Origin of the sequence: Acinetobacter sp. V115_6 (assembly GCF_031799025.1) — a bacterium.
In the GTDB taxonomy this organism is placed as follows: Bacteria; Pseudomonadota; Gammaproteobacteria; order Pseudomonadales; family Moraxellaceae; genus Acinetobacter; species Acinetobacter pittii.
The window spans coordinates 115,343-230,685 of the sequence record NZ_JAVQNO010000016.1 but is presented as its reverse complement, the minus strand read 5'-3'; the positions used below and the strand labels follow the sequence as shown (position 1 = coordinate 230,685).

Genomic DNA, 115,343 nt, shown 5'->3' with positions numbered 1-115,343 from the left:
ACAACGCACCAAACATTTGGTGTTGGCCCACATCTGAAGTAATGATGGCGTCACCGTTAGTGACTTTATATAAAGCTTCAACAACTTGCTGTGGCTTCATTGTGCCATCAGTCGGGGTTTCAAACTTTAAGCCATGAACTTTACGCCATTCATTAATTTGATCCCACCACGCAGCAATTGCTTCAGGGTTTGGCTTAGACACATTCAATTGCTTCAATTGCGTTAACATTTCCTGAAGTACAGGCTCAACCGCCCCTACAATCGGAATGTGCGCCATAATTGTTTTTGAAATGCTCGCCGGATCAATATCAATATGAATAACTTTAGCATTCACACAGAATTTTGCTGGGTTATTGGTTACTCGGTCATCAAAACGCGCACCAATTGCAAGAATGACATCAGCATTATGCATCGCCATATTTGCTTCATAAGTACCGTGCATACCCAACATGCCCACAAACTGTGGATCATCACCAGGGAAGCCACCAAGGCCCATAAGTGTGTTAGTTACTGGATAACCGAGTAAATGCGCGAGTTCAGTCAATAATGCTGATGCATTACCTTGAACAACACCACCACCTGTATAAATTACAGGGCGTTTTGCACTTAAAAGCTCATCAATTGCTTTACGAATTTGGCCAGAATGACCACGTGAAGGTGGCTGATAAGAACGCATCTTCACTTTTTCAGGATATTCGTACGCAAATTTTTCTGCAGGATTTGTCGCATCTTTAGGAATATCGACTACAACTGGACCAGGGCGACCACTTGCTGCGATATAAAATGCTTTTTTGATAATTGCAGGAATTTCGCTTGCATGACGAACTTGGAAGCTGTGTTTCACGATTGGACGTGAAATACCTACCATATCAGTTTCTTGGAAAGCGTCTTCACCAATAAGATGTGATGCAACCTGGCCAGACAAAATCACCATTGGGATTGAGTCCATATAAGCTGTTGCAATTGGAGTCACAGTATTAGTTGCGCCAGGTCCAGAAGTGACCAGTACTACGCCAGTCTTACCTGTAGCACGCGAGTAAGCATCTGCCATATGACCAGCAGCTTGTTCATGACGTACGAGGTAATGATTAATTTTGTCTTGTTGAAATAGCGCATCATAAATATGTAATACAGCGCCGCCTGGATAACCAAAAACATGTTCAACGCCTTCGTCCGCAAGAGCACGAACGAGCATTTCACCACCAGATAAAAGTTCCAACGTGATTCACCCTAAAATCTTTATCACTATTTATGGAAGGCACAAATAGTGTTTCATTCATTGAATTGTCTGCACTGTTATAGCACACATATTGTCTAGTTTTCGTTGCAATAGAAAAATTTCTGTTTTTCAGCCGTATAAGCTTTTTTAACATTAATAAAGCATGTCTGGATATACATACTTTAAGTAAAATCAATCTCTCGGCTAGAGAGAATGTCTATTACAAAACATGACGGTTATTCGAAGGGTGATCAAATAATCGCATATAAAACTAAAGGAAGCATTTTTGTTGTTTAATTCACTAAAGTCAAGATTAAAGAAACACTTTTCTATGATTATTTTTTAACTGACTATTTTTTCATCTTATTTGATTTTTCCACTTTTCTTTTTTTATGATTACCCCGCTTTTTTCAGGTTTATTCTTGTTTAATTTTTAACGGAAAATAAATCCATCCCAAAACTGCATTTTTGTCGATTTTGCGCTATGCTGTGCAACAATCTTTAATATCAATTTTTGTTGTATAGCTTACGTCTATGACTATTTCTCACATTGACCCCGAATATCAAGCAAACACGATTGAACCATCAGTTCAACAAGATTGGGAAAATCGTAAAGTCTTTAAAGTTGCCGACACTGTCGAAGGTAAACATCGTTACATCCTGTCAATGTTTCCTTACCCAAGCGGCAAGCTGCATATGGGGCATGTGCGTAACTATACAATTGGCGATGTGATTAGCCGTTTTTACCGTTTAAAAGGTGAAACTGTATTACAACCTATGGGTTGGGATGCATTCGGTTTACCTGCGGAAAACGCAGCAATTGCCCATAAAGTTGCTCCGGCAAAATGGACATTTGAAAACATTGCGTACATGCGTGACCAATTAAAAAAATTAGGTCTATCTGTAGATTGGGATCGTGAATTTGCAACTTGTACACCAGAGTATTATCACTGGGAACAATGGTTATTTGTTCAGCTTTATAAAAAAGGCCTAATCTATCGTAAACTTTCAACAGTAAACTGGGATCCGGTTGACCAAACTGTTTTAGCAAACGAACAAGTTGAAAATGGTCGCGGATGGCGTTCTGGTGCATTGGTTGAAAAACGCGATATTCCAATGTACTACTTCCGTATTACTGACTATGCACAAGAATTATTAGACGACCTAGACACCCTACAAGACGGCTGGCCTCAACAAGTGTTGACCATGCAACGTAACTGGATTGGTCGCTCTACAGGCATGGAAATTACTTTCCCATCTGCCAATACCGAAATTTATGCTGATGGCTTAACTGTTTATACAACACGTGCTGACACGCTTATGGGCGTGACATATGTTGCCGTTGCAGCAGAACACCCTCTTGCGCTTAAAGCTGCTGAAAACAACCCTGAATTGGCTGCATTTATTGAAGAGTGCCGCATGGGTTCAGTTGCAGAAGCGGACTTGGCAACAGCCGAGAAAAAAGGCATGGCGACAGGTTTGTTTGTAAAACATCCTGTAACTGGTGAAGAGCTTCCTGTCTGGATCGCAAACTACGTATTAATGTCTTACGGTTCTGGCGCAGTGATGGCTGTACCAGCGCATGACGAACGTGACTTCGAATTTGCTAACAAGTTCAACTTGCCTATTAAGCAAGTAATTGATGCCAAAGGCGCTGACGATGCAGACTACTCTGCAACTGATTGGCAAGAATGGTATGGCTCAAAAGAAGGTAAACTTGTTAACTCTGGTGAGTTTGACGGTTTAGAATTCCAAGCTGCTTTTGATGCATTTCTTGCGAAATTAGAACCACAAGGTTTAGCAAATTCTAAAGTTCAATTCCGTTTACGTGACTGGGGTGTTTCTCGTCAACGTTACTGGGGTTGTCCAATTCCAATGATTAACTGTGATACTTGTGGTCAAGTCACAGTTCCAGAAGACCAACTTCCGGTTGTATTACCAACTGACGTTGTTCCAGATGGTTCAGGTAACCCGCTTAATAAAATGCCTGAGTTCTATGAAACGAAATGTCCTTGCTGTGGTGGTGATGCACGTCGTGAAACAGATACATTGGATACATTCGTAGAGTCATCTTGGTACTACGCACGCTATGCGTCTCCAGACTTTACTGGCGGCATGGTTAAACCTGAAGCTGCTCAAAACTGGCTTCCTGTAAACCAATACATTGGTGGTGTTGAGCACGCGATTCTTCACTTACTTTATGCACGTTTCTTCCACAAATTAATGCGTGACGAAGGTGTTGTACAAGGTAATGAACCATTTACCAACTTGTTAACTCAAGGCATGGTGCTTGCGGATACATTCTATCGTGAAGCAGAAAATGGTAAGAAAACTTGGTTTAACCCTGCTGATATCGAATTAGAACGCGATGAAAAAGGTCGTATTCTTTCTGCAAAATATTCAGGTGACGGTCAAGAAGTTGTGATCGGTGGACAAGAAAAAATGTCTAAATCGAAAAACAACGGTATCGACCCACAAGCGATTATTGATCAATACGGCGCAGACACAGCACGTGTATTTATGATGTTCGCTGCTCCACCAGATCAATCTTTAGAATGGTCTGATGCAGGTGTTGAAGGTGCAAACCGTTTCTTGAAACGTGTATGGCGCCTTGTAGCAAGCTTCCTTGAAAAGGGCAACCAAGCTTCTACGATTGATGCTGCTAACTTGTCTAAAGATGCTCAAGATTTACGTCGTAAAACTCACGAAACTATTCAAAAAGTAAGTGATGATATCGAACGTCGTCATGCATTCAATACTGCGATTGCTGCTTTGATGGAATTGTTAAATGCGAGCAACAAGTTTGAAGCAAAAGATGACAACGACGTTGCTGTAGAACGTGAAGCCATCACTACACTGTTAACTTTACTTGCTCCATTTGCACCACATTTAAGTCAAACGTTATTGGCTCAGTTTGGTACAGATGTAACAGAAGCAAGATTCCCTGAAGTCGATGCTTCTGCATTAACTCGTAATACACAAACGATTGTTGTACAGGTTAACGGTAAACTTCGCGGTAAACTTGAAGTTTCGGTTGATATCTCTAAAGAAGATCTATTAGCTCAAGCTAAAGCTCTTCCAGAAGTTCAACAATTCTTAACAGGACCAACAAAGAAAGAAATTGTGGTTCCAAATAAATTAGTTAACCTCGTGGTTTAATTAAAGTTATTAATGAGAGGATCAAGCATGCACTTTGCCAAACGTTTAGCCGCTGTTGTTTTGACCTTAGGCCTTAGTGCAGGCTTAGTCGGGTGTGGATTTCATTTAAAAGGAACCAACCCGACTGCAACTCCGCTTGTTTATAAAAAATTAAGCCTTGAGTTACCAGCTAAAACTGATGATTTAGAAACCCAATTAAAAGTTTATTTAGCTGCAAATGGTGTTCAATTCAGCAATGATAATGATGCCTACGTACTCCGTGTTTTAGAGTACACACCACGTCGTCAGCTTTTAAATGGAAAACTAACGGAAGTATTATTACGCTTAACCGTAACCTTCCAGATTGAAGACAGTCAGGGTAATAAAATTACTGAACCACGTTCATTAACTGCATCTCGTAGTTATCAGTATGATCTTGCAACGGTTAACACTGAAAATCAGCAAGAATCTTATTTACAACGTATTGTGATTGATGACATTGCACAGCAAATTACTCGTCAGATTTCAGCAAACCGTTTACCAAAAGCTCAGCCTTAATCTTTATTTTTACCAGCAATGAAAATTGACTATTTACAAGCCTTAAAACGCATTCCGGAAGCACGGGGTGCGTGGATTTTACATGGCCAAGAACCTTTGCTGGAACAAAATTTATTAGATGCTTTTCGTAAAAGTTGGCAACAACAAGAAGTTGAAAGACAGCGCTATGATATTAGTAGCGTGAGCGACTGGAAGAATGTTTTTAACGCGCTTAACAGCTTATCTTTATTTTCTCAGCAGCTTGCCATTGAAGTACATGGCAATATAAAGCCTGACGCAAATGGGCTAAAACAACTTAAAAGTTATATCCAACATAATGAAACTAACTTACTTTTAATTGTTTTACCTAAACAAGATAGTAGTAGTTTAAAGTCTGCTTTTTTCCAAGTTGTTGAAGCAAATGGTGTTGTCGTTGCCCTTACGGCAAACTATCCGCAAGACCGCCAAAGAATTTTATCTGCCGAAGCAGAGAAACTTGAAATTCAACTTGATAATGATGCCTGGCAATGGCTCATGCAGCATCATGAACATAATTTGCTCGCAGCTAAAAATAGCTTGATGCGTGTAAGAGATACTTTTCCAGACCAACAACTGATTCAAATTGAACAGTTGTATGCTTGTTTACAAGATCAGTCTCGTTACACCACTTACGATTTAAGCGATGCTTTATTAGAAGGTAATCTCGCTCAGTCCATTAAGATTTTTCAATATTTAATTGCAGCTGGTGAGCCAGAAAGTCTGATCTTATGGACACTAAGTAAAGAAATGCGTTTATTGATGCAATTATTTGAGCAGCCTCATAATGCATTACAACTTGGTATCTGGAAAACAAAGGTTGGTTTATATCAACAAGCTTTAAGAAGATTAAATCCTCAACAGTTTTTAGGCTGGTCTACCCTTCTATTGCAAGTTGATGCGGCAATTAAAGGAATGTCGAATGAAAATGCCCAACATTTAATGCAGCAGGCTATTGCTGAATTATGTGGGAAAACACTATTTATACAATAATTCGGCCGAATCATTTTTCTTCATTCCTGAAATATCATAAAAATTCACGTTTTATCCTCATTTCGCTTTTATACTAAATTAAATTTTAGACTTTTCGACCTCTCGCCATGCCAAAAATAAAGCCAATCAAACTTGTTATTATCATCGTCTGTATAGCAGTTATTGCTGTATTAGCTTGGAAATTTTTAAAGCCTAAAGAGCAGCAGCCTCAATATATTACAGCTGAGGTAACACGCGGAGATATTGAAAATAATGTCCTTGCAACAGGTACACTTGATGCAACCAAACTGATTAGTGTGGGTGCACAGGTATCTGGTCAGGTCAAAAAGATGTATGTACAGTTGGGCGATCAAGTGAAACAAGGTCAACTTATCGCACAAATTGACTCAACCACCCAAGAAAATAGTTTAAAAACTTCTGATGCGAATATTAAAAATTTAGAAGCGCAGCGCCTTCAACAAGTTGCTTCTTTAAATGAAAAACAACTTGAATACCGCCGTCAGCAACAAATGTATGCGCAAGATGCAACGCCTCGTGCAGATTTAGAATCGGCTGAGGCAAGCTATAAAACAGCTCAGGCGCAAATTAAAGCATTAGATGCACAGATCGAATCTGCAAAAGTGACAAAATCTACGGCACAAACCAATATTGGTTACACACGTATTGTTGCTCCAACTGATGGTACCGTTGTCGCGATTGTGACCGAAGAAGGCCAAACTGTAAACGCAAACCAAAGCGCTCCAACAATTGTCAAAATTGCAAAACTACAAAACATGACGATTAAGGCGCAGGTGAGTGAAGCTGACATTATGAAAGTTGAAAAAGGACAACAGGTTTACTTTACAACTTTAGGTGATGAAACTAAGCGCTATGCAACATTACGTCAGATTGAACCAGCTCCAGACTCAATTTCTAGCGAATCAACAAGTACAACAAGCTCAACAACCAGTTCAGCTGTTTACTATAATGCGTTATTCGATGTGCCAAATACTGATGGTAAATTGCGTATTGATATGACAGCACAAGTTTATATCGTATTAGATTCAGCTAAAAATGCCCTACTTGTTCCTTCATCAGCACTGAGTTCTAAACAATTTTCAGGCCAAAGAAAATCTGGTCAATCTACAGATAAAGCTGCTTCGACTCCAAGTGCAGAAAGAAAAAATTCAGGTAGTGGTGTTCGTTTAGAACGTTTAAATTTAACTGCTGAACAAAAACAACTAGTTGAGCAAGGTAAATTAACGTTAAGTGTTGTACGTGTATTACAAGCCGATGGCACAACTAAACCGACTCAGATTTTGGTGGGTATTAACAACCGTGTAAATGCGCAAGTTCTTGCGGGCTTAAAACAAGGTGATCAAGTTGTGATTGCCGATAGTGCAGATACTTCTGCTGCATCAGCAAATAGTAGTAATAACCGTCGCCGTAGTGGCCCAATGGGAATGTAAGCATGACAAAACAAGCTTTGCTTGAAGTCAGCAATCTAGTCCGGGAATTCCCTGCTGGCGAAAGCACGATACAAATTTTAAAAGGTATTGACCTGACCATTTATGAAGGTGAACTGGTTGCGATTGTCGGCCAGTCTGGTTCTGGCAAATCGACCCTCATGAATATTTTGGGGTGTTTGGACCGACCTACGAGTGGTAGTTACAAGGTTAATGGACAAGAAACAGGTAAACTTGAGCCAGATCAACTCGCTCGACTACGCCGTGAATATTTTGGTTTTATTTTCCAACGCTACCATTTATTGGGTGATTTATCTGCTGAAGGTAACGTAGAAGTTCCAGCTGTTTATGCAGGTGTTACCCCTTCTGAACGTAAACAACGCGCAACGGCTTTACTGACCGAATTAGGTTTAGGTACTAAAACCCTCAATAGACCAAGTCAACTTTCTGGTGGTCAGCAGCAGCGTGTTTCTATTGCCCGCGCGCTGATGAATGGCGGTGACGTTATTCTGGCAGATGAACCAACAGGGGCGCTTGACTCTCATAGTGGTGTTGAGGTAATGCGTATTTTGCGTGAACTCAATGCCGCAGGTCACACTATTATTTTAGTCACCCACGATATGCAAGTTGCAAAAAATGCGACTCGCATTATCGAGATTAGTGACGGAGAAATTATTAGTGACCGCCCTAATGTTCCAGATCAAGCAGCTGAACCAATCAAATCTGATCCTGATGCGGCGCCTGCTTTGCAAGGTAAACAGAAGAAAGGCAAAAGTATTTCTGCATGGCGCTCTACTTTAGACCGTTTATCTGAAGCCTTTCAAATGGCTTTACTGTCTATGAATGCCCACCGCATGCGTACTTTTTTAACCATGCTGGGGATTATTATTGGTATTGCATCGGTTGTTACTGTTGTCGCATTAGGTAAAGGCTCTCAACAGCAAATTTTAAGTAATATTAGTAGCCTGGGAACAAATACTATTACAGTATTTCAGGGCCGTGGTTTTGGTGACAACTCTAAAACTGCAAGTTTTAAAACCTTGGTGCCTGCCGATGCCGATGCGTTAATGACTCAACCGTATGTTAGTGCAGTCAGCCCAATCGTCAGCACATCCAAAACCATGCGTTACCAACAAAATGAAGCGAACGCGACCATTAATGGTGTGAGTAACGATTATTTCGATGTGAAAGGTTTGATCTTTAAAGATGGACAAACTTTTGATCAACGTAGTGTCCGTGATCGCTCACAGGATGTGGTCATTGATACTAATACTCAAAAGCAGTTCTTTAGTGACGGTACCAACCCTATCGGTCAAGTAGTATTACTCGGTAGTGTACCTGCTCGTATTATTGGCGTTGTAGAACCGCAAACGAGCGGCATGGGCTCAGATGACACTTTAAATGTCTATATGCCTTATACAACCGTGATGAGCCGTATGTTAGGACAATCTAATGTACGTAATATCGTGGTTCGTATTAATGACAAATATTCAACTGCTGCCGCAGAAAATGCGATTGTGAATTTATTAACCCAGCGCCATGGTGCACAAGATATTTTCACCATGAACAGTGACAGTATCCGTCAGACTATTGAGAAAACAACCAGCACGATGACCCTTCTGGTTTCAGCAATTGCCGTAATTTCATTGGTCGTTGGTGGTATCGGGGTAATGAATATTATGTTGGTTTCGGTGACTGAACGTACTCAGGAAATTGGCGTACGTATGGCCGTAGGTGCGCGTCAAAGTGATATTTTGCAGCAATTCCTGATTGAAGCAATTTTAGTATGTTTAATTGGTGGTGTGCTTGGCGTCTTATTGTCGCTTGGACTTGGACAACTTATTAATAAATTTGCTGGCGGTAACTTTAGCGTAGCTTATTCAAGCACTTCTATTATTGCCGCATTTGTCTGTTCAACACTGATTGGTGTCGTATTTGGTTTCTTGCCTGCCAAGAATGCCGCGAAGCTTGACCCTGTTGCCGCACTATCTCGAGAATAAGGAAAATTGCATGTCTTTCTCTATGACTAAACTCAGCACAGCACTTCTTCTCACAGGTTCTCTTGTAGGATGTGCAGCTGTAGTAAAAACACCTTATGAAACGCCTGCAGTACAAGTTCCGGGTAGTTTTCAGTATGACACAGCAAAAACAAAAAACATGTCTGCCGATCAATATTCTGACCGTTGGTGGACACTCTTTAACGACGCACAGCTCAATCAGCTTGTAAGCAATGTATTAGAGCGTAACAGTGATTTAGCAGTTGCAGGTATTGCTTTAAAGCAAGCCCGTCTACAAGCTGATTTAACCGCTAATAAGCAAGGCTTGCGAACTAGCTCTAGTGTTTCTACTGGACATTCTTTCGATTTAAATTCGGGAGATGACAGCGCTAATGGTCTTTCCATGAGTGCGGGAGTAAGCTATGAGCTTGATTTGTTTGGCAAGCTTGCACGCCAAACCGAAGCAAGTAAATGGGAAGCTTTAGCGACAGAACAAGATTTACAAGCTACTGGGCAAAGTTTAATTGCAACCACTGCCAAACTTTATTGGCAACTGGGTTATTTAAATGAGCGTTATACGACCGCACAGCAAAGTCTAGCAACCTCTCAAAAGCTTTATGACTTGGTACAGATTCAATACAAAGCTGGTGCCGTTTCCGGTGTAGATCTGACTCAAGCAGAACAATCTGTACAGAGCCAAAAAGCGAGTTTAAGTCAGATTGAACAGCAACTGGTTGAAACACGCACAGCCATTGCAGTGTTATTGCATGAACCATTGCAGCAATTAAACATTCAAGAGCCAAAGCGTTTACCACGCACTGCTCTACCTGCAATTGGTGCTGGTTTACCTGCCGATATTTTATCGCGCCGCCCTGATTTGCAAGCAAGTGAGCTACGCTTAAGAAAAGCATTAGCAACTAAAGATGCTACTAAGGCGAGCTACTACCCGTCGATTAGCTTAACCAGCAGTCTAGGCTCAAGCAGCACATCGTTAACGGAGTTATTACGTAACCCTGCTCTCACGCTTGGTGCAAGTTTAAGCTTACCGTTTTTACAATATAACGATATGAAAAAAGATATCGCGATTAGCAATCTGGATTATGAAAAAGCGATTATTCAATATCGTCAAACGCTTTATCAGGCTTTTGCTGATGTAGAAAATGCTTTATCGAGTCGTACAGAACTCGACAAACAAGTAGCGTTACAGGAGCGTAATGTTGAACTTGCAGAAAAAACTGAACGTTTAACCGAAGTCCGTTACCGTTATGGTGCTGTCGCATTAAAAACACTTCTTGATGCTCAGCAAACCACACGTACTGCACGGTTAAGCCTCGTTGAAACCAAGCAAAGCCAATACAACGCGTATGTCACCCTCATGCAAGCTTTAGGTGGTTCACCTGTAAAAGAACTGCCGAATTAATAGTACTATAGATGCTATTTCTTTATTCAATTAGAGTTATCAGCTCATTTTCAAAGGGCTGATAACTTTTGATTATTATGCATCTTGACGAAAATATTGTTTTTATATTTCGATAAAAATAAGATAGAAAATCCAATTAATTATATTTTATTATCACAACGATATATCAAAAGAGAGTAGTTAAATGCACGAACCTTGGGTAAATGGAATTATCAAAAAGTGGACTTTAGACAACATTGGAGATGAACTATATGAATTGATAATTCACAAGGAAAAAAATGTCATTTGTACATATGGGCGTTTTGCTCATTCGAGTGGTTCAAAGTCTGTTTCTTTCGAACAATTTATAGCAGGTCAACTTGATGATTTAATTTCGAAAACAATGGGTGAAGATATATTAAACCAAGCAAAAAAATATATGAGAGAACAAATAGTATAAATTGCTTAACTATGTACTTTTACCAGATAAGCTCTACGAAGCGATATAAAATTACCAAAGTACGGCTTCACAAATTAAATATTTAAGTATTTATTAAATTATAAACAAGTTTCTTAACATGGATAGTAATAGCAATATGCATAAAGTTCACCTTCTTTTATACATCTGGGATAGTCAAACTTTAGACCAATCGAAGAATTGAGCAGTGGCATATAAAAAGATTGAAATGCCATTTATTCCTTTCATTGGCTTAGAAATTGACTTTCCTCTTGAAAGAAAACAAAAAATTAAATCTATTAAATGGAGCATGGAGAGCAATTCATTTTTCTGCACTCTGCAAGATGAATTCTCGCGCTGCGGTATAGATGATCCTATGTTTGATGAATGGCTTGAATATTACAAAGATCATGAATGGTCTATTGAAGGACCATATCTCCAAAACGAATAATTAGACTATAGCGATATATTTATATTAATTTTGAAACGACACAAAAGTGAAATTAAGTTGTTAAAGTAAAGCCGCTATTAAAGCGGCTTTACTATATAAATTAGATAAATCTAATTATTCATCATCCATCATGCTTTGGCTCATACCTACAGTATTGAAACCAGCATCTACATATAGAATTTCACCAGTAATACCCGAAGCCCAAGGTGAGCATAGGAATAATGCTGCGTTACCTACTTCTTCAATAGTTACATTACGCTTTAACGGCGCAACTTTTTCATTGGCATCTAACATTTTACGGAAAGATTTAATACCAGAAGCAGCTAAAGTACGGATTGGACCCGCAGAAATCGCGTTTACACGGATACCATCAACGCCAAGGCTTGATGCTAAATAGCGAACACCAGCTTCTAAAGACGCTTTTGCCATACCCATAACGTTATAGTTAGGCATAACACGCTCAGAACCTTGGTAAGTCAAAGTCAATAAACAACCTTGACGAGCTTGTAATAGAGGTTTTGCAGCACGTGCCATTGCAACAAAGCTGTATGCACTGATGTCATGAGCAACTTTAAAACCTTCACGGTCAGTCACGTCAGTAAAATCACCATCAAGTGTATGTGCAGGTGCGAAGCCAATTGAGTGTACAACACCGTCTACACCATCCCAATGTTTTGCAAGTTCTGCAAATGCATTATCAATTTCAGCATCAACAGCAACATCACATGGAAACACAAGCTTAGAACCGAATTGCTCAGCAAATTCATCCACACGTTTTTTTAATTTTTCGTTTGGATAAGTAAACGCAAGCTCTGCACCTTCACGGTGTAATGCTTGTGCAATACCAAAAGCAATTGATAATTTACTAGCAACGCCTGCAATCAAAAAGCGCTTACCTGCTAAAAGTCCTTGTGTCATGCCGATCTCACTCAAAACAATTTCAAGCATAATGCCAATATTCGGCGGTTTTCGAAATTGCATAATGCATCTTTTTTCAAAAATCGCACGAAAAAAATCGCTCCTGATGAGGAGCGACTTCTAGATGAATTCAATCTTAGTCGTCAGACAATAAGCCCAGTAAACGTAAGAAAGAAATATACATCCATACTAAAGTTGCAAGTAATGCGATACCACACAACCATTCCATGAATTTTGGTGCACGATATGCTGCATTAGTTTCGATTAAATCAAAATCTAAAATCAGGTTAAGCGAAGCAATGACCGCGACGAATGCAGCAAAACCAATGCCTAACCAGTTACTTTCAAAAATATAAGGAACACTTGAACCAAATGCTAAACGCATGATCATCTGCACAATAAATACAATAAAGATCGCCAAAGATGCAGAGATCACAACTGACTTAAACTTTTCAGTTGCGCGGATAATTTGGAATTTATACAAACCAAACATCACCAAAGTGGTGACAAAGGTCGCTAATAAAGCCTGAAGTGGAACTCCTGGGTATTTCAACTGGAAAGTAAACGAAATACCACCTAAAAAAGCCCCTTCAAATAAGGCATACGGAATTGCCAATGTTGGCGCGGTCGTTGGTTTAAACGTTGTAATTAAAGCTAAAACCAAACCACCAATTGCACCCACAATTGAAGCCGCGTAAGCAATACCAACATTTGCAGTAAAGGCTGCATAGAAAAATAAAGCGACACCCACAGCAGCTGCAATGACTGTCAACATAACAGTTTTTTGAATCGCACCTTGCACAGTCATCGGTTGACTATAGTCACTGACCGTTTCAACGCGCGTCAGTATCGGGTTATTACTTTGCATAAATGCTCTCTTTTTATAATAAAAATTTAAAACATCATTTTAAGCAAAATGAATATGAAAGCCAAATCAGGCGATCGGCATTATTGTAACAAGGTCCTTTAAGTAATAAAAAAGGAGGCAATAGCCTCCCTTTCATATCACGTCTACAACGCAATCAATCTTTACCATCTGTATTCATGATAAAGAAATATTCGCGGTAATATTTCAACTCTGAAATTGAGTCACGAATATCATCCATTGCCAAATGTGATGCATTCTTTTTCAGGCCACTCATAATTTCAGGGCGCCAGCGTTTTGAAAGCTCTTTTACCGTAGATACATCAAGATTACGATAGTGAAAATACTGCTCAAGTTCAGGCATAAGACGGTGTAAGAAACGGCGGTCCTGACAAATCGAGTTACCGCACATTGGTGAAACTTTTGGATTCACCCATTTTTTTAGGAATTCTAAAGTTTGTAACTCAGCATCACGAGCTGTTAATTTACTGCGACGAACTCGTTCAATTAGTCCAGACTGCCCATGTTGACGAGTGTTCCATTCATCCATTGCATTTAAAATACGATCAGGTTGATGAATAGCCAAAACTGGACCTTCGGCAAGTACATTTAAATGATCATCTGTAATAATTGTTGCGATTTCAATAATTTGGTCATTATCGGTATCTAATCCGGTCATTTCCAGATCAATCCAAATTAATCGTGTATTTAAAGTACTGCTCATGAATGTACGTTCTAAAATGCCGTAAAAACATCAATAGTAGCAAATTTCTTGCTTCCGCGCTGTAATTCTATAGCTGCTTCATGCTATTTTTGCGGTCTTCAAACAATGGTTTTTTTGGGATATGAATGGCTTTAATTCGTAAGCGTCGTTTAACTGAACAACAGCAACGTCGTATTGAAAAACAGCATAAAACTCGCCAAGAAGAGATCGATACTTCACAGGATCTAGACGGACTCATTGTACAACATTATGGCCGTCAACTTGAAGTACAAGCCCTCTCTGTACCTGAGCATCACCCAGAAAAACCACAAGTTGCCGAAGGAGAACCAGAACCATTCTGGAAGCCGATCGAGCTCAATAGTGTTTGGCGTTGCCATACTCGAACTAATCTTGAGTTACTTGTAACTGGTGATCGTGTTAAATGGCAGGCAGACCCAAATACGGGTCTAGGTATTATCACAGCCATTCACCCACGTACATCTTTACTTACCCGCCCTGACCGCTATCACAAAGTTAAACCAGTGGCCGCGAATATCAGTTTGATTGTGATTGTATTTTCACCGCTTCCTGAACCAGCTCCAACGTTAATCGATCGATATTTAGTTGCTTGTGCAGATGCAAACATTCCTGCTCTTTTGGTCCTCAATAAGTCTGATTTACTCACTGAAAATGACCCAATTCTTACCCTATTAGAAGAATATAAAACCTTGGGTTATGAAGTGATGATTTGTCAGTCCAAGAAGGGAGATATCTCTGCTTTATCTGAGCGTTTAGATGGTGAAACCGTAGCATTTGTAGGGCAATCAGGCGTAGGAAAAAGCTCTTTAATTAATGTGCTCATTCCAGATGCAGAGCAAAAAACTAATGTTATTTCTGAAAACTCTGCACTTGGACAACACACGACAACCTCTACGCGCTTAATCAACTTCGGTAAAAATGGTGCCTTAATTGATTCTCCGGGAATTCGTGAGTTTGGGCTTTGGCATCTCGATTTAGAAAAAATTCGTATGGGATTTCCTGACATTGCCGCACATCTAGGATCTTGCCAATTCCGTAATTGCACACATACTCATGAAAAGAATTGTGGGCTTAAACAGGCCGTTGAAGCGGGTGAAATTTTGCCACGACGTTTAGATAGCTTTTTGCGTTTAATCGATGAGATTCAAGAAGCGCAGCAAAAAAACTGATTTTCTGCCCTATTTGCCCTTGAAGTGGTGATTTTGATCACCATCTATATACGCTATACTCTAGGTCAATTTTGTTTTTTAATTTTTTTAGGTGACTTGTGGAACGCTGGTTAGAGTTTATGGGGAATCACCCCATTTTGTTTGGTACGCTCGGAGTCTTGATCGTGTTGTTCTTCATTTTTGAAGGTCAACGTAATGGTCGTAAAATTTCTCCACAGTCGCTTGGTATTTTAGTGAAAGCGAAAAATGCTCTTTTGATTGACTTACGCGATAGCAAAGATTTCCGCGAAGGTCACATTAGTGGCAGTCGCAATATTCCGTATAGCCAAATCGCAAGTCATGCTGACGAATTAAAAGCAAGTGACCGTCCACTGGTATTTATTTGCAACTTGGGGCAAGTTGCTGGAAGTGCTTTGCAAAAAGTTGCTCACCACGATAGCTATCGTCTTGATGGTGGTATTAGTAACTGGAAAGCACAAGGCTTACCTCTTGTTAAAAGCAAACCAAAAGCTTAAGGAGAATTATCATGGCTGCAAATGTCATTGTTTACTCAACTTCTGTATGCCCGTATTGTGTTCGTGCTAAACAGTTACTTGAGCGTAAAGGTGTTGCTTATAAAGAAGTAAATCTTTCTGTTGAAGCACCAGAAGTACGTGTTGAATTAATGCAACGCACAAATCATCGTACTGTCCCACAAATTTTCATTAACGATCAGTTTATCGGTGGTTTTGACCAACTTTATGCTTTAGAGCGTGAAGGTAAACTCGACGAATTATTGGCTTAACATCGCATCCATATTAAGGAAAAAACAATGAGCGAAGAACAACAAGTTCAACCACAATTAGCTTTAGAGCGTATTTATACAAAAGATATTTCTTTTGAGGTTCCAGGGGCGCAGGTTTTTACTAAACAATGGCAACCTGAACTTAATATCAATCTTTCTTCTGCTGCAGAAAAGATTGACCCAACTCACTTTGAAGTTTCTTTAAAAGTTGTGGTACAAGCCGATAACGACAACGAAACAGCGTTCATTGTAGATGTAACTCAATCAGGTATTTTCTTGATCGACAATATTGAAGAAGAGCGTTTACCTTATATTTTAGGCGCATACTGCCCAAATATTTTGTTCCCGTTCTTACGTGAAGCTGTAAATGATTTAGTAACTAAAGGTAGCTTCCCACAGTTACTTCTTACTCCAATCAACTTTGATGCAGAGTTTGAAGCCAACATGCAACGTGCTCAAGCTGCTGCTGTTGAAGGTCAAGCTTAATTTTTTAGCTTCTCCTTTTAATAGAAAACCGCGTATTACGCGGTTTTTTTTATGTGTGCTATTTAGATTATTAACGATCAAGTGAGTGAAGCTGAATAGACGGAAACTGAAAACCACGGCAAGATAACTCTGAACGCCATGCTACAGTTAATATCATATTACCAGCAATAAAATTCTGATAAGCAAATGTCCCATTAAGTGGATGAGAACAGACTCCACCATGATCAGTAGGATGTGCCTGAGTATTTAACGTATTTAAATCTAAACGTATGCCTAATCCTGAAGCTTTTAAAACGGCTTCTTTAATGGTCCAGACTTTGAACCAATATTCTCTATCTTGGTCCAAACTTAGCCACATTGCATATTCATCGGGATGAAAAGCATGTTTTGCTAAAGCATCTAAGCGTACATTTCGATCCAGTTCCTCAACATCTACCCCAATATCTTTAACATGTTCGCTCATGGCTAAAGCGTAGTATTGTTGGCTATGTGAGTGATTAAAATACAAAGTGTGATACAACAAATAAGGTTTACCATGTTTATACTTGGCAAACTCCAATTCCATTGAATTGATTTGTAGTTTCTCTGCAATCAGTCTATTTCTGACACTCTGTATTTGTTGTTTTTTATAATGATTAAATGAACGGAAGTCTGGAAAATCTTGTTTAGACTTTGAAAGAAGCTGAGATAATGCCTGTGTATAGACTTCAATTTTCCGCTTAGACATTATCTCGACCTTACTTAAAATTATTAGAATTTAACGACATCGCCTTTTAAAGCAACACCCGCCATCATGGTGCCTTTATAGCAATCGTAAGTTGTCGTACTCGTTGTTTCATTGGCTTTAAAATAGCTCACAATATTGGTCACGGCGTTTGCCCCTTGTGCTTTAGCATTGTTTTGCATTTGGATCAGTGCTGAACGTAAAACCCAGTCACAAGACGTTGCTGCTGACTTACCAAAACCATTGGTTTTTTTATTGGTTACCGCATCTTTTTGAATAATTTTACCGCCAGACTTTGTACCCTTTAAATAAAACTTTACTGAACCATCTAAAGTCCCATCTGCAACTGCACGGTCTACAGCTTCTTTAAAATTCAACTGATGTACTTCATCTCCAGCCTGAACAGTGGCAGTAAAACCCGCACTTAGCATTGCTACAAATAAAAGTTTTTTATTTAACATTGTTGTGTTCCTTATTGTTTAACACGTTTAAAAATAAGCGAAGTATTAATTCCGCCAAAAGCAAAGTTATTGCTCATAATAATGTCAGCATCCAAATTTCTCGGCTGCTGAACGATATAATCTAGTTCACCACATAGCGGGTCGATTTCATCTAGATTTAAAGTTGGAATAAAACGGCCACGATTCATCATTTCGATGCTTAACCAAGCTTCAATAGCCCCACACGCCCCCAGCGTATGTCCAAAATAACTCTTTAAAGAGCTAATTGGTTTATAGCCTAAAACTTTTGCAGTGGCTTGGCTCTCCGCCACATCACCCTGATCAGTTGAAGTACCATGCGCGTTTACATAGGCAATGTCTTTAGCCTCTACAGATGCATCTTTAAGCGCTAACTCCATACAGCGTCCCATCATTTCTGACTCAGGACGAGTTACATGTTGACCATCGGTATTACTACCATAGCCAATCACTTCTGCATAAATATGAGCACCTCGGGCTTTGGCATGTTCATATTCTTCGAGAATTAAACACCCTGCCCCTTCACCAATCACCAATCCATCTCGTTTAGCATCAAATGGTCGTGGTGTTTTTTCAGGTTGATCATTCATTCCACTGGTCGCGAACAATACATCAAAAACCGCTGCACCTGCCGCACTGAGTTCCTCTGCACCACCCGCAATCATGACCTGTTGTTTGCCATATTTGATTGCTTCATACGCTTGCCCAATTGCCATGGAACCAGAGGTACATGCGCTTGAGGTAGGTAAAGTTAATCCTTTTAGGCCAAAGTATACGGTCATGTTCACCGCACTGGTGTGGGCCATCATGCGAATATAAGTGGTGGCATTAATCTTACTCATGCTCTGGTGAAGCAACATACTTGCAAACTCGCCCACGGCATCTACGCTACCCGCAGAAGAACCAAAGGCAACACCCGCTTCGCCACTAGATAAAATTTCATGCCCAAGCAAACCAGCATTTTGTAAAGCAGTTTCGGCACAAACCACAGACATGAGTGCTACACGCCCCATTCCACGGGTAACTTTACGGTTAAAATGTTTTGGAACATGAAATGTTTCAACAGGCCCAGCAAGCTTGGTCCGAAGGTCAACATATTGCTCCCACTCCGGCATGTAGCGAATACCGCTTTTAGCAGCTTCAAATCGCGCAAAGATGTCATCGGCAGTTTCACCTAAAGAGGTAATGCCTGCCATTCCTGTCACAACTACACGTTTCATCAAATGAGTCCTCCATTTACAGAGATCACCTGTCGAGTTACATACGAGGCTTCATCTGAACACAAGAATTTCACTACGCTCGCCACTTCATCAACCTGTCCCATGCGCTGCAGCGGAATCATTTTAAGCGCATGTTCTTTGACTTCATCTGTCACCATTTCGGTTTCAATCAGTCCAGGGGCTACACAGTTCACAGTAATTTTTCGCTTCGCCAATTCGAGTGCCAAAGCCTTGGTCGCACCAATTAGACCTGCTTTTGCAGCACTGTAGTTGACCTGTCCACGATTACCCATAATTCCAGACACAGAAGATAAAGTGACAATACGGCCACCTTTGCGTAAGTGAATCATTGGCATGATAAGTGGTTTTAAAACATTATAGAAACCGTCTAAGGAAGTCGAAATTACTTCATCCCAATCTTGATCTGTTAACGCAGGAAAAGCACCATCATGAGTAAGACCTGCATTTAATACAACCCCATAAAAAGCGCCATGCTGCTCTACGTCTTGTTCTAGAATTTGTTGAACCGTCTGGCGCTCATTTACATCAAACATTAAATAATGGCTATTTTGACCTAAGGCTTGAATCTCTTGTACAACTTGCTCAGCCTCTGCCTGACGTGAACGCGCGTGTACAGTTACATCAAAACCAGCCTTTGCCAGCTGTAATGCAATCGCTTTCCCAATTCCTCGGCTTGAACCCGTTACTAAAATTCGTCTTGTCACAATGTATTCCTAATTCTTTGTGGTTATTCAAATGGTGTTTCTGTAGGTTCAAATACACTTAACGTTGCCTGAATGCAGTGCTCAGCATATTGAATTTCACAGGAAAATTGCCCAAGTCCTTCATGAAAATATTGTTGCTCTATTTGGATAATCAATCGTGAACCTAAGGAGAAATAAGGGATGGGTAAATTTAATTTACGCGTTCCCAATAAGAAACCGACTTTTGGTGCTTGTTTTGACTGCTGACCCTGCCAGCCTGAATAAGCACTAATTGTTTGTGCCATAATTTCAATGCTTGCCCATGTCGGCAAACCTTCTGCTTCACAAAACATGAGCTCTGGTGTAATCGTTAGTTCTGCTTGCGCCCGCCCTTCTGCAACATCCGTTAAATGGTCAATAAATACCATCGGTTGCTCATGAGGAATATATTGAATTGCCTCTAGTTTCATTAGGGTTTTACTCCAAAAACAAGACTAATATTACTTCCCCCAAAAGCGAAAGAATTACTCATGACATAGCGAATGGGTTGTTTTAGTTCAGTATCTTGCACATAGTTTTGATCGGCCAAATCTGGATCAATCTCAACATTTTGATGTAAAGGCAACCAGCTTTGATCCTTTAGAATCTGTTCACAAATAAAAGCTTCTATGGCACCCGCTGCACCGAGACAATGTCCAGTTTTATGTTTTGTACTACTTAAAGCAACTTGGTAATCACCAAAAACTTGTCTTACAGCCTTAATTTCCATTGCGTCATTTTGTGGAGTTGCTGTCCCATGCAAGTTGATATAACCCACCTCTTGAGCGGAAATATGTGCAATATCTAATGCACGTTGCATAGCTAAAGCGGCACCTTTACCTTCAGGGTGCGGGGCTGAAATGTGCCATGCATCCATGGACTCACCCGCCCCCATTAACATGACAGGTGCTTGTTCTTTACTTAGTACAAAAAACGCAGCAGCTTCACCAATATTAATACCATCACGGCTTACACCGCAGGGTTGGCAAATATGTGCAGATAAACTCTCTAGACTATTAAATCCATTTAGGGTCAACTTACACAAGGTATCGACGCCACCAACCAGCACAACATCTGCTAAGTCTGCGTGAAGTAATCTCTGTCCTGCGGCTAATGCTTTAGCGCTTGAAGAACAAGCTGTTGAAATCGTATATGCAGGCCCTTCCCATCCTAAGTACTGCTGCAATGCTTTCGCTAAACAGCTCATTTCTTGAGGATAGTGAGATATTGATAGATCGATTTGCCCTTGAAAATACTGCTTAAGTAATAATTCATTATCTGCAATACCAGAAGTAGAGGTGCCTACCACAATGGCTAAACGTTTATTTTCAAAGGAAGCACTATAAGCTTTTAACTCTGTTTCAATTTTAGATAATGCGGTTAAGGCAAAACGTAGATTACGAGAATCTACAGACCGCAAAGCATCAGGTACGCTCGAACATAATGGATGCGTATATTGCCCCACCCAAACATCACGATCAGCGATTAAATCATCTCGCAAAGTTAAGGTTTGCTGCGGCTCTTGTAATGCCTGTTTAATTTGATTAAGTTCGCAACCTAATGCAGATAAACCAACACTAAATTGTATGCCTACTGCCATTGGAGCTGCATTTTCTGAAGGTAAATGTTTCATGGCGTAGGACTTTCTTCTGTCTGTAAAGTGTTCTCAATCGAACTCAGCATCATGGCATAAGGAACTTGTTCATTAATCAATTCAATGCTTCCTTGCTCCTGTTTAAGCTGCAACACAGGTTGCTTTTCAATATAAACAACCTGCTTGTCTGCTTGTTGTTTCATCTCTACGGCTTGCTGCCCTAACTGTGAAAATTGAGGGTAAGTCGCAAACAAAAGATCACGTACCACAAACTCAAAAGGCAATAAACGCATTTGATCAATGCGTTGTTCAACATGAACCCGATGCCCATCAAACTGTAACTTAAATAATTGTTGACCTGTCAGGCTCAAAGCAACCATATCTAGTACAGCACCCTTTTGCTGTTGATATAGCAAGAAGCTAAAACTTTGCTGCTTCCACTGAACCTCAACCTGATCTTGCCTTTGATAAGTCTGAGCTTGCCACAGTGGACTTTGCAGCCCTTTAGCATGTGGCATAACCTGACAACCATTTAAAAATATAAAGCTACTGAGTAATATCGTTGCCCATTTGCGTTGCATGGTTATCCCTCAAGTACCTGTTCTTGCGCCAAGCCTTCACGACAATATTCTGCCAAAGTGCTGAGTCTACGTTTGGCATTTTTATGGATTGGATTTTTTTCATCCCACGCATAACCAGCCAATAATGAAGAAATCATACGGCGAATGCCTTCATTCTGATTTTGCGAAAACACGACATCTTGGAACTCGCCTTCGTACCATGACTCAACATAGGCACGAAATACCTGAATACCACGGCGTAATGGTTTTTCATATTCTTCTAACCAGTCGACTTGCTGACCTTGCAAAACTCGTTCAACCAAAGGAACAGCCAAACTGGAAGATTTAAGAGCAATCGTTACACCTGATGAAAAGACTGGATCAAGAAACTCACCCGCATTACCTAATAGCGCATAGTTGCGGTCTGCCAAGTGTTTTACATTCGCTGAGTAGCCCACCAAAGTACGCACTGGTGTATCAAAGTTTGCACGGCGCAAGACATGTGACAAGCTTGGTTCATCGGCCAAAATGCGTTTGAACATTGCTTCCGGTTCATTATCTTCAGCATTTTTGACCGTGTATTTGTCAAAAAAATCTTGTTCTGCAACAACACCAAAAGAAGCTCGTCCATCTGCAAATGGAATCAGCCAATACCATGCACGATGATCTTTTTCATGGACAGTAATTAAAATTTTATTACGGTCAAACTCTGGGTCATCTGTAATTCCGTCTTCAATATGGGTAAACAGTGCACGTCGTACCGGAAAATTTGATGGGCTCTCTAGATCTAATAATTTTGGTAAAATTCGCCCAAAGCCACTCGCATCTAATAAGAATTTAGTTTGAATCTGATAACGCTGTTGTTCTTCATCGATTACTGTAAGTACAGGCTGTTCAGATGCAACATCAACATCTAAGACTTCATGTCCAAAGCGTATATCTGCGCCATAAACTTGAGCCTGCTTTGCTAGCAAATTGTCAAAATCTGCACGGCGAACTTGCCAAGTTGTTCCCGGACCATCCGTAAATTTTTCTGTAAAGTCATAAAAACTACGCTGTTTGCCACGTAGAAAAGCTGCCCCATTTTTAAATTGAAAAGCATATTGCTCAACATGCTCACGGACTGTTTCTAATAAACCAGCCTCTTCTAAAAACGCCATAGACTGCGGTAACAATGACTCACCAATCGAAAAACGAGGGAAATGCTGTTTTTCAATGACCGTAACGGTATAGCCCTTTTTTCGAAGAAGTGCAGCAGCAGAACTACCTGATGGCCCAGCCCCAATAATCACGACGTCAATTTTTTCTATAGTGCTCATAGCACAACTTCCTTTTTAATTTATTCAAATTATGAATGGTCTTGTAAATTTACAATATGTTTTTCATCTGCAGGGGTTAACAAAGTCGCATAGATAAACGAGAAAATAACCCCGAATAAAACCGTTAAACCAAAACAATGAATTGCATAAGTATGGCTAAATGAAAGTAATCCAAAGCCAAGTAAGGTCGACATCATACATAAAAATAATGCCATTCCAACTACTTGAGGGTGATCATGTCCATGTCGGTAGAAAATTGCATAGTCGACACCAATCCCAATAATCAGAAAAGTCGCCATAATACTAAACAGGTTAATCTCGACACCTAACCATGCCTGAACAGCAAAAGTGCTTAGTAAAGCCAAGCTGACTGGCAAGACCAAAGGTACAATCGAACTTAATCCATAAATAAGCGCTAAACCAACTGCCAGACCAATTAAGGCATAAATCAGAAGATGTTGAGCCTGCACTCGATGTTCAGCAAACATTTGTGACATCGCAGTAATCGGTTGCTGGAAATGTATATGCTCATTCTGAAGTTGCTTTAACGCGTCAGGTTGTTTCACCCCTGTCACCATCACTAATCGCTCATTAGCTTGAGGTTGTAAAAAAGCTAAAGGGTGATCTTTAAATACTGAAAAATCTAATAACGGTTGTGCCGCTAGTTGCTGTTGCCACTGTAAAACATCAGTGACATTTAGGCCCATACTTTGTGCATATTGCTGCAAAGTCGCTTTTGGAATATTTCTTAATAATTGTAGATTACTTTGCTGCTCTGCTAATGGTGGAATCCATTGTCCTAAAGCTTGAAATGCACTGATTTTCCCTTGTGACTGTAACTGTTGCAAATGTCCAATCAGTTGCTGCTCTTGTTGCTGCATTTCATTTGCAGATGCTGCACGCACCACAAAATAATCACTACTTTGCTGCTGGCCAAATTGCTTACGAACAGCTTGGTCCTGCTGTTTTAAGCTCGCGTCCATACCTTGTAAGTTACGAATATCATCGTTACTTTTAAGATAGAAAAGACTTGCCGTACCTACTGCTAAAATGACTGCAATCAAGCCATAACGAACTTTGGCACGCTGTTGAAACCATAACCGTGCTTGTCCAATCCACGACAATGCTTTTATTGCTGGCTGGGCATTGAGTGCAGGTAATCTTGGTAATAGCAGTACACTACTGATCCACGCCGCAGTTAATCCTACAATTGAAAAGACCGCAATCTGCTTAAATCCTGGGAATGGGGTAAAACTCAAAAAGATGTAAGCAACCAATGTGGTCATTAAGCCCATAAACAAACTTGGTAATAGCGGTTTTAAAATTTGAAAACCACCAAGCTTTCTATGCTGCGATTGCATCGCCATAAAATAAAATGAAAAGTCGACACAGACACCAATCAGACTTGCACCAAAGACCAATGTCATCAGGTGAATTTCACCAAACACCCAATGTGTGACCGCAAACGCCACAAAGCTTCCAGTCGAAACTGCAATAAACTCGGTCGCCAAAGGTCGCAGTGAGCGAAAGCCGAACCAAACCAGAAAAATTAAGCCCAGTGTCGAGCCAACACCAATTGTTGAGATTTCCTGTTTAGCCGATTGCGTACCAAAATTTGAAAATAAAATAGTTCCAGTCCAATGAGATTTTAATCCCATTGCCGCTAGTTTTTGCTTAGTTTGTTCAATCCAAGTAGAGGTCTGTTCTTGATAATCAATATTGTATGGACTTTGCGTTAGCTGTAATACGAAAAGCCGAGAAATGCCTTGTTCATGATGAATTGTGGCAAAGCCCTGCTCCATTTCAATATCTTGCTGTGACGGGGTTGCCAACTGCATGGCATAACGAGGGAACAATAATAGCGGATCTTGCTTAAGTGACTCAGCAGTGACAGGCATACCTGGACTCATCATCTGCATCAGACTTTGTTCAGTCAGCGCAGCATAATCCTTTTTTTGCAATAAGGCTTGATCTTGAGCACTCAACAATCCTGCGCGATGTTGATACAACTGTTTTGCAAATTGATCAAAATCAAGTTGTGGCTTCAGCGGTTGCCACAACTGGCTTTGCTTGGCCTGCGCTGTTAAGAAATGAGTCGCTTGTTGTATCGCAGCTTCATCTTTGGCATCTACCACCACAAATACTTTATTGTTGAGTTGCTCATTCATGTACTGCTGAGTACGTGCAAGTTCTGGGTCTTGCTGAACTTTAGGCAATAACGCAAAAATATTAGTTTGAATATGAATATCTTTATTCAGCCACGTCACGCCAAGCCCAGCAGCAATCAGTAACAGGGCAATTAACCAAAGCGCGGTGAACTTATTTTGCCAGTTGGAAAATCGCATGCTCAGCAGCCGTTAGAGTCGTCGGTTGAGAAGTCTGGTGACTAAAGCGAATGGTCGTTAAATTATTCGCTTTCTCGGTAATCACGATTTGGTTAACATACTGTTGCCCTTGAGCATCAACACGCACAAATAACTTTTTAAACAAGCTACTTTTCGGAGTTAAGCTCATGCTCCAACCCGCTGGACTATAATTCGCACTTACTACATTAAAATTCTTTGCCAAAGCCTGTTCATTACCAGACATGAGCTGTAAGAATAAAGTTGCGACCGAACTATATGGCGATTGATCAACTTGTATTTGGCTAAATGTACGCTGAGTTTTCTGTACCAATTTGGTTGGGGTAACGATCAAATCTGCTTGCACAGGTCGTTTGATTTGCCACGCTACACCATAAGATTTTGAGAACAACAAAGAGCCGTTCGATACAAAAGTTTTATTCAACGATGGCAATTTTTTTTGCTGTTCGAAATCAGCACGAACCGTAGGAGATTGTGACAATTGCTGAAAAATTTGAGTGATCTGTGTTGGCGCTGCATAGACCGCACTTAAACTGCTCATCCAAACAGCAGCACCTAAACCTAAAGTTTTGATGAATTGAGACATCACGCATTCCTCTTCGGTTGAAACTCAGACCATGCATTCAAGCGATCAAACAAAACCTGTGGCGATTGAAAACACATTTCACGAGCTTCAATATTCACAGCCACCTGTGTGGTATAACCTTTAGTTAAACGTTTCCCAGACTCAGCATCAAAAATCAAGTAATCGATTTTCAAACGATTTTCCCATTCCTTTAAAATGGCTCGAACCCGAATCTTTTGTTCAAACTCAATACCGTATGCATAGCGAACATGGCTTTCAATCACAGGCCATGCATAGCCTGATTCTTTCATCTGCATATAGTTATAATGGAATTGATCGAGCAACTTACAGCGAGCAATCTCAAAATATTTTAAATAGTGTCCATGCCAAACCACATTCATGGTATCGACATCATGAAATGGAATTTCAATGATTACATCTGCATGCATTGGCTCACCTTATCCCATAAATTCTGGTTGATTAAACAATTCAAGTTGGTCTAAACGATCAACAATCTGTTGTAATTCGGTTTGTAATGGTCGGTCTTCTTCGACAAATGCAAAGCTTTGTAAGGTCCATTGCATAAATGCCTGCAATGTCGGACTTAACTGTGCCGTGAAACCTTTTAAATGAATCGCCTGCACACTCGCACAGCAAAGAGCTGCAATGACTTGCTGTGTTAAGGTAATTACACGGCTCGCATCACGTGCAGCAATAGTACCCATACTGACTTTGTCTTGGTTATGACATTCGGTTGAACGTGAAAAAATTGAAGCAGCTAAAGTATTTTTCAAAGCTTCAGCCGTCCACGCCGATACTCCGATTTGTACCGCTTTAAAACCATGATTCAATGGTAAACGTTCAGCCGTTGCACCGGTTAAATTACGCGGTAAACCATGATTCATTTTGTGGTCAACCAACTGTGCAATTTGTCTGTCCATCAAATCAGCAATATTGGCAATCATAATTTTTAAGCTATCCATTGCCTGTGCAATATGTCCACCGTAAAAATGACCGCCATGCAATACACGCATCCCTACAGGATCAATCAATGGATTGTCATTACTTGAGTTCAACTCATTTTCAATGAACTGACGTAACCATACTTTTGAGTCTTCAAACACACCAATAATATGCGGTGCACAACGAAGCGAATAACGGTCTTGCAAACGTGGGCTTTGATGTGCTGTTTGTACTTCACTATTCAGCCAGTCACGTAATTGCTTGGCAATGTGTTGCTGTCCCGGATGGGGCTTCTGTGCAAACAGGACTTCATCAAAATGACTAGGATTACCTTCCAAAGCCAATACATTTAGAGCAGTAATTAAAGTACTTGCAAGTGCAATTTGCTCTGCTTTTTTATAGTTTAGACAAGCAATTGCCGTCATCACCGCTGTGCCGTTCATGAGCGCCAAACCTTCTTTAGGTCTAAGCGTTAAAGGCTGCAAGCCTTTTTCAGCATACACCTGAGCAACTGGAACAATATTCCCATCAACATACACATCACGCTCACCGACTAAAGTTCCCGCAATGTAAGACAAAGGCGTTAAGTCCCCGCTTGCCCCGACTGAACCTTCAGAGGGAATGACTGGAATTACATTTTCGTTCAGCAACCATACCAAGCGCTCAAGTAGTGCTATTGATACACCCGAATAACCGCGAGCTAACGAACATAAACGCGTCACCACCACTGCACGTGCAGTGATGACATCTAAATTTTCACCTAAACCACAACCATGAAAACGTGAAAGATGCAGCGGCAGTTCATTGACCTGATGTAATGGCACTTCAACCAAACATGAGTCACCATAACCCGTGGTCACACCGTAGATCACCCCTTCTTCTTCAAGGAGTTGATCTAGAAAATCAGCGCCTTTTTGAATCAGTTCACGCCACTCAGACGTTTCAGGTAAAGCAACCTGACATTCGCTTCTTGCTACAGAAACGACATCTTCAATACTCAGTGGCTGTTCACCTACGGTTAACACACGCATGTTATTTCGTCCAAAAATTATAAAAATTAAACCATTGATAAGGGGCACGCAGACAATGCTGTTCTAGTACGGCAACATACGTTTTAGTGATGGTTTGCATACTTTCAATACGGTTAGCGCGAGGTAAATTTATCTGCTCGGCAATTGAATGAATATGCACTTGAAACTGCTGCTGCACCCGATAGCAAAACACCGCAATAACAGGCACTTTGAGTAAATTTGCTAAAATCCATGCACCCTGCGGGAAAGCTGCTGACTCTCCTAAAAAATCAACATGCTGTACACGATCTGACTGCACAGGAACTCGATCTGCCGCCACAATGACCCATTCACCTTGCTGCATCTTGTCTTGCAACAGCATGGCCGTTTCAATACCTAGCTCATCAACTGATAAAAGACAAACATCTGCCTTATCATTTATTTTTTTCAAAAACTCATTAAATTTTGTCGCGTGCTTTTGGTAAACCAGCACATTAATTTTCTGCGGATGCTCTGACTTAATTGCTCGAAGCAACTCAATATTGCCAAAGTGAGAAACAATAATCAGAGCACCTTTTTGATAATGCTCAGAGAAGTTTTCATGTCCAAAAACTTGCAGTTCCTGCTCGGGAATATTGCCTAGCCAGCCCTCAATCTTATCTAAAATACATTCGCCAAATTGCATGAAATGCGCGTAGCTATTTGTCCAATTTGGTTGGTGGCTAAAGGGAGATTGTGATCCAGCAAAATGATGCAGTTTTTGTAAATAGAGTAAAGAAGCCTGTCTTGCTGTGGCTGCAAATAACCAATACCACATAATGACAAAATACATCACCAACTTGCATAACCAACGTCCACCAAAACGGTAAAACCACAACATCAGCATAAGGGGTAACATGCCACCTCGCTCTTTAATGTCGTTCCATTTTGGTGAAGCTGAATCTGTCATAATTAACCTTGCAGCTTTTGTTTTAATAGCTTCGGTAAGCGAATCAGCATGCCCATAAACAAAGTTGCATGCGCTTTACTTAGCCCTAAGTTATCTCGCCAAGCATGAAAATGAGAAATACCCTGCTCTGGATAAACCACAGGCGTTGGTACATTAATAAAAGGAGTATTTTCCCATTTTAAACGTACTAAAATTTCACTATCAAAACCCATACGTGGCTGAAATTTAGCACTATTTAAAACCTTTATCGTGCTCTCAAGCGGATACACGCGAAACCCGCACATGCTGTCTTTAATTTCAAAAGACAAACTGTTTAACCACACCCAAAAATGAGTGATGTAGCGGCCATATAAGCGCTTTTTAGGAATAGAGGCATCAAAGTATGGCTGACCAATTACCATTGCATCTGGATGTTGTCGAGACTGCTCAATAAATTTTGGAATGTCATCCCAGCAGTGTTGACCATCGGCATCAAGTTGTAATGCATGGCTTAAACCAAGCTCATAGGCTGCACGCAAACCAGTCATTACGGCTTGTCCCTTACCCCTATTCACATCATGTTCAATAAGATGAATTTGAGAATATTGCTCTGCCAATCCTTTTAAAATTTGGCTACATGCATCATCACTGCCATCATTGACCAAAACAATCGGTAGACCAAAACTGTTCAGATAAGAAATTAAATCTGCTAAATAATGTGGATGGTTATAAACCGGAACAACAAAGCCGTAATTGGTCTGCATTTTTAACCCTCTACTTCCGTTTGCAAAGCAAATAATAATCGCCCTGAAGCCAGAATTTGTTCTGAATCACGTAGTTCAAAACTCACTTTATGCTCTTTTCGAGAAAACTTGAGTTGTACTACAGCATAAGGGCGAATCAGGTTTTGGAATTTTAACTGCTCATATCCCTGACACCAGCTCAAATCAGACCAAATTGATTTAGCAAATTGTTGTAAAAAGCCTATTTGCCCAACCCCAGGATAAATGGGTTGTGTTGGGAAATGCCCTTTAAAACATGCTAATTCAGGTGGAAATTCCAACTCCCAAATGTAGTCATCTGAATTTTGAGACTGTGACAGCACCACGGGTTGTAACATAGGCTTAAATAGAGTTTTCAAATAGTTTTTATTGAGTTTGGACTGAGTATTTTGTGGTAACTGGCTAAGGAAACGCCATTGACGAGGAATCGCCATCGTTTCCAAGCTGTCTTTTAATTGCTGTTTTAAATGGTTGACAAAAGCGGACTTACCTTGCTGTTGTAACTGCTCACGAGCTTGTTCTGTTAGAACAACAATACAACCCAACATTTGGCGTAGCTCATATTCAAGTACCAATACATGACAGTGTTTTACGACATCTAAAGCCTGAATAGTTTGCTCGATCGCATCTAGACTTAAACGCTTTTCTTCAAGTTTTACAATTCGATCTGTACGCCCCATCAGTTTAAAGGCCTGACATGTTGCATCTGTCCATGCAGCACCATCACCTGTGGTAATCCAGTCATTCTCATAGGCATGATTACTCTTGACCATAAGCTGCTGCTCTTCAATACGAATAGCCACATTACTAAATGCAGTCCAAGCATCTTCATCTTTAGCGCGATGGGCAATACCACCAGTTTCCGAACTTCCCAAAACTTCAATAATCGGACAATTTAGTAAAGGACGAACCCCACTTTCTAGCTTGCCCCCGGAACTAAAGACCATCTGGCAGTGTTGTAAAACAACATCGGTTGTCCAGCGTTTTAATAAAGCAGGACTTGAGATCAAATAATTGCTTAACCTCATTGTTTCTAATTGTTTTTGGGCTTGTACCACATCTTCAGGGAATGCCATTTGAGGATTATAAAAACTTCGACCTGTAGCAAGTGGTAGTAATAATTTAAACAGTAATCCATAAATATGTTGATGACTAACTGTTGCAATCGCAGTTGCATGTTCATCAAAGCTAAAACTCTGACTCAACCCTTGGACTTCGTTAAGTAATTGTCTAAGTGTTCTTGGAATTTTTTTAGGTTCTCCAGTTGAACCCGACGTATAAAAATAGAGTTGAGCCTGCTCTAAAAAAGCATCGTCTAACATTAAAGATAAAGGAACAACTTCTCCAATTTCTTGACGCTTTAAAAAATAAATCTGTTGTGCTGCAAAATCCTGTTCTAATTCACGCACTCGATTGGGTGGCAAAAGTATTTGTTTTTTCGCTAACAAAGCAGCAAAGAATAAAACCAGAAATTCATAACTATCTGCTTCCCATAAAGCCCAAGTTAGATTTTCCATTTGAGCAATTGCAGCAGCTTGTAACGCCACATCCTGCCAAAATTGATTAAAACTGGTCGAGTTTAGAGTACCGTCTATACAAAGTGGCTGAGCTGAATCGATGAATTTTTGAAAGTGGCAATACATAGTTTTTAATTAATGATTTGAAGAATGTAAACGCTGATGTCGCTTACGCAAAATAAATTCACCAAGGAGCAAAATGCCCATCAGCACATAAGAAATAAAGCCATTATAAATGACCCAAACCTGAGTTGAGGTAAAAAGCACAGTGCTTAAAGCAATCAGTGCATTACAAAAAAAGAAAATACACCAAACTTTGGTGACCTGTCTGGTCCACTGTACGCCAGAAGCAGGTAAATCAGGTTCAACGAGTCGGGCAAAGCGCTCAATCATAGACGGCGGCTTAATGAGTGTCAGCGAAAAAATAATTAATGCGCCTAAACTCATACCCACTGGATATAACTTTAGCCAAGCATGGTCATGTAACAATAAACTTAGACTACCGCAAACGATAGCAAAACCCGTTAATGGCCATAATAACGAGTTGCCTTTGCTAAAAAGTCTGATCACACCCAACCCGATGAGTAAAGCACTCACCCAGACAAATTGGCCGTGACTCAAACTCCAGCCCACAATAAAGGGATACAGCACAAAAAGTGCCGTCATTATCCCTTTAAGAATAAACTTCATTCAGCAGTCATGTTCTGAATAACCGTCACCACATCAAGTACGGTTCTCACATTTTTAAAGTCTTCAGGCTTTACTTGCTTGCCTGTTAACTCTTTAATTTTTACAACTAAATCGACCGCATCAATACTGTCTACATCAAGATCAGAATAAAGGTTCGAATCGAGTTGAACAGTCTCTGGTTCAATCTCAAACAAATCTTCCATCCATTCGCGGAGTTTAGTTAGTACTTGCTCTTGAGATAACATCATCACGCTCCTTATGACTTCTGTTGTGCTTCAACTAAAGCAACCAAGCTCTGGATTGACTTAAAATGCTGTTTGGTTTCATCCGACTCTGCATTTAAATGAATGTTGTAACGCTTTTTCAAAGCCAGTCCCAACTCAAGTGCATCAATCGAGTCTAATCCTAAACCTTCTCCAAATAATGGAGCTTCTGTATCAATATCGGCAATAGTAATATCTTCTAGTGCTAGAACATCAATAATCATTTGCTTTAGTTCATCAGCAAGATTGCTCATTTCAAGATAACTCTTCATCAAAAATTTTATAAAAACTACGACTTAACTGACGAACTTGTTTAGGTCCTACTGTTAAATCATCTAACAGATCTGATACTTGCACAGCATCTAATACCTTGACCTCGATATGAAATGGTTGAGATGGTACGTGGTACCATTTTTCATTCTTGGTTAAAGTTGATGGTGTGCAGGTAATAATTACTGGGCGAATTGGTACATTTGCACGAATGGCAATATTGGCTGCGCCTCGCTGAAACTCGTTGAGGGTCATCCCTTTTTCAGTGCGCGTTCCTTCCGGAAAAATTAAAAGAGAAGCCGCATTATTTTCTTTTAGACGCTTTACACAGTCTTCAACAAACTGCTGAGAACCTGCATTTAAAATATAACCTGCGCTTTGTACGGGTCCTTTGGTAAATGGGTTCGACCAAAGAGACTGCTTCACGACACAATTAGCCTGCTGCATCATACCAATTAGTACTACAACATCAATCAAAGTCGGATGATTGGCAATCACCAGCTCTTGGCGACTATTTTGTAGTTTTTCCAGCCCCTCTACCGAATAAGTCATGATGCCGAGTTTGACCATCATATCGGTAAAGCCTTTAAAACTATGTTTAATCACATTTTGCGCACGTTGCTGCCGCTTTTGCGGATCAGAAGTGGTTGCATTGAGTACGGGTGCAATCACTGAGGCGATTGCCATACCACCCACCCCAAAACTGGCAAAACTAAAGCCAGTGGCAGCTACACGCCAGCAATAATTACTTTTTTGCTTGAGATTTTTAAGATTTAGCATTTGTTCCACCCAAATGCAGATGTTAACTGGTCAGCATCCTGCCAAAAATGAGCAAAAGCAGGAGCATCTGCTTCATCTGTATGCGTCCACGCAGTAATTTGTAAATTAGGTTGCTCTAGAGTAACGACAGCAGCCATCGCATAGGCAGGAAAATTGATTGCCTCAGCATAAATATTAGGTAATGGCTCATCATAAACGACGACTAAAACCCGCTTAATCTCAGGCATTGACTTTAAAAGTGCATAAGCCTCAATCAAACCTTCAGTCCATGAACAGCTTAAGCTTGTAGAGGGAGTATCATCCTGACATAAAATTGAATAGAGACCAGAAATTGCATTATGAACAGACGTTGAAAATTGTGTTGGCGATGGAGTTTGATCATTTAAAACGTCTTGCAAGATATTTAATGTTTTGGCCTCATCACCATATTTTGATACCCAAACAATATAATCGGCCTTATTACCTTCTAATGCGCCGATCGCACTATTTAAAGCAAGTTTAGCCAATGGTGATAAACGTCTACGCTGCATAGCTGGGATGCAGTCGAGAGCCGCATAGGAAGGCTGAGCATGTGTAAATATAAGCTGAGCAAGATGTAATGTTACCATGCTAAAAAATGAACCCTAAGCCGCGTTATTCTGTCGAAATATAAATTATTTTATAAAGATGCTGATTATAGCATTCGTTATAAAATTTACAAAAAATTACGTTTATCACTCACACTTTTTCATAACTCTTCGGAGTAGCTCATTTATTTGCAAAAAAAACCCAAAGAAAACTTTGGGTTTTTGAACAGTAAAAAACTTAACGGTTAAATTTTTTCTCTGCTTTCTTAAATTTCTGAATATAGCGACGGCGACGTGCAGCAGTACGTTCATCCACCTGACTCTTACGACCTTCAAACGGGTTTTCAGAAGTTTTAAAGTCAATACGAACTGGCGTACCTTCAAGTTTATATACTTTACGGAACACGTTTTCTAAATAACGGCGATAATCGGCAGGTGTCTTATCAACCTTATTACCATGGATCACAATAGTCGGTGGGTTCTGTCCACCCATATGCGCATAACGCATTTTAATACGACGACCGCTAATCATTGGCGGTTGATGAGCTTCTGTCGCATCACTCAAAATTTGAGTCAATTTAGCTGGTGATACTTTTAAGTTCGCAGACTCATAAGCACGGTGGATAGAAGGATATAAATCACCCACCCCAGTTCCATGTAAAGCAGAAATTAAATGGATTTTTGCCCATGGAATAAAGTCAAAACGACGTTCAACATCAAGCTTACACTGCTTGCGGTCGTATTCAGACATGTTATCCCATTTGTTGATGGCAATAACCATGGCACGACCAGCTTCAAGCGCATAGCCAATTAAATGCAAGTCTTGCTCAACAATACCTTCACGCGCATCGACTACAACCACTACAACATGTGCATCTTTCATTGCTTGCAAAGTTTTAACAATTGAGAACTTCTCAATCATTTCATCAACTTTACCTTTACGACGCACACCTGCTGTATCAATTAAGGTGTATTTACGGCCTTCACGCTCAAAAGGAATGTAAATCGAGTCACGAGTTGTACCTGGTTGGTCAAATGCCACCACACGGTCTTCACCAAGCAAACGGTTGACCAGTGTTGACTTACCAACGTTAGGACGACCAATAATTGCTAAACGTAAGCCAGTATCTTTGTCATGTTCTTCAGGATTTTCATCTTCTGGAACTTCCGCAAGTACATCTTCCAGCATTTGCTGTACACCACGACCATGGCTAGCGGCAACTTGTAATGGTTCACCCATACCAAGTTTGTAGAATTCAACCAAAGCTGCTTCGGCATGGACACCATCTACCTTGTTCGCAACAAGATAAATTTTCTTACCTAAAGTACGTAGTTCACGAGCAATTTGCTCATCAGAAGCTAACAATCCCGCACGAGCATCAACCACAAAAATAATAATATCTGCTTCGTTGATCGCTGTTTTTGACTGCTCGGCCATGTAGTTATCAATACCGCCTTCGCTCTCACCGATACCACCAGTATCAACAACAATGAAAGACTTATTTTGATAAGTCGCATCACCATATTTACGGTCACGAGTCAGACCCGCGAAGTCGGCTACAAGTGCATCACGACTCTTGGTAATCTGGTTAAATAACGTTGATTTTCCGACATTCGGACGACCAATGAGCGCAATAACGGGTTTCATACAATAACCTTAATTCAAGACCAGCCATATCTCATGGCATGAGCATTAGAAACAATACAGGAGATATATTTTAAGGTCAGATATGACCATAATAAAAGACGGGGCTTTGAACTGATTTAATTCAAACACCCCGATATTTTTTTAACAGCGTAATTTGTTAAGCGGCTATTTTAGCACAAGCAAACGAAATTAACGATTCTGCCAAATACTTAAATCGCCTTTTCTGGTCGAAACGTAAAGTTGGTTCTCAATAACACGTAATGTATTGACCTCACCACTTGTTTTTGAACGACCAATCAACTTACCTGTTGCAGGATCAACAAGATGTAATACGCCATCTAAATCACCCACAATAAGGTCCGATCCCAACACAACAGGGTTACTTAAATGACGGTTTAATAAACTATCATTTTGCCAAACTTGTTCGCCTGTCGTTAAATCATAAGCAGTTAACTTACCATCAGTTGATGAAACAAATACTTTATTGTCATAAACTTCTGGATGCTTCGTGCTGCTTGAGTCTTCACTCCAAACTACACGTTGCGAAGCTAGATCAGTTACAGTCACTTGCCCTTGGAAACTAGTCGTTACCATAAACTGTCCAGCAACAGTAGGATCACCATCGATATCAATCAAACGTTGAATATCAGAACGGCCTTCACTTACTGCAACACGGCGTTGGAAACGTGGAATACCACTAATCGTATCAATTGCATAAACATACGCATTCGCAGATGCGATTAATACGGTACGCGGATCAAGACTCACCGGTGACGCCTGACCACGTAAACTAAATTGGACATTTGGTAATTTATAAGCCCAAACTTGCTGGCCTGAAGCAGCATCATGCGCAAATACAGTACCGTCGTTTGCAATGGTAATCACGCGTCCAGACTGAACTAAAGAAGGACTTAATAGCGCACCAGATAACTGCGCAGTCCACTTTTGTTCACCTGTTGCCTGATCTAAAGCAAAAAGTTGACCTTTACTATTACCAACAACAACAATTCCTTCAGCAGCTTCAACACCAGAGCTTAAGCCTAATTTGCTGACTTTTTTCTCCCAAATGCGTTCCTTGCCACGATATGCAGCGACCTCACCTTTTGGGTCAAGCGTAAAGACCACGCCCTCACTTGCGTCAAGCTGCAAACGTAACGGATCTGCCTTATCAGTAGAAGAAACACTGCGCGAAAACACGGGTACTAGAGTCTTTTTCGACTCAGTCAATTTGGGTAGTGGATTTGGTTTTGCTTCTTTTACTTTGTTGCTAGAACATCCCACCAGTACAGCTGATGCGATTGCAATTGCCAAAGGCAGTTTGAATTTCTGATTCATTAAGACTCTTCCACCTGTGTTTCCAAAATTGGGCGCTCAATCTGTGGATCTTCAACTAAAACGCCAACACTTTCGAGTTTAATTTGTAAAATTTGTCGTTCTTGTTTACGTTCCAGTAACGAATCCCATGCTGCCTGATACGCTTTTTTAGCAGAATCAATATCTTTCTTGGCAACAAAGATATCACCACGTAACTCTTCTACTGTTGCTTTAAATGCAGGATCGACGTTACCAGACAAGGTTTTTAGTGCTTCATCATATTTGTTTTGCGCCAATTGTGCATCTGCTAAACGCAATTTTACAACCTGAATCAAACCTTCATCTTTTACTTTTGAATTTTCGACTTTCTTCAATGCTTTTTCAGCAGCGGCATAATCCTGTTTTTCATAGGCTAATTTTGCTAATACAAACTGAGTCTGTATGGCCTGAACAGAATCGATATCATCTTTTACGATTTTATCTGCCGATGCAGTGACCGAAGTTAAAGCATTAGGATTATCAGCACTTGCATTTGCTTCATCCATTAACTGCTGTACTTTTGCAGTTTCTGTCTGGCTGCTCGCAAGATTTCTTTTTTGCCAATATTCCCACCCAAAAAAGGCAATCAATGCAATGAGAATCCCGCTAATCATGGCAGAACCATATTTTTTGGCGAACGACTTTAAGCTGTCGAATTGTTCTTCATCACTTACACTCATGTGATTGTCCTTTTCCAGATGTTTCAGTTTATTTTGTAAATTTTTCGATTAAGAATGGTACAAGCTCAGCCAGCGCAACTTGAGATTGCTCAGCTGTTGCTAACTCTTTGATAGCAAGCTGCTGTGCTTCCCATTCACGCTCACCTAAAATCATGGCGTAAACAGCCCCAGCCTGATCAGCTTTTTTCATCTGACTCTTCATGCTGCCTTGTGAACCTGTTTTGATTCGAATACTGCTATTTGCAGCTTCTAACTGGTCACGTAATTGCTCCGCTAAAATCAAAGCTTTGGTTTGATAAGCAGGTTCTGCAACCAAGAAGACTTCACAATCACGTATAACTTGAGCCTGTTCAACTTGCTCAACCAGAAGCAATAATCGCTCCATCCCCATCCCAAAGCCAACAGCAGGTACAGATTGATCCGGCTTACCTTTTAGCTGACCAACAAGACCATCATAACGACCACCGCCACACACAGTACCTTGCGAACCAAGTGCAGTTGTTGTCCATTCAAAAACAGTTTTGTTGTAATAGTCCAGACCACGCACCAATTTTTGATTAATGACAAATTTAACACCCGCAGCAGTCAAATAATCTTGTAATTGTTGGAAGTGACTTAAACTATCTTCTTTTAAAAAGTCATACAATTTCGGCGCATTTTCTAGAATTTTCTGAGTCGATTCAATCTTAGAATCTAAAATACGTAATGGATTTGTTGTTAAACGACGCTGTGAGTCTTCATCCAACGCATCTTTATGCTCATTTAAAAACGCAACTAAAGCATTACGGTATTCTGTACGCTCATCTTTTTCACCCAAAGTATTCAACTCAAGTTGAACCATGTGATCAACGCCCATACGTTTCCATAAGCGAGCTGTCATCAAGATAACTTCAGCTTCAATATCAGGAGTCGCAACACCGAAAGTTTCTACACCAAATTGGTGGAACTGACGATAACGTCCTTTTTGTGGCTTCTCATAACGGAACATAGGTCCCATATACCACACGCGTGGCGTAGCACCGCGCAACAAATTATGTTCAACCAATGCACGAACACAACCTGCTGTACCTTCCGGACGTAAGGTTAATGACTCTGGTGGATTACCTTTGTCGAAAAAGGTATACATTTCTTTTTCAACAATATCGGTAGCATCACCAATAGCACGTTTAAACAAGCCCGTTTGTTCAACGATCGGCAAACGAATTTGTTGATATCCATAAGCATCCATTAAAGATGCTAAATGTTGCTCGAGACGTCTCCACGCTACTGTTTGCGTTGGCAAGATGTCATTAAAACCTTTGATTGCGACGATTGAACTCATGATGAACTACGAATAATTTCTTTAGATTTAGCTTCTTCAAGCTCTTGGACACGTTGACGAACCATAGTTTCGATTTCATCAACCAATTGATCGGTATCGATTAAATGGCTTTTTTCACCATTACGATAAACCAATGAGCGAGGCGCTGCCCCGACAACCCCGATATCAGCTTCTTTTGCTTCACCCGGGCCGTTTACTTTACAGCCAATTACCGACACATCCATTGGAGTACGAATATCTTCTAAACGCTCTTCCAACGCTTGCATTACCTGAATAACATTAAATTCTTGGCGAGAACAACTTGGGCAAGCAATAAAGTTAATACCGTTAGAGCGAAGCCCTAGCGATTTTAAAATATCAAAACCAATTTTGATTTCATCTTCCGGTTCGGCGGCAAGCGAAATACGCATCGTATCGCCAATGCCTTCCATCAACAATCCGCCAAGGGCAATCGCTGACTTCACGGTACCTGTACGGTAAATACCAGCTTCAGTCACACCTAAATGTAATGGATTATCAATTTGCTTTGAGAGTAAACGATAAGCATCCATGGTTAAAAACACATTTGATGCTTTTACGCTGACTTTAAATTCATGGAAGTTGAGACGATCTAAAATATCAATATGACGTAGTGCTGATTCGAGCAGCGCCTCACCTGTAGGCTCGCCATATTTCTTTTGTAAATCTTTTTCTAAAGAACCCGCATTGACCCCAATACGCATAGAAATGCCATGATGACGCGCCGCAGCAACCACTTCACGCACTTTCTGATCTGAGCCAATATTACCTGGGTTAATACGTAAACAGTCTGCGCCATAATCTGCAACAGCTAGAGCAATTCTATGGTCAAAGTGGATATCTGCAACCAAAGGTACTGAAACACGCTTACGAATTGCACCAAATGCCTCAGCAGCCTCCATAGATGGGACCGAAACACGCATAATATCAGCACCTGCATCAACGCAACGCTCAATTTGAGCAACGGTTGCATCGACATCGCAAGTTTCGGTATTTGTCATACTTTGCACACTAATAGGTGCATCGCCACCGACATATACCGAACCAACACGGATTTTACGTGTTGGTCGACGTTTAATTGGGTTCTCTATCATTGTATCGCTCAACTCATGGTATTAGCGGGATAAACGGAATTCTGCTTTACCGTTTACCGTATATGGAGACAATGAAATCTGTTCTTGGTTTAGACTTAATGACACAGCCGTTGCATCATCAAGACGAATCTGAAATGGAGACTCACCATTTAAACTTAAAGTTGATGACTGACGACCTGTCGCCAAAACTTTACCTGTTGCATCAACAATATGAACAGAAGTTGGTCGGTTAAAGTTTAGCACCAATTGGTCACCCACTGTTGAGGTGGTAGCTCCTTGCATAGGTAAAACTTCAACATTCGATTGATTTACTTTAGGTAAATCAGCATCTTCTTTCTTTGAAGTCCATTTTTGGACACCCATAACAAGCAATGACACAACAGCAAGAATTACAACAGCAAGAAGTGCGCGCTTTAACCATTTCTTATTACGATCACTATTAGAACCCGGGAGTTTACCCATGATTTTAATTGGTGAATTATTTAAGGCATGATTTGGTAACAGCCCAGTATCATTTGCATAAATCTCATCGAAACGCTGAATAATTGCGGTCGCGTCCGTATTTAAATATTTTGCATATGAACGGTAATAACCCTTAATGAAAGTCGCTTCCGGCAATGATTTATAGTCATCTTGCTCTAAAGCGGTCAAGGTCTTAACCGGCATATTTAAATCTGAAGAAACTTGCCCTAACTCTTTATTCTGAGCAACTCGAATTTGACGTAAATACTCACCAGGACGTTGAATATTTCCTAAAGCAGAAGTCGGTAAGCTTGAGCCAGTTGGCTGCTGTGAATTAGGATTTATTTCCATACGGCCTCAGTACTATACTGTAATTGCAAATAACGTTGATATTCTGGACTTTCCGGGAACAAGGCACGTAACTGGTTTACTAACACTTGCATTCCCATTTTATCCGCATTGGCTCGAGCCACTCTTACACCAATCCAAAGTGCTCTTGCACCCTGATTTTTCTGCCCCACTGTACGAACATATTGCTCATACATTTGTGTAGCAGCCGGAATCTGCTGCTGCAAATAAAAAATTTCCGCTAACTCTAACATTGAAATATAAGAGTCGCGGTTAGTAAGGAGTGCTTGTTTGAATGTTTTTTCAGCATTCGCAACATCACCCAATTTTAAATAAATACGCCCCAGATTTTCTAATGCCTGATAGCGTTGGTCATAACCTAATGTTGCGCCAGCAATACGAAATTGCTCAACAGCCTCATTATAACGCTCCATTTGATATAAATAAGTACCATAATTATTATGTGCTTGAGCATTATCCGGTTCAGATGAAATTGCTCGTTTAAAATAATGTTCTGCTTTTTCTAAATTGGGTTTGCTACCTTCTTGCTGTAGCAAAATACCCATCATCATATTTGCAGTAGCATCGCGGCTATCTACACTTAAAGCTTGATCAAGAGCTCGCTTTGCTGAGTCCAAGTCACCCGAACGGATATGTTCAGCAGCAAGTTGTGTACGCACCTTTACCGCTTTCTCTGGGTCTTTTTTTTGCGTATGCGTTGTCTGGCAACCACTTGCCAGAAATGCAACTGCAATCCCCATACATAAGACCGTTTTTAACTTTGGAATACTCAAAGCCTGCCCTCAATTTATCCTTGTGTACGCAAAATCTCTTGACGCTGTGTGACTTTTTTCTGCCACTGTTCTGCACGGCGGGTTCTGTCAGCCACCTGACCCACTAACTGTCCACATGCAGCATCAATATCATCACCACGTGTTTGACGAATCGTACACACAAATCCCGCATCAGACAAAGTTTTTTGGAACGAGATAATACGATTTCTGCTTGAGCGACCATATGGTGCATGCGGGAACGGGTTAAATGGAATCAAGTTAATTTTACTTGGTAAATTTTTTAATAATTTAATCATTTGCTGTGCATGTTCAGGCTGATCATTTACGCCTTCTAACATCACATATTCAATCGTTACATGTTTACGCGTACTTTCATTACCATCTTTGGCAATATAACGCTGACATGCTGCAATTAACTGAGCCAATGGATATTTTTTATTAATTGGCACAAGCTCATTACGTAATTCATCGTTTGGCGCATGTAAAGAAATAGCTAAAGCGACATCAATGTCTTTTGCAAGCTGGTCAATTTTCGGTACAACACCCGATGTCGATAAAGTCACACGACGTTTTGACATGCCATAAGCAAAGTCATCAAGCATAATCTGCATTGAGCTTAATACAGCATCATAGTTGAGTAATGGCTCACCCATGCCCATCATCACGACATTGGTCACTGAACGCTCACGCTCAGCAACAGGCACTTCTTCCATATAAGAATAGTTTGCCATCCAGAGTTGCCCAATAATTTCATCTGGCGTTAAATCACGTTGGAAACCTTGTTTGCCTGTTGAACAAAATGAGCAATCTAATGCACAGCCAACTTGAGAGGAAATACAAAGTGTTTTACGTAATCCAGTTTTATCTTCGGCAGGAATTAATACAGTTTCAACCAAAGAACCTGCACCCTCACCTACGCGAAACACCCACTTACGTGTACCATCTTTTGAATAATGACGATGAACCACTTCAGGTGCTTTAATTTCACAAATCTGCTCAAGCTTCGCACGTAGTTTGCCTGAAATATTGGTCATTTCAGCAAAGTCAGTAACAAAGTATTGATGTATCCATTTCATGACCTGTCCGGCACGAAACTTCTTCTCACCAATATCTTCAAAGAATTTTTCTAACTCAGGACGAGACATGCCGAGTAAATTCACTTTATTTTCGGCAGCAGGGATTACCGGCGTGGACGAAGATTGCTGCTGTCCATCAAGATTTTCAGATGAAACGACCACTGCAGAGCTCATGTGTATTTACCTAAACCATGTCAAAAAAACTGAAGATATTGTTCAAGAATCAAACAATATTCTCTTAAGAGAATAAAAAAACCAGATAAGTAGTATACCACTTATCTGGTTTGAATGCTTTCGATTAACGAGTGCGTGGGCAGATCTCGTTGTCAGCAAAGAAGTAAGCAATTTCACGCTCTGCAGAAGCAACTGAGTCAGAACCGTGAGCAGCGTTTTCGTCGATGCTTACAGCGAAGTCAGCACGGATAGTACCAGGAGCAGCTTCTTTAGGGTTTGTAGCACCTAAGATTTCACGGTGTGCAAGAACTGCGTTTTCACCTTCAAGAACAGATACTACAACTGGACCAGAAGTCATGAATGCAACTAAGTCACCAAAGAAACCACGTTCTTTATGCTCAGCATAGAAACCTTCAGCATCAGCTTGAGAAAGGTGTTTCATTTTAGTCGCAACAATTTTTAAACCCGCTTTTTCAAAACGAGCAAAAATTTCACCGATGTGGTTTTTAGACACTGCATCAGGTTTTACGATAGACAAAGTACGTTCAATAGCCATGAGTGGCTCCTTTATTTTAAGATTTAAACTTTAAAAAATTTGCCGCATTATACCGATGTCATAGGCAATAATCAGCTTTGAATGTGTAAAAGTTGCGATTTTTTCTACTGTTTTTAGCGAACTTCATCTATCCAGGCCATTTGAATGCCTTCTAGCAATCCTTCTGTCGATTTATTTGGGTCATCGCTGAAGTCTGGCAATGCGCACACCCATGCATGTAAATCTGTAAAACGGATCCATTGCGGATCAACTTCTGGATGTGCTTCTGACAATTCAATGGCAATATCAATCGTATCTGTCCAACGTAAGCCCATAGCGGCTCCTATCTGTTTAATCTGCTAAATCACGAACTGTGTACTTTAGCAAATCCACAAACCTAATCGATAGCTTAAGCTGATAAAAATTACCGATGCTTATAAAGCGATGTTCAATAATGGCGCCACAAAAATAATCGTAGCCGCGACCGCTGCACCAATTAGCGCACCAACAATCACATCACTTGGATAATGAAGACCCAGTACCATACGAGACAAAGCGACAAGCACCATGAAAGGAAACATCGCCGCAAGCAGAACTGGCTGAATGTAACCCAATACAATTGTCACCATGACCGCATGAAGTGTGTGGCCTGATGGAAAACTAAAATGATCAAGCGGTCTTTCACCGAGCACAATCACCTGATGCACCTGATAAGGACGTGGCCGCGTGGTTTTATGTTTTAAAAATTTATAAATTGCTGTGCCGACAGAACCACCTAATAACAAGTAGATGATTTGCAAACTATAGGTAATGCCTTGCATACCCCACACGATTGCCAGCATTAGATACCAAAACGGACCATCACCAACACGACTGATAATTTTGAAAAAAAGGGCAACACGCTGTGAGTGAGAGAAATTGTTCAGATATAAACAGCCTCTCAAGTCTAAATCGAGTATTTTTATTTTTGCATTCTTAAATTTCATGGTCATTCTCCTATCTTAGGATACTTAGGTGAAGTCCAACGAGGGCTCCTTCACTACCTGATAAAATGCCTGCTCCAATTGCTGAACCGGAAGTTGCCAACCGCTTTGCTGTACTTTATGACAGGCTTGTACGCCCATTTCTCTAAGTTGTTGTACCGAAGGAAGCTGATAAATTTGTTGTATAAAGTGGTTTTTTTGTCCAAGTGGGCTTAACCAGCCATTCACACCATGTGTTAAGTATTGATGTGCACATGCATAATCATACGCTATAACTGGTAAACCGCTTGCCATTGCCTCTAAAACTACGTTACCAAACGTTTCAACTTGACTCGCAAATACGAATACATCTGCACTCGCATAGGCAGCAGCCAAATCTTGACCTCTCAGACTTCCGGTAAAGATAACACCCTTCGCTTCAGGTAGTGACTTTAAACGAGCAAAATCTGGGCCATCTCCCACAATTACTAATTTAGTTTTATTTGGCTGAATGGTTTGGTTCGCATAACTATCAATGAGGACTTGCACTTCTTTTTCAGGAGACAAACGCCCCACATAAAGCATAACGCGAGTATTCTCATCAGCATCCCATTGTTTTCGCAAATTTTCAGAGCGATGCTTCGGTGAAAATCTTGTTGTATCTACGCCACGCCCAACGACAACCAGTGGACAAGTAATACCGAAACCTCGTAATGCTTCTTGAGTATCTTTACTCGGCACACAAGTTACTTGAGTGTTATTGTGAAACCAGCACAGATATTTTTGAATCGGTTTGACTAAAAAAGCCAAATCGAAGAATCGACTAAAGTCTTGAAATGGTGAATGAAAGCCACTAGAAACTGGAATAGCTTTTGCCTTAGCAGCTTGCATGGCAGTTAAACCTAATGGCCCTTCAGTCACAATGTGCACGACATCTGGGACAAACTTTTCAAAAGCTTTCGATACTTTTAAATATTGTGGCCAACCAAATTGTAAAGTTGGATATTTTGGAATCGCCTGCGACATCACCAGACATTCTTGCTCTGGTGTAAAGTCATGGCATTTTGCTTTTTGCTCTGGGCGAATCAGTAAAAGCTTATGCCCCTGTTTTTGTAAACCTTGGCATAACTGTAATAATGATAGTGCCACACCATTGATTTCGGGTGGCCAAGTTTCCGTCACAATCGCAATTTTTAAACGTGGGCGCACCAAATCATGCAATGAATGTGCATTAGATAGCTGCTGCTTTTGTTTAAAAAAGAATTGGAAGCTTTCAGGAAGTTGCTGTTGTTTTAATAGTGCTGTCGCGTATGAACTTTGCATAGCGCCATCCATCAATGTATTTATTTTCATGCTTAAAGATTAAGCAGTTTTTTTGACATTTTGATGATAAATGCATGACAGTTTACTGACATGAAAAATAAAAAAAGCATGCTGATGACAGCATGCTTTTTTCTTAAATCCTAGTAACTCTTAGCGATTTTGCAATTTTGCATAATCCATGAGTACATTAGCAGCTTCAGTCACAAAAGTTTCTTCTTCTGGTAACGCTGGACGTTGCGATGCTTTCATTTTAGCGCGAGATTCAGCTAGAGCATCTAATGAAGCTTGATAGCTTTCCCAGTTTGCAAAAGGCTTTTGACCCGTTGCAGCACGGCGTTCATTCTCTGCATCTAAAGTTTGTTTCTCTAAACCAAGTAATTCAGCACGGCGCTTATCAATATCAAGTACCACTTGTTTTTGATCACTCGTCACCTTAGCAATCGCAGTACGTTTATTTAGATATTTAAACTGAGCGTCATTACCAACACGTTGTTCAGAGAATTGAGACAACTTTGTCACATAAGGCTGAACAGAACCTTCACGTTTAAATGGTGCAGTAGGAATTGTGTCCCACTTCAATGCATTCTTCGATTTACGCTCACCAAACTCTTCGTTATAGATATCAACGAGTTTAATGTCTGGTACTACACCTTTATTTTGTGTACTACCACCAGTAATACGATAGAACTTACGCTGAGTTAAAGTTGCTTGACCATATGCCAGAGTATCAAGTTGTACCTGAGCTGTACCCTTACCAGTTGTTGTACTACCAATAATAATACCGCGCTCATAATCTTGAATTGCAGCAGAGTAAATCTCACTTGCCGATGCAGATGCCAAGTTCACCAATACCGCGAGTGGGCCTGTATAAATTTGCTGACCGCCATCGTTATCTTCAAAAACACTTACGTTGCCATTACCATCACGAATTTGCACAACTGGACCAGACTTAATCACCTGCCCCAACATACGTGCAACTTCTTCTAATGAGCCACCTGGGTCATTACGTAAGTCAATAATAATACCTTCTACTTTCTTCGCTTTTAGCGCTTCAAAAGCATTTGCAGTATCTTCAGAAACTGAACGGTATTGTTGACCTGCACGACGTGAACGATAGTCAAAATAGAATGATGGAATTTCAATTACGCCCAACACATGCTTTTTACCATCACGTGTCACTTCAACTGTGCGTGAACGAACACCCGCATCTTCTTCTTGAATAACATCACGTACTAAAGTCACGTTACGTGCCTGACTCATTGATGCGCCAGCACCAAGAAGTTTTAGCGTGACTTTTGTTCCGCGTTTACCACGAATAAGCCCAACAATTTCAGAACTTGTCCAGCCAATCACATCAATCATTTTCTCGCCTTCTTGGGCGACACCAATGATTCGATCTCCTGATTTCACTTGACCAGACTTACTTGCAGGACCACCTTCTACAATGGTTTCAATCTTGGTGTAATCTTCGTTGCCACGTTCTGGACGAATCGACACCCCAATACCTTCGAGTTGCAAGGTAGTTTGGCGATTAAGTTCGATCGCATCAATTGGCGGGTAATAGTTACTATGTGGATCATAGGTCGCCAACATTGCATTTAATGTTTTGTCCAAGACGTCATCGCTTTTTACACGACTAATTCTTTCAAGCTGACGTGTATAGCGTTTAGTTAACGTTTGAGCTGGCGTTAAATCTTCTGGGCCAGTTAAGTCTTGACCATCAGCAAGCGAAGGATTTTCTTTAAGCGCTTTTTGTTTCGCCTGCTCTTCTTCACGGCTAATGGTTAAGTTGATTAACTGTGAAACCAACATTTTGCGCCAATGATTTTGTTGCTCAGCAGTCGTTTTAAAATACGGTGCTTTTTCACGATCAACTTCAATATAACTATTAGGCTGCTTTAAATTTTGCTGTTGTTTTAACTCAGCTAACATGAACTCATAAAATTGTTTTAAGCGTTCACGATATTGCTGATGAATTGCAAACGGTCCAGTTAAATTCCCCGCTTTTAATGAAGCACCAAAATTTGAACCATATAGTTTTTTATAATTTTGAACTTCAGAATCTAGAAATAATGAGTGATCTGGATCAAGACTATCTAAATACATATCCAGAATACGATTTGATGTGGTCGCATCCAGACGCATATTTAAATAATGTTGACGATCAACTAAAGTTGCCAGTTGGCGAGCCACCAAAGCCTGTTCTTGCGTTGGCTGGATTGATTGAGAAACCGCAGCAGTATTGGTTGCCGCTCTCGCTTCATTCATCGTATGAGAGAAGAATAAACCGCCAGTCGCGATCGCTACTGCACAAGCTATAGTTTGAAGTTTCATAAATTTTTAATACTTCCTTGGGTGTTCCTATCTTACACGCTCTGTTTTCGATATGAACTAAGCAGATTCAAAATCTTAACCAACTAAATTGTTTATACCGTGTAGTTTTATCATATTCTGTACTGACAAAATGTAGCAAAACATTGCAAAATTCGCTTATTGTTTTTCAATCAAAATTCAAATGGAACCAATATGATTGGCGCATTGATGCTGGACATCGCCGGCACAGAACTTACTCAAGAAGATATTGAACTATTACGCGCTCCGCAAGTCGGTGGCATGATTTTATTTGCACGAAATATTGAATCTCCACAACAAGTCCGTGCTTTAACCGACCATATGCGTCAAATTCGTCCAGATATTTTAATTGCTGTCGACCAAGAAGGTGGCCGAGTTCAGCGCCTAAGATCAGGTTTTACCTTATTACCGGCCATGGGTCGTTTTGGGGAGTTATATTTAACTCAACCTCAAAAAGCACTTGAGCTGGCTGAGCAGTGCGGTTGGTTAATGGCAACAGAAGTCCTTGCAGTCGGCATCGATTTTAGTTTTGCACCAGTTTTAGATCTTAATGCAATTAGTGACGTGATTGGCGACCGTGGCTTCTCTAAAAATATTGAAGATATTGCCCCACTTGCAGGCGCATTTATGCAAGGCATGAAAAAAGCTGGAATGGCAAATACGGGCAAACATTTCCCAGGCCACGGTTCTGTGAAAGCCGACTCTCATGTTGCTGCTGCAATCGACAGCCGTAGCTATGACGAAATTTATAACCATGATATGCAAAGCTTCATTAAGCTTATGCCTCAACTTGATGCGCTCATGCCAGCACATGTGATTTATGATCAAGTTGATCCAAATCCAGCAGGTTTTTCACCTTTCTGGATTCAAGAAGTTCTACGCAAGCGTTTGAAGTTTGATGGTGTACTTTTCTCTGATGACTTAAGCATGCAGGCTGCATGTGTCGCAGGTGGTGCGGATGCTCGTATTCAGGCTGCTCTAGCAGCTGGGTGTGACATGGGGCTGGTGTGTAATGATCGAAGTGCAGCCTGTACAGCGCTCGAAGGTATTACAAACTTAGCACTGCCAAATCAACTGCGTTTAGAACGCATGCGTGGCCAAATTCCACAAATTCAGATTGGTGAAACTTTATCGCTTGGAAATGAGTGGCAAGCTGTCAAAACAGCCATTGAAGAGTTTAAAAATTCGATTTAAGTTAGTAAAAATTTTAATTGGCTACAAAAACCTATTCACTATCTGATACGCGGTTAAGTCATACGCAACCTGAGCAATGCAAAAGCGTTAGCGCTTTCGCATTGCGCAAGACAAACGAAGTGCGTAGCATTTACTCAAGCATAGCTTTCGTTTTACGGTACGGCAAAGATAATTAATCTTTGCTATTCGGACCTCAGGTTTTGGTTACTTTCCCCGAAAGAAAAGTAACTCCAACTGAAAGTTCATCCCAAAATGCTAACCTAATTGACAGGACTCCGTCATGCAGGTTCATTCAACATCAATGCAGTAAAAACTCTTCATTTTATAAATAATGAAGATCACACAAAAACAATAAATCGAGTTCAGGACGAATGACACAACAACTTTCAAAACACCGCCACATCTCTTTTACAGCCCACTATACGGGTTATATCTGGTATCAAATGGGGATCTCTCATGAAGCACTTGCCACAACCAAAGGCAAATCACTGGCATATTTGGTTCATCCGATAGAATCATGGGCAGAGAAATATGTCGGCGGTAGCATGCGTACCACGCTTAAACAACGCCACACCATGCTTGATCACCATTTAGAACAACTCATTCAAGAAAGTCCTGATTTACAAGTTCTAGAAATAGCATGTGGTCTGTCTCCACGTGGCTGGTGGTTTAGACAGCATTACCCTTCAATTACCTATCGGGAGCTTGATTTACCCGATATGGCACAAACCAAACAAAATGCGTTACAACAAATTGAAAAAAATGCACCTGAAATCTTATCAGTTGATTTATTTACAGATGCTTTTGCACAAGCATTTGAAGTATTTGACCCTAACCGCCCATTGGTTGTAATCAGTGAAGGCTTGATTAACTATTTCGACAAAGATTTATTAAAACAATTGATCCAATCGATTGGCCACTATGGTGCTACTTTTAAAAAGTTTCACTATTTAACCGACCTCTACCCTGAACCAATTAAAAACAAACTTGCCAGTATTATCTGGAATAGCAGTAAATTATTGAAATTAATGTCTCGAAGCTCGTTTAGTTTTCACTTCAAAAGTCCACAAGAAGTTAAAGACTTTTTTAAAGATACAGAGTTTGAGCAGGTTACTATTGAACAGCCACAAATATTTTTTGGGCAAGTTTCTCAAGATAGCCATGAAGAGCATTTAGGCGACTTAGTCTGGATTATTCACTCTCAAATAAAATAATAAATATAAAAAATGGAAGCTCGACATCAACGAGCTTCCATCTATAACTATATTATTAAGCTGCTTGTTTTTGACGAGCAATAAAACGGCTTAACCGATCAGCAAGCTCAAAACTACCATGTTTAAATAAAGCACGTATTCCTTGTTCAGCAGCTTCAAAGATTAAACATTCAATCGAGAAAGGACCTTCTTCATCTTCTAAATGCAGTGCCAAATCACGTGGATGGTCATTCACAAAATCAAGCTGCGAAACATCATCCATTTTTAAATACATCCCAAAGAAAGTCACATCAACAATCGTCACTGGCACTTCTGTTTTACATTCACGGTGGCTCAGTTGAGTGTTCGGTTGCAAAACTGGAACCCGCTCTTCACCACGGCGTTCCATCTTTTGCATCTGGTCACGCGTCATTGGAATAATCCCATCCAGATTGTGGATAGATTCACCCTTCAAGAATGAAGTGAACAAACTCATGGTTTCTTTACGACGCTGGAGCTGTGGCACATGATCAGCATTTGCAATAAGGGCAAATTCCATATCAGGACATTGTAAAGCAAAGTTCGCATTTTCATGAGGCAAAGTAAAACTGTCGTATTGCCCTGCTGCAACCAACGTTTTGCACTCTGGAATAGGTACATCTGTTAACCGCAAAAGGCGATTACAGTTAATTTCATAACGTTCTCGCTCAGTCCCAGTAAACTCGGCCATTTGCCTAAAAAATAACTTTTTAGCGGTTGGTGACATACGAGTTTTATCTAATTTTGCATGATTCACCAAATACAAAATCACAGCTTGCCCAAACTCCTCCATGCGGTTTTCTTGCATGAGTTTGAGCGACTCTTCCAAAATCATTCGCCAACTTTTACGAGTCTTCTGCATAACTCCCATCAAGATCATACGATCCATCAAATCTGGGCGTTGATGAGCAAAACAAGAGGCAATCACGGACCCTAAAGACATTCCCATTACAGAAACTTTTTGTATTCCAACGATATCTAACCAACGTCCTAACATTTCAGATAAATCAGGAAGTTCTAAAGTACCCGCAGATACTCCTGTATCGCGATTGGTAATTTGCTGATTTGCACCCATTGAAGGTAAGTCAATTAAAATAACCGGACCACTTTCAAACAATTGTTCAACACAATATTTATAAGAATTAAAATTCTGGAAAGCACCACCAACAATCACAATCGGCGTTTTGTGAATCGTTTTAGGATCGGCAATTGCCATATATTCAATTTTCCAACCGTCAATCCATGTTGTACGAGCAGGTTGTTTAAAACTATCTCTATGGTAGATATCGAAAAAGCCAAAACCGGCATAAGCTTGGTTGATCTCCGAATCCATTTGAATAATGGAATTCATATCCTTGCTTCCTCCTTGCTGTAATTTTTTTATGCTGCAAGAGTTCCTTCTTGAACACGTAATCTTTTATGCACAAAACTTTAAAATTTGTATTAGTTTGTATTGCACAATAACATTCTAAACAATTGTCTGAAATATACGCAATCGCTGAAATGACCGCTCATCTTGTTTAAGTCGCTAATAGTTTGCAAAATATTTAAATGTTTTTTTATAGCGGTCACATTTTTCAAAAAAAGCCATTCATTGTTCCGCATTTGACTGCTACTATCTTACTCATTGGTAAATGATTAAAAAATGCTATGCAAGATTCAATTGAACAATATATGCAAAAAGTTGGGCAACAAGCACGCGAGGCCTCACGCGTCTTAACAAGTGCTTCTACCTCACTAAAAAATCATGCACTCTCTGCTATTTATACTGCTTTGGAAAATAATCAAGCAGCAATCTTGGCGGCGAATCAAATCGACATGGATAAAGGTCGTAGTAACCAGCTCGACAGTGCCTTACTTGATCGTCTTGAGCTTACGCCCGCACGCTTTAAAGGGATGTTGCAAGGTTTAAAAGATGTGATCGCGCTTGTCGATCCAATTGGGGAAATTACTGATCTTGCATATCGCCCCACAGGAATTCAAATTGGAAAAATGCGTGTACCTTTAGGTGTTGTTGGTATGATTTACGAATCACGTCCAAACGTAACACTTGAAGCTGCATCTTTAGCGATTAAATCAGGCAATGCCATTATTTTACGTGGCGGTTCAGAAGCACTCGAGTCAAATAAAGCAATCGCAGAAGCAATTAAGCATGGTTTAAAAGTTGCCGGTTTACCTGAGCATTCAGTACAAGTCATTGAAACTTCTGACCGTGCAGCTGTTGGTCACCTCATCACCATGGCTGAATATGTAGATGTAATTGTTCCACGTGGCGGTAAAAGCTTAATTGAGCGTGTAACCAACGAAGCGCGTATTCCGGTGATTAAACATCTTGACGGTAACTGCCATGTATTTGTTGAAGCACAGGCAGACTTGCAAAAAGCATTACCAATTACTTTAAATGCCAAAACACATCGTTATGGCGTTTGTAATGCGATGGAAACTTTGCTCGTTGATGAAAAAATTGCAGACGTTTTCTTACCACGGATTGCAGAACTCTATGCTGAAAAACAAGTTGAGTTACGTGGCTGCCCAGAAACACGCCGTATTTTGGGTTCCTCTGTAAAACCTGCGACAGAAGAAGATTGGTATACCGAATATTTAGGGCCAATTCTTGCTGTCAAAGTAGTTAGCGGTATTGATGAAGCAATTGACCATATCAACAAATATGGTTCACATCACACTGATGCCATTGTGACTGAAAACTATACTTTGGCTCGTCAGTTCTTGGCTCGTGTAGATTCAAGCTCAGTTGTAATCAATGCTTCAACTCGTTTTGCTGATGGTTTTGAATATGGCTTAGGGGCAGAAATTGGTATCTCTACAGATAAAATCCATGCCCGCGGTCCTGTTGGCTTAGAAGGCTTAACTTCTCAAAAATGGATTGTGTTAGGTGACGGTCAAATTCGCCAATAATTAATCTATGAGTTCAAACAAAAACGCCTGATCAATATCAGGCGTTTTTTATTATTCAAGTTATTAATTAGAAAATAAAGTCGGTGTTCACGAATTTAGAATAGTGCTCAGACACCATAGAGGCCAACATGCCTTTGCTGTCATCTGTCTGTTTAGCAGCAATCATAGAACGGATAGAGAATGCTCGAAGTGCATCATGCACAGACAGTGTGCCTTCCGCAGAATCTTTACGACCACCGAACGGGAATACATCAGGGCCACGCTGACATTGACAATTGATGTTTACACGACAGACCTGATGGACCAACGGATCAACTAAATGACCAATTTGCTCAGGGTCACTACCAAAAATACTCACCTGCTGCCCATGATCAGAAGTAGTGACATATTCCAGCACAGTTTCAATATCATCATAAACAGAGACTGGAATCACTGGACCGAACTGTTCTTCGCGATACAGCCTCATACCTTCAGTCACTGGATAAACTACGGCTGGATAGAACATGGTTTTGCAGAACTCACCACCTTCCGGATTAACTACTTTTGCCCCTTTAGCCACAGCATCTTCAATGACTTCAGTCATGTAGGTCGTACGGTGCATACCTGGTAATGGCGTAATAAATACACCTTTTTCCCATGGCATCCCCACTTTAAGTTTGGCCAGCTCAGCCGTTAAGCGGTTAACAAATTCATCTGCTATTGAACGATGTACCATCAACATTTTGAGTGCGGTACAACGCTGACCATTAAACGACAATGCACCCAGCAGACACTCTTTCACTGTTAGATCCAAGTCGGCATCTGGCAGAATAATGGCTGCATTCTTCGCATCCAGCCCCAAAATCGCACGCAGACGGTGAGATTTAGGATGTTGCTTCTTCAAATGATCAGCTACTTTACTAGAACCAATCAGTGCCAGTACATTAATTTGCCCAGATGCTAGTAGATGGGGTACCACTAGAGAACCTGGTGCATAAATGGTATTGATCACACCTTTTGGAAATGAATCACGAAACGCTTCTAGTAACGGTTCAAACAACAAAGTCCCGAATTGAGGTGGTTTAAAAATAATGGTATTCCCCATCAGCATGGCTGGGATCAGAGTTGCAAAGGTTTCATTCAGTGGGTAGTTGTATGGTCCCATACACAACACGACACCTAATGGAGTACGACGAATTTGACCAATCGTACCTTCAGCAATTACAAAGCGGGAGTTGGCATTATCTAAATCTTTCAGGGCATCAATCGTTTGACGCATGTAGGTAATCGTACGGTCAAATTCTTTCTCTGAATCCGCCAAGCTTTTGCCAATTTCCCACATGATCAGCTTAATAATCAGATCTCGTTGCTCCACCATGCGCTGAATAAAATTTTGCATACAGGCAATGCGCTCACCAACCTTCATCATTGGCCATTCGCCACGACCATTGTTGTAAGCCCTTACCGCTGCTTCTAGTGCTTCATCGCTTTCTTTTTCGCCCATGACCGGATAACTACCAAGTTCAACTTGCTCTAGGCTACCGTCAGGCTGCTGAATCCAGATTGGAGATAATGTTTTCTTGGTTGCACCAGCCCATAACTTCAACTCACCATCTACGAGTGAAACACGCTGATGAATTTGAGAGGGCAGACGCACACTTTCAGGAATACCGTCAACTACTGGGAATTTATGCTGTAAATTATTTAACTGATTCATTCTTCTTAATACCTTATTATTCGTATGTCTTTTATATATCCCCGAACTGTCCACTGTAATCAGGTCTTATTCGGGTCAATATCACTATTATTATCCGTACTCACCTTGCTTGAACCGTAAACCACAAGGTGAATATCTTAAAGCGTTGATAACCTTTCTAGATGAATTTACCCCCGACACACACTATCAGTCACCCCTAGCTTCTGGATGACTTGTTCAATGATTTGTTCTGGTGTGAGAGCAATATCAATAGCAATTGCTTCATTCACATCAGGTTCCTCTAATGTGTCTAGCTGAGTTTGTAGCAACGCTGGGTCAAAAAAGTGACCTGATCTTGCTGCAAGTCGTTGCTGTAATAACTCATAAGAACCTTTTAAGTACACAAACTTAACATTCTGGTCCTGCCCTCTTAAAATATCGCGATACATGCGTTTTAAAGATGAGCATGTAAAGACAGCCGTTTCACCGTCTCTTTGTTTGGTTTCAATGACCTGACGAATTGCCTGTAACCATGGCAAGCGGTCTTCATCAGTTAAAGGGATACCTTGACTCATCTTACTTTTATTTGCAGCTGAATGAAGCGTATCGCCATCAAGGAACTCACAAGCCAAACGCTCTGATAACAACTCACCAATCAGCGTTTTACCTGTTCCACAGACACCCATTGCAATCACAATCATGGATTACTCACCTTTAATTATAAAATAGTGCTAAGCAGTAGCGTGAAAGATAAACCCAACACTGAAATGATCGTTTCCAATACCGACCAAGTCTTGAGCGTCTGTCCCACTGTCATACCGAAATATTCTTTGATTAACCAGAAACCTGCGTCATTTACATGTGAGAAAACTAATGAACCTGAACCTGTGGCAAGTACTAAAAGTTCTGGCCTAACTGCGACACCCGCCGTAGCTGCAATTGGAGCGACAATACTACACGCTGTAGCCATAGCCACCGTTGCCGATCCTGTTGCCAAACGAATCAGTGCTGCAACAAACCAGCCTAACAATAACGGCGATAAATTTGCCTTCAATGCTGTAGAAACAATCTCATTAGAAATACCGGTGTCACGCAAAATGCCGCCAAAACCACCACCAGCACCTACAATCAACATAATCCCAGCAATAGAAGCTAAACATCCGCCGCAGAATTTTTCAATTTGTTCACGGTTAAAGCCCTGCATCGTACCAAAGGTAATAAAGCTGACCAGCACGGCAATGAGTAATGCGATATCAGAAGTACCAATAAAACGTAGCAAATCGTTTGCGAAAGTTTGTGGTGCAAAGAACAGATCAGCCCAGCTTCCAACCAACATTAATACTACAGGCAGCATAATTGTGAATAAGGTAATCCCAAAACTTGGTAGCTCACGAGTTCTATTCGTATCTGCTTCAATAAACTGCTTCGCTAACGGGTTATTCTCAGGCAATTTGACGTATTTGTTGATCCACAGTGCATACAGTGGTCCAGCAACAATTGCCGTTGGCACACCAACGATCAGACTATAAGCAATTGTTTTACCAATATCAGCATGATAAGCCTGTACTGCCAACAATGCCGCTGGATGTGGTGGAATTAAGCCATGCACAACCGATAAACCGGCAACCATTGGCAAGCCAACAACCAATAAAGATTTACCTGTTCTTTTTGCGATATTGAATGCAATTGGAATGAGTAGAACGAAACCTACTTCGAAAAATACGGGAAGGCCAACAATAAGGGCAATAAACATCATGGCCCAGTGAATATTTTTCTCACCAAACCACTTAATTAAAGTAATTGCTATTCGCTCTGCGCCACCAGACTCGGCCATCATTTTACCGAGCATCGTTCCTAGTGCGATTACAATCGCGAGGTGACCTAAGGTTTTACCAGTACCAGCTTCATAAGACTTAACAATATCACCCATTGGCATGCCAACAGCCAAGGCTAAACCGAGTGAAACAATAATGAGAACTAAAAATGGATAAATTCTAAACTTCGCGATCATGACCACTAAAGCAATAATCGCGATTACAGTGTAGATCAGTAACATGCCACCCTGAACCGTCTCCATGGGACACTTCTCCTTGGAATAATTATTTAGGCACACTGCCTAAACAAGGGTCTTCAACCACAGTAATTCCTACTGTTAAGACATTAAATTTTTATATTTAGGTGTGATCAGCACAAACCGGTCACATCAATACAGCCTTTAAAGCACATAGAATGCACTTCATTTTTTATAAATATTGTCTACATTTACAAAGCTCTCAACTGACTCGCAATTTGTGCCAACCGAGTAATTTCAGCCCAGTCTTGGGCAGCTACAGTAGCTTTAGGTGTTAACCATGAACCACCTACACAAACCACGTTAGGTTGCTTTAAGAAATCTGGTGCTGACTCTGCAGTAATTCCACCGGTAGGGCAAAAACGTAGGTTTGGAAATGGACCATAAAATGCTTTTAGCATCTCAACACCGCCAGCCTGTTGAGCTGGAAAGAACTTCACAATGTCATAACCCAATTCAATCGCTTGAATTAGGTCACTTGGTGTCATCACACCCGGCAATAGAGGTAAGCCAGCATCTTGCGCAGCCAAATGTAAGTCTTTAGTCAAACCAGGAGATACACCAAATTGAGCACCTGCTTTTTTGGCTTGCGCACAGTGTTCTGGTTTGGTAATCGTACCTACACCCACCACAATGTCATCGGCCAACTGGCTAGCACGCTCAATAGCAGCAAGACCAGCAGCGGTACGCAATGTGATCTCGAGAACTTTTACGCCACCTGCATGTAAAGCACGTGATACATCTTCACCTTGCTCGGCAGAATCAAATGCCAATACAGGAATGACTGGGCCTAATTTGACGATATCTTCAATTTTAATCATTATTTTTCAGTTCCTTTGATTCAAATCTGCTCTGGTGAATTTTCACCAACCAATGCACCAAATACAGATGCTCCATGTTCAGCTGGCGCAGCAGCAGCACGGAAAACACCAAATAATTCACGGCCAAAGCCAACTTCGTTTTCTGCCTGATGTTCTGGTTGAGCAACAGGACGCGACTGCCATACATCGTCATCTATTTCAACATCAAGTACGCCAGCCTCAGCATCAATAATCAACATATCGCCTGTTTGCACTTTAGCAATCGGCCCATTTAGTAAGGCCTCTGGAGATAAATGAATCACCGCAGGAACTTTACCTGAAGCACCAGACATACGCCCATCAGTGACTAAAGCAACGTGGAAACCTTGATCTTGTAAAACACCCAACACAGGCGTTAAACGATGCAATTCAGGCATACCATTCGCACGCGCACCTTGGAAACGAACAACTGCAATAAAGTCTCGATGTAATTCACCACGATCAAATGCAGCTTGCACTGCTTCTTGAGAATCAAACACAATTGCCGGAGCTTTAACTTTACGATGTTCTGGCGCAACAGCAGAAATCTTGATCACGCCACGGCCAAGGCGACCTTGCATTAAACGCAAGCCACCATCTGGTTGAAACGGCGCATCAATGCTACGTAGAACTTTGTCATCAAGGCTTTGAACCACACCGTCAACCCAAGTGAGCTTGTCATCAATCAGTTTTGGTTCTTTGGTGTAGTGCTGTAAACCTTTACCAGCTACAGTCGTTACATCGTTATGCAACAGGCCAGCTTCAAGTAAGTTACGAATGAGGAAAGCGACCCCACCCGCAGCTTGGAAATGGTTTACATCAGCCTTACCATTTGGATAGATTTTTGCGAGCAATGGAACAACAGCCGACAATTCATCGAAGTCATCCCAGTCAATCAAGATGCCAGCCGCACGAGCAATCGCAATCAAATGCAAAGTGTGGTTGGTTGAACCACCTGTAGCGAGTAACGCCACAATACCGTTTATAATTGCTTTTTCATCGACAACATGACCAATTGGCGTGTAGTTTCCACGCTCAACTGTTAAATCAAGTACACGAATCGCCGCTTCTGCGGTGAGTGCATCACGTAATGGTGTATGAGGATGAACAAATGCGGCACTTGGCAAATGTAAGCCCATTACTTCCATCAGCATTTGATTACTGTTGGCTGTACCATAAAAAGTACAAGTCCCTTGCCCATGATAAGCAGCTGACTCAGCTTCTAACAAAGCATCTCGGCCAACCTGACCCGTTGCAAATTGCTGACGAATTTTGGCTTTCTCATCGTTAGATAGACCACTGGTCATTGGACCAGCTGGCACAAAAATAGTAGGTAAATAGCCAAACTGCAAAGCACCAATGAGCAAGCCCGGCACGATCTTGTCACAAACACCAAGACATAAAGCTGCGTCAAACATGTTATGAGACAATGCAATCGCTGTACTCATCGCAATGGTTTCACGAGAGAACAATGACAGTTCCATGCCAGCATTACCTTGGGTAATACCATCACACATCGCAGGAACACCACCTGCAAACTGCGCTACTCCCCCATTTTCGCGAGCGGCATTTTTAATTAAATCTGGAAATGTTTTATATGGTGCGTGAGCCGACAGCATTTCGTTATATGAAGATACGATGCCAATATTTGGTTCACGGCCTACTTTAATAATTAATTTTTCATTATCGTCCATACTGGCAAAACCATGAGCCAGATTGGCACATGAAAGTGCTCCACGAGCAGGAAATTTGCCTTGTGCATGTTCAATACGTTGTAAATATGCAGAACGAGTTTTTTGACTACGTGCGATTACACGCTCGGTCACTTTTGCCAATACTGGATTCGGCAAGTCCATGCTGGACGCTCCTGTACAACCGGATAAGCCGGAACATAAAAATAGACCAAATGATATATTTCATCATCATTTGATAAGGGGAAGGGACAATATTATTAAGGCAAAAAGCGACATGCAAGCCCTAGTAAATTTTACGGTAATACCGGAGCATGGGTATTAAATACAAATTATGTTTAAGTTTTAAACAAGAAGCTGGTTTTATTTTTGACTATATTTACTGGTATATTAGCTTCTAATAACTACGAGAAAATTCTCATAATATCAAAGCAATAAAATATTCTTATAAATGTATTTATACCGGCTTTTTTATACTAAGTTTTATATTAAAAATGTTTATGATTTATATATTTTAACCTATATATAAACGATTAAAATTTAATTTCATTTACGTATATTATTTGTAATACTCCCCTCTAGTTTGATTAAAATAACAGCATGTCTTTTTTCTTAAAAAATTTATACCAAATATTTGAAAAATACATTAAATAGAAATTTACCTTTCATAAATATATACAAAAAACTCGTTTCAACACGCATAAAAAAACAAGGAATACAGTGGTTAAGCTTTATACTGGACAAATATTAGTTACAAATAATTTGATGGTCGATAGTGCTTAAGTCTAATGGGCTAAAGTCTATCTTGGACAGAAAAACAACACATGTTAAAACATGACAACCCGTTCAATCTGTATCGAAAAATAATACATGTTGAACAGGAAGTTAGGAAAACTATTTTAAATCAGGACTTGGGTATTTCAACGTGGCTACATCAGTATTAGTTATCAATTGCGGCTCTTCATCTATTAAATACGCACTGGTTTCAGAGCGTCGTGAAGATCGTATTTACGGTTTAGCAGAAAACTTGGGGGCAGCTGATGCTCGTATTAAGGGAATTACAGTAGGTGGTGAACCACTTGAACTTTCAATCCCTTATGCTGACCATGCCAAAGCTTTAGAAACTTTACTTGCACGTCTTGCCAACTACAAACCGCAAGCAATCGGACATCGCGTTGTACACGGTGGTAGTTTAACCAAAGCAGAATTACTCACTCCTGAAATTATTGAACGTATTCGTGCTGCGACACCTTTAGCCCCACTTCACAACCCAGCACATTTAATTGGTATTGACGCAACCGTACGTCTATTTCCTGAATTACCTCAAGTTGCCGTATTCGACACTGCATTCCACCAAACCATGCCACCGCATGCATATCGTTATGCAATTCCTAAATTTTTATATACTGACCATAACGTCCGCCGTTATGGCTTCCATGGTACAAGCCATGCTTATGTGTCTGATAAAGCGAGTGAACTGGCAGGTAACCTGAAAAAAGGTGGATGGTTAACAGCCCACTTAGGAAACGGCAGTTCAACTTGCGCAGTGTGGAATGGACAAAGTGTTGATACCTCTATGGGCCTCACTCCACTTGAAGGCGTAGTGATGGGAACCCGTAGTGGTGATGTTGATCCAAGCTTACATAGCTTCCTTGCGAAAAACCTCGGTTGGGATTTAGCAAAAATTGATAAAGTTTTAAATAACGAAAGTGGCTTACTAGGCTTATCTCAACTGTCTAATGACATGCGTACAGTGATTGAAGCTGCTGAAAATGGTAATGAAGATGCTTGTCTTGCAATTGAAGTGTTTAGCTATCGCCTTGCAAAATCACTTGCTGCATTAAGCTGTGGCTTACCAACTTTAGACGGCTTAATCTTCACGGGTGGTATTGGCGAAAACTCAGCTTATATTCGTGAAAAAACCTTGGCTTATTTACCTCATTTTGGTTTGCAGCTTGATAAAGATCAAAACAATAACTTAAAACGTGGCACTGAAGGCCGAATCGACAATGGAACAGGACCACAAATTTGGGTCATTCCAACAGATGAAGAAGGTCGTATTGCCAAAGAAACTCGTCAAGTTGTTGAAGCGGCAGAAAATGCTGCATCTGTAGCAAGCCTTGCTTAATTAGAGCTCAGCGAAAATACGATATTCGTTTATTTATAGGTTTATATGAATACAATTTTATTGATTCCTACAGGCGAAGGGGTTGGCTTAACCTCTGCTTGTTTAGGCATGATTTACGCACTTGATTGCAACGGGATTAAAGCTGGCTTTTTAAAACCATTTTCTCAAGAAGACCAAGAGCATCTTGACCGAACCACTTCATTATTTGGTCACTTATTTCAAAGTAAAACCGTTCAATCTATTTCGCATGAAAAATTAACTCAGCTTATTGCCGCTGGGGAAGTAGATGAATTACTTGAAGAAGCTGTTAGTCTTCACCGTAGCGTTGCAGCAGACCACGATGTCATTATTGTGGAAGGCTTATTACCTAACGGACAAGACCACTTCGCCAGTGAGCTCAACGCAAGTCTTGCACAAGCGCTTGATGCAGAAGTCGTATTGGTCAGCACAGCAGATATTCAAAACCCGAAAAAAGCCGCAGAAAAAGTAGATGCTCATTTACGCCAGTTTGGTGGAGCAGCGTCAAATCGTACCGCTGGTGTACTCTTTATGCGTACCCGTGGATTAACTGAAGAAACAGCACAAATTCCTGTTGCGTTTGATCCATCGTTACGACCGACTGAAGAAATCGCAAAATTTACGACCGAACTGCAAAAATATAATCGCTATTTCGGCTCAAGCGATTTACCAATCATTGGACTGGTTCCATTTAGTAACACGCTAAGCGTACCAAGAACTCTCGATATTGCAAATGTCATTGATGGGCAATGGGTACATCAAGGTGAAGCGAAAACACGTCGTATTTTGCATTCGAGTTTAATTGCTTCAAGCATTGAATATGAACTGAATAAGTTTATTGCAGGCGAGTTGATTATTAGTGCATCTGAGCGTACCGATGTTTTACTCGCAAGTAGTTTGGCAACGAGCAATGGTATTCCTCTGGCAGGTTTGGTACTTACAGAACGAGAAGCGCCAGCACCCGAGCTTTTAGAGTTTTGTCAAAGTGCGATTAAACAAGGGTTGCCGATTTTACATACCCGTTTAAACACACTTGAAACTGCACAGCGTTTATCCAATTTTGGTAATGAAATTCCCGTCGATGATACTGAACGTGCTGAGCAAGTGACTCGTTTTGTTTCAAGTCATATTGATGTTGAATGGCTTAAACAGCACAGCAACAATGCTGCTACCCCTCGCCTGTCGCCATCGGCTTTCCGTCATGAACTGGTGCAAAAATCAATTGCAGCGAAAAAACGAATTGTACTACCTGAAGGTGATGAACCACGCACCATTCAAGCTGCGGCAATTTGTCAGGCACGTGGTATTGCTGACTGTATTTTGCTGGCTAAACCAGATGTAGTACAAGATGTTGCAAAAGCACGCGGCATTGAATTACCTGCCGAATTGGCAATTGTTGACCCTGATAGTATTCGTGACCAATACGTTGCACCAATGGTTGAGCTACGTAAAGGTAAACTCAACGAACTTCAAGCGAAAGAACAGCTTCAAGACACCGTAGTGCTTGGCACCATGATGTTAGCTTTAGATCAAGTTGACGGTTTAGTTTCAGGTGCGGTACACACCACAGCAAATACGGTTCGCCCAGCATTCCAGCTCATCAAAACAGCCCCTGATTATTCACTGGTTTCATCAATATTCTTTATGCTTTTGCCAGATGAAGTTTATGTATATGGCGACTGTGCGATTAATCCAGATCCAACCGCAGAACAACTTGCTGAAATTGCAATTCAGTCTGCTGACTCAGCGAAAGCTTTTGGAATTGATCCGCGTATTGCCATGATCAGCTACTCAACTGGTACTTCAGGAACAGGCGCTGATGTTGAAAAAGTACAGCAAGCAACTCAAATTGCTCAACAACGTCGTCCGGACTTACTGATTGATGGTCCACTTCAATACGATGCAGCTTCAGTTGAAAGTGTGGGACGTCAAAAAGCACCAGACTCACGCGTTGCTGGCCGCGCAAATGTATTTATTTTCCCAGATTTAAATACAGGTAATACCACTTACAAAGCAGTACAACGTGCTGCAAATGTAGTCAGTGTAGGTCCAATGCTGCAAGGCCTCAACAAACCAGTCAATGACTTGTCTCGTGGCGCATTGGTAGATGACATCGTCTTTACAATTGCGTTAACGGCAATTCAGGCAGAACAGCAAGCCACCGCCAAATAATTAATATAATTAACCTTTACTACCTCTCGCCATTTGATGTCCGCTCAAATGGCTTTTTTTTATTTTAATCATTCAAAAATAAATAATTTTCCGATCTGTCTCTTTTAAATCACATCAATATGTTCTTATGCGACTTTCGGTCAAAAGATCAACCAATCTCCCACAACACTGTCTTTTTGTCATATAATTTAGCCCGCTAGCTAACAGCCCGCTCAAGAGATTTTCTGGTATGACAACGATTATCAAACAAGATGACTTGATTACATCGATCAAGGACGCCCTACAGTTTATTTCGTACTATCACCCGCAAGACTTTATCCAAGCGATGAGCCGTGCTTATGATCGCGAAGAAAACAAAGCCGCAAAGGATGCAATTGCACAGATTCTAATTAACTCTCGCATGTGTGCGGAAGGTCATCGTCCAATTTGCCAAGATACTGGTATTGTTAACGTTTTCCTTGAAGTGGGCTTAGATGTTAAATTTGATTTAACGATGAGCTTAGACGATGCAGTAAATGAAGGTGTTCGCCAAGGTTACCTTGAAAACAGCAACGTTCTTCGTGCATCTGTACTTGCTGACCCTGCATTTGGTCGTAAAAACACAAAAGATAATACCCCTGCTGTAATTCATTACAAACTCGTTCCGGGTAATAAAGTAGATATTACTGTTGCTGCTAAAGGTGGCGGTTCAGAAAACAAATCTAAACTTGCGATGCTTAACCCATCTGACTCGATTGTTGACTGGGTACTTAAAACTGTTCCAACTATGGGTGCAGGCTGGTGTCCTCCTGGTATGCTCGGTATTGGTATTGGTGGTACTGCTGAAAAAGCCATGATGCTTGCTAAAGAAGCACTCATGGAAGAAATCAATATGGACGAATTACTTCGCCGTGGACCAGAGAACAAAATCGAAGAACTTCGTATCGAAATCTTTGAAAAAGTAAACGCACTTGGTATTGGTGCTCAAGGTCTTGGTGGTTTAACGACTGTTCTTGATATTAAAATCAAAGACTACCCATGTCACGCTGCTGGTAAACCAGTAGGTATGATTCCTAACTGTGCTGCTACTCGTCATGCTCACTTCCAGCTTGATGGTACAGGTGTAGCTCATATTCAAGCACCAAAACTTGAAGACTACCCTTCAGTAACTTGGGACTCTTCACAATCTAAGCGCGTAAACCTTGATACCATTACTCAAGCAGAAATGGATTCTTGGAAACCAGGTGACACATTACTTCTTAGCGGTACAATGTACACAGGTCGTGATGCTGCGCACAAACGTATGGTTGAAATGATCGACAACGGTGAAGAATTACCAGTTGATCTTAAAGGTAAATTTATTTACTACGTTGGCCCAGTTGATCCTGTGGGTGATGAAGTCGTTGGTCCTGCTGGCCCTACAACTGCAACACGTATGGACAAATTCACACGTAAAGTATTAGAACATACTGGCCTATTCGGTATGATTGGTAAAGCTGATCGTGGTCCTACAGCAATTGAAGCAATCAAAGATAATAAAGCAACTTACTTAATGGCAGTTGGTGGTGCGGCTTACCTCGTATCTAAAGCTGTTCGTGAAGCTGAAGTTGTTGCGTTTGCAGACTTAGGTATGGAAGCCATCTACAAATTCGTAGTTGAAGATATGCCTGTTTCTGTTGCAGTTGATGTAAACGGTACTTCAATTCACGCAGTAGCTCCAAAAATCTGGCAAGCGAAAATTGGAAAAATTCCAGTAGTCGATGCAGCAGCTGGCTAATCCAGAAAAGCACCGAATTCGGTGCTTTTTTTATGCCTTCTTTTTTTATTTTAAAATCTGAAAAGAATTGTAACAATTACTTTGTCAATCTGTGCTATTAATGAAAGCACCCTCTCGCCAAATATTGAATATAGGTCATTTCATGACTATTCGCCCTATTCTTAAAAATCTCTCAATCAGCCTTTGTCTAAGCTGTATTACCACAAGTTTGTTTGCCTCTCCTGCCAAGTTAAGTTCAGTTAAAGAACTCATGCAAATGAGCCAAATTGATTACCTGCTTAAAGAATCAATTAATGAATTAACGCCTTACTATGATCAACAGGCAGAACAGATCGTTAGCAATATCACGGGTATCAAAACTTTAGGTCCAAAAGAAAAAGAGGCCGCGAAGAAGTTAGGTTCTCTCTTAAAAGATTCGAGCAATCAGCTCATTAGCAACCCAAAAACCACCCAAGCCTTACAGGATATTTACCTAAAGACTTATACTGAAGAGGAAATTCAGGCTAATCTGAAATTTTTAAAAACCCCAGAAGGCCAATCAATTACACGCAAGAACGTACAAATTATGGGACAAATTTCAGAATATATGATGGAGTTGGGACAGCAAACGTTTAATGACCCTAAAGCACGAGATCATATGCAAGAAGAAATGCTTAAAATTCTTGCACCGTTGATGAAAGATAAAGAAAAGTCTTAACTTTTCTTTATCTTTTGCAGCTCATTACCAAGTTAAAGGATTCCATAATTTAAATGGTTTAATCAGATGTACATCTGATTTCTCATCATATTTGGCTGGCTTTAATTCTTGTGGTTTATGACGGATCTTTCCTGAAGCATCTTCCGCAACAAAATTATAGCTAGAAGATTTAAGCTCGGTAAATGCTATCTCTCTACGTCCAATATTGTCTTGCATTAACATAAATGGACCAGTATGTTCACTTCGGTCCATTTTATTTTCTTCATCATATTTCAAATAATAAGACGTTCCCGCCTCAACAGTGATATCAATATATTTTGGTTCTTGAAAATGGATACCAAGTAAAGGGCGACTCGCAGAAAGACGATACGTTCCTGCTGGTAACTCAATCCAGTAATAATGATTATGTAATAGACTCGGAATGCGCTTACCATTCACAAAGAGATTAATCGCTGCAATTTCCTGACGATTCCATTTTGTGTCTGGTCGATATAGATAAACTACAGCTGCCTGTTCATTTTGTGGTTTGATTGGAGCAAAAGTCTGACCCAATTTTTGGTTGACCCACCCTCCCACAGTAAAACCGCCTAAATGATATTGATCTAATAAACCAGGTTCTTTTTCAACATCAACTTTAGGTAGAGTCGCAGTCAATTCACTCGGATTTTTTTCTAAATGAGATGAACTTTGACAGCCCACAAATAGTCCGGCACAGCACAAAGATACGATTAAATAACGCATGGCATCCCTCAAAGCGTTTTGTTTTTGATTTATTTTTTACACCGCAAAACTATGCGTATTTTGTATTTTTAAGATTAACACTACCCATATAAATTGAAAACAAAAAAAGCATGAATCACTAACGCGATTCATGCTTTTTAGATGAATGAAATCTATGCAGACTTCGAATCAATAACCTTTAAATCTGCCTTAGCAACACTTTCATGCGTTGCAGCTTCTTTAGGTTGGCGTTCAGCCTGATAAACAGGTTCTGCTTCACCATTAATAACTGCTTCATTAATAATGACTGTTCCAACATCTGTACGACTTGGTAAATCATACATAGTTTCAAGCAGTACGTTTTCCATAATAGAACGTAGACCACGCGCTCCTGTATTACGTTCAAGCGCTTTTTTAGCAACAGCACGCAATGCAGAGTCTTCAAAGATCAGATCAACATTTTCCATAGTGAAAAGATATTGATACTGGCGTGTTAATGCATTTTTTGGCTCAGTCAAAATTTGCATTAAAGCTTCTTCGTCTAGCTCTTCAAGTGTCGCAATCACTGGTAAACGACCAATGAATTCTGGAATTAAACCAAATTTCACTAAGTCAGTTGGCTCAACCTGACGGAACAATTCAGCAAGCTTTTTGGTTTCATCTTTGTTTTTAACGTCAGCTGTAAAACCAATACCGCCTTTCTCTTGACGCTGTTGTACAATTTTTTCCAAACCAGAAAATGCACCACCACAAATAAATAAGATATTTGAGGTGTCAATTTGGATAAACTCTTGCTGTGGATGCTTACGACCACCTTGAGGTGGAATCGAAGCAACTGTACCTTCAATCATTTTCAATAATGCTTGTTGTACACCTTCACCAGACACATCACGCGTAATTGATGGATTTTCAGATTTACGAGTAATCTTATCAATCTCATCAATATAGATAATGCCCTTCTGAGCCTTTTCTACATCGTAGTCTGCTTTTTGCAAAAGCTTTTGCACAATATTTTCAACATCCTCACCCACATAACCAGCTTCGGTTAATGTTGTTGCATCTGCCATCGCAAATGGAACATCTAAAAGGCGAGCTAATGTTTGCGCAAGTAAAGTTTTACCTGAGCCAGTAGGTCCAATCAGTAAGATATTACTTTTAGCAATTTCTACTTCTTTAGACACATGGCCATTATGACCAACTTTTAAGCGTTTATAATGGTTATAAACCGCAACAGATAATGTCTTTTTGGCAAGATCTTGACCAATAACATATTGATCAAGCGCAGCACGTATTTCATGTGGTTTTGGCAATGCCTTACTCGCCCAGTCACCTGCTTCAACCTGTTGGCTGGTTTGTACAAGGTCTAAGCAGACATCCACACATTCATTACAAATATATGCGTCCTCACCTGCAATCAGTTTCCCGACTTCAGACTGCGTTTTACCGCAAAATGAACAATGTTTTTGTCCTTGAGGATGTTCGGACATATTCACTCCACAAATAGAATCTTAAATATTAGGGCAAGATGCACTGCATAAATAACTAAATGGAGATCTTTTTCAACATCTCAAGTTATTTATATAAGAAGGTCCTTATGGACGCTTACTTAACACCTGATCAACCAGACCATATTCTTTAGCAGCTTGGGCTGTCATAAAGTTATCACGGTCAGTATCACGAGCAACGGTTTCATAGTCTTGACCACTATGCTCTGCCATTAAGCGGTTCAAACGTTCTTTAATAAAGAGAATTTCACGCGCATGGATTTCAATATCCGATGCTTGACCACGGAAACCACCCAATGGTTGATGAATCATGACACGGGCATTTTCTAAACAATAGCGTTTGCCTTTAGCGCCCGCATTTAACAAGAATGCACCCATTGAAGCAGCTTGCCCCATACAATATGTCACGACATCAGGCTTAATAAACTGCATCGTGTCATAAATAGCCATGCCCGCTGTCACAGATCCACCTGGAGAGTTGATATAAAGGTGGATATCTTTATCAGGATTTTCAGCTTCTAAAAACAACATTTGGGCAACAATCAGATTTGCCATGTTATCTTCAACTTCACCTGTCAAAAAAATGACGCGCTCACGTAAAAGTCGTGAATAAATATCAAAAGAACGTTCGCCGCGAGAAGATTGTTCAACCACAACAGGAACTAAAGCATTTTCAATTGTTGGAACATACATACGTTATTTATTCCTAAATTTTTTGTGACTTAACCTATGGCAACAATATGCGGGATAATTTCTCAAATTGCAAAAGGTTCGCACTGAAATATTATATTATTTATACCTAAGTACTTAATGCCGCACTCTAATTGATCACATAAAGAAAAACAAAAAAGGCGCCTCAGGCGCCTTTTTCTGACTTCTTAAAAGATTAGCCCATACGGCGAGCTTGTTGTTCTTTCAATAAGTCATCATAAGATACAGCTTTGTCAGTCACTTTAGCACCAGCTAAGATGTGATCAACAACTTGATCTTCTAATACAACTGCTTCGATTTGAGCACGTTGTTGAGCATCATTTTTGAAGTATTCAATCACTTCAGTTGGATCTTCGTAAGAAGAAGCCATGTCGTCAATGTAAGCATCAACGCGAGCTTGGTCAACTTCAAGTTTAGCATCAGCTAAAACTTTGCTTACCAATACGCCAAGCTTAACAGAACGCTCTGCTTGTTCTTTGAACAATTCGTCAGGAAGCATGCTCTTGTCAAAAGATTGCGCGCCTGCACCACCAAATTGTTGAGTGAACTGTTGAACCATTTGTTGACGTTGGCGGTCAATTTCTTGCGCAACCATTGCAGTTGGAACTTCAACTTCGTTCGCAGCAACAAGTGCATCAAAAGCAGCTTGTTTAACTTGGTTACGTAAACCATTGCGAACTTCACGTTCCATATTCTTACGAACGTCAGCTTTTAATTTCTCAACGCCTTCTTCTTCAGTTACACCGAAGATTTTCAAGAATTCAGCATCAATTTCTGGAAGTTTTGATTTTTCAACTTGCTTCACAGTGATTTTGAACTGAGCTGCTTTACCAGCCAAGTTTTCAGCTTGGTAGTCTTCTGGGAAAGTAACATCAATTACTTTCTCTTCACCAGCTTTCATACCAATGATGCCGTCTTCAAAGCCAGGAATCATACGACCTGAACCTAACACAAGTTTAAAGTCTTCAGCAGAACCGCCTTCAAACTTCTCACCATCGATAGTGCCTTCAAAGTCAAAAGTCACTTGCATGTCTTTTTTCGCCATACCCTTGGTTACAGCCCAAGTTTGACGTTGTTTTTGCAAGTTTTCGATCATAGCGTCAACGTCAGCGTCTTTAATTTCAGCTGATTTACGTTCAACTTCTAAGCCGTCAAATGCTTTTACTTCAACTTCTGGATAAACTTCTACAGTTGCTTCAAAAACTAAAGCGTCTTCTTTATGTTCAACTTTCTCAATGTTCGGCATACCTACCGCATTGATTTTTTCTTGTTGAATTGCTTCAAAAACGCTATCACGAATGATGTCATTTACAACTTCTTGATAAATGCTTGCACCGTATTCGCGACGAACAACGTTTTCAGGTACTTTACCTGGACGGAAGCCGTTGATCTTCACAGTTTTGGCAGTGCGCTTCAAACGAGCTTCAAATTGCTCGTTAATACGGCTCGTCGGTACAGACACATTTAAACGACGGGCAACGCCCGAAACCGCTTCAGTCGTTACTTGCATGGCTTCCTCGATAAAAATTAGTTAGTAGGAACAGTTTTTAAAAAAGTGCTGTATTATATGACAACTTTCAAGATATACAAAATTAACCGATCACTTCATGTAAGTGAAGGACATTATTCTAGTAAATTTCACAGTAATTTTATGATTCTTTAAATATTTTTCATAAGTACTTAAGTAAAACTAATTTTTTAGTTATTCTTTATAGATCTAAAATTACAATTAAACTTTGAATTTAATCGTTTTAATAAACAATTACCAATAATCAGTAGATTAGCTACATAAAAGTACATTTCCCCATTCAATCATTCACTTTTCCTTCACAATTCAATTGGCAAATCCAATTAACACAAACTGTACATATAAATAAGAATTATTATTATTCGCATAACCTTTTAGTTTTAGAGTCCTGAAGTTATGTCTTTGATTAGAACACGTAAAAAAATTGTTTCTTCTGCAATAGCTTCATCGCTATCAATGATTGCAACAACAGCCATGGCGCAAGAAACAGTTTCACAATTACCAACAATTCATACTAAAGCGACTCAAGAAGAATCTTTAAAAGTAGATCAGTCTGCAAACTCTAAATTCGTAGCTCCTCTCAAAGACACACCAAAATCAGTCTCTATTCTTTCTCAAAAATTAATTAAAGATACAAACTCTAATACCCTACTCGAAGCATTACGCTATGAGCCAGGCATTACTTTAGGTGCAGGTGAAGGCGGCACACCGTTTACCGATATGCCTTACATTCGTGGTTATAGCGGTCAATCTTCTATTTATGTTGATGGTGTTCGTAATACAACGTCTCAAAATCGCGATATGTTTGCCATTGAACAAGTAGAAGTCATCAAAGGCTCTTCTTCTGCTCTTGGTGGTGGTGGTAGCGTTGGCGGAAGTATTAACTTAATTCCTAAAGTTGCTCATGAAGGTGACGTTTATCAAGGCAGTATCCAAGGCGGTACTGATAACTATCGTCATATCCAACTTGATGCCAACAAAGACTTTGGAAATGGCATTGCTGGTCGTGTAGTTATCATGGGTCACGAAAATGAAAAAGCTGGTCAGAGTAACGGCGCTGAATATGCTCGTGCCGGTATTGCCTCAAGTCTTGCATTTGGTTTAAATACGGCAACTCGCGGAACACTGAGCTACTACTATTTACGTAGTAATGATGAACCTGATGCCGGTATCCCATTTAACAATGCAAATCCAACAACTCCTCCTCCAGGAGTGACAGTAACACCTGGTGATGGTAAACCTGTTGATGTAAAAGCAGGAACCTACTATGGTTGGAAAGCACGTGATTTTGATAAACGTGAAAACCATATTGGTACATTTAAGTTAGAACATGATTTTAATGAAAATCTTACCTTATCGAATGTAGCAACTTACAACAAATCTAAATCTGATTATGTTTATACGAATGCTGATGACTCTAAAGGTAACATTTACAGAGGCACAATCGCTCGCCGCGCTTTAAGCCGTATCTTAGATAGCGATGCTTATAGCGATCAGCTTTCTTTAAGAGGTAAATTTAATACTGGTTCATTAATACATTCTTTTAATGTCGGAACTGAATGGAGCTTCCAAGAGACCGACCAAGGTGTATATACATTTACTAATGCTGCAGGTGAAACCACATCTACTATTTTAGACAGCAATATTAAAAATTGTACTTCAGAAGCTGCGGCGGCAAATGGTTGGTGTACGAGTTTAAATAATCCAGGAAATGGTGCATTTACAGATAAACGTGGATCTATTAAAGCACAATCTACGACACGTAGTCACAATGTAGGAGTCTACGCTTTAGATAGTATTGAATTTAATCCACAATGGTTACTTAACCTAGGTGTTCGTTGGGATAAATTTGAAACTGAGAAAAAATATAATAAGGATGTAGGTGGGCGTACCCCTCATAAAGCTGGTGATAAGCTAGAAAGTGATACCGATTATTTCTCTTATCAGGCTGGTTTAGTTTTTAAACCAACAGAAGATGGTAGTATTTATTTAAGCTATGCTACGTCAGCAAACCCAGTAGGTGTGCTTGCTGAGGGTGACACAGGTTCAGATTCTATTAGCGACTCAGGTGCTGCAAGTGCGAGTGCAAATGATCTAAAACCAGAAGAAGCTCGTACTTTCGAGTTAGGAACTAAATGGGATCTATTTAATAACCGTGCTAATTTAACAGCAGCAGTTTTCCGTACTGAAAAGCAAAACACTCGCATCCAGATCGATCCGAATACGACTGCCAATGCAGGTAAAAGTAAAGTTGATGGATTTGAAATTAGTTTGAACGGCAAAATTACTGACAAATGGGATGTTTCTACAGGCTATAGCTATTTAGATAGCGAAATCACAGAAGCTGCATACAATGCAGTTGCTCAAGAAGGTAAGCCATTACCATTTGTAGCGAAAAACAGCGCTACCTTATGGTCTACTTACAAAGTAATGCCTCAATTGACTTTAGGCGCTGGTGTTGAATATCGTGATCAAGTTTTTGTGAACACAACTGCTCCGAAATACTTGCCAACCTACACTATTTACAATGCTATGGCTAAATACGACGTGAACAAGAACGTAAATTTACAGCTTAACATCAACAATATCTCTGATAAGCGTTATTTCACTAGTGCACATGCAGCTCACTACGCATTTGAAGGCAATGGTCGTAATGCTGTCTTAGCGATTAACTTTAAGTACTAAGATTAAATTCCATAATTTATTTATGGAATTAATTGAAGTTCATATAAAATAGCCTCGTCATGAGGCTATTTTTACAAATGAAGTATCTATTTAAAAGGTGTTTGCCGTGATTCATCATATCCCCAATGTTTTAAGCAAAGAGCAAGTTGCCGAGTTTCGTAAGCTCATGAAAGACGCCAATTGGGTAGGTGGGAAAGTGACTGCCGGCACCTTGTCTGCTTCTGTGAAAAGAAATCAGCAACTCTCAGAACAAGACCCTCTTACTCATCATTTAAGTGATCTTGTCATCAAAGCAATTTGGCAAAATCCAGTGTTTCAGGCTGCCGCCCTACCCCACAAAATTATTCCACCGCTTTTTAATCGTTATGATGAACATGAAAGCTTCGGTTTCCATGTAGACAACTCAATTCGCCTTATCCGTGGAACTTCTGAACAGCTACGCACTGATTTATCTTGTACATTATTTTTAAGTGAACCAGATGAATATGAAGGTGGTGACCTCGTTATTGAAGACACTTATGGTTATCACGAAGTTAAATTACCAGCAGGTGATGTCGTACTCTACCCGTCTACCAGCCTACACGAAGTCAGTAGTATTACCTCAGGTACTCGTTTTGCTTCTTTTTTCTGGGTACAAAGTTTGGTCCGTGACGATAGTAAACGCCACCTTTTATTTAATCTTGATGAGAGCATTCGAGAACTACGTAAAGCACACGGCGATAACTATTCAGAAGTCATGAAGCTCACCAACATTTATCATAATTTAATTCGTATGTGGTCAGAACTGTAACTATATTTATTTTTGCCTTTTTAAGACCAGCTAATCTTTTTTACCTTAAGAAGGCAAAAATATGAAAATTATTTCCCACAAAAAACAAAATGGCGCAAAATTAGAAAATTATTTTCTAAACAACTTAACTAAAATTATGATAAGAATTTTGCACAAGGTGTAATCATTGTTTAGATATGATATATCTAAATAACAAGATTACTTGCAAACCACCAAACTTATTATTTCACGGTCTAGAGATGAAAACGAATTACTTGTTTGCCCAGCCTACTCAAGCAAGACATCATCTGCAACTCCTGATGCTGCGCCAAGCGCGCGTATAAAAATTTTGTCTGCTTTTTAAAGCAGCACTTCAAAATTACCTTTAATTTTTCTGAATTAGATACCATATATAACTGTAGATGTTGCCTTTTAAATATATCCAGAGCAACCGCGCTACGAGACAAGGAGTTTTCTCATGATGTTGGCTGACCCTAGCAAAAAATACCGCCGTATGTACCAGCGTGTGGATTTACCAGATCGCCAATGGCCAAATAAAGAAATTACAAAAGCGCCAATCTGGATGAGTACGGATTTACGTGACGGTAATCAAGCAATTTTTGAACCAATGAACATGGAACAAAAATTCAAAATGTTCAAAATGCTTGTGAAAATTGGTTTTAAGCATATTGAAATCGGTTTCCCTTCAGCATCTCAAATTGATTTCGATTTTACTCGCATGTTAATCGAAGAAAATCATATTCCTGATGACGTATACATTGAGGTTTTGGTTCAAGCACGTGACCATTTAATTGAACGTACTTTTGAATCTTTGGCAGGTGCTAAACGAGCGATTGTACATATTTATAACTCGAACTCTCCAACCTTCCGTCAAAAGGTGTTGAATGTAGATGTTGATGGCGCAAAACAATTAGCAATTAATGCTGCTCAAAAAGTTAAAGAGTATGCGGCTCAATATCCTCAAACTGACTGGATTTTCCAATACAGTCCAGAATGTTTCTCTGCAACTGAATTAGAAGTCGCTAAAGATGTCTGTGATGCCGTCACAGAAATCTGGGATGCACGTCCAGATCATAAAGTTATTTTAAACTTGCCAGCGACTGTCGAGGTTTCTACACCAAATGTTTATGCAGACCAAATTGAATGGATGCATCGTAATTTGGCACGTCGTGATGGCGTAATCATTTCTGTTCACTGCCACAATGACCGCGGCTGTGGTATTGCTGCATCAGAACTTGCCATTATGGCGGGTGCTGACCGTGTTGAAGGCTGTGTGTTTGGTAATGGTGAACGTACAGGTAACGTTGACGTTGCAGCAATTGCATTGAACATGTATACCCAAGGCGTAGCGCCAGAGTTAGATTTCTCTAACATTAATGAAGTGATTGCAACGGTTGAAGAATGTACTGGCTTACCGGTACACCCTCGTCATCCATATGCAGGTGACTTGGTATTTACCGCATTCTCTGGTTCACATCAAGATGCAATCAAAAAAGGCTTCGAGTACCAGAAAAATGAAGAAATCTGGGATATGCCTTACTTACCAATCGACCCGAAAGATTTGGGCCGCGACTATGATGCTGTAATTCGTGTAAATAGTCAGTCTGGTAAAGGTGGTATTGCGTATTTATTAGAGTCGAACTACAACGTTGTATTACCTCGTCGTTTGCAAATCGAGTTCAGTCAAGTTGTTCAACAATATGCTGATGAGAACGGTACAGAAATTAATGCTAAAGAAATCTGGACCTTATTTAAAGACACTTATGTTGATGTGAAAAACCATCATTACACAGTTAAAAACTACAAGTTATCTGACATTAATGGCACTCAAATTATCGAACTTGATGTAGATGTCGAAGGTGAAACACAACAGCTTCGTGGTGAAGGTAACGGGCCAATCTCTGCATTCTTAAATGCACTTCAATTACCAATTGACGTATTGAACTATGAAGAACGTAGTATTAGTTCTGGTGCAAATGCGAAAGCATTAACCTTAATTGAGCTTCAAGTAAAAGGTACAGGTAAAGGTTCATTTGGTGCTGGTGTTCATGACAATACAGTCACCTCATCCATTGAAGCAATTATTGCGTGTACCAACCGTTTGATTGATCAAGGTGTTTTAAGTACAGATCAGGTTGTTGCCGCCGCTGTTTAATTAAAAAAAAGACTTTGGAAAGGATACCTAGCTTGGTATCCTTTCTTTTTATTCCTGAAAGATTTAAAAGGCGAAATGTTCCCGTGTCTTTTCCAACTGATTCAGTGGGGTTAGTCACTCCGCAAAAGTTCCAATTTGAAGAACCATTACACCTTGAATGTGATCGTGTTTTGCCACGTTTTGAACTAATGGTCGAAACTTACGGCACTTTAAATGCTGATAAATCAAATGCAATTTTAATCTGTCACGCTCTTTCCGGACATCATCATGCAGCGGGTTATCACCACGAAGATGATAAAAAAGCTGGATGGTGGGATAGTTGTATTGGCCCGGGTAAGGCAATTGATACGAATAAGTTTTTTGTAGTTTCGCTAAATAATATTGGTGGCTGTAATGGCTCAACTGGCCCGACCTCACCAAATCCTGAAAACGACAACCGTCCTTACGGACCTGATTTTCCATTAGTAACGGTACGTGACTGGGTTAAAACACAAGCCATGCTTTCGGACCGTCTAGGTGTAGATGTCTGGTATGCAGTGGTCGGTGGATCATTAGGAGGCATGCAAGCACTACAATGGTCCGTAGACTACCCTGACCGCCTACAAAAATGTGTGATTATTGCCAGTGCACCAAAGCTTTCAGCACAGAATATTGCATTTAATGAGGTTGCTCGTCAGTCAATCTTATCTGATCCAGATTTCCATCATGGCCGTTATTTAGAAAATGATAGTTACCCGAAACGCGGACTAATTCTGGCTCGCATGGTAGGTCATATCACCTATCTTTCAGAAGAAGCCATGAAACAAAAATTTGGCCGTGATTTAAAATCTGGCAAATTTATGTACGGTTTTGATGTCGAGTTTCAGGTCGAAAGCTATCTACGTTATCAAGGTGAACAGTTCAGCCGTAACTTTGATGCCAATACCTATCTCATCATGACTAAAGCTTTAGATTACTTTGACCCATCTCGTGAATACGGCCATTCTTTAACTGAAGCGATGGGCAAAACTAAATGCCAGTTCTTGATTGTCTCGTTCACAACTGACTGGCGTTTTGCACCAAGCCGCTCACAAGAAATTGTAGATGCGCTTATTACCAATCATAAACCTGTAAGTTATCTCGACATTGATGCTGAACAAGGTCATGACTCCTTCTTATTCCCGATTCCACTGTATGTCAAAACCATGCGCGCTTTCTTAGGCGGTGAAGAACACTTGAAATCGACGTCACTGGAGGCAAGCTAATGCGTATTGATCAACAACTGGCAGAAAAGTGGATTAAACCCGGCTCAAGCGTACTCGATTTAGGGTGTGGTGACGGTGAATTACTCGCTCATATGAGCCAAAAGCATCAAATTCGTGCTTATGGTTTAGAAATTGATCAAGAAAAGATTGCAATTGCCGTCAGTCGCGGGTTAAATATTATTCAACAAGATTTGAATCTCGGCTTAAGCCGCTTTGCAGACCAGTCCTTTGACTATGTGGTTATGGCACAAGCTTTGCAAGCCGTAGATGCACCCGATGTTTTATTAAGAGACATGGTGCGTGTGGGTAAACAGGCAATTATTACTTTTCCAAACTTTGCACATTGGAAGACTCGCTCTTTTCTTGCATTAAAAGGAATGATGCCTGTATCGGATGCTCTACCATATATGTGGTATAACACCCCCAACATTCATTTATGTACATTTAAAGATTTCGAAGCACTATGTGCTGAAAATCAGATACAAATTATTAATCGACTCGCCGTCAATGGAAATCAGCAGGGAAGCCTGTTAAGCAAACATGTTCCAAATTTGTTTGGTGAAGTCGCTATTTATCGAGTGAGTGCACTATGAAAAAGACATTATTTAGCACACTATTTGCAGGACTGCTAAGTATGCAGGCTCATGCAGATTATATCGCCCAGCCACAATCGGTTGCGAGTCAGGCCGCACGCTTTTCAACAATGGGGATTAACGATCTTCAGAAAGCGGCAAAAGCTGGTCAAGCAGGCGCACAGTTTTACCTTGGTACCCATTACCAATATGGTAAAGATGTAGCAAAAGACGATAAACAAGCTTTCGCATGGTTTAAAGCAGCAGCCGATCAAGGTTTATCACCAGCACAATTAAACGTAGGCCGCATGTATGCCGACGGTATTGGCGTTAAAAAAGATGAGTCTATGGCTCGTAAATACTTTGAAAAAGCAGCAAGCAATGGTGATAATCGTGCAAGCTATAACCTTGCGATGATGGAAGAGCAAAAGAAAAACTACGTTGGTGCTTACCAATGGTATGAGCTTTCAACTCGTGATGGCATGCTCGACAATAAAGTGATTAGCCTATCTGAAGGTAAGAAAACTGCTCTAGCTGCGAACTTAACTCAAGAACAAATCCGTACAGCTCGTGACCGTGCGGACAAATGGATTCAAGCACAATAATAACGGTTCATCCGTAAAAAAACCTTACTCGACTAAAGCCACCTTGTATGCTCTACAAGGTGGCTTTAGTTTAGGTTATCCCATTTTATATTCTATTTGTTTTCCTCTATATCCCCTTCCAAAAAACACGTAACATAACTGCTGTTCGATATTAGCTATAAAGTTTGGTTTTATTATGTCTACCCCACATTGGTTTGATCAGGGCAGTTTAGTTCTTGCCAGCAATAACAAAGGTAAAGTCGCAGAGTTTGAAAAACTTTTTGAACAGCTTAAGTTACCAGTAGAAATTATTCCTCAAGGTCGCCTTAATATTCCTGATGCAATTGAAGATGGTTTAAGCTTTATTGAAAATGCCATTATTAAAGCTCGCCATGCCTCTAAAATTTCAGGTAAACCTGCTATGGCTGACGACTCTGGTATTTGTGTACCAGTCTTAGGCGGCGCACCTGGTATTTACTCAGCACGCTATGCTGGAGAGCATGGTGACGATGCAGCTAACAATGCCAAATTATTAAATGACCTTTTGCCATTTCGTAAAAATGGTGAAGCGATTGAAGGTATGTTTGTATGTGTACTTGCTTTAGTCACTCATGCGGAAGACCCATTACCACAAATTTTCCAAGGCATCTGGTACGGCGAAATTTTAGAAGCGCCACGTGGCGAAAATGGCTTTGGTTATGACCCACTGTTCTGGTTGCCTGAGCTACAAGTTTCTAGCGCTGAACTTTCTAAAGAAGACAAAAACAAGATTAGCCATCGTGGACAAGCGATGCAGTTATTTAGAGAGAGCTTGCAGAAGTAAGCTGATCACATGGCCACAATATGCAGCGTTAAAACATATTAAACTTTGTATAGGCAAATCTTACTTTTCAAAGATGAAAAGTAAGCAAAAATCTTTTGTTAGACTGATGGCACATCCTTGTGCCACAGTCTAACTGGCAGCATCCATGCCGCCTTCGCACAAGCAAATTTAGGAAACTTAGAATTAAATAAAGATTAAACGAACAAGTGTAAAAACACAGCATAAATCGCAATACACACACAACTCACAATCGTCCCCGAAGCAATATAAGCCGCAGATCTTCCCGTCCCTTGGTAATGTGTTTCTAGTGCTACAATATTGGCTGCTGGCGGCAAACAAAACATTAAAAACATCACTCCAATTTGCTGGCTGATATTGGGAATGGGTAAAAATCTATAAGTTAAGCCACAGAGAATAAATCCGCACACTACTTTAAATGCTTGAGCTTTAGTACTGTAAATTAAGTCTTTCAAATGCACACGAGTACGGCGTAGCCACATTCCCAGCACACACATACCAGCAAAAGTCATGACAAACTTGGCAACTTCATATACCCAATGTATAGCAGGATGCTCGATATGTTGAGCACCTAACGACCTAAGTAAAAGTGCACAAAATATTGAAATACATGGTGGAGAAGTTAAAACCTTTTTTAATATGTTGAGCTTACTTTGTGGTGCAGTGGTGACTGCCGTAACAGCCCATGCATTTCCAAAAAGAGACATACCAATATATAAAGCCACAATAGGAGCCGTAGCATCAGGGCCAAATAAAGCCATAGCAAAGGGAAAACCAAGCCACCCCATATTGGTATAACTCACGCATAGCGCTAACAATCTGTCTTTAAATAGAGCTAAATAGGCAAAGAAAATAAGAAATGCTGAACCGAAGCTAAACAGCATCAAACTCAAACTACCTGGCTGATAAAATACCATGTTGTAAATAATCACAATCGGAATCAGGAGTCGTGCAAGCCAAGCTGAGAGAATAGGTTTTATAGTTTCTGCAATGGAAGTCTGAGCAAGTAGAAGTCCTGTGATAAATGCCAATACAGGCAGTAGTAGCGCCACGCTCTCTCCTCTTGCTCATTAAAACCAGCTTGCTATGCTACACCTTTTCAAAATGAAATGTATTCTCCATTTCAAGTAATTTAAGTGACTCTTTTCAAACTATGTATCAATAAAAAAAAGGAGATATGCAGTTTATAAAATTAACTTTTTAGATTTTGGCAGCCATTCATTGTCTTAAAAATGACATATAAATGTCACATTCCTGTCATGGCAACCTGTTGATATAAAGCAAACTGAAAAGAGGTATAAGATCATGGCCGGTTTATCTATTTGGCATGTCGTTATTTTTGCAATTGTCGTTATTTTATTATTCGGTACGTCTAAATTAAAAAATATCGGTAAAGACGTAGGCGGTGCAGTAAAAGACTTTAAAAAATCAGTTCGTGAAGAAGATGAGACCACTGCTCTTAATACTCCACGAACAATTGATGCCCAAGTCAAAACACCTGACAGCACATCAGTAAAAAGCTAAAGGTTTTCGACCATGCTTGATGTAGGAATGACAGAGCTACTCTGTTTTGCAATTATTGCAATTTTAGTTTTAGGTCCGGATAAACTTCCAGAAGCTGCACGCTTTGCTGGTCGTTGGTATGTTCGCCTAAAACGTTATATTACCAATTTGCAAAATGAGATTGATCAAGAGTTGCGTCTTTCTGAGTTTCGAAAAGAGATGCAAGAAGAACTCAACCGCATTGAAGCACTAGAACGTAAAGTACAACAACAGCTTGAAGAAATTCAAAAGCAGAATATTTCTGAAAATATAGATAAGGCTGAGGCAACCAAATCAGTGCCCCAACCTATTCGGATATGTCTTCCTATATCAGGCCATTATAAAGTCCCATACATTAGAAAATTTATGCCTTTAGCATCATCAACTGATATTTCAGAGACATCACCTGTTAAATTGAAGATTGCCGTATGAACCAACTGCCTTCAACCACTGTAAATAATCAGGAAAATTTAGACCAAATGCCAATCATGAGCCATTTGGTCGTTTTACGACGTCATTTATTTAGGATTGTCGGAGTAACCTTATTTTTATTTTTTTGCTTATTACCTTTTAGAAATAATACTTACCAATTACTATCTGAACCTTTGAGGCTGCAACTTCCAACCTCCTCGTCAATGATTGCAACAGATGTCACTGCAACCTTTATGGCGCCTTTTAAACTCAATTTATTTGTCGCACTTGTGCTGGCAATGCCATTTATTCTTTATGAAATCTGGTCATTTGTTCGTCCAGCACTCTATCAAAAAGAACGTCATTTAGCACTACCATTACTCATCGGTAGTATTGTCTTGTTTTATGCGGGTGTTGCTTTTGCATATTACATTACTCTTCCGGCAATTTTACATTTCTTTATTAGTGTATCGCCTGAAACTGTTGCACCGATGACGGATATTAATAGCTACCTAAGCTTTTGCTTAAAGTTATTTTTAGTTTTTGGACTGACTTTTGAAATTCCAATCGCGACACTCCTCCTTATTTTAATCGGTGTGGTAAATACAAAAAGCCTTGCTGAAAAGCGACGTTTTATTATTGTTGGATGCTTTTTTGTAGCGATGTTTATTACACCACCAGATGCAATTTCAATGGTGATGTTAGCAATTCCAATGTGGTTGCTTTTTGAGCTCGGCCTGCTCTTTGGTAAAATTCTTGAGAAAAGAAAAATCCATTCTGCTGAATAAAATGATTTCTAGAAAAAAGCCTGAGCCTACAAGTTCAGGCTTTTTTATGTAGAGCACTTTTTAATCTACAAAGCAATAAACTGTCTTCAAAGTGACTTAAAAATGTAAGAAAAGTGTCATTTTCAGTCCATAGAATCAACTCAACAAATATACCCACAAAATTTACGGATTTATTATGACAACTGCTTCTACTCAACCAACGCGTCGCGAAATTTTAAAATGGTTTTCGGGGATTCCTTTTCTACCATTAGGAGCGATGGCTACGGCAGCAACATTAGCAGGTTGTAATGATAGTGATGACAGCTCAGTAGTCACTCCAACACCGCAACCAAGCAAATTTAAAAATGCAAAATTCACAGCAATGCCAGCGCCAACAACTGCAGCTGACCGTGCAACAACTGTAGTGAATTCTAAATTAAAAATTGATTGGGAAAATTCAACCAGTACTGAATACCAACTCGCTTATAAACCTTTCTTTAAAACAGGTGATAGCGTACCAAAGCACGGTGGTGGAACAATTATCGCGGGTGGTTATTTTGATGTTAACGGCAATCCAATTATGGATAAATCAGTTGCTGGCAAAGAACGTCAATTCTTTTCAGACTGTCCAGATGGTTCATCTCTAATTCAATTAGAAGGTGCGAAAGTTGAAGGCGTAGCAAACCCAGTGTTTCACGTTGTTCAATTTGAATACAACTCTAAAGACCAAGCAGGTGGTGATACTTACGGTCAGTTACCATCTCCAATCGCAATTTTGACTTTAGATCAAGACCAAAAAACAGGTCACCTAGAACTTAAAAAATACTTCAATGTTGATACTGCACCAGTACACGGTTTATGGATTACTTGCGGTGCTAGCTTATCACCTTGGAACACTCACTTATCAAGTGAAGAATACGAGCCAGATGCATTCAATCAAGGTATTGGCGGTACAGATCCAAAATATCTTGGTAAATACTTCTTTGGTGATGAAACTAAAGCAAACCCTTATAACTACGGTCATTTGCCAGAAGTAACAGTTAACCTTGATGGTACTGGTAGCATTAAAAAGCACTATTGTTTAGGTCGTATTTCTCACGAACTTATCCATGTTATGCCAGACAACCGTACAGCACTTATGGGAGATGACTACACCAACGGTGGTTTCTTCATGTTCGTTGCTGATAAAGAAAAAGATTTATCGGCAGGTACGCTCTATGTTGCTAAATACATTAATACCCTAACTGAAACCTCAACTGCTAGCATTCAATGGATCAAACTTGGACATGCGACAAGTAAAGAAATTGAGGATTTAGTTGCTGGTGGGATTAAATCAACTGACATCATGGAAAGTTTAACAACCAATCCAAATGATGCTAGTTATACTGAAATCACTTTGGCAAAAAAACAGCTTTGGGTCAAACTTAAACCAGGTATGGAAAAAGCGGCCGCTTTCTTGGAAACACATCGTTATGCAGCACTAAAAGGTGCAAGTATGGCATTCACCAAGATGGAAGGTACTAACGTAAATATTAAAGATAAAGTTGCTTACTCTGCTTTAGCTAATATTCAAGATTCAATGGTCATTGGCGGTAAAGGTTATGTCGCTGGACATAATGTCGCGTTCTCTAAAAAAATTACTGCTGGTGGCGTGCTTTCACACAAATTAGGTAATAGCTTTACAGACAATGAAGGCAGTGCAATTAATAGTGAGTGGGTTCCTCTTTACTCATATATGCTGCTAATGGGTGAAGATCTTGCTACGAAAGATAGTTTAGGTAATACAGCGAACCCAGACAAAATTGCTAGCCCAGACAATCTGAAGTTCTCTGAAACTTTACGCACATTATTCATTGGTGAAGACTCAGGTAACCACGTGAACAACTTCTTGTGGGCATACAATGTAGATACCAAAGAGTTAACACGTTTACTTTCTACACCAGCAGGTGCAGAGTCAACAGGTTTACATGCTGTAGATTCAATCAACGGTTGGACTTACATCATGAGCAACTTCCAACATCCAGGCGATAGCAGCAGTGTACCTGAGGATGTTAAGGCATTAATTAACCAAAATTACAATAATGGTTATAGTGCTAACGTGGGCTATATTACAGCAGACCCAATAGCCCCTTCTGTCACAACTAAATAATTTTTCATAACCTCTCTAAACATTAAAGCTGGCTAAGGTCAGCTTTAATGTTTTTACATTCAGCTTTTACTTTTTATGAAAATTAAATGAAAAATTACAGAACTTTTCATTAACTTATCATCAAAACGTCAACGCCTCGTCACATTCACAAACTAAGCTCATGAAGAATTTTAGAACAATCTCTTTATTTACTTAGGAATTTCCCATGACAGAGCTGACGCCATATCATGAAGACCAAGAATTGGATAATAATACTTCTGACAATATCCACTTCCGCGACATTTTAGAACAACACATCAGTCGCCGTAGTTTAATTACTAAAGCAGCAAGTGGTGCTGTAGCATTGACTTTAGCTTCTACTTTAACTGGCTGTAATGATAGCGATGATGATTCAGGTTCTAACAACGGTGGAACCACACCTGTAGATCCAAATAAAAAACCAGAAAAATTAACTTTTACTGCCGTTGCGAAAAACCATAACGATATTGTGACTGTACCTGAAGGTTATGAAGCAAATGTCATTTATGCATTGGGTGATTCAATCAACCCTAATTTTGGCGAATGGGACGACAATAATATTCCATCAGGCCCAAGCTTTCAGTTCCGTTCAGGCGACTGTCATGATGGTATGCATTTCTTTGGTTTAAATAATTCAACAAACCGCTTTGACGAGAGTGTTTCAGCACAAGGTTTGTTGGTGATGAACCACGAATATATCAATCAGACTTTCCTTCATCCTAAAGGTCCAACAAAAGTTAATGGACGCCGCCCTGAAGATGAAGTCATTCGTGAAACCAATGCACATGGCGTTTCTATTGTTCACATCAAAAAAGATGCAGCAACTCAACAAGTAACAATTGATAAAAACTCTATTTTTAATCGTCGCATTACAGCTTCTACAGTAATGGAATTTGCAGGAGCTGCGGCTGGTTCAAACCTACTGGCAACTCGCTTCTCGCCTGCTGGACGTCAAACACGTGGCACTCATAATAACTGCGGTAATGGTCATACCCCTTGGGGCACATACTTAACTACAGAAGAAAACTTTATTGGTTACTTTGCTCGTAGTACGACTGATGACGCGTTACGTACTCCAGAAGAAATTATTGCACTGAAACGCTATGGCTTAAAAGCAGGATCTGGTTCACGCTACGGCTGGGAAACAGCAATTGGTCAAGTAGAATCACAAGACTTATATGATCGCTGGAATGCCGACGTAAAAGGCACTCAAGCAACACAGGACTACCGCAATGGACCAAATACATTCGGTTGGATGGTCGAGATTGATCCTTTTGATAACCGCCTGAACCCAGTTAAAAGAACATCACTAGGTCGTTTTGCACATGAAGACAGTGCTTGCCGTGCCGTAGCAGGTCAGCCATTAGCATTTTATATGGGTGATGACTCTCGCGGTGAATACATCTATAAATTTGTCTCTAGCGCAGTGTGGGATGCAAAAGATGTAAATCGTGGTTATGCAGCTGGCGACAAATATATGAACGCAGGTAAATTGTATGTTGCCAAGTTTAATAATGATGGTTCAGGTCAATGGATTGAACTTGCCTATGGCAAAAATGGCTTAAATGAGAGCAACACGACTTATCCATTTAAATCTCAAGCAGATGTTGTCACATTTGCACGTTTGGCTGGCGACTCAGTCGGTGCTACAAAAATGGACCGCCCAGAATGGTGTACGGTCAACCCAGTGAACGGCGAAGTTTATGTTACCCTAACCAACAACTCAAATCGTGGTAAAGATTACGCAACCGATGCTGCCAATCCACGTAACTACACAGACCTCTACAACGGCACTAAAGAGCAAAAGGGTAACGTTAACGGTCATATTATCCGTTTTAAAGAAACTGATGACAAAACGACTGCTGAAACCTTCAAGTGGGATATTTATCTATTTGGTGCTGAAGCATCTATGGCTTCAAACATCAACTTATCTGGTTTAACAGACAACAATGATTTGTCATCTCCAGACGGTATGTGGTTTGACCCACGTGGCGTACTTTGGATTCAAACAGATGATGGCGCATACACTGATGTCACTAATTGTATGATGCTTGCTGCGCTACCAGGCCAGATTGGAGATGGTGCTCCTGCAACTACTTCAAATGGTCAGCAAACTTTAGTGGGTGCTAAAGTTACAGACTCAACTTTGCGCCGTTTCTTGGTGGGGCCTAAGCAATGTGAGATTACAGGTATTGCGATGACACCTGACTACAAAGCAATTTTCATTAATGTTCAGCACCCTGGTGAAGATTCTGCAAGTTACGCGACACCAGAAAGTAACTGGCCAGCAACCCAGAAAGATCCAAGTAACAAAACTGCGCGTCCACGCTCAGCAACTGTTGTGATTACCCGTAAAGATGGCGGTGTGATCGCGGGCTAATTCTTTTATAACTATGAAAATGCCGGTCGATTGATCGGCATTTTTATTATCATCGATTTAAGAGAACCTGCTGCTGAACAATTTGCCCACTATGCTCGCCTTGCTGAGTCTTTTCCAGCCAAAGCCATTCATTATTAGTCATTCTTAGAAAATTTGAACAACGTGTGCCATACACAGGGCTTTGAATAAAAGTCGATGACAATAACTCTTCCATTTCTGGCTGAATGCCCGTATTGGGTAATAATGCAGTTGTGACCTTACGTTCATCTTCAAGAATATCCCATGCAGCGTGTTGCAAAGTTAACTCTTCCGTCTGGTGCTGAAGCATAGGCAAAAACTCTTGCGTAAAACGTGTTCTTAAATGTCTGGTTTTTTCCCAATGTTCAGACATCAAACCATTTGAAACCACATAAACACCATTGGCTAATACTTGCGGGGCTTCACCACGGTTACTCATATAAACCGCTTGATCAGCATTTCCCATAAATAGGTTAAAGCCAGCAAAGTTCTGTTGCTGCTGTTCTAATTGTTGAGCAAATCGAATCGGTAATAAATCTGACTCTAAAAAAGCCTGAACTAAATGCCCCCGAGAAGTTTCATATGATTTTTGATCTCGTCCATCACGAAAATTGGTCAAGACAGCCCATCGGCCTTCAGGTGTAACGCCCATCCAAGTCCCACCCGACTGTAAATCTTGCCCAGCAATAATCGGTGTATGTTGCCACTGATGTAACAATGCTGTTGGTCGATGATAGAACTCATCCCGATTTGACATAAGACATAAGGGCATATCATCCAGAACATGCCATGCTAAAGCCACAATACACATCTTTTCTTATTCCCTATCTTTACACATTGAATGTACAACATTTTTCACATCATTCCGCTACAATCTGTCAAAACGTAAGATCAAGGAGCAGCAATGCTGACCTATCCTAATATCGATCCGGTCGCAATACATCTAGGACCTCTTCAAGTCCATTGGTATGGACTCATGTATTTATTGGCATTTTTATGTGCTTGGGGGCTTGCTTCCTACCGTGCCAAACAGCGTGATGGCTGGACATCAGAAATGGTTTCCGATCTGGTGTTTTACGGTGCTTTAGGTGTCGTTCTGGGCGGTCGTGTCGGCTATGTCCTTTTCTATGAGTTTGATAAATTCCTTGAAAATCCGATTTGGTTATTCCAAGTCTGGACAGGTGGTATGAGTTTCCACGGCGGCTTTTTAGGCGTCATGATTGCGATGTTATTTTGGTGTAAAAAATATCAAAAAACATGGTTCCAAACCCTCGACTTTATCGCCCCATGTGTACCGACTGGCTTAATGTTTGGTCGCTTTGGTAACTTCATTGGTGGAGAGTTATATGGTCGTGCAGTAACTGACCCAAATTATCCATTCGGTATGATCTTCCCAACTGACCCATTACAACTGGTACGCCATCCATCACAAATTTATCAAGCAATTTGTGAAGGCTTAATCCTATTTATTGTCTTGTGGTGGTTTAGTTCAAAACCACGTCCACGCATGGCAGTTTCTGCCCTATTTTTAATGGGCTACGGTGTTGCACGCTTCGTAATGGAATTCTTCCGTCAACCAGATGCCGACCAAGGTTTTATTTTGTTTGGCTGGATGACTAAAGGTCAGATCCTCACCGTTCCAATGCTATTAATTGGCCTTTGGATGATGTGGTATGCCTACCAAAAGAAAATCTATGACTGGGGCCCACAAAAGAACAGTTAATATGATAAATCAGAGGAGTTTCGGCTCCTCTTTTCTTTTTTATGCTACAGTTTTTACTCTCCAAAAAATGAAGATACGACATGCTGGAATTCTGGTTTAACACTCAAGTCCCGACATTTAAAAAATTAGTAATTTTAATTATTACACTGTTGATCTGTATTGGGTTATATCAGTATCAACCACTGCCTTTAGATACCATTCTAATGTTTACAGGAACTGGGGTTATTTTTTTAATCTGCCGCTATTTTAAATTGCATTTTGCTCAAAAAAATCCAACTGGCCTACTTTATCGCCTGCTGACGTGGATACCTATCGCTCTTTTATTTGCACTTATTTTTGTTAAAACAATGCCGAACTTGCTGATCTGGGGTGTGCAAGGAATCGCTTTTATGGCGCTTGCAGCTTTTATCTTTTCACCTCAATCACTTTTTAATAAATAGGCTCAATATATGCTGGCTTATTGGTACAACGCACCACGTCACATCAAACTTATCTTCATTATTGTTGTTTGTGTTGCAGTTTATGCAGCCAATCAGGTTCAGCCTTTATCTCCTATTTATACAATACTCAGCCTTATTTTCGGGTTTGGCTTACATATTGGGCATTACTTGAATACCAAACTTTCAAACAACACATCAGGCAAATCGAGCTTGGGAGTTTTAATCAAAATCTATCCTATTTTAATCATTATTATTTTGATGTATTTGCTTCCGGTTCAACATAAATGGATTCATCTCATACAAGCTTTAGGCTTTGTACTGATTGGCTTTTTCCTTGTCTCGATTTATCAAAATCGTGCTAAACGATTTTAATTACAAACTATTGCTCGCTTTCCTACCTGTCATTAAACCATGTTATTATCTTCCACGGTTTATTGATCCAGAAACCATCTCCCCTTCTATTTTATGGAATTAATCCGAACTCGAGAGTGTTATGCGTGCATATTTAGACCTACTACAACATATCCTTGATAATGGCGGTGACAAAGGCGACCGTACAGGCACAGGAACCCGTTCTGTATTTGGTCATCAAATGCGTTTTGATCTCTCTAAAGGTTTTCCTTTACTCACCACAAAAAAAGTTCATTTCCGCTCGATTGTGATTGAGTTACTTTGGTTTTTAAAAGGCGACACCAACGTCCAATACCTAAAAGACAATAAAGTTTCAATTTGGGATGAATGGGCAACAGCAGAACAAACTGCTCGCTTTGGCCGTCCAGAGCATGAACTTGGACCAGTCTATGGTCATCAATGGCGTAATTTCGGCGCAACTAAAAATGCTGACGGTACTTATAATCAAGATGGTTTTGACCAGATTAAATGGTTAATTAACGAAATTAAGACCAATCCAAACTCGCGCCGTTTAATTATTTCTGGTTGGAACCCAAATGAAGCTGGACAAGTTGCCTTACCGCCTTGCCATACGCTCTTCCAATTTTTCGTACAAGACAACAAATTGTCATGCCAGCTTTATCAACGTAGTGCTGACGTATTCTTAGGCGTGCCTTTTAATATCGCGAGTTATGCTCTACTCACCCATATGATTGCTCAAGTGTGCGGTTTAGGTGTAGGTGATTTTGTCTGGACTGGTGGTGATACACATCTTTATGTAAACCATTTTGAACAAGCTAAACTTCAATTGACACGTGAGCCTTTACCGCTATGCCAATTGAAACTAAATCCAGAAATAACTGATTTGTTTGATTTCAAATTTGAAGATATCGAGATTGTAGGTTACGAGTCACATCCTGCAATTAAAGCACCAGTTGCAGTATAAAGACGGCTTAAATTTCATTAGATTACGGTTTAGAGAATAAGATTATGGCATGGCAAAATGTAGAAGTTGTCCACGTTGTGGCAATGGACAAAAACCACTGTATTGGTAAAGGCAATGCGTTGCCATGGCATATTTCTGCCGACTTAAAACATTTTAAAGAAATCACACAAGGTGGCGTGGTCGTGATGGGTCGTAAAACCCTTGAGTCTATGGGCCGTGCTCTACCAAACCGTGTGAACTGGGTGATTACCCGTGACATTAACTGGCAATTTGATGGCGTTAAAGTTGCGTATTCAATTGAAGATGCCTTAAATGCAGCTTTAGAAGATGTAAAGAATACCGAAAAACAAGCTTTGTTCATTATTGGTGGTGGTGAAATCTTTAAGCAAACCTTGTCGATTGCAGACCGTCTTGAGCTCACTCATGTTGACTTAGATGTACAAGGTGATGCACATTATCCAACAATACCGAGTGAATTTCATAAAATTGCGAGTGAACAGCAAGTTGATGAAAAATCAGGAACTTCATTCGAGTTTGCGACTTATAAAAAATAATTTTATGGATGCCCATGCACAATATCGGAACACGTGAATTTATTACTGCTCTACTTTTTGGGCTATTACATAGTTTATTCACGCTGTTTATTGTGTTTTCTAGCATTTGGGTATGCGTAGCGCTTTGGGTTCAACAACCTTTTGGCTGGTTAGGCAGCCGCATACTCATTGGCATCTGGATTGCTTTTGCACTCAGCATGGCTGGCTTATATGTTGAAGGTCATATTATTAGCCGCCGTACCGATATCCTGATTTACCTTGTTGCTTTTGCTTGTTCGCTAGTCTGGTATTTTTCCATTACTGCACGTCAAGATCGTGATTGGAACCCAGAAGTTGCCAATATGCTGAGCTATGAAAAGCACGGCGATGTAATCACTTTACACAATGTTCGTAACTTCAACTGGCATCCTGATGGAACTTATGATGTACGATGGGAAACCCGAACATTTGATCTTAAGCAATTAAATGGCATAAACATCATTGCCTCTTACTGGATGGGACCACAAATTGCTCATACACTGGTAAGCTTCGAATTTAAGAATCAGCAACCTTTAGTCTTCTCAATCGAGATTCGTAAAGAAAAAACTGAAGAGTTTTCAGCAATTGGCGGATTTTTTAGGAAATATGAACTGAGCTTAATTGCTTCTGATGAAAAAGATATTGTTTACACACGCAGTAACATCCGCAAAGAGCAAGTTTATAATTTTCCTGTTAACATGCCTCGTAGTGAGCAAAAGGCTTTATTTTTAGAATATCTAAAGAAATCCGATGAACTTCGTGCAGAACCAAAGTGGTACAACACTTTAACCAGTAACTGTACAACCTTAATTTTTGATATGGTTCAAGCGATTAATCCCTATCAGCTTCCTAAAGATTATCGTCTAATCGCTTCAGGTTACTTACCTAATTATTTATATGATCTTAAAGCACTTAATCAAAATATCAGTTTAAAACAGTGGTATCAAATTGCGCATATCAATCCACGTACTGAAAATTTTGAACAGCTTTCAGATCAGAGTAGTCAACACTTCTCTCAAATCGTTCGACAAGGTTTACCTAAAGCTAAATGAAATAAGTAATGCACTTTTCTTTACTTTTTTATACATGCTTTACTTTGTATTTTAAATACATAAACCCTATTGTAATAGGCAGGAAATAGAGGGAAAAACAATGCAACAGGCATTATTTGGCGGCGGCTGTTTTTGGTGCGTCGAAGCTGTATTTTTACAAATACGCGGTGTAGAAAAAGTAACGAGTGGTTATGCAGGTGGACACACCACTAACCCTACCTACGAGCAAGTATGTCAAGGAGACACCCAGCACGCTGAGGTGATCTTAGTCGACTTTGATGAACAGCAAGTAACTTACTCCCAGTTACTCGACGTGTTCTTTGCGACTCATGATCCAACGACTTTAAACCGTCAAGGTAATGATATTGGCACGCAATACCGCTCTGTTATTTACTATTATAATGAAGAGCAAAAACAGGCAGCGGAACACACGATTCAGACTCTAAAAAATGATGATCTTGATATTGTGACTGAGCTCTCCCCTGTTCCGACATTCTATCCGGCAGAAGAATACCATCAGAATTACTATGCAAAAAACCCTTCACAAGGTTATTGCAACTTTGCGATTCCACCAAAGCTGCTCAAGCTATATAGTAAATTCCAGCATCTGATGAAAGATCAATAAATCAGAGCAATAAAAAAGCAACCAAACTGGTTGCTTTTTTATTGAGTAAACTAAATTTTAGTTTTCACTGACAAAGGCAATATCGCTCAGTCCGGCTTCACTGGCGCGAGACATTACCTGAGCAACAGTATCGTACTTCGACTCTTTATCAGCACGAAGTTGAACTGTTGGCTTAACATCACCTTGACCTGCTTCTTGAAAACGTTTTTGAAGCTCATCTAGGCTAATTACTTGAGTATCCCAAGCCACTTCACCATTTGCATTGATACTAATCGTAATAGCTTTTGGTGGTGGATCAATAATTTCAGCAGTTGTTTTAGGAAGCGTTAATGGAATCGATGGGTTGGCAACTGTTGCTGTGACCAAAAAGATGATCATTAACACCAACATAATGTCGATTAGCGGAATGAGGTTCATCTCATTCATGCCACTATCGTGGTCTTCACCCAATTGAAAAGCCATTAAGCTTGACCTCCAACATAACTTTGCTGTGCAGTTTTAACATCAGACTTTACAGTTGAGTCTTGCTGCAACATCGTGTCAATTAATAAACTGTGTGCTTGATCTTGTAAGTCATGAGCAAGACCACGGTTTGCACGTACACAAATGTTATAAGCCAATACCGCAGGAATCGCAACTGCAAGACCAAGACCCGTCATAATCAGTGCTTCACCTACTGGTGTAGCCACTTGAGCCAAACCTGCTTGTCCGCTTTTACCTACCGCAACCAGCGCATGGAAAATACCCCAAACCGTACCAAATAAACCTACGAATGGTGCAATTGAAGCAATGGTTCCTAAAACAGAAATACCTTTATCAGCATTGGCCTTTTCAGCAGAAATCTGACGAAGTAATGCCTGCTCTGCAACCGCTTTACGCTGTTCAAAACTCAAAGGTTGTAACTTTGCTTTGAGCGAAGTGATAGCCTGAGAAAGTTGAGCATAAGCTTGTTGTTTTAGCTGGCGAGTCCCCATCAAACGTAAGATGAAAACTGTCCAAGTAGCAATCGACATTGCCAATAAGATGAAATACAGGGTTTTACTCACTGCATCTGCATGTTGCCAATAGATTGAAAAGTTCATATTGAACTCCTGATTAAGGTTAGCCGTTGGGACTCAAATTCATTTAAGGGGTTAAATCAAAGGGTTGCTCTGCTTTAATTGGATAAGCAACGCCATTTTCCATATAAGGTTTAAACTTTGCACCGCGAACAGCGCGGACCACTTTGTCATCTAGACTAGAAATACCACTACTTCTAGTCACTCGTACATTAATAATTTTGCCTTTCTCATCGGCTTCAATCAGTACCATGACAGAGCGCGCTTCGCCTTGTAAATCTTTTGAAGAAACTGTTAAGCGTGGTGAACGGCTCCACTGTACACCTGAACCACCAATTGAAACTCGTTTCGGTGATGGATCTGGAGCAGGTTGAGCTTTAGGCGCTTCTTGTACTACCGGCTTAGGTTTTTCAACAACTTTTTCAGTAACTGTTGTCGTCGTTGTCACCACTTTGGTTTCAACTTTAGGTTCTGTCTTTACTGTTTCTTTTGGTGTTTCAGCCTTTTTCACCTGTTGAATCTTTTCCACTTTTTTCGGTGGTGTCACAGGCTTTTCAACAACTTTAACTTCTTTTACCTCTTTCTTAGGTTCCGGCTTTTTAGGTGGTTCCTTCGGTTTAGGAGGCAGTGGTTTTGGTTGCTCTTGAATTTTTACGAAACGTACCTGTAAAGGCTTCTTCTCGATTGGCTTTAATTCAGCAGGCTTAATATGGCTGACCGCCCATAAGACCCCGATATGACCAATTGCAACCGCAATTAGTGCAGTGATGACTTTCTTTTTCATCGGATTGGGAGAGTTTAAGGCTGCGGAAGATTGACTCATAAGAATCTAATTACCTAATGGATGATGATTTCAGATCTCTATTTGTAGAAACGATTTCAAACATCGGATAGAACAATAAAGTGCCACAATAATAAATGAGAAGTGTTTTCATTTGCAACTATTTTTTGAGAAAAACATTTGCTCAAGATCACTACTTTGTATCAGTTAAGTGTCTTTGCTTTTGTTTTCTCATAGTTACATGAACGAGTATCTCTTGTTCACAAAGTGTTTAATCTAACTTATATAGCTAGGCTAATTTCACTATAAAGAGATCAAATCCTATCACAAACTCACCCACTATTGTTACGTTATATCATTTCAATATTTTTTTTGATATAAAAAAACACGCATGAAGCGTGCTTTTTTAAAATAAGCGTTATTTAGAAAACAACCGTCTTGTTACCATCAACAATGATACGGTCTTCCAAATGCCATTTTACTGCGCGTGCCAATACATTACGCTCTACATCTTCACCTAGCTCACGAAGTTGCTCAACATTATAGTCATGGCTTACACGCTCAACGTCTTGCTCAATAATTGGGCCTTGGTCTAGATCAGCAGTTACATAATGAGCTGTCGCACCAATTAACTTCACACCTTTTTCATAAGCTTGCTTGTAAGGGTTAGCACCCACGAAAGCTGGCAAGAAAGAATGGTGAATATTGATGATTTTCATTTCCCATTTCGCAACAAAATCTTCGCTTAAAATCTGCATGTAACGTGCAAGAACCAATAAGTCATTGCCTTGCATCATTTCATCAATTTGTGCATAAGCTTCAGCTTTATTGTCTTTTGTTACTTTAATTACAGTAAATGGAATACCGAAATTCTCAACGGATTCACGTAAATCTTCATGGTTAGAAATCACATGCGTAATTTCACAAGGTAACGACCCACGTGCATGACGCCACAATAACTCAAGTAAAGCATGGTCGACTTTAGAAACTAAAATACCAACCTTTTTAATTTCGTTTACGAAAGCCAGACGCCATTGCATGCCATAACGCTCAGCAACATTCGCAGCAAATGTTTGAATTAATGCATCTTTACGCGACTGTAAATGGTCAAGTTCAAATTCAACACGCATGAAATAACGTCCGCCCTGAGCTTCCGTCGCATACTGGTCAAGCGCGGTAATGTTTGCACCTTGGTGGTACAAAAAGCTCGATACAGCCTGTACGATCCCAGGCTTGTCTTCACAAGTAATCAGTAAACGGGCTGTATTGGCAGTGGTCATATTCATTTGGTTAATATCACTTAATTGAGTCAATTTTTTAATAAGCCGAGTATTCTAGCGCCCTAAATAAACAAGCACAACTATTCATCTTTTAACGACGACAAGCTGGCGAATAGATCAGAAGGCCCCAGTGACTCAAGCAACTGCTCATAAGTTGCTCGGCTTTCTCCCATCAGATAAGGACCTTCAAGGAAAACCATTTGGCGTAATGCCTGCCAAACCCATTTTTCTTCTAAGTGGTTATTGTCACTAATGTGACCAGACATATATAAAAAGTTTGTCCAGTTTGTTAATACAATCCACAAGTTAATAATGAGTGCTTCAATTTCAGACGGCGTCATTTTCATAAGACCTGCATCGACAAAGGCTTGATAAATCTTTTGCCCCTGCTGCATGACCTGTCCAGCAAACCGTGGATAAATCTTTTTAAAGTCTTCGTTACTTTCAACTAAATGATACACATCGCGATGAATAAAACGGTAACTCCATAGTTGACCGCTTAACACTTGAAAATAGCTGATTTTATCATTGGTCGTTAATGGCCTGTCTTCAGGTAAAGAAAGCATGTCTAAAGTCTCAACCTGATATTGGTACATTAATTCTTTAATGATTTCATGCTTATTCCGAAAATGATAATACAAGTTTCCCGGACTAATACCTAACTCTGCAGCAATATGATTGGTTGTAACCGAACGTTCACCTCGCTCGTTAAAAAGCTGCAAACTGATTTGTAAAATCCGGTCTTTTGTCTTCAGAGCTTTAGGTAGAGACATTTTAATAACCTTTAATAATTCACATGGTTAAGACTTAAACACATAAACCGACTTGACTATTTAGAGTATTTACTCTAAAAATTAAGTATATCAGTATATTTGGTAAGTACCGATGAACAGTCAAACAAAAACAAATCCAGAGACTCAGCTTCCTTATGATGTAAAGCATTTACATGACTTGCTTGAACAACAAAAGCTTGCTTATTTACGTCATCCGGTACCCACTGCTAAAGAGCGTATTGATCGTTTAGCTCGTCTTAAAAGAGTCTTGGTAAAATATCAAGATCAGATTGCCGAAGCAATTAACCTTGATTACGGCAATCGTGCAATTATGGAAACAAAAATTGGTGAGCTACTCACGAGTTTGGAACAAATCAAATATTACAGTAAGCATCTGACTGCGTGGATGAAACCTTCAAAACGCCATATCAGTGTATTACATCAGCCAGCAAAAGGTTGGGTACAATATCAGCCTATGGGTGTGATTGGTATTATTACACCATGGAATTACCCATTATTACTTTCAGTTGGACCTCTGATCTGTGCACTAGCTGCGGGCAACCATGCCATGATCAAAATTTCTAGTGCCTCTCCAAATTTTGGACGTGTCCTTGAAAGTGCATTAGCAGAAGCATTCCCACAAGAATTAGTTGCTGTGGTAAATGGTGGTGGCGTTATTTCAGATGCGTTTAGTCATTTGCCTTTTGACAAAATGATTTTCACAGGCTCAACTTCTGTTGGTAAAACAGTGATGGCAGCCGCAGCTCAAAATCTAGTTCCAGTTATTCTTGAGTTGGGCGGAAAATCTCCTGCTCTTGTGCATGCATCTATGGATATGAAAGATGTGGCTCAACGTATTGCTGTAGGTAAATTATGGAATGCAGGACAAACTTGTGTTGCGCCAGATCATATTTTCTTACCACGAGGCAAAACTGCTGAGTTCATCGAAAACTTTAAATTGATTGTGGCTGGAATGTATCCTCATTTCCGCAACAACCAAGACTACACCTCTATTATTAATGATAAACAGTACAACCGCATTCAGGGTTATCTTGAAAATGCCCGTGATCAAGGTGCACGTATTGTTGAAATTAATCCGCAAAATGAAATTTTAGATGATGTCCGTAAAATTGCGCCAACTTTAGTCACTGGCGTGACGACCGCAATGGATATTATGCAAAATGAAATCTTCGGGCCTATTCTGCCAATTTTAGAATATGACCAAATAGAAGAAGTCATCGAATTCATTAATAGTCGTCCACGTCCTCTAGCGATGTATTATTTTGATTATGATCAAGCGCGTGCTGACTATATTGCACAGCACACCCATTCAGGGCATTTCGGAATTAACATGGTGATTACCCATGTTGCACAAGATGATTTACCGTTTGGCGGAATTGGCGCATCAGGTATGGGTAAATATCACGGACCAGAGGGCTTTTTTAGCCTTTCTCATGAGCGTTCGGTGATGTCAAATCCAAAACTTTATAGCCTTAAATACATTCTTCCACCGTTCAATAAGCCGATTCATCGTTTCATTTCGAAAACCTTGTTGCGCTAACTGATCAAGGCATGATCTGTTATACTAAATCATGCCTCGTTTTTACCAATTTCGCTTGTCTTTTAATCGTATTTTTGGTATAAAACGCCCCTTGAATGAATTCATCCGTTTACATTTAGTATGACTGGCCACAGATTTGCTGTTGGCTGAATCAATGGAGTTACACCATGTCTAAGGTTTGCCAAGTTACCGGCAAGCGTCCAGTCGTTGGTAACAACGTCTCACACGCCAACAACAAAACCAAGCGCCGGTTCGAGCCGAACCTGCACCACCACCGTTTCTGGTTAGAAAGCGAAAAACGTTTTGTACGTCTTCGTTTAACCACTAAAGGTATGCGTATTATTGACAAATTGGGTATCGAAAAGGTTGTTGCAGACCTTCGTGCTCAAGGTCAAAAGATCTAAGGAGTCTGAGCAATGCGTGATAAGATTCGCCTCGTTTCTTCAGCTGGTACAGGTTACTTCTATACCACGACTAAAAACAAACGTACTATGCCGGAAAAAATGGAAATCAAAAAATTTGATCCAAAAATCCGTCAACACGTGATTTTCAAAGAAGCTAAAATCAAATAATTTTAGCCTCGAAAAAAACGACTTCTTTATGAAGTCGTTTTTTTTTGCATTTTTTTTATACCCACCTTTTTGTTAAACTTTCTCTATATTCCGCCTTGGCATTTTTTATGCTTGTTTTTAGCCTAACTCACGTAAAAGGAGTTTTTAGTGCCGCATGACGTAGATTTAATTATTTTACTTGCTGTTGGTTTCGGCGTTGCCCTCATTTTTGGCTATATTGCAGCCCGATTACGACTCCCCCCTCTAATCGGCTATTTAATTGCCGGAATTATTATTAGCCCAAATACACCGGGTATAGAAGCAGATATCCACCTTGCCAACCAGCTTGCAGAACTCGGGGTCATGTTCCTGATGTTTGGTGTAGGGATGCACTTTTCATTAAAAGACTTATTACTAGTTCGTCGTATTGCCTTGCCTGGCGCAATTTTACAGATCGCTGTTGCAACCTTACTTGGTATTGGCGTTTCAATGCTATGGGGATGGAGTTTCGGGTCTGCACTCGTTTTTGGCTTAAGTCTATCGTGTGCGAGCACGGTTGTATTATTAAAAGCATTAGGAGACCGAGGTCTTTTAGACTCAGTTAACGGCAAAATTGCTGTGGGTTGGCTGTTAGTCGAAGATTTAGTGATGGTACTGGTTTTAGTACTTCTTCCGGCTACAGCTGTTTTACTCGGTGGAAAAGCACCGGCAGATGCAGACGGTAATATCTGGTTAACCCTTGGGATAACCTTATTAAAGGTGATTGGCTTTATTGCCTTTATGCTCATTGTAGGTAAACGTGTTGTACCTATTATTATGCAATTCGTTGCTCGTTTAGGGTCACGAGAGCTATTTACACTGACCGTCGTCGCTGCTGCTGTTTCGATTGCTTACGGCTCTTATGCCATCTTTGGGGTTTCAATGGCTTTAGGGGCATTCTTTGCGGGTATGGTCGTTAAAGAATCAGACTTTAGCCATCGTGCAGAAGAAGAGACTCTCCCACTACGTGAAATTTTCTCGATTTTATTTTTCGTTTCTGTGGGTATGCTGTTTGATCCACATATTCTTGTGGAGAGTCCGCTACATATTTTAGCTGTTATCGCGATTATTATGGTGGGTAAGACTCTTGCTGCAATGGCACTGGTTTTATTCTTCCGCTATCCAATCAATACAGCTTTAACAGTCGGGGCAAGCCTTGCACAGATTGGTGAGTTTTCATTTATTTTGGCGACACTCGGTGTTTCTTTAGGCCTATTAAGCTTAGAAGCTCAGAATTTAATTCTAGCTGGTGCTTTATTTTCAATTACACTTAACTCTTTCATCTTCTCAGCCATTGAGCCTGTACAACGCTGGATTCGTGAACGCTCTCACTTAGCTCGACTGCTTGAACGTAGTGGTGACCCATTAGCAATGTTACCCGATGAAGTTGATCAAGCTTACTTACGTGATCAGGTTGTGATTGTGGGATATGGCGGTGTGGGAAGACGTATTACTGAAAATTTAATTAATGAGAATATTAAAGTCGTTATTGCAGAAGAGAATCGTGAAATCGTAGAAAAACTACGTAATGCAAATATTGCTGCTGTGAGTGGTGTTGCTACTGAACCGAGTGTTTTAATTCAAGCACATATCATGCATGCACGACTCTTAGTAATCTCACCTATGGATATTTTAGATATTCACCGTATTGTGGCGATTGCCAAGCAATTAAACCCACAAATTCAGGTATTAATTTGCGCGGAAAGCAAAGAAGAAGCAGCGGTTATCCGTGACGAAAATATTGGAGAGGTGTTCTATGCAAAAGAAGAAATGGCAAAGAATATGAGCCACCACATCTTAAATCAGATCGAGCTTGCTCATCAGTCAACGGTTCATTAACTCCATATAAAAAGCGTACTCAAGAGTACGCTTTTTTTAACTCAAGAATTTAGGCTGTTCGTCTAATACCTCAGCCTGCCACTCGTTTACCTGCTTTTCCAACAGTCCAAACAATGCAGCCTGAATCATATGCTGAGCAACAACTGGAGTCTGCTCACCCAAGATTGCTTTGACTTCATCGCTAAATTGAATTTTAACCAAGGGTTCATTCTCAGAACCTGCATTACGCAAGGCGAGTTCACCACCTTCGAGTTGAACTAATTCCAACACTGCTTCTTGATTTCCAAATAACTCTTTCAATTGCTGTATAGACATATACTTCCTCCATGTTTCAACATGGTGGCAAAGCACCCTTGCACTTTGCATCTCTTGTCTTATTTATATAGGCACACCTAGTCTAAATTTCAAGCATCTAGGCAGTTTAATTTTAGAACTCGACCATTTCGTTACGAAAACCATCAATTAAATGACTTAATTCTCGATGCCATTCACGCAAGATTTTAACATCTGGCAACCAAGACTGAGGCCCTTGTGTCACTTTAATAATGAGGTTAGAAGAAGTCTCTTCTTCCGGAGTCGGTTCTTTTGGTTCTGGGGCGTATTGGCACATACGATAAGCTCGTTTTAACTCTGCAACAAAACCATCTTTTGCCAATTGCTGCAAAACGGATACTTCAGGAGAAACCTGTCCTTTTGCCGCCATATGTTCCTCTATAGATTTTAAGGTGGGTTGCAAATCATTTAAACGGTAATAACGTACTAATTCTTGTAAGAACGCTAACATTGCGCCATGTAAATGAAATACAGCTGCTTCACGGTAAGCTTGTACCTGCTGCACATGATCGGTCTGCTCTGCCTGTTGACACGCTAAGCGTGCAAAATAGAGCTTCTGATTGGTACGATCGGCATGATAACGAGCAACACGTGACATAACTAAACTTTCCTGTTCTAAAATCGCCATTGCAACAGCTATTCTTAGCTTAACGACTCCATTGATAAAATCAACGTTATTTATGGTAAATCCAGCTCAACTTGATAAATTTTACGTTTAGCTAAAATTTTCACTGGCTGTTTTATAGGACGGACATTACTTAAGACCCAAGCAAAATAGCCTTCACTCCAAGCAGATGCACAGGCTAAATTGACCTCGTCATTTCGCCAAGCGTGAATAGAGTCAACATCAACTAAAGCGACAGCAACTCCTTCCTCTTCATCAGTATCTTTAATCAGAAAGTTCTGGTTTTCGACAATTAATAGATCTTTCACTGGTAACTGCGTAGGCACCCATGAACGCACTTCAAGTGTTTTGATACCTTCAGCAATACGAATACCATTGGGCGTTACAATCGAGAGAGCTAAAAATTGTCTTTTCATCAGGAAAACTTATTCTTCGGCTGCTTTAACTCGAATTCCATAGCCTTTAACTTTAAGCGTATTTAAACCTTTAATTGCCTTAATCGCTTCACGTGGATTCGGCATTTCAACAAAACCAAAGCCTTTCGATTTACCTGTGTCTTTATCAGTCACAAGAACACATGTATCAACTTTACCATATGCCTTAAACAACTCTAAAACTTCAGCTTCACTTACAGCACGATCTAAATTACGAACTAATATTTTCATTTTCTAACCTTAATTGGCAATAAAAGGGAGGGCCAATATACATTTAAGTAATCACAGCGTCTTATACAGTAGTTTAGTCCAGATCGATACCAAAACCTAAATTTACTGCAGGAGATCTGTTCCATTGTTTTTTAGTAAATTGCTGAGGTACTTGCCTATGAATTTTTGCTTTAACCAAGTGTGCAGGCAGATCATTTAAGAAATAACTCTCAACTTTACGACCTTGCTCATCATAAGTGTCTTGCGACCACGTATTAAGATTTTGCTTCGTCAAGATTAATTCATTTTCAGCACGCGTTAAGGCAACATATAGCACACGGCGTTCTTCCTCAACATCATCAAAATCACCCAGAGCCCTTGCATAAGGATATTGATTTGGCGATACATGAGGTACATAACAAACTTTCTGTTCGGTACCCTTAGCTGAATGAATCGTAATTAAAGTTACCAAATCTTGATCAGCAGCTTTTTCAATTTCAGAAACTGAAATCGGCTCAAGTACATATTCCTCAAGGAATTCACCTAACGACGCATGCTTTCGTGCAAGTTGCTTAACCAAATCAAAGTCTTTTAAACGACGTGACCAGTCTTTAGTTTTATAATTTTGCTCTAGCTGTTCACCTAAAGCATCGAGGGCCAAGCCAATACTTGCCTCGACATGCTGCTGTAATACATCTAGCTGTTTTAAAATTAAAATCGCTTGTAGTGGTACCTTGCCATGGCGTTCAAGTCGCTGACAGCGCTCCTCGACATCAACAATTCCGATCAGCTCTTGGGCTAACTTACTCGCTCCAACATCGCCAATCCCATCCCATAAGGTTAAAAAGCGCATCCAAGCCAAATCATCGTGAGGGTTACTCACAATACGTAAGAGACTGAGCACATCCTTTACATGGGCCGACTCAAGAAGTTTTACACCACCAATAAAACGGTAAGGTAGTTCAGCAGCAATAAAAGCCCCTTCCAGATATCGTGCACTATAGCCAGAACGCACTAAAATCATATGGTCGTGCCAGCTTGCACCTTGCTGATGTCGCGTTATTAAGTCCTGTGCAATCCAGTTTGCTTCTTCATACTCATTACCAAATAGGTGTAGCTGAGGTTTTTGCCCTTGCCCACGATGGGCTTGCAGCTGTTTTTGATAATCAATTGGACTGTGTTCCAATAACCAATTTGATAAATCTAAAATTTCTTGAGTCGAGCGGTAATTTAAATCCAGTGTATGAATGACTGCGTCAGGTATCCGCTCTTTAAAAGAATGGATATTTTCAAAGTCAGCACCGCGAAAACCATAAATCGACTGGGCATCATCGCCAACACAAAACAGCTTCACTTTACCAATCAACGGCTGCAATAAAGCCCACTGCAAAGGATTAGTGTCTTGCATTTCATCAACCAGCAATGCCTGACAAAAGCCTGCCACCCAGTTGGTGAGTGCTTCAGAATTTTGCAAATGGACAGCTACAATTGAGAGAATATCGTCGTAATCTAAAAAATTACGTTCTCTTTTACGCTGCTCATAGGTTTTCATTAAATCTGCAATTTGAGTCTTATGCTCATAGGCTTCTGGAAGCTGTTTGATTAGCGCTTCAGAAAGTTTTGTTTGAGTATTTCGGGCATAAGAATATAAATCACACAGCTCTGCGGCTTTAGGTAAGACGTTATCTTTATCTTTGCCTCTTAATAAGCGAAACATGAGCAATTGATCATCACGATCAATAATACTAAATTGATTTAACCCAAAAGCTTGAGGATTTCGACGTAGCAAATACATACAAAAAGTATGAAAAGTTGAAGCTCTCAGACCCTTTGCCTGTGCTCCCACATGTTGCTCTACTCTTGCAACAATCTCACTCGCAGCACGTCGAGTAAACGTTAAAATCTGAATTTGGTTCGCTGGTAAGCCTTGATCAATTAAATAGGCTGCACGCGCAACAATCGTTTTAGTCTTGCCACAACCAGCACCCGCCAAAACTAAACAGTTCTGCGCAGACGTTGTTGCTGCTTTTTTTTGCTGAGTATTTAGTTCATTAATTAATTTTGCAAGACTCATAACACATATCGCTAACTCACCAAGGCATAGTTTAACAGAGCCTAGCAACGGATGGGTCTGCCCGTCCTAAAAACAAAAAGAGCACTTAAAGTGCTCTTTGAGTCGATATTATTTTTTAAGATACTGTTTTTGAACTAGATGGAAGATGTTTGATGGCTGAAGCTAAACCAAGGAAGTTAATTCCCTGAAATAAGATATCAACAGCAAGGAACATTCCCAGCACCCAAAAAGGTGAATTTTTAGAAATCAAAATTAAAATACCAGTAAATAAGGTGAGCAGTCCTGAAAACAAGGTCCAGCCCCATCCTGTAATAGGCTTAAGTAAAATTGCATTTATGGTACGTATAGCACCAGCAATGATAAGCGCTATAGATAATAGGCTTGTCAAAACCACAGCTGTAGTGACTGGAGTAGAAAAAGCGTAATAGCCAGCCATGAGATAAAGCACGCCAAACAGTGCCCACAACCATCTACTTGCGCCTTTAAAAACACTCATAGCCGCGACGAGATGTAACACACCGCCGACCATCATGAGTATTCCAAATAAAAAAACGACCGAAAAAGTCGCAAACGGCAATGAACTAAATAAAATCAGACCAAAACCAATAAGCACAAAGCCTAATATCAAATACCATTTACAGTCAGCATGTAACTGATTACGTACCAAATCATTACCTACAGTTTTCATCATGGCTACTCTTATTATCAGGTATTAGAATTTCATCTACCTAACAATAGTGATGTACTTCACATTTTTTGTCTGTATAAAATCTGCATCGTTTCTTATCAATTAATGTGGATAAAGCAGTATTTATCCACAATTTTATTTCACCCAACCAATTTCTTGAGCTGTAGGTAAACCTATTATTGTTTCATGTAAACCATTCGGCATTTTACTGCTCTGCTCGGATAATGGTGTTCGACCACCCATGATTTCAGCGTCAGTTTGCGGATATAAAGGCACTTTTTCAGGGTACGCATAACCTAGAGGATAAAGTGGTTGACCAGTTTTTAAATCATATTTGTCTTGTGCCCCAAAGCCATGTAATAGCTCATGAACAATCACGACCTGATTTTGGGAAGCTTGTGTGTTGGTCGCAAATAAATTCACACTACCAATACGACCTTTTTCCAAAGCAGTCGAATGGATCAAAACTTTTTGATAATGGGGATCGTAATAATTTAAATAAAGTTTAAGTGATGCCCGATTGTCTTCAGGTTGTTGATGTCGCCATGCATAAAAACGGAACTTTAAACTCCACCACATCACATGAAAGATATTGGCATTTTGAGGAACCTCAGGAGGTCGTTGCTGTAATGGCTGGCCTAAACGAATTACAAAGTTTCCTGATTGACCACGATAATGCTGCGACCATTCTCCTAAATAATTTTTTATTTTATTAAAATCAGTGTATTGCAACTGATGAATGTAGCTCTCTGTTGTCTGTAAACCATCTGCATTAATAGGATGTAAAACGACAACAATAGGTTGATTCCAGTCTTGGTTTTGATCTCGCCATGCCTGAACAGCAACAATCAATAAAATAATTAACAAACATAAAACTCGAATGTTTTTCCACATTCTTTTTCCCCATACATTTAAAATTTTCTTTTATTGTTTTAGATATAAAAAATGCTAGCTGAGCTAGCATTTTTTATTGTGGACTTAATTAGCCCTCAACCCATTTACCATTTTGATAAATTAGGCTCCATTTAGTTTGTTTGCCTTCTGGAGTTTCCGAGCCTACATATTGTGATTGATTCTTACGACTGAATTTCACAACTGTCGGATTACCTTCAGGGTCCACGTCTGGTGCTTGTAAAATAAATTGATATTTAGGATCAAGCTGAGCAGCAACACTACGCAATTCCGCAACTTTTGGCGCACGTGTTTCACGAATTTTCGGGAATTTACTTGCGGCCAAAAACAGACCAGCAGCACCATCACGCAACACGAAATAGTCATCATGCTTTGTTGAGCGCAAATGTTCCATCTTGATCGGTTCTACACGTGGAGGTGCAGGCTGACCGCTTTTCAAGACCTTACGAGTATTGTCACAGCTTGTACAAGCGAAATACGGACCAAAACGGCCAGTCTTAAGCTGCATTTCACCATCACATTTATCACACGGAATGGTTGGTCCATCGTAGCCTTTAATCTTGAACTCGCCTTCTTCAAGCTCAAAACCGTCACAATCAGGGTTGTTACCACATACATGTAGTTTACGACCACCATCAATTACATAGCTGTCCATGGCTGTGCCACATTTTGCACAACGATGTTTTGACATCAAGTCTGCGGTTTCAGCACCATCATCATCAGAAAGAGCAGCTAAGGACTCAACAGGTGTTAAGTTCAAAGTACCTTTACAACGCTCTTTAGGCGGCAAGTTATATCCAGAACAACCTAAGAATACGCCTGTTGTACCTGTACGAATCTGCATTGGACGTGAACATTCAGGACAATGTACTGCTGGCACTTCAACCGGTTGGTTACGGCGCATTCCGTGCTCGCCCTGAGCATTAGTAAGACGTTTTTTGAAGTCACCGTAGAAAGTATCAAGTAACTCTTTCCAGTTACGCTCACCTGTTGCAACTTTATCGAGCTGCCCTTCAAGGTCTGCTGTAAATGCATAGTTCATCAAGTTATTGAAACTTTCATCAAGACGATCCGTGACAATTTCACCCATTTTTTCGGCGAAAAGACGACGGTTTTCTAACTTAACGTAGCCACGTTCTTGAATCGTAGAAATAATCGCTGCATAAGTCGAAGGACGACCAATACTACGTTTTTCGAGTTCTTTAACCAAAGAAGCTTCAGTAAAACGTGCAGGTGGTTTAGTAAAGTGCTGACTTGGGTCTAACTTCTCTAATTTTAAGATTTCACCTACTTTAATTGCAGGCAAAATAATATCGTCATCAGACTTGTTGGCACCACGCACTCGTGTAAAACCATCAAATACAAGCGTACGGCCTTTTGCCTTCAATTCAACATCAGCAGCTTCAACCGTTAAAGTTGAAGATAAATATTCTGCTGGAGTCATTTGACAAGCAACAAACTGACGCCAGATCAAATCATATAAACGCTGAGCATCACGCTCTACACCTGCAAGTTGGTCACCTGTAAGCGCAACATTAGAAGGACGAATTGCTTCATGGGCTTCTTGAGCACCGGCTTTGTTTCCATAGCGGTTTGGTTTTGCAGGTAAATACTTCTCACCAAATTGGCTTTCAATATGAGCACGTACCATGCTTACTGCATCGTCACTCAAGAACGTTGAGTCAGTACGCATATAGGTAATAAAACCTGCTTCATATAAACGCTGCGCTAGCATCATGGTCTTCTTTACAGAAAAACCTAGACGTGTACTTGCAGCCTGTTGCAGCGTTGAAGTGATATACGGTGCACTTGGATTGACCTTAGTCGGTTTATCTTCACGCTGTGCAACTTTATATTCAGCACCTTTTAAAACATCCAATAAAGCATCAGTTTCAGCTTTATTTTTCAGTTTAAGGGTTTTACCAGCTTGCTTAACTGCTTCAAGACGAATGTCATCTTTCTTGGCTTGAGTATCTGCAAAAACTTGCCAGTATTCTTCTGGTATAAAAGCACGAATTTCTCTTTCACGCTCTACAACCAGTTTCACCGCTACAGACTGTACACGACCTGCCGATAAACCACGGGCAATCTTTTCCCACAGCAATGGTGAAACCATAAAGCCAACAACACGGTCTAAGAAACGACGTGCTTGCTGTGCATTAACTCGGTTTAAATCTAGGCGGGTAGGTTGTTTAAATGCTTCTTGAATGGCATTTTTAGTAATTTCGTTAAATACCACGCGATGATAACGACTGTCATCACCACCAATAACTTCTCTTAGGTGCCAAGCAATGGCTTCCCCTTCTCTATCCAAATCCGTTGCGAGATAGATTGCATCGGCATCTTTGGCGAGTTTTTTTAGTTCAGCAACAACATTTTCCTTACCTGGCAGAACTTCGTAATGAGCTTCCCAACCATGTTCAGGATCAACCCCCATACGATTAACTAAAGCCTGACTGGCTTTTTGTTCTTTTTCTGCTTCAGTGAGTTTAGTCCGTGCAGCCGGCTTTTTCTCAGTTGATTTACTGCCACCTGTTGGCAAATCACGCACGTGACCTACAGAAGACTTTACAATGTATTGCGAACCCAGATATTTATTGATGGTTTTCGCTTTGGCAGGCGACTCCACAATCACTAAGGCACGTTTATGTGCAGCAGGTGCAGTAGATGCTGTGCTTTGAGATGCAGAGCGCGAGGTATTCGCCATATAAAATGTTATTCCTATACCAATAAATTTAAAAATCAGGCTTTAGCCAAGTTCAACAGATAAGCCTTCATCTCATCTAATTGTGTTGCTCTCAGGTCTGATTCCTCATCCCAATAAAGCCCTACACAGTTTGCCTGCATATCAATAGCATAAATCCCTTTTAATGCAATGGGAGAATCATTAAATTTCTCATCACCCTGAACCACTTTTAATTTGCCGTCTACAACGCGAGCGCGCATTAAAGATAAACGGGCATCGGGAATCAATACACTATAATAAGCAACCATGCTGGCACGCTTTTCAGTCGCCATTGGGACATGTGTCCATTCAGGTGCAACGATTACACGCGGGTGTAAACCCATTTTACGAGCTTTATCACGCATAATACCAAGTGCCTTTTCACGTGGGCTCACTCTTAAACCAAAAATGGAGCCTAGTACGAAAAGAACAATGATAACGGTAACCCAAATTCCCATATTGTCCATAGCAAAACCTATTAATCTCTTTTATTAGAGTTGCATAAGCTGACCAGAAAACGCAAGTTTCATCATAAAAATAATGCCCGATACAGGGGCAAGCTTCAAAATAGTCAGATTTCACAGTGCAAATTACGATGAGCTAACTCAAATATAATTAAGGATTCGAATTACGATCCACAAGTGTCAGCTTCCCAAATTGGTCAATATGAGCATCCCCCCACTGTTTTAAAGCAAATAGAATTTTCTCAAGACTTTGTCCCAAATCAGTCAGGCAATATTCCACTTTAGGCGGTACCTGAGGATAGACTTCTCTATGAATAATTCCATCTTGTTCCAATTCACGTAGCTGATTTGTCAGCATTCTTTGGGTAATGCTCGGAACACGCTTTCGAATTTCGTTAAACCTCAAGGTGCCTTCATTAAATAAATGCCAAAGAATGACGCATTTCCATTTTCCATCAATCAAGCTAATCGCCGCCTCCACTGAACATCCCGGAGAGCAATCAAAACTTGAATGTCTTGCTTTTGCCATTTTACAGTATCCTTTTTGACACTATGAGCGTTATTTGTCTGTAGTCACTTATTTTAAGCTTACGTTATGATCAAACTCTCAACAAGAGGAATGATCATTATGAAAGCTGTGGCATATCAAAAAGCGGGGCCTATTACATCGCCAGAAGCACTCGTCGATATTGAACTCGATGCCCCTATTGCTGAAGGACACGATTTACTTGTTCGTGTACAAGCTGTTTCAGTAAATCCGGTAGATACTAAAATTCGAAAGAATGTAAGCCCTGAGAATAATCAGTGGAAAACTCTTGGCTGGGACGCAGTAGGTGTAGTTGAAGCGATTGGAGATAAAGTTACTCAATTTAAGATTGGCGATATTGTTTGGTATGCAGGCGCTCTTAATCGTCAAGGTAGTAATAGCGAATTACAACTCGTTGATGAACGCATTGTTGGCCATAAACCAAAAACTTTAGAAGTAACCGAGGCGGCAGCTCTCCCTTTAACTGCAATCACGGCTTGGGAGATGTTATTTGATCGCCTGCAAGTTCCAAAGAAAGCGCCAGAAAGCACAACAATATTAGTGATTGGTGGAGCTGGCGGTGTTGGCTCAATCACCATTCAACTTCTTAAACAGCTGACAAACCTAACAATTATTGCAACAGCTTCACGAGCAGAAACTCAAGACTGGGTTAAGCAACTTGGAGCAGATTATGTGTTAGATCACCGTCAACCCTTAGCAGCCCAAATCAAGCAATTAGGTTTAACTGCACCTTTATATGTATTCTCAACCACTCAAACAGATCAGCATTTAGCAGATATTGTCGAGTTGATTGCACCGCAAGGCCGTTTTGGGCTTATTGATGATCCTGAACAGTTAGATATCAAACCGTTTAAGTCAAAGTCTGTATCTGTGCATTGGGAATTTATGTTTACACGTTCAATGTTTCAGACCGAAGATATGGTAAAACAAAGTGAACTATTAAATGAAGTCAGCAAGCTGGTTGATGAAGGGAAAATCAAAACGACCGTAACGGAAGTTATAAGTCCAATTAATGCTGAAAATTTAAAACGAGTTCATCAGCAAATTGAAAGTGGCACAACAAAAGGTAAGATCGTCTTACAAGGTTTTTAAGCAAAATTGGAAAATATTTCCAAATAAAAAGGCAAGTATCGAACTTGCCTTTTTATTAATAGTGGGGAGGTTTATTCGTTAATGGGTCAAAAGGTGCAATGCCTTCTGATAAATCCGACGATTCCACACGTTGATAAAGAAATTGCATTTGTTTTTTCAAATCAGCTATTTCTTGAGTTTGAATAGCGAGTTGTTGATTTAATTGTTCAACTAAATCATCCAAAAATGTAATTCGCACTTGCAAATCTTCAATGGGTGCGGAAAATGACGCTTGATCATCATGATATGGTGGTTTAGTCATTTAAATCCTCATTTGAGATTCTGGAAAACATTATGGCCTATATTACCCTAAGGGATGTCCAACTTGCTTTTGGCGGACCTGCCCTGCTCGATGGCGCGAACTTTAATCTAGAACGTGGCGAACGAGTCTGTTTAATTGGGCGTAATGGTGAAGGTAAGTCTACTTTACTTAAACTGATCGAGGGAAGCCTATTACCAGATTCTGGTGAAGTTTCCATTCAAAATGGTTTAACAGTTTCAATGTTAGCCCAAGACGTTCCAATGGATTCAGGTAAGGTTGCTGACATTGTCGCAGATGGTGCAGGAGAAGCTGCCGAAGTACTCAGAGCTTATCATGAAGCAACTGATGCTTGTATGCTGGGAGATATGGAAGCTTGTGACCGTATGGGCAACCTACAGCATAAGCTCGACCAACTCGACGGCTGGGCACTCGAAAACAAGGTCAATGCTCTGTTAAGTAAAATGGGACTCGATCCAAATGCAGATTTGGCAGACCTTTCGGGCGGACGTAAACGCCGTGTTTTACTCGCTCGTGCTCTTTTAACGCAGCCAGACGTACTACTTCTAGACGAACCAACCAACCATTTAGATGTTGAAAGTATTGAGTGGCTAGAAAAATTCCTACTCGATCAAAATAATTTAACACTCCTATTTATTTCGCATGACCGCTCTTTTGTAGATAGCATTGCGACTCGAATTGTTGAACTTGACCGCGGCATTTTACGCGGCTATGAAGGTAACTATTCACGCTATTTAGAGCTTAAAGCTCAGCAAATGGAAGCAGAAGAGAAACAAAATGCTTTATTTGATAAAAAGTTAGCTGAAGAAGAAGCTTGGATTCGCCAAGGGATTAAAGCTCGTCGTACGCGTAATGAAGGTCGTGTTCGTGCCTTAAAAGCTTTACGCGAAGAATCGAAAGCTCGCCGTTCACAACAAGGCAAAGTGAGTATGGCGACTCAAGAAGCAAATCGCTCTGGTAAATTAGTATTTGATATTGAGCACTTAAGCGTATCTTATGATGATAAACCGCTTATTAAAGATTTCTCTACGCTAGTCATGCGTGGCGACCGTATTGGCCTAGTCGGTGATAACGGTGTCGGTAAAACGACTTTAATTAAAGCCATTTTAGGTGAAATCGAGCACGGTGGTTCTGTTAAGACAGGTACACAGTTAGAAGTTGCTTATTTTGATCAATTACGTAATGCCTTAGACCTTGAAAAAACAGTAATGGCAAACGTTTCAGAAGGCTCTGACTTCGTTGATGTAAATGGTAACCGTCGTCATATTTACAGCTACCTTCAAGACTTCTTATTTTCACCTGAACGTGCTCGTACTCCAGTAAAAGCGCTTTCTGGTGGTGAGCGAAATCGAATCTTACTGGCTAAATTGCTACTCAAACCGTCGAATCTAATTGTAATGGATGAGCCAACCAATGACTTGGATATGGTGACTCTTGAGCTACTTGAAGAGATGCTTTCTGAATATAAAGGTACCCTATTACTCATTTCGCATGACCGTGCATTTATGGACAACGTCGTAACATCGACTTGGGTCTTTGATGGTAAAGGTAATATTGCAGAATACATTGGTGGCTACCAAGACTATTTACAGCAGCGTCCAGATGATAAAGTTGTAGACCAAAAGTCTGACGTAAAAAAAGCTCAGGCAAAAGCCGAAGCTGAAAAAGCCGCTGCACAAAGTAACGTTAAAAAGGTCAAACTGAGCTATAAAGACCAACGTGAACTTGAACAACTTCCTGCTGAAATCGAGAAACTGGAAGTTGAACAAGCAGAGCTTTCTGACAAACTTGCAGATGGTTCATGGTTTGTCAGTAATGCCGATGAAGCAACTAAAGCAAGTCAGCGTCTCGCAGAAATTGAAGAGGTATTACTTGAAAAATTAGAACGTTGGGATGAACTTGAACAAATGAGCAAAGGCAGTTAATCAATAAAAAAGGGCTTTTAATTAAAGCCCTTTTTTTGGATTCAGAATTTCTAATAATGCCATAAAAGGTTTATAAACAAATAAAGAGATGAAGCGAATTACACGTTCAAATATCTGTAACTGCAAAACCATACAAATGAGGATCGCCAAAACAAAACTAATAAAAATATTAATCTCTAACGAATATTTAAAACTTAATTGATGAGTCAAAACAATAATTACAAAACCATGCAATATATAAACTGGCAGCGTTTTTTGGCCTAAACCGATCCAAGGTCGTTTAAAATTTTGAGTGAGTACAAATAAACTCAAAGCACCCATAGCCGATAACAACATAATTACACTGCGAATCAATATTCCCTGCCATAGATCTACATGTAATTGAAAATATGACAAACTGCCAAATAACCAGTAATAACTATAATGACTTATAGCGGCTACAGCAGTAATGATTAATAATGTGCTAACAGCAAATAACTTTGCATAAGGCAACTGCGGAATATACTGAAAAATGGTTTTACCATAGATCGCCCCTGCCATAAAAAAGGGTAAAAAAACAAAAATTCGACCAATCGAATAGCTATAATTATTGATGGGTGAACATCCAATAAGTAAAGCTAAAACTATTGAAAACAAAACTGGATATGCCGTCTTTTTTAGAAAAAAAGCTAAAAACGTCCAAGCCACCATGCCAAATAAATACCATAACACCCAATAAGGCTTAGCAAACCATACCAAATGAAATGACCAATTCCATAAAGTTCCGTTATAAAAAGCATCAAGCAATTGGAATAAAAGTTGAAATGGCAAATACAACGATAAAAAGTAAATTAACTTTTCTAGGGTTTTCTCTTCTTTAAAAAACATGCCCGATATAAAAATAAAAGCTGGCATATGAACAAAGTAAATACTCCCTAAAATCGCTTGATTTAGAGGTTCGTTCCAGCCAATTAACCTTTCAAGGTAATGACCTAATACAACCAGAAAAATTAAGACACCTTTTGTGGCATCGATATGGAGATTTCTCATAAATTTCTATGAATTCAGGATATTCATATCATACTGAATTATTCTTATTTTTTAATTCAAAAAGACAATAAATAAAGTTTCGCTGTATACAAAATAATTATGTTATATCTACCAATATAATAATATTCGAGTATTTTTCATGCTAGATCTTTCTCAAATTTTAGCATTCGGATTAATCTGCTTGGCGATGGTGCTTACCCCTGGCCCAAACATGATTTACCTTATTTCTCGTTCAATTTGCCAAGGAAAAACGGCGGGATTTATTTCACTCGCCGGTGTTGGCGTTGGCTTTGTATTTTATATGCTTTGCGCTTCTTTCGGGATTACAGCGCTTATTATCGCAGTCCCTTATGCTTATGACACTATACGCATTGCAGGGGCAATTTATTTACTCTGGCTAGCATGGAAAGCACTACGTCCCAATGCATCCCCTATTTTTGATGTAAAACAATTATCAGTAGACTCTCCAGCTAAACTATTTTTAATGGGTTTCGCTACAAATCTACTTAATCCTAAAATTGCGATTATGTATTTATCGTTATTGCCACAGTTTATTCACCCACAACAAGGCAGTATTTTATGGCAATCCATTCAGCTCGGTACTATTCAAATTTTTGTTAGCGTCTCGGTAAATGCTCTGATTGTGCTTTCTGCGGGTGGCATTGCCCTTTTTCTTCAACAAAAACCCCTTTGGGCAAATATACAACGTTGGCTTATGGGAACGGTACTAGCTGGGCTTGCTGTTCGTATTCTTTTAGAAAATCGCCGATAACCGCGTTTCACTTCCTCATCTTAACCGCTCAATTCAACAGTGTATTACGACGATAAATTCAGTTCGTGATACACTTTTGCCAGTTTTAATTTTGAATTCTTTATATCGTTATGAGCCAAAAGCAGACTTATACGCCCGGTGAATTTCAATGGTCCTTTTTATTGCCTAAATATTGGGGTATTTGGATTGCCATTGTTTTTTTAATGCTTTTGGCTATTTTGCCGTGGGCAATTCAGTGGCGTCTGGCTCATGGCTTAGCAAATCTGGCTTGGAAATATTTAAAATCTCGCCGAAAAACGACTATTCGTAATTTAGAAGTTTGCTTTACTGAATGGTCAGCCGAAAAAGTACAGCAACAAGCTAAGCGAGTTTTTGTGGATATGATGCTTGGTGTGTTTGAGACACTAAACGCATGGTATAAGCCTTACTGGTTTAAAAACCGT

The 115,343-nt window shown here is 40.1% G+C and carries 112 protein-coding genes and 1 pseudogene (2 of these 113 running past the window's edge); 47 read left to right on the top strand and 66 right to left on the bottom strand.

Going from position 1 to position 115,343, the window contains the following annotated elements:
• Positions 1-1,219: the 5' portion of an acetolactate synthase 3 large subunit gene (locus tag RMA94_RS04300; RefSeq protein WP_005079103.1), read on the bottom strand. It extends 506 nt beyond the left edge of the window; 1,219 of the gene's 1,725 nt are visible here — the first part of the coding sequence; it begins with the start codon at positions 1,217-1,219; its stop codon lies off the left edge, out of view.
• A 534-nt stretch (positions 1,220-1,753) separates the two neighbouring features.
• On the opposite strand from RMA94_RS04300, the gene leuS reads away from it, so the two are divergent.
• The 8 genes from leuS (at position 1,754) to RMA94_RS04260 (ending at position 11,672) form a co-directional block, all read left to right on the top strand.
• Positions 1,754-4,378 carry a leucine--tRNA ligase gene (leuS, locus tag RMA94_RS04295; protein ID WP_311081962.1) on the top strand — a complete coding sequence of 875 codons (2,625 nt, stop codon included), beginning with the start codon at positions 1,754-1,756 and terminating at the stop codon, positions 4,376-4,378.
• Between the two features lie 27 nt (positions 4,379-4,405).
• Positions 4,406-4,915 carry an LPS assembly lipoprotein LptE gene (gene lptE, locus RMA94_RS04290; RefSeq protein ID WP_311081961.1) on the top strand — a complete coding sequence of 170 codons (510 nt, stop codon included), beginning with the start codon at positions 4,406-4,408 and terminating at the stop codon, positions 4,913-4,915.
• An 18-nt stretch (positions 4,916-4,933) separates the two neighbouring features.
• Positions 4,934-5,923 (top strand): DNA polymerase III subunit delta, encoded by a 990-nt coding sequence (gene holA / locus RMA94_RS04285; protein WP_017398822.1) that lies wholly within the window; start codon positions 4,934-4,936, stop codon positions 5,921-5,923.
• Between the two features lie 107 nt (positions 5,924-6,030).
• The gene (locus RMA94_RS04280) at positions 6,031-7,371 is read left to right on the top strand and encodes a MacA family efflux pump subunit (RefSeq protein ID WP_311081960.1); all 1,341 of its coding nucleotides are present in this window, start codon (positions 6,031-6,033) and stop codon (positions 7,369-7,371) included.
• A 2-nt stretch (positions 7,372-7,373) separates the two neighbouring features.
• On the top strand, positions 7,374-9,368 hold the full coding sequence (locus RMA94_RS04275; protein WP_311081959.1) for a MacB family efflux pump subunit: 1,995 nt from the start codon (positions 7,374-7,376) through the stop codon (positions 9,366-9,368).
• Between the two features lie 22 nt (positions 9,369-9,390).
• On the top strand, positions 9,391-10,785 hold the full coding sequence (locus RMA94_RS04270) for an efflux transporter outer membrane subunit (protein ID WP_311082010.1): 1,395 nt from the start codon (positions 9,391-9,393) through the stop codon (positions 10,783-10,785).
• A 184-nt stretch (positions 10,786-10,969) separates the two neighbouring features.
• Positions 10,970-11,224 carry a hypothetical protein gene (locus tag RMA94_RS04265; protein WP_311081958.1) on the top strand — a complete coding sequence of 85 codons (255 nt, stop codon included), beginning with the start codon at positions 10,970-10,972 and terminating at the stop codon, positions 11,222-11,224.
• A 205-nt stretch (positions 11,225-11,429) separates the two neighbouring features.
• Entirely contained in the window at positions 11,430-11,672 is a 243-nt protein-coding gene (locus RMA94_RS04260) for a hypothetical protein (RefSeq protein ID WP_311081957.1), read from the top strand.
• Positions 11,673-11,786: 114 nt separating this feature from the next.
• On the opposite strand, the gene RMA94_RS04255 is transcribed toward RMA94_RS04260, so the two are convergent.
• The 3 genes from RMA94_RS04255 to orn all read right to left on the bottom strand — a co-directional run bounded on the left by RMA94_RS04255 (position 11,787) and on the right by orn (position 14,179).
• Entirely contained in the window at positions 11,787-12,590 is an 804-nt protein-coding gene (locus RMA94_RS04255; RefSeq protein WP_031944198.1) for an enoyl-ACP reductase, read from the bottom strand.
• Between the two features lie 136 nt (positions 12,591-12,726).
• Positions 12,727-13,458 carry a Bax inhibitor-1/YccA family protein gene (locus tag RMA94_RS04250; RefSeq protein ID WP_032035338.1) on the bottom strand — a complete coding sequence of 244 codons (732 nt, stop codon included), beginning with the start codon at positions 13,456-13,458 and terminating at the stop codon, positions 12,727-12,729.
• 154 nt (positions 13,459-13,612) lie between these two features.
• Positions 13,613-14,179, bottom strand: coding sequence for an oligoribonuclease (gene orn / locus RMA94_RS04245; protein ID WP_000099436.1), 567 nt, complete (start codon positions 14,177-14,179; stop codon positions 13,613-13,615).
• A 125-nt stretch (positions 14,180-14,304) separates the two neighbouring features.
• Between orn and rsgA the strand changes: the two genes are divergently transcribed.
• The 4 genes from rsgA (at position 14,305) to secB (ending at position 16,636) form a co-directional block, all read left to right on the top strand.
• The gene (rsgA, locus tag RMA94_RS04240; RefSeq protein ID WP_311081956.1) at positions 14,305-15,366 is read left to right on the top strand and encodes a ribosome small subunit-dependent GTPase A; all 1,062 of its coding nucleotides are present in this window, start codon (positions 14,305-14,307) and stop codon (positions 15,364-15,366) included.
• A gap of 98 nt (positions 15,367-15,464) precedes the next feature.
• The gene (locus RMA94_RS04235; protein ID WP_000443006.1) at positions 15,465-15,881 is read left to right on the top strand and encodes a rhodanese-like domain-containing protein; all 417 of its coding nucleotides are present in this window, start codon (positions 15,465-15,467) and stop codon (positions 15,879-15,881) included.
• Between the two features lie 11 nt (positions 15,882-15,892).
• On the top strand, positions 15,893-16,150 hold the full coding sequence (gene grxC, locus RMA94_RS04230) for a glutaredoxin 3 (RefSeq protein WP_002114715.1): 258 nt from the start codon (positions 15,893-15,895) through the stop codon (positions 16,148-16,150).
• A gap of 27 nt (positions 16,151-16,177) precedes the next feature.
• Entirely contained in the window at positions 16,178-16,636 is a 459-nt protein-coding gene (secB, locus tag RMA94_RS04225; RefSeq protein ID WP_002115005.1) for a protein-export chaperone SecB, read from the top strand.
• A gap of 70 nt (positions 16,637-16,706) precedes the next feature.
• Here secB and RMA94_RS04220 read toward each other — a convergent pair whose 3' ends face one another.
• The 33 genes from RMA94_RS04220 to RMA94_RS04060 form a co-directional block, all read right to left on the bottom strand.
• On the bottom strand, positions 16,707-17,363 hold the full coding sequence (locus RMA94_RS04220) for a 4'-phosphopantetheinyl transferase superfamily protein (RefSeq protein WP_311081955.1): 657 nt from the start codon (positions 17,361-17,363) through the stop codon (positions 16,707-16,709).
• A gap of 23 nt (positions 17,364-17,386) precedes the next feature.
• On the bottom strand, positions 17,387-17,821 hold the full coding sequence (locus tag RMA94_RS04215) for a hypothetical protein (protein ID WP_060465279.1): 435 nt from the start codon (positions 17,819-17,821) through the stop codon (positions 17,387-17,389).
• A gap of 11 nt (positions 17,822-17,832) precedes the next feature.
• The gene (locus RMA94_RS04210) at positions 17,833-19,059 is read right to left on the bottom strand and encodes a beta-ketoacyl-ACP synthase (RefSeq protein WP_014208361.1); all 1,227 of its coding nucleotides are present in this window, start codon (positions 19,057-19,059) and stop codon (positions 17,833-17,835) included.
• On the bottom strand, positions 19,059-19,784 hold the full coding sequence (locus RMA94_RS04205; RefSeq protein ID WP_014208360.1) for a 3-ketoacyl-ACP reductase FabG2: 726 nt from the start codon (positions 19,782-19,784) through the stop codon (positions 19,059-19,061). Before RMA94_RS04205 ends, RMA94_RS04210 begins: the two co-directional genes overlap by 1 nt.
• A 23-nt stretch (positions 19,785-19,807) precedes the next feature.
• Entirely contained in the window at positions 19,808-20,233 is a 426-nt protein-coding gene (locus tag RMA94_RS04200) for a 3-hydroxylacyl-ACP dehydratase (RefSeq protein WP_014208359.1), read from the bottom strand.
• On the bottom strand, positions 20,233-21,435 hold the full coding sequence (locus RMA94_RS04195; RefSeq protein WP_311081954.1) for a beta-ketoacyl-[acyl-carrier-protein] synthase family protein: 1,203 nt from the start codon (positions 21,433-21,435) through the stop codon (positions 20,233-20,235). The genes RMA94_RS04200 and RMA94_RS04195 overlap by 1 nt, the downstream gene beginning before the upstream one ends.
• Positions 21,432-21,977, bottom strand: a complete 546-nt coding sequence (locus RMA94_RS04190) for a DUF3261 domain-containing protein (protein WP_311081953.1) — start codon at positions 21,975-21,977, stop codon at positions 21,432-21,434. The genes RMA94_RS04195 and RMA94_RS04190 overlap by 4 nt, the downstream gene beginning before the upstream one ends.
• Positions 21,978-21,979: 2 nt before the next feature.
• Positions 21,980-23,275, bottom strand: coding sequence for an NAD(P)/FAD-dependent oxidoreductase (locus tag RMA94_RS04185; RefSeq protein ID WP_311081952.1), 1,296 nt, complete (start codon positions 23,273-23,275; stop codon positions 21,980-21,982).
• 29 nt (positions 23,276-23,304) lie between these two features.
• Complete coding sequence (locus RMA94_RS04180; protein ID WP_311081951.1) at positions 23,305-25,620, bottom strand: hypothetical protein; 2,316 nt, start codon at positions 25,618-25,620, stop codon at positions 23,305-23,307.
• Positions 25,595-26,224 carry an outer membrane lipoprotein carrier protein LolA gene (locus tag RMA94_RS04175; protein ID WP_004794688.1) on the bottom strand — a complete coding sequence of 210 codons (630 nt, stop codon included), beginning with the start codon at positions 26,222-26,224 and terminating at the stop codon, positions 25,595-25,597. The genes RMA94_RS04180 and RMA94_RS04175 overlap by 26 nt, the downstream gene beginning before the upstream one ends.
• Positions 26,224-26,652 (bottom strand): thioesterase family protein, encoded by a 429-nt coding sequence (locus RMA94_RS04170; protein WP_000542808.1) that lies wholly within the window; start codon positions 26,650-26,652, stop codon positions 26,224-26,226. Before RMA94_RS04170 ends, RMA94_RS04175 begins: the two co-directional genes overlap by 1 nt.
• A gap of 9 nt (positions 26,653-26,661) precedes the next feature.
• The gene (locus tag RMA94_RS04165; RefSeq protein ID WP_311081950.1) at positions 26,662-28,197 is read right to left on the bottom strand and encodes an aromatic amino acid ammonia-lyase; all 1,536 of its coding nucleotides are present in this window, start codon (positions 28,195-28,197) and stop codon (positions 26,662-26,664) included.
• A 1-nt stretch (position 28,198) separates the two neighbouring features.
• Positions 28,199-29,125 carry an acyltransferase gene (locus RMA94_RS04160; RefSeq protein ID WP_311081949.1) on the bottom strand — a complete coding sequence of 309 codons (927 nt, stop codon included), beginning with the start codon at positions 29,123-29,125 and terminating at the stop codon, positions 28,199-28,201.
• A gap of 2 nt (positions 29,126-29,127) precedes the next feature.
• Positions 29,128-29,868 (bottom strand): glycosyltransferase family 2 protein, encoded by a 741-nt coding sequence (locus tag RMA94_RS04155; protein WP_311081948.1) that lies wholly within the window; start codon positions 29,866-29,868, stop codon positions 29,128-29,130.
• A gap of 2 nt (positions 29,869-29,870) precedes the next feature.
• Positions 29,871-31,529, bottom strand: a complete 1,659-nt coding sequence (locus tag RMA94_RS04150) for an AMP-binding protein (protein WP_032005191.1) — start codon at positions 31,527-31,529, stop codon at positions 29,871-29,873.
• A gap of 9 nt (positions 31,530-31,538) precedes the next feature.
• Entirely contained in the window at positions 31,539-32,093 is a 555-nt protein-coding gene (locus RMA94_RS04145; protein ID WP_311081947.1) for a septation protein IspZ, read from the bottom strand.
• On the bottom strand, positions 32,090-32,344 hold the full coding sequence (locus RMA94_RS04140) for an acyl carrier protein (RefSeq protein WP_001987856.1): 255 nt from the start codon (positions 32,342-32,344) through the stop codon (positions 32,090-32,092). The genes RMA94_RS04145 and RMA94_RS04140 overlap by 4 nt, the downstream gene beginning before the upstream one ends.
• Before the next feature lie 5 nt (positions 32,345-32,349).
• Positions 32,350-32,610, bottom strand: coding sequence for a phosphopantetheine-binding protein (locus RMA94_RS04135; protein ID WP_000067033.1), 261 nt, complete (start codon positions 32,608-32,610; stop codon positions 32,350-32,352).
• A gap of 1 nt (position 32,611) precedes the next feature.
• A complete protein-coding gene (locus RMA94_RS04130; RefSeq protein WP_080759742.1) occupies positions 32,612-33,415 on the bottom strand; it encodes a 1-acyl-sn-glycerol-3-phosphate acyltransferase in 804 nt (267 codons plus the stop codon).
• Entirely contained in the window at positions 33,400-34,014 is a 615-nt protein-coding gene (locus RMA94_RS04125) for a beta-ketoacyl synthase chain length factor (protein ID WP_039764391.1), read from the bottom strand. The genes RMA94_RS04130 and RMA94_RS04125 overlap by 16 nt, the downstream gene beginning before the upstream one ends.
• A 196-nt stretch (positions 34,015-34,210) precedes the next feature.
• Entirely contained in the window at positions 34,211-35,620 is a 1,410-nt protein-coding gene (gene der, locus RMA94_RS04120; RefSeq protein ID WP_005066184.1) for a ribosome biogenesis GTPase Der, read from the bottom strand.
• Positions 35,621-35,809: 189 nt separating this feature from the next.
• Entirely contained in the window at positions 35,810-36,955 is a 1,146-nt protein-coding gene (bamB, locus tag RMA94_RS04115) for an outer membrane protein assembly factor BamB (protein WP_311081946.1), read from the bottom strand.
• A complete protein-coding gene (locus tag RMA94_RS04110) occupies positions 36,955-37,653 on the bottom strand; it encodes a tetratricopeptide repeat protein (RefSeq protein WP_017398816.1) in 699 nt (232 codons plus the stop codon). Before RMA94_RS04110 ends, bamB begins: the two co-directional genes overlap by 1 nt.
• A gap of 28 nt (positions 37,654-37,681) precedes the next feature.
• Entirely contained in the window at positions 37,682-38,974 is a 1,293-nt protein-coding gene (gene hisS, locus RMA94_RS04105; RefSeq protein WP_068565135.1) for a histidine--tRNA ligase, read from the bottom strand.
• Positions 38,971-40,086 (bottom strand): flavodoxin-dependent (E)-4-hydroxy-3-methylbut-2-enyl-diphosphate synthase, encoded by a 1,116-nt coding sequence (gene ispG, locus RMA94_RS04100; protein ID WP_002115078.1) that lies wholly within the window; start codon positions 40,084-40,086, stop codon positions 38,971-38,973. The genes hisS and ispG overlap by 4 nt, the downstream gene beginning before the upstream one ends.
• A gap of 21 nt (positions 40,087-40,107) precedes the next feature.
• Entirely contained in the window at positions 40,108-40,899 is a 792-nt protein-coding gene (locus tag RMA94_RS04095; protein ID WP_033849429.1) for a RodZ domain-containing protein, read from the bottom strand.
• Positions 40,890-41,690 (bottom strand): type IV pilus biogenesis/stability protein PilW, encoded by an 801-nt coding sequence (gene pilW, locus RMA94_RS04090; RefSeq protein ID WP_311081945.1) that lies wholly within the window; start codon positions 41,688-41,690, stop codon positions 40,890-40,892. Before pilW ends, RMA94_RS04095 begins: the two co-directional genes overlap by 10 nt.
• A gap of 14 nt (positions 41,691-41,704) precedes the next feature.
• The gene (gene rlmN / locus RMA94_RS04085; protein ID WP_002115097.1) at positions 41,705-42,940 is read right to left on the bottom strand and encodes a 23S rRNA (adenine(2503)-C(2))-methyltransferase RlmN; all 1,236 of its coding nucleotides are present in this window, start codon (positions 42,938-42,940) and stop codon (positions 41,705-41,707) included.
• A gap of 124 nt (positions 42,941-43,064) precedes the next feature.
• Positions 43,065-43,496, bottom strand: coding sequence for a nucleoside-diphosphate kinase (gene ndk, locus RMA94_RS04080; RefSeq protein WP_000963851.1), 432 nt, complete (start codon positions 43,494-43,496; stop codon positions 43,065-43,067).
• A gap of 113 nt (positions 43,497-43,609) precedes the next feature.
• Positions 43,610-43,810, bottom strand: a complete 201-nt coding sequence (gene iscX, locus RMA94_RS04075; RefSeq protein WP_004698764.1) for a Fe-S cluster assembly protein IscX — start codon at positions 43,808-43,810, stop codon at positions 43,610-43,612.
• Positions 43,811-43,909: 99 nt separating this feature from the next.
• Positions 43,910-44,461 carry a phosphatase PAP2 family protein gene (locus tag RMA94_RS04070; protein ID WP_017482038.1) on the bottom strand — a complete coding sequence of 184 codons (552 nt, stop codon included), beginning with the start codon at positions 44,459-44,461 and terminating at the stop codon, positions 43,910-43,912.
• A 24-nt stretch (positions 44,462-44,485) separates the two neighbouring features.
• Positions 44,486-45,772, bottom strand: a complete 1,287-nt coding sequence (locus tag RMA94_RS04065) for a glycosyltransferase family 1 protein (RefSeq protein ID WP_311082008.1) — start codon at positions 45,770-45,772, stop codon at positions 44,486-44,488.
• 138 nt (positions 45,773-45,910) lie between these two features.
• The gene (locus RMA94_RS04060) at positions 45,911-48,094 is read right to left on the bottom strand and encodes a carboxy terminal-processing peptidase (protein ID WP_039764409.1); all 2,184 of its coding nucleotides are present in this window, start codon (positions 48,092-48,094) and stop codon (positions 45,911-45,913) included.
• Positions 48,095-48,286: 192 nt separating this feature from the next.
• Here RMA94_RS04060 and nagZ point away from each other — a divergent pair, with 192 nt between their 5' ends.
• Positions 48,287-49,306 (top strand): beta-N-acetylhexosaminidase, encoded by a 1,020-nt coding sequence (gene nagZ, locus RMA94_RS04055; protein WP_311081944.1) that lies wholly within the window; start codon positions 48,287-48,289, stop codon positions 49,304-49,306.
• 371 nt (positions 49,307-49,677) lie between these two features.
• Positions 49,678-50,520, top strand: coding sequence for a class I SAM-dependent methyltransferase (locus RMA94_RS04050; RefSeq protein WP_311081943.1), 843 nt, complete (start codon positions 49,678-49,680; stop codon positions 50,518-50,520).
• Between the two features lie 55 nt (positions 50,521-50,575).
• On the opposite strand, the gene RMA94_RS04045 is transcribed toward RMA94_RS04050, so the two are convergent.
• Entirely contained in the window at positions 50,576-51,889 is a 1,314-nt protein-coding gene (locus RMA94_RS04045) for an alpha/beta hydrolase (RefSeq protein ID WP_311081942.1), read from the bottom strand.
• 299 nt (positions 51,890-52,188) lie between these two features.
• Here RMA94_RS04045 and RMA94_RS04040 point away from each other — a divergent pair, with 299 nt between their 5' ends.
• Entirely contained in the window at positions 52,189-53,454 is a 1,266-nt protein-coding gene (locus RMA94_RS04040; RefSeq protein ID WP_063098079.1) for a glutamate-5-semialdehyde dehydrogenase, read from the top strand.
• A 67-nt stretch (positions 53,455-53,521) separates the two neighbouring features.
• On the opposite strand, the gene RMA94_RS04035 is transcribed toward RMA94_RS04040, so the two are convergent.
• From RMA94_RS04035 to edd, 5 genes are all read right to left on the bottom strand, one after another.
• Positions 53,522-55,150 carry an NADP-dependent glyceraldehyde-3-phosphate dehydrogenase gene (locus RMA94_RS04035; RefSeq protein ID WP_057070021.1) on the bottom strand — a complete coding sequence of 543 codons (1,629 nt, stop codon included), beginning with the start codon at positions 55,148-55,150 and terminating at the stop codon, positions 53,522-53,524.
• 167 nt (positions 55,151-55,317) lie between these two features.
• Positions 55,318-55,830, bottom strand: coding sequence for a gluconokinase (locus RMA94_RS04030; protein WP_017398806.1), 513 nt, complete (start codon positions 55,828-55,830; stop codon positions 55,318-55,320).
• A 17-nt stretch (positions 55,831-55,847) separates the two neighbouring features.
• On the bottom strand, positions 55,848-57,206 hold the full coding sequence (locus RMA94_RS04025) for a gluconate:H+ symporter (RefSeq protein ID WP_002115035.1): 1,359 nt from the start codon (positions 57,204-57,206) through the stop codon (positions 55,848-55,850).
• A gap of 185 nt (positions 57,207-57,391) precedes the next feature.
• Positions 57,392-58,021, bottom strand: coding sequence for a bifunctional 4-hydroxy-2-oxoglutarate aldolase/2-dehydro-3-deoxy-phosphogluconate aldolase (gene eda, locus RMA94_RS04020; protein ID WP_009390833.1), 630 nt, complete (start codon positions 58,019-58,021; stop codon positions 57,392-57,394).
• 20 nt (positions 58,022-58,041) lie between these two features.
• Positions 58,042-59,895, bottom strand: a complete 1,854-nt coding sequence (edd, locus tag RMA94_RS04015) for a phosphogluconate dehydratase (protein ID WP_311081940.1) — start codon at positions 59,893-59,895, stop codon at positions 58,042-58,044.
• Positions 59,896-60,554: 659 nt separating this feature from the next.
• Here edd and RMA94_RS04010 point away from each other — a divergent pair.
• The 5 genes from RMA94_RS04010 (at position 60,555) to RMA94_RS03990 (ending at position 66,501) form a co-directional block, all read left to right on the top strand.
• A complete protein-coding gene (locus RMA94_RS04010) occupies positions 60,555-60,674 on the top strand; it encodes a hypothetical protein (protein WP_005804223.1) in 120 nt (39 codons plus the stop codon).
• On the top strand, positions 60,656-61,858 hold the full coding sequence (locus RMA94_RS04005) for an acetate/propionate family kinase (protein WP_276124338.1): 1,203 nt from the start codon (positions 60,656-60,658) through the stop codon (positions 61,856-61,858). The genes RMA94_RS04010 and RMA94_RS04005 overlap by 19 nt, the downstream gene beginning before the upstream one ends.
• A gap of 45 nt (positions 61,859-61,903) precedes the next feature.
• The gene (gene pta / locus RMA94_RS04000) at positions 61,904-64,048 is read left to right on the top strand and encodes a phosphate acetyltransferase (protein ID WP_311081937.1); all 2,145 of its coding nucleotides are present in this window, start codon (positions 61,904-61,906) and stop codon (positions 64,046-64,048) included.
• 229 nt (positions 64,049-64,277) lie between these two features.
• Entirely contained in the window at positions 64,278-65,804 is a 1,527-nt protein-coding gene (locus RMA94_RS03995) for a fumarate hydratase (protein WP_005302199.1), read from the top strand.
• A 142-nt stretch (positions 65,805-65,946) separates the two neighbouring features.
• On the top strand, positions 65,947-66,501 hold the full coding sequence (locus RMA94_RS03990) for a DUF2059 domain-containing protein (protein ID WP_061874252.1): 555 nt from the start codon (positions 65,947-65,949) through the stop codon (positions 66,499-66,501).
• Between the two features lie 24 nt (positions 66,502-66,525).
• Here RMA94_RS03990 and RMA94_RS03985 read toward each other — a convergent pair whose 3' ends face one another.
• From RMA94_RS03985 to tig, 4 genes are all read right to left on the bottom strand, one after another.
• Positions 66,526-67,242 carry a DUF2846 domain-containing protein gene (locus tag RMA94_RS03985; protein WP_002115030.1) on the bottom strand — a complete coding sequence of 239 codons (717 nt, stop codon included), beginning with the start codon at positions 67,240-67,242 and terminating at the stop codon, positions 66,526-66,528.
• Positions 67,243-67,394: 152 nt separating this feature from the next.
• Positions 67,395-68,708, bottom strand: coding sequence for an ATP-dependent Clp protease ATP-binding subunit ClpX (gene clpX / locus RMA94_RS03980; RefSeq protein WP_002114726.1), 1,314 nt, complete (start codon positions 68,706-68,708; stop codon positions 67,395-67,397).
• Positions 68,709-68,813: 105 nt separating this feature from the next.
• Positions 68,814-69,419, bottom strand: coding sequence for an ATP-dependent Clp endopeptidase proteolytic subunit ClpP (gene clpP / locus RMA94_RS03975; protein ID WP_002114870.1), 606 nt, complete (start codon positions 69,417-69,419; stop codon positions 68,814-68,816).
• A gap of 193 nt (positions 69,420-69,612) precedes the next feature.
• Complete coding sequence (gene tig, locus RMA94_RS03970) at positions 69,613-70,947, bottom strand: trigger factor (RefSeq protein ID WP_002114878.1); 1,335 nt, start codon at positions 70,945-70,947, stop codon at positions 69,613-69,615.
• 414 nt (positions 70,948-71,361) lie between these two features.
• Here tig and RMA94_RS03965 point away from each other — a divergent pair, with 414 nt between their 5' ends.
• From RMA94_RS03965 to rdgB, 7 genes are all read left to right on the top strand, one after another.
• Entirely contained in the window at positions 71,362-73,650 is a 2,289-nt protein-coding gene (locus tag RMA94_RS03965; RefSeq protein ID WP_311081934.1) for a TonB-dependent siderophore receptor, read from the top strand.
• Positions 73,651-73,756: 106 nt separating this feature from the next.
• Positions 73,757-74,440, top strand: a complete 684-nt coding sequence (locus RMA94_RS03960) for a Fe2+-dependent dioxygenase (RefSeq protein WP_311081932.1) — start codon at positions 73,757-73,759, stop codon at positions 74,438-74,440.
• A 457-nt stretch (positions 74,441-74,897) separates the two neighbouring features.
• Positions 74,898-76,595 (top strand): 2-isopropylmalate synthase, encoded by a 1,698-nt coding sequence (gene leuA, locus RMA94_RS03955; protein ID WP_046811427.1) that lies wholly within the window; start codon positions 74,898-74,900, stop codon positions 76,593-76,595.
• 83 nt (positions 76,596-76,678) lie between these two features.
• The gene (locus RMA94_RS03950) at positions 76,679-77,839 is read left to right on the top strand and encodes a homoserine O-acetyltransferase (RefSeq protein WP_311081929.1); all 1,161 of its coding nucleotides are present in this window, start codon (positions 76,679-76,681) and stop codon (positions 77,837-77,839) included.
• Positions 77,839-78,432, top strand: coding sequence for a methionine biosynthesis protein MetW (gene metW, locus RMA94_RS03945; protein WP_001217230.1), 594 nt, complete (start codon positions 77,839-77,841; stop codon positions 78,430-78,432). The genes RMA94_RS03950 and metW overlap by 1 nt, the downstream gene beginning before the upstream one ends.
• Positions 78,429-79,016, top strand: coding sequence for a tetratricopeptide repeat protein (locus RMA94_RS03940; protein WP_005804213.1), 588 nt, complete (start codon positions 78,429-78,431; stop codon positions 79,014-79,016). The genes metW and RMA94_RS03940 overlap by 4 nt, the downstream gene beginning before the upstream one ends.
• A gap of 175 nt (positions 79,017-79,191) precedes the next feature.
• A complete protein-coding gene (rdgB, locus tag RMA94_RS03935; protein ID WP_125518863.1) occupies positions 79,192-79,818 on the top strand; it encodes an RdgB/HAM1 family non-canonical purine NTP pyrophosphatase in 627 nt (208 codons plus the stop codon).
• 194 nt (positions 79,819-80,012) lie between these two features.
• Here the strand turns inward: rdgB and RMA94_RS03930 are convergent, their stop codons facing one another.
• Positions 80,013-80,888 carry an AEC family transporter gene (locus RMA94_RS03930; RefSeq protein WP_086265046.1) on the bottom strand — a complete coding sequence of 292 codons (876 nt, stop codon included), beginning with the start codon at positions 80,886-80,888 and terminating at the stop codon, positions 80,013-80,015.
• Positions 80,889-81,141: 253 nt separating this feature from the next.
• Between RMA94_RS03930 and RMA94_RS03925 the strand changes: the two genes are divergently transcribed.
• From RMA94_RS03925 to RMA94_RS03905, 5 genes are all read left to right on the top strand, one after another.
• Positions 81,142-81,360, top strand: coding sequence for a Sec-independent protein translocase subunit TatA (locus RMA94_RS03925; RefSeq protein ID WP_002114991.1), 219 nt, complete (start codon positions 81,142-81,144; stop codon positions 81,358-81,360).
• Positions 81,361-81,372: 12 nt separating this feature from the next.
• Entirely contained in the window at positions 81,373-81,810 is a 438-nt protein-coding gene (tatB, locus tag RMA94_RS03920; RefSeq protein WP_002114889.1) for a Sec-independent protein translocase protein TatB, read from the top strand.
• Positions 81,807-82,577, top strand: a complete 771-nt coding sequence (tatC, locus tag RMA94_RS03915) for a twin-arginine translocase subunit TatC (protein WP_044101265.1) — start codon at positions 81,807-81,809, stop codon at positions 82,575-82,577. The genes tatB and tatC overlap by 4 nt, the downstream gene beginning before the upstream one ends.
• Positions 82,578-82,752: 175 nt before the next feature.
• Positions 82,753-84,705, top strand: coding sequence for an alkaline phosphatase PhoX (locus RMA94_RS03910; RefSeq protein ID WP_311081927.1), 1,953 nt, complete (start codon positions 82,753-82,755; stop codon positions 84,703-84,705).
• A 205-nt stretch (positions 84,706-84,910) separates the two neighbouring features.
• The gene (locus RMA94_RS03905) at positions 84,911-87,103 is read left to right on the top strand and encodes a PhoX family phosphatase (RefSeq protein WP_311081925.1); all 2,193 of its coding nucleotides are present in this window, start codon (positions 84,911-84,913) and stop codon (positions 87,101-87,103) included.
• 49 nt (positions 87,104-87,152) lie between these two features.
• On the opposite strand, the gene RMA94_RS03900 is transcribed toward RMA94_RS03905, so the two are convergent.
• The gene (locus tag RMA94_RS03900) at positions 87,153-87,932 is read right to left on the bottom strand and encodes an NRDE family protein (protein WP_032005164.1); all 780 of its coding nucleotides are present in this window, start codon (positions 87,930-87,932) and stop codon (positions 87,153-87,155) included.
• A 93-nt stretch (positions 87,933-88,025) separates the two neighbouring features.
• Between RMA94_RS03900 and lgt the strand changes: the two genes are divergently transcribed.
• The 7 genes and pseudogenes from lgt to msrA all read left to right on the top strand — a co-directional run bounded on the left by lgt (position 88,026) and on the right by msrA (position 92,869).
• Positions 88,026-88,844, top strand: coding sequence for a prolipoprotein diacylglyceryl transferase (gene lgt, locus RMA94_RS03895; protein WP_005066098.1), 819 nt, complete (start codon positions 88,026-88,028; stop codon positions 88,842-88,844).
• Between the two features lie 80 nt (positions 88,845-88,924).
• On the top strand, positions 88,925-89,284 hold the full coding sequence (locus RMA94_RS03890; protein WP_002115133.1) for a hypothetical protein: 360 nt from the start codon (positions 88,925-88,927) through the stop codon (positions 89,282-89,284).
• Positions 89,285-89,293: 9 nt separating this feature from the next.
• Positions 89,294-89,759 (top strand): annotated as a pseudogene (locus RMA94_RS03885) (hypothetical protein).
• An 18-nt stretch (positions 89,760-89,777) separates the two neighbouring features.
• Positions 89,778-90,620: a thymidylate synthase gene (gene thyA / locus RMA94_RS03880; protein ID WP_017398793.1), complete on the top strand. Its 843-nt coding sequence runs from the start codon at positions 89,778-89,780 to the stop codon at positions 90,618-90,620.
• A gap of 44 nt (positions 90,621-90,664) precedes the next feature.
• Positions 90,665-91,174, top strand: a complete 510-nt coding sequence (locus RMA94_RS03875; protein ID WP_032035374.1) for a dihydrofolate reductase — start codon at positions 90,665-90,667, stop codon at positions 91,172-91,174.
• Between the two features lie 14 nt (positions 91,175-91,188).
• Positions 91,189-92,244, top strand: a complete 1,056-nt coding sequence (locus RMA94_RS03870; protein WP_311081923.1) for a DUF4105 domain-containing protein — start codon at positions 91,189-91,191, stop codon at positions 92,242-92,244.
• Positions 92,245-92,344: 100 nt separating this feature from the next.
• Complete coding sequence (gene msrA, locus RMA94_RS03865) at positions 92,345-92,869, top strand: peptide-methionine (S)-S-oxide reductase MsrA (protein ID WP_002114706.1); 525 nt, start codon at positions 92,345-92,347, stop codon at positions 92,867-92,869.
• Between the two features lie 57 nt (positions 92,870-92,926).
• Here msrA and RMA94_RS03860 read toward each other — a convergent pair whose 3' ends face one another.
• The 5 genes from RMA94_RS03860 to RMA94_RS03840 all read right to left on the bottom strand — a co-directional run bounded on the left by RMA94_RS03860 (position 92,927) and on the right by RMA94_RS03840 (position 96,761).
• The gene (locus tag RMA94_RS03860; protein ID WP_000885432.1) at positions 92,927-93,331 is read right to left on the bottom strand and encodes a biopolymer transporter ExbD; all 405 of its coding nucleotides are present in this window, start codon (positions 93,329-93,331) and stop codon (positions 92,927-92,929) included.
• On the bottom strand, positions 93,331-93,951 hold the full coding sequence (locus RMA94_RS03855) for a MotA/TolQ/ExbB proton channel family protein (RefSeq protein WP_001011664.1): 621 nt from the start codon (positions 93,949-93,951) through the stop codon (positions 93,331-93,333). The genes RMA94_RS03860 and RMA94_RS03855 overlap by 1 nt, the downstream gene beginning before the upstream one ends.
• A gap of 43 nt (positions 93,952-93,994) precedes the next feature.
• The gene (locus tag RMA94_RS03850; RefSeq protein ID WP_016144264.1) at positions 93,995-94,750 is read right to left on the bottom strand and encodes an energy transducer TonB; all 756 of its coding nucleotides are present in this window, start codon (positions 94,748-94,750) and stop codon (positions 93,995-93,997) included.
• Between the two features lie 380 nt (positions 94,751-95,130).
• A complete protein-coding gene (purU, locus tag RMA94_RS03845) occupies positions 95,131-95,994 on the bottom strand; it encodes a formyltetrahydrofolate deformylase (protein ID WP_005066088.1) in 864 nt (287 codons plus the stop codon).
• 74 nt (positions 95,995-96,068) lie between these two features.
• Positions 96,069-96,761, bottom strand: coding sequence for a TetR/AcrR family transcriptional regulator (locus RMA94_RS03840; RefSeq protein WP_086265051.1), 693 nt, complete (start codon positions 96,759-96,761; stop codon positions 96,069-96,071).
• A 112-nt stretch (positions 96,762-96,873) separates the two neighbouring features.
• Here RMA94_RS03840 and RMA94_RS03835 point away from each other — a divergent pair, with 112 nt between their 5' ends.
• The 4 genes from RMA94_RS03835 to RMA94_RS03820 all read left to right on the top strand — a co-directional run bounded on the left by RMA94_RS03835 (position 96,874) and on the right by RMA94_RS03820 (position 100,751).
• Entirely contained in the window at positions 96,874-98,322 is a 1,449-nt protein-coding gene (locus tag RMA94_RS03835; RefSeq protein ID WP_086265052.1) for a coniferyl aldehyde dehydrogenase, read from the top strand.
• A gap of 167 nt (positions 98,323-98,489) precedes the next feature.
• Positions 98,490-98,726, top strand: coding sequence for a 50S ribosomal protein L28 (rpmB, locus tag RMA94_RS03830; protein ID WP_000048256.1), 237 nt, complete (start codon positions 98,490-98,492; stop codon positions 98,724-98,726).
• A gap of 12 nt (positions 98,727-98,738) precedes the next feature.
• On the top strand, positions 98,739-98,894 hold the full coding sequence (gene rpmG / locus RMA94_RS03825) for a 50S ribosomal protein L33 (protein ID WP_001205031.1): 156 nt from the start codon (positions 98,739-98,741) through the stop codon (positions 98,892-98,894).
• Positions 98,895-99,041: 147 nt separating this feature from the next.
• On the top strand, positions 99,042-100,751 hold the full coding sequence (locus tag RMA94_RS03820; RefSeq protein ID WP_311081918.1) for a cation:proton antiporter: 1,710 nt from the start codon (positions 99,042-99,044) through the stop codon (positions 100,749-100,751).
• 36 nt (positions 100,752-100,787) lie between these two features.
• On the opposite strand, the gene RMA94_RS03815 is transcribed toward RMA94_RS03820, so the two are convergent.
• The 10 genes from RMA94_RS03815 to RMA94_RS03770 form a co-directional block, all read right to left on the bottom strand.
• On the bottom strand, positions 100,788-101,066 hold the full coding sequence (locus tag RMA94_RS03815; protein WP_002114792.1) for a hypothetical protein: 279 nt from the start codon (positions 101,064-101,066) through the stop codon (positions 100,788-100,790).
• A gap of 112 nt (positions 101,067-101,178) precedes the next feature.
• Positions 101,179-101,682, bottom strand: a complete 504-nt coding sequence (locus tag RMA94_RS03810; RefSeq protein ID WP_005066079.1) for a DUF6586 family protein — start codon at positions 101,680-101,682, stop codon at positions 101,179-101,181.
• Positions 101,683-101,762: 80 nt separating this feature from the next.
• Positions 101,763-102,125: an ASCH domain-containing protein gene (locus tag RMA94_RS03805; protein ID WP_086265053.1), complete on the bottom strand. Its 363-nt coding sequence runs from the start codon at positions 102,123-102,125 to the stop codon at positions 101,763-101,765.
• Positions 102,126-102,134: 9 nt separating this feature from the next.
• The gene (locus tag RMA94_RS03800) at positions 102,135-102,374 is read right to left on the bottom strand and encodes an RNA-binding protein (RefSeq protein WP_002115113.1); all 240 of its coding nucleotides are present in this window, start codon (positions 102,372-102,374) and stop codon (positions 102,135-102,137) included.
• A gap of 73 nt (positions 102,375-102,447) precedes the next feature.
• A complete protein-coding gene (locus tag RMA94_RS03795) occupies positions 102,448-104,427 on the bottom strand; it encodes an ATP-dependent helicase (protein WP_311081916.1) in 1,980 nt (659 codons plus the stop codon).
• A 115-nt stretch (positions 104,428-104,542) separates the two neighbouring features.
• Complete coding sequence (locus tag RMA94_RS03790) at positions 104,543-105,115, bottom strand: HdeD family acid-resistance protein (RefSeq protein WP_311082006.1); 573 nt, start codon at positions 105,113-105,115, stop codon at positions 104,543-104,545.
• A 135-nt stretch (positions 105,116-105,250) separates the two neighbouring features.
• Complete coding sequence (locus RMA94_RS03785) at positions 105,251-106,009, bottom strand: hypothetical protein (RefSeq protein ID WP_311081915.1); 759 nt, start codon at positions 106,007-106,009, stop codon at positions 105,251-105,253.
• An 88-nt stretch (positions 106,010-106,097) separates the two neighbouring features.
• Entirely contained in the window at positions 106,098-108,734 is a 2,637-nt protein-coding gene (gene topA, locus RMA94_RS03780) for a type I DNA topoisomerase (protein WP_005079182.1), read from the bottom strand.
• Positions 108,735-108,769: 35 nt separating this feature from the next.
• Positions 108,770-109,219 (bottom strand): hypothetical protein, encoded by a 450-nt coding sequence (locus RMA94_RS03775; protein WP_002114763.1) that lies wholly within the window; start codon positions 109,217-109,219, stop codon positions 108,770-108,772.
• Positions 109,220-109,367: 148 nt separating this feature from the next.
• On the bottom strand, positions 109,368-109,745 hold the full coding sequence (locus RMA94_RS03770; RefSeq protein WP_130173226.1) for a helix-turn-helix domain-containing protein: 378 nt from the start codon (positions 109,743-109,745) through the stop codon (positions 109,368-109,370).
• 99 nt (positions 109,746-109,844) lie between these two features.
• Between RMA94_RS03770 and RMA94_RS03765 the strand changes: the two genes are divergently transcribed.
• Positions 109,845-110,855, top strand: coding sequence for a zinc-binding alcohol dehydrogenase family protein (locus RMA94_RS03765; protein WP_086265056.1), 1,011 nt, complete (start codon positions 109,845-109,847; stop codon positions 110,853-110,855).
• 55 nt (positions 110,856-110,910) lie between these two features.
• On the opposite strand, the gene RMA94_RS03760 is transcribed toward RMA94_RS03765, so the two are convergent.
• Entirely contained in the window at positions 110,911-111,156 is a 246-nt protein-coding gene (locus RMA94_RS03760; protein WP_002115104.1) for a SlyX family protein, read from the bottom strand.
• A 32-nt stretch (positions 111,157-111,188) separates the two neighbouring features.
• Here RMA94_RS03760 and RMA94_RS03755 point away from each other — a divergent pair, with 32 nt between their 5' ends.
• A complete protein-coding gene (locus RMA94_RS03755; RefSeq protein ID WP_044101286.1) occupies positions 111,189-113,099 on the top strand; it encodes an ATP-binding cassette domain-containing protein in 1,911 nt (636 codons plus the stop codon).
• A gap of 21 nt (positions 113,100-113,120) precedes the next feature.
• Here the strand turns inward: RMA94_RS03755 and RMA94_RS03750 are convergent, their stop codons facing one another.
• A complete protein-coding gene (locus RMA94_RS03750) occupies positions 113,121-114,128 on the bottom strand; it encodes an acyltransferase family protein (protein WP_119684855.1) in 1,008 nt (335 codons plus the stop codon).
• 139 nt (positions 114,129-114,267) lie between these two features.
• Here RMA94_RS03750 and RMA94_RS03745 point away from each other — a divergent pair, with 139 nt between their 5' ends.
• Positions 114,268-114,900, top strand: coding sequence for a LysE family translocator (locus RMA94_RS03745; protein ID WP_069031540.1), 633 nt, complete (start codon positions 114,268-114,270; stop codon positions 114,898-114,900).
• Between the two features lie 110 nt (positions 114,901-115,010).
• Positions 115,011-115,343, top strand: partial view of a lauroyl acyltransferase gene (locus tag RMA94_RS03740; RefSeq protein WP_130173228.1) — the 5' portion only. The gene runs 603 nt beyond the window's last position; 333 of the gene's 936 nt are visible here — the first part of the coding sequence; its start codon is at positions 115,011-115,013; its stop codon lies off the right edge, out of view.

Bases quoted from the DNA above. Each gene is read 5' to 3' on its own strand.
- RMA94_RS03855 (WP_001011664.1), bottom strand. From the start codon at position 93,951: ATGAACTTTTCAATCTATTGGCAACATGCAGATGCAGTGAGTAAAACC.
- clpX (WP_002114726.1), bottom strand. From the start codon at position 68,708: ATGTCCGAACATCCTCAAGGACAAAAACATTGTTCATTTTGCGGTAAA.
- RMA94_RS03765 (WP_086265056.1), top strand. From the start codon at position 109,845: ATGAAAGCTGTGGCATATCAAAAAGCGGGGCCTATTACATCGCCAGAA.
- rsgA (WP_311081956.1), top strand. From the start codon at position 14,305: ATGGCTTTAATTCGTAAGCGTCGTTTAACTGAACAACAGCAACGTCGT.
- RMA94_RS03995 (WP_005302199.1), top strand. From the start codon at position 64,278: ATGACAACGATTATCAAACAAGATGACTTGATTACATCGATCAAGGAC.
- RMA94_RS04050 (WP_311081943.1), top strand. From the start codon at position 49,678: ATGACACAACAACTTTCAAAACACCGCCACATCTCTTTTACAGCCCAC.
- RMA94_RS04210 (WP_014208361.1), bottom strand. From the start codon at position 19,059: ATGAAACGTGTAGTTGTGACAGGAATGGCAGGCATTACCTCTTTAGGT.
- RMA94_RS03910 (WP_311081927.1), top strand. From the start codon at position 82,753: ATGACAACTGCTTCTACTCAACCAACGCGTCGCGAAATTTTAAAATGG.
- RMA94_RS04190 (WP_311081953.1), bottom strand. From the start codon at position 21,977: ATGCAACGCAAATGGGCAACGATATTACTCAGTAGCTTTATATTTTTA.
- msrA (WP_002114706.1), top strand. From the start codon at position 92,345: ATGCAACAGGCATTATTTGGCGGCGGCTGTTTTTGGTGCGTCGAAGCT.
- der (WP_005066184.1), bottom strand. From the start codon at position 35,620: ATGAAACCCGTTATTGCGCTCATTGGTCGTCCGAATGTCGGAAAATCA.
- grxC (WP_002114715.1), top strand. From the start codon at position 15,893: ATGGCTGCAAATGTCATTGTTTACTCAACTTCTGTATGCCCGTATTGT.
- RMA94_RS04065 (WP_311082008.1), bottom strand. From the start codon at position 45,772: ATGGATGGCGCTATGCAAAGTTCATACGCGACAGCACTATTAAAACAA.
- iscX (WP_004698764.1), bottom strand. From the start codon at position 43,810: ATGGGCTTACGTTGGACAGATACGATTGATATTGCCATTGAATTGTCA.
- RMA94_RS04215 (WP_060465279.1), bottom strand. From the start codon at position 17,821: ATGTTAAATAAAAAACTTTTATTTGTAGCAATGCTAAGTGCGGGTTTT.
- RMA94_RS03835 (WP_086265052.1), top strand. From the start codon at position 96,874: ATGAACAGTCAAACAAAAACAAATCCAGAGACTCAGCTTCCTTATGAT.
- pta (WP_311081937.1), top strand. From the start codon at position 61,904: ATGAATACAATTTTATTGATTCCTACAGGCGAAGGGGTTGGCTTAACC.
- RMA94_RS04095 (WP_033849429.1), bottom strand. From the start codon at position 40,899: ATGGAAATAAATCCTAATTCACAGCAGCCAACTGGCTCAAGCTTACCG.
- RMA94_RS04185 (WP_311081952.1), bottom strand. From the start codon at position 23,275: ATGAGCACTATAGAAAAAATTGACGTCGTGATTATTGGGGCTGGGCCA.
- metW (WP_001217230.1), top strand. From the start codon at position 77,839: ATGCGTATTGATCAACAACTGGCAGAAAAGTGGATTAAACCCGGCTCA.
- thyA (WP_017398793.1), top strand. From the start codon at position 89,778: ATGCGTGCATATTTAGACCTACTACAACATATCCTTGATAATGGCGGT.
- RMA94_RS03870 (WP_311081923.1), top strand. From the start codon at position 91,189: ATGCACAATATCGGAACACGTGAATTTATTACTGCTCTACTTTTTGGG.
- ispG (WP_002115078.1), bottom strand. From the start codon at position 40,086: ATGATAGAGAACCCAATTAAACGTCGACCAACACGTAAAATCCGTGTT.
- hisS (WP_068565135.1), bottom strand. From the start codon at position 38,974: ATGAGTTCAATCGTCGCAATCAAAGGTTTTAATGACATCTTGCCAACG.
- rpmB (WP_000048256.1), top strand. From the start codon at position 98,490: ATGTCTAAGGTTTGCCAAGTTACCGGCAAGCGTCCAGTCGTTGGTAAC.
- orn (WP_000099436.1), bottom strand. From the start codon at position 14,179: ATGAGCAGTACTTTAAATACACGATTAATTTGGATTGATCTGGAAATG.
- leuS (WP_311081962.1), top strand. From the start codon at position 1,754: ATGACTATTTCTCACATTGACCCCGAATATCAAGCAAACACGATTGAA.
- RMA94_RS04255 (WP_031944198.1), bottom strand. From the start codon at position 12,590: ATGACACAAGGACTTTTAGCAGGTAAGCGCTTTTTGATTGCAGGCGTT.
- RMA94_RS03795 (WP_311081916.1), bottom strand. From the start codon at position 104,427: ATGAGTCTTGCAAAATTAATTAATGAACTAAATACTCAGCAAAAAAAA.
- RMA94_RS04035 (WP_057070021.1), bottom strand. From the start codon at position 55,150: ATGAATCAGTTAAATAATTTACAGCATAAATTCCCAGTAGTTGACGGT.
- RMA94_RS04060 (WP_039764409.1), bottom strand. From the start codon at position 48,094: ATGAAACTTCAAACTATAGCTTGTGCAGTAGCGATCGCGACTGGCGGT.
- RMA94_RS03805 (WP_086265053.1), bottom strand. From the start codon at position 102,125: ATGAAAAGACAATTTTTAGCTCTCTCGATTGTAACGCCCAATGGTATT.
- secB (WP_002115005.1), top strand. From the start codon at position 16,178: ATGAGCGAAGAACAACAAGTTCAACCACAATTAGCTTTAGAGCGTATT.
- RMA94_RS03875 (WP_032035374.1), top strand. From the start codon at position 90,665: ATGGCATGGCAAAATGTAGAAGTTGTCCACGTTGTGGCAATGGACAAA.
- RMA94_RS03940 (WP_005804213.1), top strand. From the start codon at position 78,429: ATGAAAAAGACATTATTTAGCACACTATTTGCAGGACTGCTAAGTATG.
- RMA94_RS03925 (WP_002114991.1), top strand. From the start codon at position 81,142: ATGGCCGGTTTATCTATTTGGCATGTCGTTATTTTTGCAATTGTCGTT.
- RMA94_RS04110 (WP_017398816.1), bottom strand. From the start codon at position 37,653: ATGAGTGTAAGTGATGAAGAACAATTCGACAGCTTAAAGTCGTTCGCC.
- RMA94_RS04180 (WP_311081951.1), bottom strand. From the start codon at position 25,620: ATGCGATTTTCCAACTGGCAAAATAAGTTCACCGCGCTTTGGTTAATT.
- bamB (WP_311081946.1), bottom strand. From the start codon at position 36,955: ATGAATCAGAAATTCAAACTGCCTTTGGCAATTGCAATCGCATCAGCT.
- purU (WP_005066088.1), bottom strand. From the start codon at position 95,994: ATGAATATGACCACTGCCAATACAGCCCGTTTACTGATTACTTGTGAA.
- RMA94_RS03990 (WP_061874252.1), top strand. From the start codon at position 65,947: ATGACTATTCGCCCTATTCTTAAAAATCTCTCAATCAGCCTTTGTCTA.
- RMA94_RS03900 (WP_032005164.1), bottom strand. From the start codon at position 87,932: ATGTGTATTGTGGCTTTAGCATGGCATGTTCTGGATGATATGCCCTTA.
- RMA94_RS03985 (WP_002115030.1), bottom strand. From the start codon at position 67,242: ATGCGTTATTTAATCGTATCTTTGTGCTGTGCCGGACTATTTGTGGGC.
- rpmG (WP_001205031.1), top strand. From the start codon at position 98,739: ATGCGTGATAAGATTCGCCTCGTTTCTTCAGCTGGTACAGGTTACTTC.
- RMA94_RS04010 (WP_005804223.1), top strand. From the start codon at position 60,555: ATGTTAAAACATGACAACCCGTTCAATCTGTATCGAAAAATAATACAT.
- RMA94_RS04150 (WP_032005191.1), bottom strand. From the start codon at position 31,529: ATGTATTGCCACTTTCAAAAATTCATCGATTCAGCTCAGCCACTTTGT.
- RMA94_RS04025 (WP_002115035.1), bottom strand. From the start codon at position 57,206: ATGGAGACGGTTCAGGGTGGCATGTTACTGATCTACACTGTAATCGCG.
- RMA94_RS04175 (WP_004794688.1), bottom strand. From the start codon at position 26,224: ATGTCTCAATTCATCAAAACTTTAGGTTTAGGTGCTGCTGTTTGGATG.
- nagZ (WP_311081944.1), top strand. From the start codon at position 48,287: ATGATTGGCGCATTGATGCTGGACATCGCCGGCACAGAACTTACTCAA.
- RMA94_RS04220 (WP_311081955.1), bottom strand. From the start codon at position 17,363: ATGTCTAAGCGGAAAATTGAAGTCTATACACAGGCATTATCTCAGCTT.
- RMA94_RS04155 (WP_311081948.1), bottom strand. From the start codon at position 29,868: ATGCAGACCAATTACGGCTTTGTTGTTCCGGTTTATAACCATCCACAT.
- RMA94_RS03750 (WP_119684855.1), bottom strand. From the start codon at position 114,128: ATGAGAAATCTCCATATCGATGCCACAAAAGGTGTCTTAATTTTTCTG.
- RMA94_RS03800 (WP_002115113.1), bottom strand. From the start codon at position 102,374: ATGAAAATATTAGTTCGTAATTTAGATCGTGCTGTAAGTGAAGCTGAA.
- RMA94_RS04200 (WP_014208359.1), bottom strand. From the start codon at position 20,233: ATGAAACTAGAGGCAATTCAATATATTCCTCATGAGCAACCGATGGTA.
- RMA94_RS04265 (WP_311081958.1), top strand. From the start codon at position 10,970: ATGCACGAACCTTGGGTAAATGGAATTATCAAAAAGTGGACTTTAGAC.
- RMA94_RS04040 (WP_063098079.1), top strand. From the start codon at position 52,189: ATGCAAGATTCAATTGAACAATATATGCAAAAAGTTGGGCAACAAGCA.
- RMA94_RS04195 (WP_311081954.1), bottom strand. From the start codon at position 21,435: ATGAAACATTTACCTTCAGAAAATGCAGCTCCAATGGCAGTAGGCATA.
- eda (WP_009390833.1), bottom strand. From the start codon at position 58,021: ATGATTAAAATTGAAGATATCGTCAAATTAGGCCCAGTCATTCCTGTA.
- RMA94_RS04135 (WP_000067033.1), bottom strand. From the start codon at position 32,610: ATGAGCAATCTTGCTGATGAACTAAAGCAAATGATTATTGATGTTCTA.
- RMA94_RS04160 (WP_311081949.1), bottom strand. From the start codon at position 29,125: ATGACAGATTCAGCTTCACCAAAATGGAACGACATTAAAGAGCGAGGT.
- RMA94_RS03775 (WP_002114763.1), bottom strand. From the start codon at position 109,219: ATGGACAATATGGGAATTTGGGTTACCGTTATCATTGTTCTTTTCGTA.
- RMA94_RS04275 (WP_311081959.1), top strand. From the start codon at position 7,374: ATGACAAAACAAGCTTTGCTTGAAGTCAGCAATCTAGTCCGGGAATTC.
- RMA94_RS04170 (WP_000542808.1), bottom strand. From the start codon at position 26,652: ATGCATGCAGATGTAATCATTGAAATTCCATTTCATGATGTCGATACC.
- topA (WP_005079182.1), bottom strand. From the start codon at position 108,734: ATGGCGAATACCTCGCGCTCTGCATCTCAAAGCACAGCATCTACTGCA.
- RMA94_RS03860 (WP_000885432.1), bottom strand. From the start codon at position 93,331: ATGGCTTTTCAATTGGGTGAAGACCACGATAGTGGCATGAATGAGATG.
- rdgB (WP_125518863.1), top strand. From the start codon at position 79,192: ATGTCTACCCCACATTGGTTTGATCAGGGCAGTTTAGTTCTTGCCAGC.
- RMA94_RS03890 (WP_002115133.1), top strand. From the start codon at position 88,925: ATGCTGGAATTCTGGTTTAACACTCAAGTCCCGACATTTAAAAAATTA.
- RMA94_RS03810 (WP_005066079.1), bottom strand. From the start codon at position 101,682: ATGTCACGTGTTGCTCGTTATCATGCCGATCGTACCAATCAGAAGCTC.
- RMA94_RS03815 (WP_002114792.1), bottom strand. From the start codon at position 101,066: ATGTCTATACAGCAATTGAAAGAGTTATTTGGAAATCAAGAAGCAGTG.
- RMA94_RS04280 (WP_311081960.1), top strand. From the start codon at position 6,031: ATGCCAAAAATAAAGCCAATCAAACTTGTTATTATCATCGTCTGTATA.
- RMA94_RS04165 (WP_311081950.1), bottom strand. From the start codon at position 28,197: ATGCGTGTGTTAACCGTAGGTGAACAGCCACTGAGTATTGAAGATGTC.
- RMA94_RS03850 (WP_016144264.1), bottom strand. From the start codon at position 94,750: ATGAGTCAATCTTCCGCAGCCTTAAACTCTCCCAATCCGATGAAAAAG.
- edd (WP_311081940.1), bottom strand. From the start codon at position 59,895: ATGGACTTGCCGAATCCAGTATTGGCAAAAGTGACCGAGCGTGTAATC.
- RMA94_RS03755 (WP_044101286.1), top strand. From the start codon at position 111,189: ATGGCCTATATTACCCTAAGGGATGTCCAACTTGCTTTTGGCGGACCT.
- RMA94_RS03965 (WP_311081934.1), top strand. From the start codon at position 71,362: ATGTCTTTGATTAGAACACGTAAAAAAATTGTTTCTTCTGCAATAGCT.
- tatB (WP_002114889.1), top strand. From the start codon at position 81,373: ATGCTTGATGTAGGAATGACAGAGCTACTCTGTTTTGCAATTATTGCA.
- tatC (WP_044101265.1), top strand. From the start codon at position 81,807: ATGAACCAACTGCCTTCAACCACTGTAAATAATCAGGAAAATTTAGAC.
- RMA94_RS03840 (WP_086265051.1), bottom strand. From the start codon at position 96,761: ATGTCTCTACCTAAAGCTCTGAAGACAAAAGACCGGATTTTACAAATC.
- lptE (WP_311081961.1), top strand. From the start codon at position 4,406: ATGCACTTTGCCAAACGTTTAGCCGCTGTTGTTTTGACCTTAGGCCTT.
- RMA94_RS04270 (WP_311082010.1), top strand. From the start codon at position 9,391: ATGACTAAACTCAGCACAGCACTTCTTCTCACAGGTTCTCTTGTAGGA.
- tig (WP_002114878.1), bottom strand. From the start codon at position 70,947: ATGCAAGTAACGACTGAAGCGGTTTCGGGCGTTGCCCGTCGTTTAAAT.
- RMA94_RS04145 (WP_311081947.1), bottom strand. From the start codon at position 32,093: ATGAAGTTTATTCTTAAAGGGATAATGACGGCACTTTTTGTGCTGTAT.
- RMA94_RS03905 (WP_311081925.1), top strand. From the start codon at position 84,911: ATGACAGAGCTGACGCCATATCATGAAGACCAAGAATTGGATAATAAT.
- ndk (WP_000963851.1), bottom strand. From the start codon at position 43,496: ATGGCTATTGAACGTACTTTGTCTATCGTAAAACCTGATGCAGTGTCT.
- clpP (WP_002114870.1), bottom strand. From the start codon at position 69,419: ATGTATGTTCCAACAATTGAAAATGCTTTAGTTCCTGTTGTGGTTGAA.
- rlmN (WP_002115097.1), bottom strand. From the start codon at position 42,940: ATGAGCTCTGCAGTGGTCGTTTCATCTGAAAATCTTGATGGACAGCAG.
- RMA94_RS03760 (WP_002115104.1), bottom strand. From the start codon at position 111,156: ATGACTAAACCACCATATCATGATGATCAAGCGTCATTTTCCGCACCC.
- holA (WP_017398822.1), top strand. From the start codon at position 4,934: ATGAAAATTGACTATTTACAAGCCTTAAAACGCATTCCGGAAGCACGG.
- RMA94_RS03785 (WP_311081915.1), bottom strand. From the start codon at position 106,009: ATGTGGAAAAACATTCGAGTTTTATGTTTGTTAATTATTTTATTGATT.
- RMA94_RS04045 (WP_311081942.1), bottom strand. From the start codon at position 51,889: ATGAATTCCATTATTCAAATGGATTCGGAGATCAACCAAGCTTATGCC.
- RMA94_RS04030 (WP_017398806.1), bottom strand. From the start codon at position 55,830: ATGATTGTGATTGCAATGGGTGTCTGTGGAACAGGTAAAACGCTGATT.
- RMA94_RS03770 (WP_130173226.1), bottom strand. From the start codon at position 109,745: ATGGCAAAAGCAAGACATTCAAGTTTTGATTGCTCTCCGGGATGTTCA.
- leuA (WP_046811427.1), top strand. From the start codon at position 74,898: ATGATGTTGGCTGACCCTAGCAAAAAATACCGCCGTATGTACCAGCGT.
- RMA94_RS04125 (WP_039764391.1), bottom strand. From the start codon at position 34,014: ATGGTAACATTACATCTTGCTCAGCTTATATTTACACATGCTCAGCCT.
- RMA94_RS03790 (WP_311082006.1), bottom strand. From the start codon at position 105,115: ATGAAAACTGTAGGTAATGATTTGGTACGTAATCAGTTACATGCTGAC.
- RMA94_RS03745 (WP_069031540.1), top strand. From the start codon at position 114,268: ATGCTAGATCTTTCTCAAATTTTAGCATTCGGATTAATCTGCTTGGCG.
- RMA94_RS04250 (WP_032035338.1), bottom strand. From the start codon at position 13,458: ATGCAAAGTAATAACCCGATACTGACGCGCGTTGAAACGGTCAGTGAC.
- RMA94_RS04070 (WP_017482038.1), bottom strand. From the start codon at position 44,461: ATGAAATTTAAGAATGCAAAAATAAAAATACTCGATTTAGACTTGAGA.
- lgt (WP_005066098.1), top strand. From the start codon at position 88,026: ATGCTGACCTATCCTAATATCGATCCGGTCGCAATACATCTAGGACCT.